This is a genomic window from Providencia sp. PROV200 (assembly GCF_049901995.1).
Lineage (GTDB): Bacteria > Pseudomonadota > Gammaproteobacteria > Enterobacterales > Enterobacteriaceae > Providencia > Providencia rettgeri_E.
Genome location: NZ_CP096307.1, coordinates 2,932,775 through 3,048,117 on the forward strand (window position 1 = coordinate 2,932,775; position 115,343 = coordinate 3,048,117).

The window sequence follows — 115,343 nt, forward strand, 5'->3', positions numbered from 1 at the left end:
ATGATTAACAATTTCTTGACTATTAGCATTCCAATACGGAATGTTTTTGCCTAAAGGATCATCAGGAGAACAGAATCTAATTATTTGCTTCTCTAATAACTCTTTTATCATAGAAAAGAATATCCCCCTATGTTCATAGAAACACTTGTTTGGATTCCAACTCACTATGGAACCAAACAACCCTGATAACCATAGCCCTTTTGCATCACCAATAATCTCATCAAAATGTAGAGTTTTTTCCATTATAGACTCACTTTAAAAATTTTATTTCTGCTGGTGCAGCATCCTTAGCAATACCTCTTGGAATATCAATCGTCCAAGCCTTCCCTGTTTCACTTGCAGAATGAGAAAAATCACGTAGATTGAAGCTCCCATTTGGGGTTTTAACAGTATAAATATTTCCTTTTCCCGGAACAGCCCTTACTTCCGGTAAAACTCTATTACCTGTTAACTCAACAAAATACTGCTTAATTTCTACTTCTGATGCTCCATTAAAAATCTTTGCGTTACCTTTGTTTGGCGTTTCAATTAAAGTCCTATTTCCTATTTGAATGCCAGATCTACTATTATCATATTCAAATAATTCTTTAATTTCATTTTTTCTATTAGAAACTTGAATTGTTTGTTGTTTAAGCCTTTGATCATCGGGCTCAAGTCCATTAGGAGTGCCACTTACGCTACCACCAGAAGTCTCTAAAGCACCTTTTTCTTCTACCCCTAACTCCATTCCAACATTTGGATTTTTTGCTGCTTTATCTAAATCATTTGAGCAACTCAGTCCGAAAGTACAATCAAACGTTTCCGCTAGACCATCACGAACAGCGCCTAATGTATTTTCGATGCCTTTTGCAATGTTGCTATTTGCCGTTTGTGTGGCTTGTGAATTTGAACTAACGCCATGAGGTAATGCAGGAACATTCGGAGAGGGGATAGCAAACATGCTACTTTGGGCTATTTTCAGCTTATTTAATTCATTTACATTAAACTGAATTTTATCCGTAGTACTTTTATGTTGTCTCTTAATTTCGAACAATTGATTTCTAGCATCACGGTCAGCTCGCTTATTAACCGCATCTATATATAGATCTATATTATCAAAAGGAAATCTCGGTATACCCGGTATATTATCGTCAAAATCATCTGCGAGGAGCCTGTCTCTATCTTCAATTGTGCGAAATTTAAAGGTTGCTGAAATCTTTAATTGTGAGGAGTCTGAAGATTGAAAATTCCATTTATATGTACAAGGGTACTTTTGCGGATCAATGATAAATTTCCAGCCAGGCGATTTTTCAATCTCCGCAATATCCTTTCTCAATATAATTAAATCATTTTCAATTAATGTTTGTTTAGATTTTAAATTATCCTTAATTTTAATCGAAGGATTTTTAAAAATGTCGACTTTGTGATTATTAACATCATCATGGATATCAGCTATTTTTATATTATCATAAAGATTTTCATGTAAAATACATTTTAATTTTTCATACCTCCCAGTTAAATCAATATCTTCATGGGCATTATCATAATTATTAAAATAATCATTGAATGCTCTCTTGGATTGTTTCCCCATACAGTTATTGTACCTAGGTGTGTCACATCATTCATAAACTAACTTCCTTATCAGTTATAAAATAGAATAAAAAAATTAGAATTTAATATTTTTATAGTCAACTAACCGTTCTTAATAAGAAATATTCGGTTATTTAAAATTAACTACGTATTACTTATAAAATAATCAATATCGACTTTAATTAACAATTGAATAAGAACACGCGACTGACTGTTTATATTTACAAAAACAAAAAAAGCCAACGTGTTTCCACATTGGCTTCAATTCGCTTTGGTGATAAACAGCATACTAGAGATACTGTTTATCTATGCGATTAAAGAAAATTATTTTTTCTTTTTCGCTTTTGCGTTTGGTAAATCAGTAATGCTACCTTCGTAAATTTCAGCAGCCATACCGAATATTGCCTAAGGTAGCCACTACCCACACACGTTCCAAATCAGGCAGCTAATCATCCCGTTAGCTGAGATCCCAGTACAGAACTGGGATCTTTTAACTTTTAAAAATCAGACCACTCTGCGTAGCTAATGTCATCTTCGGTTAATTCAGTAAAACCATCTTGACTCAACATTTCTTTAAAATAGAGGATAGTATCTTCTAACGCTTTCTCAATGGTACTTCCACGTCCAATGGCGCACTCGGGGCAACCATCAAATTTTCTTTTTATTGCTAAATCCGTCATACCTGTAAAAAAACCCGACTGATCCTCATAAATTTTTATCTTCATTTTGGCATAAGGCAAAATAGGGATCATAGTAACTGTGAATTCAGCAACTGTTTTCTCTATACAGCTCACTTTTGTAATACTTAAATCATGCCACATAGCATATCCCTCTATATTATTGTTTTCCAAAAGATATTATCTTTCCTTCGGACGTTCTATCTAAATATTTCCCGTTTTTATAATAACGAGTCACATTATCAGTCGCACCTCTTACTTTCACTGTTCTAGCACCTTTTAAGTTTTTGACAAATTCTTCAGCTTTGTTTCTGTACTGCTCAATACTACCCGCTCCAACTTCTTTTCCATGTTTTTCATAATGCTTCTGTAATGATTCGTCAGGAGAGTTAAAACTACCCTGATGCCATTTATTTTTAATATTATTTTTGTTTTCAGATAAATAGGCAATATCTTCGACTGTAATCTGATTAGGCAGTGGGGTTATATACGTATTATCTATATGTTCAGGTATTTGATCTCCGCCAGTATCCGTCCGCTCTTGCTCAGGTATCTGGTTGCCACCCGTATCAATTTTTCCTTGTTCGGGTATTTGGTTTCCGCTTGTATCCGTCCGGCCTTGCTCAGGTATTTGGTCGCCACCAGTATGAAATTTCTCAACATTTGAATTATTTGCTGCTTTATCTATATCATTTGAGCAACTCAGTCCGAAAGTACAATCAAACGTTTCCGCTAGACCATCACGAACAGCGCCTAATGTATTTTCGATGCCTTTTGCAATGTTGCTATTTGCCGTTTGTGTGGCTTGTGAATTTGAACTAACGCCATGAGGTAATGCAGGAACATTCGGAAAGGGGATAGCAAACATGCTACTTTGGGCTATTTTCAGCTTATTTAATTCATTTACATTAAACTGAATTTTATCCGTAGTACTTTTATGTTGTCTCTTAATTTCGAGCAATTGATTTCTAGCATCACGGTCAGCTCGCTTATTAACCGCATCTATATATAGATCTATATTATCAAAAGGAAATCTCGGTATACCCGGTATATTATCGTCAAAATCATCTGCGAGGAGCCTGTCTCTATCTTCAATTGTGCGAAATTTAAAGGTTGCTGAAATCTTTAATTGTGAGGAGTCTGAAGATTGAAAATTCCATTTATATGTACAAGGGTACTTTTGCGGATCAATGATAAATTTCCAGCCAGGCGATTTTTCAATCTCCGCAATATCCTTTCTCAATATAATTAAATCATTTTCAATTAATGTTTGTTTAGATTTTAAATTATCCTTAATTTTAATCGAAGGATTTTTAAAAATGTCGACTTTGTGATTATTAACATCATCATGGATATCAGCTATTTTTATATTATCATAAAGATTTTCATGTAAAATACATTTTAATTTTTCATACCTCCCAGTTAAATCAATATCTTCATGGGCATTATCATAATTATTAAAATAATCATTGAATGCTCTCTTGGATTGTTTCCCCATACAGTTATTGTACCTAGGTGTGTCACATCATTCATAAACTAACTTCCTTATCAGTTATAAAATAGAATAAAAAAATTAGAATTTAATATTTTTATAGTCAACTAACCGTTCTTAATAAGAAATATTCGGTTATTTAAAATTAACTACGTATTACTTATAAAATAATCAATATCGACTTTAATTAACAATTGAATAAGAACACGCGACTAACTGTTTATATTTACAAAAACAAAAAAAGCCAACGCGTTTCCACATTGGCTTCAATTCGCTTTGGTGATAAACAGCATACTAGAGATACTGTTTATCTATGCGATTAAAGAAAATTATTTTTTCTTTTTCGCTTTTGCGTTTGGTAAATCAGTAATGCTACCTTCGTAAATCTCAGCAGCCATACCGAATATTACCTAAGGTAGCCACTACCCACACACGTTCCAAACCAGACAGCTAATCATCCCGTTAGCTGACAGCGAGTAAGATCGTTAATTCAGATCCCAGTGTAGAGCAAGGATTTTTACTCATTCAGTAAAAATTCATTGTTTCTTTAATGTATCTCTGGCTTCAATCAATATTGAAATTAGATCATCTAAAGGCATTTTAGCTGTAAAACCGTGGGATAAATCTGAACCAAATAGTTCAATTTCTAAATTATCTACACCTTTATCTTAATTAATTTCTGCAACCCGCTCCCAATTTAATTGAACCTCTAACGTTAGATTCTCATATTCCATTGGACTTGAAAAAAATAGTTCTAATTTATTATCTTTCATTTTATTGCCTTCTTTGGGTCTAGCACAGTATTAAATGAGCCATCTGCATTATAATTATATCTAACGCCTTTTCCACTAGGCAAACGATATTCAAATGCACCACCACCTAAATCGTTTCGAACTACTTTAGGATCTTTAAAGATTTCTCGGATAAAATTTTCGGCAGCAGCATTTTTTTGCGCTGGATTACCATTTAAGGGTTCAAAAACGCCACTGGGTCTAGCTGCATGTTTGTCCCATGCTCTCACAGCTGAGGATAAGCACGATTGTAGTGTACTAAAGAAGCAGTGGTCAAAACCAGAAAGTATACAATGGGTTCCCCCCAACCGAGGTAAACCAAACCCCAGCCCACAACTCATGTTAAGCGGCAAGTGATTGAGTGAGTTTGGGTTTAAGGTGAGTAACCACATACCCTCACTCACCAAGCCGGACAGTTGATCATCCGGTTGGCTGAGAGCGAGTAAAATGATTAAGGTAAGAGACTAAAATTTGTTGGCATAGTGGCTCTTTAAATAGCCACTATGCCATTATTTTTTATAGATCTTTGTACCTATCAGGAAGGTATTTTCTATGTTCCATTGATTTCATTAAATTTTTTAGATCTGTCAAGTAATGTGATAACTCTTGTTTATTTGAACATTCCGTTTTTTCATATATTTGCTCATCAGATAAATGAGTTAAAACGTAATTTAAGCAATCTGTATAAATTACAACTTCCGATTCAGATAAACGAATATCAAATAAAGTTACATCCGCTTCTGGTATGTAATTAATTTTTAGTATATCCATCCTACCACCTCACATAATCAGAAAATTTTTCTTTAAATTCATCTAGTTTTTCATTACTAGGTCTATTCCATCGCCCATCTCTAGTACGTTGAGCCGTATTTCTATCACTATTTTTAAATGACGAGACCACTTCTCCATCAGGCTCAATTAGATGTATTCTTCCGTCATTACCTTTTACAACCCAACGACCATCATCTTGTATTAAGATATCTGAAGGCCTCGATTTTTGAACATCATTAATGACTGAACTGACTGGACGCCCCTCTTTATTTCTGATTCCCGCATGTTCACCTTGTGTAATCTTGTTTAAATAGGCGAGGTTATCTAAAGATAGAGTATCAGGAATAGATGTTCCAGGCAGTTTTTCGATCGGTTCTGGAAGCTGGTTTCCACCCGTATCAATTTTTCCTTGTTCGGGTATTTGGTTTCCGCTTGTATCCGTCCGGCCTTGCTCAGGGATTTGGTCGCCACCAGTATGAGGTTTCCCAACATTTGGATTTTTTGCTGCTTTATCTAAATCATTTGAGCAACTCAGTCCGAAAGTACAATCAAACGTTTCCGCTAGACCATCACGAATATTACCTAATGCCTTTTCGATACCTTTTGCAATACTGCTATCTGCTGTTTGTGTTACTTGTGAATTTGAACCAACACCATGAGGTAATGTAGGAACATTCGGAGACGGAATAGCAAATATACTACTTTGAGTAAAGTTGAGTTTATTCAAATTCTCTGTATTAACATCAATGGCATTAATTAATCTGCTATGTAAATATTTAACAGAAGTAATACTTTCTCTTGCCGACTTATCAAGTATCTCTTCATCTCCATCTCCATATTTATAATTGTCATTCAAACTGTCTAGATAGGTATTCTCATTATACCCAATTAAAAAGCTATCTAGCTCAGCTGAGGTTTTATACTCTTTGCTGATTAATCTGCCAGATATCATTATCTCTTGTACAAAAGGGTATTTCTCTGGATTATTTAAAAATTTCCATTCATTAAATCCTTCAACTTTTTCCAAAAATAATTTTTGTTTCTCGATATGCTCTTTAATTATTTCCTTTTTAGTCTCAATATTTTCTTTTGATGATAAATCAACCTTTCCATTTTTATCTAATAAAGACTCAATATCTATAGGAGTAGCCATATATTCACAATATGACATGTAATCCATAAAATCATTTAGAGCGTGATACCATTCAGGTGAAACTTCATGTCTATAACTTTCAAGATAACTATTATATCCATCATAATATCCATCACCGAAATATAAAGCGGTATTATTCTCAACAGGTAATCGAGTTCCTATTACAGTCATTGAATCCACATGACTCATATTTGTCATAATCTAATTTCCTTATTAGCATTTAAATATCACAATAAGGAAAATAAAATTTAATATTTTTATAGTCAACTAAACAGTATCATTCAAATAATATAAAAATACTGAATTAAATAATCATATCAAAGATACTAAATTTCTTAGTTAGTTATTAAAAACAAGCATTAATGAATTAAATAAAACTTTGTCTTTATTTTTAGATAAATACAAAAAAAGCCAACGTGTTTCCACATTGGCTTCAATTCGCTTTGGTGATAAACAGCATACTAGAGATACTGTTTATCTGTGCGATTAAAGAAAATTATTTTTTCTTTTTCGCTTTTGCGTTTGGTAAATCAGTAATGCTACCTTCGTAAATTTCAGCAGCCATACCGATTGATTCATACAGTGTTGGGTGAGCATGGATAGTTAATGCTAAGTCTTCAGCATCACAACCCATTTCAATTGCTAGGCCGATTTCACCCAGTAATTCACCACCGTTCACACCGACAACAGCCCCACCGATAACACGGTTAGATTGTTTATCGAAAATCAGTTTAGTCATACCTTCAGCACAGTCAGATGCAATTGCACGGCCTGATGCAGCCCATGGGAAAGTCGCAACTTCATAGCTGATATTTTGTTCTTTCGCTTCTTTCTCAGTTAAACCAACCCATGCAACTTCTGGCTCAGTATAAGCGATGGATGGAATAACTTTCGGGTCAAAGTAATGTTTCAGACCAGAGATAACCTCTGCGGCAACGTGACCTTCGTGAACACCTTTGTGAGCCAACATTGGTTGACCAACGATATCACCGATTGCAAAGATGTGCGGAACATTAGTGCGCATTTGCTTATCGACATGGATAAAGCCACGGTCATCAACTTCAACGCCAGCTTTGCCTGCATCCAAGTTTTTACCATTAGGAACACGGCCGATTGCCACTAATACAGCATCGTAACGTTGTGGTTCTGCGGAAGCTTTTTTACCTTCCATAGAAACGTAGATACCGTCTTCTTTCGCTTCAACAGCTGTGACTTTAGTTTCTAACAGTAGGTTGAATTTTTTACTGATTTGTTTGGTGAATACTTTAACCACATCTTTGTCAGCCGCTGGGATGACTTGGTCAAACATTTCAACTACATCGATTTGAGAACCCAGTGCATGATACACAGTTCCCATTTCTAAACCGATGATCCCCCCACCCATAACCAGCAGACGCTCAGGAACTTCAGTCAGTTCTAATGCATCGGTTGAGTCCCAAATACGTGGGTCTTCATGTGGAATGAATGGTAATTGAATTGGACGGGAACCCGCAGCAATGATTGCATTATCGAAATTGATAGTTGTGCTACCGTTTTCACCTTCAACAACCAGCGTGTTGGCACCTGTGAATTTACCGAAGCCGTTAACTACGTTAACTTTACGGCCTTTTGCCATACCAGCTAGACCACCCGTCAGCTGATTAATCACTTTTTCTTTCCATAAGCGAACTTTGGAAATGTCAGTTTTTGGCTCACCAAAAACGATACCGTGTTCTGCTAAAGCTTTTGCTTCTTCGATCACTTTTGCAACATGGAGTAAAGCTTTAGAAGGGATACAACCAACGTTTAAACAAACACCACCAAGGGTTGAATAACGTTCTACTAAAACAGTTTCTAAACCTAAGTCAGCGCAACGGAAAGCCGCAGAATAGCCTGCAGGGCCTGCACCAAGCACAACGACTTGGGCTTTAATTTCAGTACTCATCATGACCTCTTTTTGTTTTGTCCAGCGGTACTGCTGAATAAACGATCTTCCACTGGAAAAGTACACACCGAGAGCAGTTTACAGAATTGTTAACACCCTGAAAAGGCTCATTTCGTGATGTAACTCCCAACCTTTCGTAGCAGCAGCAAAAAATTCTGCCTCAGCCTAAATAAAACAGACCGGCTCATTCGCCGGTCTTATTATTTACATCACTAAACGGCGAATGTCGCTCATTAATTGCCCTACTAGAGTGATGAAGCGAGCTCCATCAGCACCATCGATAACACGGTGGTCAAAGGACAGTGACATTGGCAGGATCAGGCGAGGAACAAATTCGCTACCATTCCAAACAGGTTTCATTGAAGAACGTGACAGCCCCATAATTGCAACTTCTGGTGCATTCACGATAGGTGCAAAACCGGTAGTTCCGATACCACCCAAGCTGGAAATCGTGAAGCAGCCACCTTGCATATCAGACGCAGTCAGTTTACCTGCACGCGCTTTCTTAGAAACTTCCATCAGCTCGCGAGATAACTCTAAAATGCCTTTTTTGTTAACGTCTTTGAAGACTGGAACAACTAAGCCATTTGGCGTATCTACCGCAATACCGATGTTGATATATTTTTTCAGGAACAGACGCTGTGCATCTTCAGAAATAGAGCTATTAAAGCGTGGCATTTCTTCCAGAGCACGTGCAACCGCTTTCATGACAAAAACTAAAGGTGTGATTTTCACATCCAGTTTTTTCTTTTCAGCTTCTTTATTTTGTTGCTTACGGAATTCTTCAACTTCAGTGGTATCCACTTCTTCCATCAGCGTAACGTGCGGGATCATTACCCAGTTACGGCTCAGGTTAGCACCAGAGATTTTTTGGATACGACCCAGTTCAACTTCTTCAACTTCACCGAATTTGCTGTAGTCCACTTTCGGCCATGGCAGCATACCTGGCAAACCGCCACCCGCAGCCGCTGGAGCTTCCGCACGTTTTACGGCATCTTTCACGTAAGCTTGAACGTCTTCACGCAGGATACGGCCTTTACGACCTGTACCTTTAACTTTCGCTAAGTTAACACCAAATTCACGTGCTAAGCGGCGAATAACCGGTGTTGCGTGAATATATGCATCATTTTCAACAAATTCAGTTTTGCTGTCAGTTGCTTTCGCTGGCGCTGCAGGAGCAGGAGCTGGAGCTGGGGCAGACGGTTGAGCTGCTGGAGCCGCTGCTGGAGCTGCACCTGCCACTTCAAAGGTCATGATCAGCGAGCCAGTTTTCACTTTATCGCCAGTCGCAATCTTAATTTCTTTAACGGTTCCCGCGAATGGTGCAGGAACTTCCATTGAGGCTTTGTCGCCTTCAACCGTAATGATTGATTGCTCAGCGGAAACAGTATCACCCACCTTGACCATCACTTCAGTGACTTCAACTTCATCGCCGCCGATGTCTGGAACATTAACATCTTTAATTGCAGAAGCTGTTGGAGCCGCTGGTGCTGCTGCTTGTGCTACTGGAGCCGCAGCAGGTGCCGCGCCAGCCACTTCAAATACCATGATCAGCGAGCCAGTTTTCACTTTATCGCCAGTTGCAATTTTGATTTCTTTAACTGTTCCAGCAAATGGCGCAGGAACTTCCATTGAGGCTTTATCACCTTCAACAGTAATTAAAGATTGCTCAGCTTCTACTTTGTCACCGACTTTAACCATGATTTCAGTCACTTCAACTTCATCGCCACCGATATCTGGTACAGCAACATCTTTCGATACTGCTGCGCTTGGCGCTGCCGCTGGAGCCGCAGGGGCTTCTGCAGGAGCAGGCGCTGCGGCACCCGCCTCTGCTTCGAATACCATGATTAACTTGCCTGTTGTCACTTTATCGCCAACAGCAATTTTAATTTCTTTTACCACACCCGCTTGTGGAGATGGGACTTCCATAGAAGCCTTATCACCTTCAACGGTAATGAGAGATTGCTCAGCTTCTACTTTGTCGCCAACTTTAACCATCACTTCGGTGACTTCAACTTCATCAGCACCGATATCAGGCACTTGGATTTCAATAGACATTGATTTTTACCTCTTATGCCAAACGTGGGTTAACTTTATCTGGGTTGATGTTGTATTTTTTAATCGCTTCTTCAACGACTTTTACATCAATCTCACCACGTTTAGCTAATTCACCTAACGCTGCAACGATCACATAGGATGTATCCACTTCAAAGTGGTGACGCAGGTTTTCACGACTGTCTGAACGACCGAAACCGTCTGTACCCAGAACACGGTAATCACTTGCTGGAATATAAGTACGAACTTGTTCTGCAAACAGTTTCATGTAGTCAGTTGATGCGACTGCAGGTGCATCGTTCATCACTTGTGCAATGTATGGAACACGTGGTGCTTCAGATGGGTGCAGCATGTTCCAACGCTCACAATCTTGGCCATCACGTGCCAATTCAGTGAATGAAGTCACGCTATAGACATCAGAACCAATTCCATACTCAGCAGACAAGATATCAGCGGCTTCACGCACGTGGCGCATCATCGAACCTGAACCTAACAGCTGAACTTTACCTTTGCTACCTTCAACAGAAGCCAGTTTATAGATACCTTTACGGATACCTTCTTCTACGCCTTCAGGCATTGCTGGCATGTGGTAGTTTTCATTTAGCGTCGTGATGTAATAGTAAACGTTTTCTTGTTTCTCACCATACATACGCTCTAAACCGTCTTGCATGATCACCGCAACTTCGTAAGCGAAAGCTGGGTCATAAGAAATACAGTTAGGAATAGTCAGTGATTGAATATGGCTATGACCATCTTCATGCTGTAGACCTTCACCATTCAGTGTTGTACGACCTGAAGTACCACCGATTAAGAAACCGCGAGCTTGTTGGTCACCTGCTGCCCACATCAAGTCGCCAATACGTTGGAAACCAAACATTGAGTAGTAGATATAGAATGGGATCATCGGCAAGTTGTTAGTGCTGTATGATGTCGCAGCCGCTAACCAAGAAGAACCCGCTCCCAGCTCATTGATACCTTCTTGCAGAATTTGACCTTTCGAGTCTTCTTTATAGTAAGCAACTTGCTCACGGTCTTGCGGAGTATATTGCTGGCCTTTAGGGCTATAGATTCCGATTTGACGGAATAGACCTTCCATACCAAATGTACGCGCTTCATCAGCGATGATTGGTACTAAACGCTCTTTGATCGATTTGTTTTTCAACATAACGTTCAACGCACGAACGAACGCGATAGTTGTTGAAATTTCTTTAGATTGTTCTTCCAATAATTGGCTAAAATCTGCCAGAGCAGGGATATCCAATTTTTCATCAAAGGTTGAACGACGCGCTGGCAAATAACCACCTAACGCTTGACGGCGCTCATGCAGATATTTGTACTCTTCGGAATCTTTTTCAAACGTAATGTATGGCAGGTTTTCAATTTGCTCATCAGCAACAGGTACATTGAATTGATCACGGAAATGACGAACGCCATCCATGTTCATTTTCTTCACTTGGTGAGCAATGTTTTTACCTTCTGCTGTTTCGCCCATACCATAACCTTTGATGGTTTGCGCTAAAATAACAGTTGGTTTACCTTTAGTTTCTTGTGCTTTTTTGAACGCAGCATACACTTTCTTCGGATCGTGACCACCACGGTTCAGTGCCCAAATTTCATCATCAGTCATATCTTTAACTAATGCTGCAGTTTCTGGGTAACGATTAAAGAAGTGTTCACGAACGTATGCACCGTCACGTGATTTAAAGGTTTGGTAGTCGCCATCTAGGGTTTCGTTCATCAGTTGAACAAGTTTACCGCTCGTATCTTTACGCAGTAATTCATCCCAACGGTCGCCCCACATAACTTTGATAACTTGCCAGCCAGCACCATTAAAGATACCTTCTAGTTCATTAACAATTTTACCATTACCTGTAACTGGGCCATCTAAGCGCTGCAGGTTACAGTTGATAACAAACACTAAGTTATCTAATTTATCGCGAGTTGCGATAGTAATTGCACCTTTAGACTCTGGCTCATCCATCTCACCATCACCAAGGAATGCATATACGCGCTGAGCTGATGTATCTTTCAGTCCGCGGTTATCAAGGTATTTCAGGAATTTCGCTTGATAGATAGCATTAATTGGACCCAGACCCATTGATACCGTAGGGAACTGCCAGAAATCAGGCATTAATTTAGGGTGTGGATAAGAAGACAGACCATTTCCACCAATTTCTTGACGGAAGTTGTTCATTTGCTCTTCAGTTAAGCGGCCTTCCAAGAACGCACGTGCGTAAATACCCGGAGAGATGTGGCCTTGGAAGAAGACTAAGTCCCCGCCGTCATTGTTATTATGCGCACGGAAGAAGTGGTTAAAGCACACTTCATATAAAGTTGCTGATGACTGGAAAGAAGCCATGTGGCCACCCAGCTCTAAGTCTTTTTTGGAAGCGCGTAAAACTGTCATCACTGCGTTCCAACGAATTGCAGAGCGAATACGGCGCTCTAAATCCATGTTACCAGGGTATGCCGGCTCATCTTCAACAGCAATTGTGTTGATGTAATCAGAATGACCAGATGCACCAGCGGCAATATTAACACCGCCTTTACGTGCTTCGCTTAATACCTGTTCGATAATAAACTGAGCACGATCAACACCTTCTTCACGGATGACCGATTCAATCGCCTGTAGCCAGTCGCGAGTTTCAATCGGATCCACGTCATTTTTTAACATATCTGACATGGTGTATTCCTTATCTGTTATCTATTTTATATGTTTATGTGGAGCCTATCTTCCTGCTATTTTCCCAGTTGCTATAAAACAGCAGGAAGATAGGCCCTGATGTAGTTGCCGCTTTAACTCTTAACAAGAGTATTCACAATAATATAGACGCAGCAGTCAGGATCTATATTATTAATTCAAATCAGGATGTTGCTGTAACCGACGTAAAGAACGTTCCCTGCGAGTTTGCTCTCGGCTAATATCCAACAGTAAATCTTCGATAAAAGCTAAGTGACGATGAGAAGCTTCACGTGCTTTTTCAGGTTCTCTTGCCATTATAGCGGCAAAAATCTGTGCTCGGTGTTCACTAACTGCTTTATACATTTCTTTACGGGTATATAAAAACTCAAAATTCTGACGAATATTTTGTTCTAACATCGGGATCATACAACGCAGAAGATGTAATAAAACGACATTATGAGCAGCTTCAGTCACGATGAGTTGATATTGTAATACCGCGTCTGACTCTGCTTCTAGTCCGCCATTTTCTTGCGCTGTCTTAATTAATTCATAGCTTTGGCGAATCCGTTCAAGATCCTCATCTGTACCACGAAGTGCGGCATAATAAGCGGCAATACCTTCAAGGGCATGGCGAGTTTCAAGGAGATCAAATTGAGATTCAGGATTGCCTTCAAGTAGCTGAGCTAAAGGGTCGCTAAAGCTTTGCCACATTTTCTTTTGCACGAAGGTTCCGCCACCTTGGCGGCGAGATAAAAGGCCTTTCGCCTCTAATGTTTGAATTGCTTCACGCACTGATGGCCGAGATACGTCAAACTGCTTTGCTAGTTCGCGTTCAGGGGGCAGCTTTTCGCCAGGGCGTAATGTCCCTTCGAAAATAAGATGTTCAAGACGCTGCTCGATTACATCTGATAACTTTGGTTGGCGAATTTTACCGTAAGTCATAATCTGCCATATTCATAAGTGAGTAACTATTGATTACGTATTACCCAGTGTTAATTGGTAATACCAATTTATTTATGGGTTAATAAAGTAACAAAGTATTCACTATCTGTCCATAAAGACCTTGCGCTAAATCATAAAATCCTGCAAATCTTAACAAATTTTTTTAAAATTTAGCATGAATTGATAACCAAATATGCAATTTGGCATGACATATTTTAACATTAAAAACGATTTTTTATGCTAAAATCAAAAAACTGAAACGTTAAAGCGACCAATACAATGAATTTAAAATCAAAATAAATGCATTTAAAATCAAATTAACTCATTAACTGCAATCCTTACTCGTTCGGAATACAACATTGTTAATGGAGTGTTAAAATGATGGGTGATTTTAAATTTAACTCAAATTTTATTGGTAGAATAACACTAATTTTATTCCATCATCTTAGAATAAAATTAGTGTCAAAAATAAAATAGCGCTGTAATGTTTCAATTTATAGGTGGACAAGGAAAATAAGAAAAGGTTTCGAGCTTCGATTAGTTAGGGGCTACAAAATGTTTCGTTGTAACCCGTTAAATAGTTAAATCAATGCCAAAATACAATTTGCTAACGAATGATTGAGGTGTTAATCAGCTATTTAACACACTAACGTAAATAGGTGACTAATGTAAAGATTTCAACAATAACACTAAGGTTAATGAGCTCTGTTAAGGCCTCTTAGTGTATTAACCGGATCACTTACCTATCCCTATCAATAAAACGCATAGACAAATCCATGGCTTTAATATGTTTGGTTAGCGCCCCAACAGAAATAAAATCAACCCCTGTTTCTGCGAACTCTTTTATCGTTTCTAATGTGACATCGCCAGAAACTTCAAGTGCCGCCTTTCCTGCCGTTAACACTACCGCTTCTTTCATCATAACTGGAGTAAAATTATCCAACATAATGATATCAGCATTCGCTTTTAAGGCTCGTAATAACTCATCTAAGCTTTCTACTTCAATTTCAATTGGGACATCTGGATGGGCGCTACGCGCTAATTCAACAGCTCGTTCGACTGAACCTGCGGATATAATATGGTTTTCTTTTATTAAGTAAGCATCGGATAAGCCTAGTCGATGATTAAACCCACCGCCCATCAATACCGCATATTTTAAAGCGGTTCTTAAGCCTGGTATGGTTTTTCGCGTATCAAGTAACCTAGTTCTCGTATCTGCGATTTGTTTTACATATTCAGCCGTTATACTTGAAACAGAAGAAAGTGTTTGAATGAAATTCAAAGAGGTGCGCTCACCAGTTAATAAAATTTGTGATGGGCCATGCATCTCACAGAGAACTTGGTTAGGCGTAACGGTTTCGCCATCTTGAACTTTCCAATCAATGTTGACTTGCCCGCCAAGTTGAAGAAAGACTTCATCTAGCCATTGCTTACCACAAAAAACACCCTGTTCACGAGTAATAATTCGAGCACTTGCTTGCGTATCTGAATTTAATAACTGTCCAGTAATATCTTTTTTATAATCAAGAGATTGGTCTAAGTCCTCTTTCAAAGCAACACTGACCATAAAAGGAATATCAATTTGTAACCGCTCAAACAGTTTTTCGCGTCTTTGTTGTTCATCATATCGCCGTATAGTCATTTTTAACTCCAAAATATACACTCGCTTCGTTTCATATATGCTAATCTTTTCGTTTACAGATAACGAGTGTTAACAAAAAAGAAAAGAGAATACTATGGATAACGATATGAAAATACACAATGGTTGGCTAAATAATGTGACTCATATCCCTTCTCCACATCATGATGAGCGCCCCACTAATACCATACCTTCTCTTCTTGTCATTCATAATATCAGCCTTCCGCCAGGTCAATTCGGTGGCCCTTATATAAATCAATTATTTACAGGAACTTTAAACCCTGATGAACATCCATTTTTTAATGAAATCAAACATCTTCGTGTTTCAGCTCATTGTCTAATACGCCGTGATGGTACAATTATTCAATATGTTCCTTTTCATTTACGAGCTTGGCATGCAGGGCAGTCTTCCTATCAAGGTCATGAAAAATGTAACGATTTCTCTATTGGTATTGAACTAGAAGGTACTGATTTTGAAGCATTTACAGAAGAACAGTATCAGTCCCTTACTTATTTAACTAATTTACTTATAATTGAATACCCACTAATCAAAAATAATATTGCTGGTCACAGTGATATTGCCCCTGGCCGTAAAACAGATCCAGGTCCATTTTTTGATTGGCCATACTATAAGAATAAGTTAAATAATTATTAGTTTAATAATTATATTAACGTTATCCGCCAATGTAATATGGATACGTTTATTTTCGCCTAATTCTTCATTAAATCCCATCTTCTATGTTATTTTTGTTATTTATTGCGAAGCTGTTCGAAGAAAAATGCAATCTAATCTCTATTTCAATAAAAATTTACAAATTGCTTCGCACTGTTTTTTTTAATCTCTAATTTTAAATTAAAAATCTAATTATGATACAGCCTCACTTAACAACGGAGGTTTTATTTATGAATCAACAAGGATTTTCACTCATTGAAATTATGGTAGTCATTGCAATCATTTCAATTTTAAGTGCTATTGCGATCCCTGGCTATCAAAGCTATATGCAAAAAGCAGCAATTACCGATGTACTCCAAACCGTCATCCCTTATAAAAACAGTGTGGAAATATGTAGTTTTAACCGGAGTGGCTTATCACAATGCAACGGAGGTAATGATGATATCCCTAACAACATAACAGGGAGATATATAAGTAAAATAGAAGTTAAATCAGGTGTTATTACATTTTCCGCAGATAAATCATTAGCAGGCTTAAAAGTTACATTAACACCAACACTTCCTACCTCAAACACTTCTTTTAATTGGGCTGTTGTTTGTGAAAGCAAAAACAATATAAAATTAAAGTCATTGTGTGAAAAAACCTTTGTATTTTAATTGGAGTAATTTACATGAATATAGCTAAAAACGATCAGTTCATTTATAAAGAACTTAAGAGTCTATGTGATAGAAATTACATTATAATCATCGACTATAATCAAAAGAGGTTGTCGATAGCGGTAGTTAAAAAGCCAGATGATAATTTAATAGCAACATTAAAATTCATTGCTAGTGTCCCCGTATGTTACGACATTTGGCCAAAAGAAAAAATAGACCATTATTTTAATAACACAATACATGAAATAAAAGAGGAGGAAACCCATTATCAACCTAAAGAACTTGAACCATTAAACACTTCATCCCCTGCGATTAACTTTGTGGATGAATTATTAAAAACAGCGATTCATAAACGTTCATCTGATATACATCTTGAACCGACTAAGCATGGGTTGAAAATTAGGTTACGAGTCGATGGAAAGCTATATTTCATCCCTTCTCCACCTTATGATATTAATAGTGAAATTATTGCTCGTATAAAAATACTCGCAAAAATGAATATTGCGGAAAAAAGACTTCCACAAGATGGCCAAATGAGTTGGTACTTTGACGGGCAAAATTATAGCATTCGCCTTTCAAGTATTCCGACAATTCACGGTGAAAAATTAGTTTTACGTATTTTGAATACACAATTAAAATATTCTTTAGAGCACATAGGGATGTGCTCTTCCCTTCTTGATTTATTAAAAGAATATTTAAATCGACCTCAAGGGCTAATTTTAGTTACAGGACCCACTGGAAGCGGTAAAACAGTAACTCTTTATAGTTACTTAGAATATTTAAATCAGTCATCAAGAAATATTACAACCATTGAGGATCCAATTGAAATTCCACTACAAGGAATCAATCAAACTCAAGTCAATGAAAAATATAAACTTAATTTTTCTTTTATTTTAAGGGCACTCCTACGACAAGATCCAGATGTTATTATGATCGGTGAAATTCGTGATGAAGAAACAGCCAAAATAGCGGCTAGAGCAGCGCAAACTGGCCATCTAGTTTTGTCAACATTGCACACAAACTGTACAGTCAGTGCAATAGAGAGAATGAACCAACTAGGAATAGAAAATAGCCAACTAAAGTCTTGCCTGAAAATGGTCATTGCACAACGATTGGTACGAAAACTTTGCCCTCACTGCAAAGAAGTAATACCTAAAAAAACCAAATTACACAGTAACCATATAATAAATGAATGGTCCTCAAAAGGCTGTGAACTCTGTTTTTCTGGTTTTATGGGAAGAACCGCGGTCTATGAATACATCGACCATAAAAATATTTGTGAAATACTCACAAAGAATACATTAGAGAGCCCAGATAATTTTATTAATCTTTTTAATGCTGGTATAGATCTTGTTGAAAGGGGGGAAACAACCATTCAAGAAATCTATTCCATTATTGGAAATGGAGTGGATTAGTATGTTTATTTATTCATATACCGCAATTGATTCTAACAATCAACTAACGCATAGTACACTAATAGCGAAAAGTAAAAAACATGCTTTTATTAACATATCAGAAAGGAACTTAATTCCTATACACATAAAGCTAAAATCATTATTCACTTTAGACAAAAAAAATATTAATTATAGAGTTCATTTCTTTCATCAATTATCGTTATTGTCCTCATCAGGTATTAATCTTGTACAATGTTTAAAAATATTACATACTAACTGCCAACTTCCCTTTTGGAATGATATTATTGAAAGCTCAATAATTCATATGGAAAAAGGAGAAAAACTCTCACAATACTTACAAAAACATCCATTAATTTTTAATGATACTTTAATAAGTATTATTACCATTGCTGAGAAAACAGGACAATATGAGGAGAGTTTTAGTACAATCAACAAAATTTTGGAACATAATAATAGAGTTTCACTACTTATTAACAAGTCCATACGATACCCAATAATTCTTTCTTTATTTTCAATCGTATTGTTACTCATTATGATGTTCTATGTCGTTCCCCAATTTGAGAGCATCTATGAAAATGTTCAACATGAATTACCTCTCATCACAAAAATAATAACTTTTACCTCTAATCTCCTACGAGATTACTCACTCTATTTATTTATTGTTTTATTATTTGCATGCTCTCTAGTATTTAAATTCAAGGAAAAAACATTAGTTTTATTAAAAAATATAATCATGCATCTACCCATTTTCAAAAAATCATTACAGCTCCATAATTTAAGTCTATATTTCTTAACGATGCATTCAACTATCAACGTAGGGTTGTCATTATCTGAATGTTTAAAATGTACAATTCAAACTATCAGCAATCCTCAATATCAGAAAGACTGTAAATATATACACACATCGGTTCATAGAGGAGATTTGCTCTCCTACGCTATGAAGCAAACCAAATTTTTTCCTGATTTATCTGTACAACTAATGTCTATTGCCGAAGAGTCTGGAAAAATACACTATTTCTCAAATTATTTATTCAAATATTATTCTGAGCAATATATTTTTATTACAGAACGTAACCTAAAAAATCTCGAACCCATTTTACTCGTTCTTATTGCTATACTGGTAGGTACAATCATGCTAGCAATGTACCTCCCTATATTTAACTTAGGTAATGTTATAACTGAGTTATAAATAATTTTATGTAGATATCAATATGGTATTTAACCTTAAATATTTTATATGAAAATGTGTTTTTTAACCTATTCACCATAATATTACTCTGGATGAAGACAAATGATTTATTTCAGTGTAATCTATTTTTTTTTAACGAGTAAATGAATAATCATATGCCTTATATAGTTGCTTTAACAGGTGGTATTGGAAGTGGTAAAACAACTGTTGCAAACGAATTTGCTAAACTTGGAGTTCCTCTAGTTGATGCAGATGTGATTGCCCGGCAGGTTGTTGAGCCTAACACCCCAGCTTTAGAAAGCATTAAACGTCACTTTGGTAACGGTGTTATTCTCCCGAACGGAGACCTAAACAGGCAGTGTTTAAGAGAAATTATTTTTTCCAAACCCGATGAAAAAAAATGGCTAAATGATTTGCTTCATCCGTTGATCCAACAAGAAACACAAAAACAATTTCAACAAGTAAATTATCCTTATCTATTGTGGGTAGTCCCTTTATTAATTGAAAATAATATTCATCATTTGGCTGATAGGGTATTAGTTGTTGATGTTACTGTTGAAGAGCAAATTCAGCGTACTTTAAAGAGAGATAAGACCAGTTTAGAGCAAGTTACTAATATACTTAATGCACAAGTTAGCCGTGAAAAACGACTTAGTTATGCCAATGATATAATAACAAACCATTCTCATGATACAGATCTCTCAGACAAGGTTGCTGCTTTTCATAACCAGTACTTAACGCTAGCAAAAATAAAAAAATAGGAATTAAAATGGGCGAATTAATTGCAACAAATTTTATTACTTATGAATACCCAATGAATGAAAAAATTCGTTCTTGGCTGCGCCTTGAAACACTTTTATCTCAAATTTATGAGCTAAGTAATATTACCTCCTACTCTACTGGTATTGCCTTTTTCCGTTCAGTTTCAGAGCTAATTGAAATTCTTGATAGAGGAGAGGTACGCTCTGAGCTAATGAAAGAGCTCGAAAAACAACGGAGCCAGCTAGCGAGTTGGGCCGAAGCCCCTAATGCCGATAACCAATTAATTTCTACATTACTTGAACAATTATCTGAGACAACCTCCAAACTAATATCAGCCCCACGTTTTGGCCACCATTTACGAACAGATAAAATTATCAGTATGGTACGTCAACGTTTAAGCATCCCCGGTGGTTGTTGTAGTTTTGATCTCCCCACACTACAGCTTTGGTTGAATATCCCACAAATCGAACGAAATAAATCCATCAATGGATGGTTACAAAGCCTCGACCCACTGAAAAATGCATTAAACACCGTTCTTACATTAATTCGACAAAGTGGAAACTTTGAAATTAAAGAATCCTATAATGGTTTTTATCAAGATAATGTCGAAGGTAAAGAGTTACTACGCATCAAATTATCCATTGAGTATCTCATTTATCCGCAAATTTCAGGTCATAAAACACGATTTGCCTTACGCTTTCTACATATCGACAGTGAGAATGGTATACTTCCAGATGTTATTAATTTTGAGTTATCCTGTTGCTAGCTAGAGATATATAATTATGAGTGAAATCATTGAAGTAAATTGCCCTACATGTAAAAAGGTCGTTGTTTGGAATGAAAATAGCCCTTTCCGGCCATTTTGTAGTAAGCGTTGTCAACTCATTGACCTTGGCGAGTGGGCGAGTGAAGAAAAACGAATTGCAAGTCAAGGTGATATATCTGATAGCGATGATTGGAGCGAGCAACCAGATAAATAATGCGTTAAGTCGAGACAGCGGTAAGTTAAGTGGAAAATATATCATTGTGTATTTTCCACTTAATATCGATATCAGCTATTATGTGGATCACTTCTGTGCGTCAGTAACTCAACAATGATACGATTTGCCGGTGGGAACTCATCTGCAATAAGATCATCTTGACAAACCCAACGCGAGTCTTGCCCTTCTTTACCGTAAGGTTCATTTTCCCACGAAGAAATTATGAAAAAATAGAGTGTAATGAAGCGGTCATCAAACTCATGATCAACACGATGAAATAACTCACTCTTAGTCACTATAATGCCAACTTCTTCTTCGAGCTCACGAACTAATGCTGCTTCAGGGGATTCATTCGTTTCAAGCTTTCCACCAGGAAATTCCCAAAAACCAGCCATATGCGTGCCTTCAGGGCGTTTAGTAATAAAAATTTTTTTTTGGGAGTTACGAATGATCCCAGCTGCGATATATAAATGTTTTTTTTCCATAATTTTTTCGTCAAAAAGGCGGGTTACCCCGCCTTTTCTTTATATTGGAGTTAATGATGAACTAGTTTAAGCGGCCGTGACATTGCTTGTATTTTTTACCTGAACCACAAGGACAAGGGTCATTACGACCAATTTTGTGACCTTGAGTTGCAATTTTAGCTTCATTTTCAGTCATTAAAGATTCAGCACCGGCTTCATGGCTTAATTGTTGCCTTTTCGCTAAACGCTCCGCTTCTTCGCGACGCTGTTGTTCTAATGCTTCAACCTCTTCAGGTAAACGAACTTGTACTTTAGACAAAGTACTAATCACTTCATATTTCAAGGCTTCAAGCATGTTAGCGAACATGCTGAAAGATTCACGTTTGTATTCTTGCTTAGGATCTTTTTGCGCATAACCACGTAAATGAATACCTTGGCGTAAGTAATCCATTGACGCTAAGTGCTCTTTCCATAACGTGTCTAATGTTTGCAACATGACACCTTTTTCGAAATTACGCATCGCTTCTGCGCCAACAATTTCTTCTTTACGATCATAAACTTCGATCGCTTTTGCCATAATACGTTCACGTAATGTTTCTTCGTGTAATTCTGGCTCTTTGTCTAACCACTCTTTGATTGGTAAATCGAGGTCAAAATCATTGACTAAGCGCTGATGTAAACCATCAATATCCCACATTTCTTCAAGTGATTGAGGTGGAATATAGGCATCCATTGTCGTGGTTAATACGTCCTCACGAATGCTATCAACTGTTTCTTTGATATCTCCGCCATCCAGTAATTCATTACGCTGAGTATAAATTGCACGACGCTGATCACTTGCAACATCATCATACTCTAGTAATTGTTTACGGATATCAAAGTTACGGCTTTCAACTTTACGCTGTGCGTTAGCGATAGCTTTGGTCACCCATGGGTGCTCGATAGCTTCACCCGGTTTCATACCTAACTTTTTCATCATTCCAGTAACGCGGTCAGAGGCAAAAATACGCATCAGCGCATCTTCCATCGATAGGTAAAAACGAGATGAACCTGCATCCCCTTGACGACCCGCACGACCACGTAACTGGTTATCGATACGACGTGACTCATGACGCTCAGTACCAATAATATGCAAGCCACCCGCAGCTAAAACAGCATCATGGCGTACTTTCCAGTTTGCTTTGATCTCATCAATTTGCTCTTGAGTTGGCTCTTCTAATGCTGCAACCTCAGTTTGCCAGCTACCGCCTAACATAATATCTGTACCACGACCCGCCATATTAGTTGCGATCGTTACAGCTCCAGCTTGGCCCGCATTCGCGATGATGTCAGCTTCCATTGCATGGAATTTTGCATTCAAAACATTATGAGCAATTTTAGCTTTTTTCAACGCATTCGAAATCAATTCCGATTTTTCGATTGAAATTGTACCAACAAGAACGGGTTGCCCATTAGCAGTTCTTTCGCGAATATCTTCAATAATTGCTGCAAACTTATCAGCTTCGTTCATATAAACGAGGTCAGGTAAATCTTTACGTACCATTGGGCGGTTAGTTGGGATAACAATTGTATCGAGTTTATAAATTGAACTAAACTCAAATGCTTCAGTATCCGCAGTCCCCGTCATACCTGCAAGTTTTTCATATAAACGGAAATAATTCTGGAAAGTAATAGAAGCTAAGGTTTGGTTTTCATTTTGAATTTCAACCCCTTCTTTCGCTTCAACCGCTTGGTGTAAACCGTCTGACCAACGACGCCCTTCCATTGTACGGCCGGTATGTTCATCAACAATGACGATTTGACCATCTTTTACAATATAATCAACGTCTAAAGTAAACAATGCGTGAGCACGCAAACCTGCCATTACATGGTGCATTAACATAATGTTAGAAGGTGAATATAGGGACTCGCCTTCATCCATTAAACCTTCTTTTACCAGAAGCTCTTCGATTAATACCAGCCCACGTTCAGTTATGGTTACTTGACGTGCTTTTTCATCAACAGAAAAGTGGCCTTCCCCTTGGAAAGTGTCTGAATCTTCTTTTTCTTGACGCTGTAGATGTGGGATAAGTTTATCTACTTTTTGATACAGTTCAGAGCTGTCTTCTGCAGGGCCTGAGATAATCAGCGGTGTACGTGCTTCATCGATAAGGATTGAGTCCACCTCATCCACTAATGCATAGTGAAGTTTACGTTGAACACGTTCTTCAGGGCTAAATGCCATGTTGTCACGTAAGTAGTCGAAACCAAATTCGTTGTTAGTTCCGTATGTAATATCGGCTGCATAAGCTTCACGTTTTGCCGGTGGTGCCATACCTGGTAAGTTGATACCAACAGTTAAACCTAAGAATTCGAATAATGGACGGTTATTTTCAGCATCACGTTTGGCTAAGTAGTCGTTTACCGTAACCACGTGAACACCTTTACCGGTTAACGCATTGATGTATGCAGGTAATGTTGCCGTTAATGTTTTACCTTCACCCGTACGCATTTCAGCGATACAGCGTTCATTTAGTACCATCCCACCGATAAGCTGTACATCAAAGTGGCGCATACCAAATACACGTTTACTGGCTTCACGAACAGTTGCAAATGCTTCAGGAATAATGCTTTCTAAGCTTTCACCCTTCGTTAAGCGCTCACGAAATTCCACCGTTTTTGCTTTTAGCTCATCATCAGATAATTTTTCGAAGTCTGGCTCAAGGCGGTTAATTTTTTCAACTTCTTTACGTAAGCGGCGTAGCGTGCGGTCATTACGACTACCAAAAACTTTGGTTAAAATCTTTGTTAACATGTTTTAATCTCTAATAATCAATTAATTGTTTTAAATTTTAATAAATTTTATGACATAAAACAGCGCAGCATAAGCTGGCTTGTCATGAATGATGATTAGGCTGTTAACGGACCAGCACGAATACCGTGAACTTGGGCAATCCAAATTGCAGGTTGGTAGGCAATAATATGAGGATAGTTATAATGACTAAATTGGATAACACTTTCATCCCACTGAAGTGAGCGCTGAGCTAACATGGCATACAGCGTATCTAACATCAATTGTGGAACAATAAGCTGTTCTGTCTCTTCTGTTGCAGCGTTTACATCATCGTCTTCCGTTGCCGAAAAAGCAAAAGTCAGCTGCCGAATGACATTTCTTACCGCATGTTGCTGCCAGTAATTTACTGAATAAGATGACGATGATGATGAAGAACGTTGGGAACTCTGTTGAGCAAATAAATTGTCAAAGGCAGTAACAGCTTGGTTTTGCCGATTAACCGGTGAAGAGTTAACCTGTGTATGTTGAGACTCTGATAACGCATTTAAAATTGTAGGCAAGCCGACACCCGTGGCAACCACACCTAATAACAGGTGGGACCAAAAGTATTTTCTTCCGAGTTGTCGCCAAAAATTTAAAATGCCCATCAAACTCTTATATAATGAATAAGTGACAAAGTTATTATTTGTAATTCGTTGTTTCATTCTCAGCTGGAGCTAAAAATGAGAGATAGTCATCCACAAGCACTTTTTGATGTTCTTGAAGGATCATTGGCAACATCATCGAACACTTTACAAACTATTCAGCGTAATGCAAAAGCGATTATCAAACTGAATCGGGCTGTAAGAGGGTTACTACCGGCTGAAATTAAACCCATGTGCCGTGTTGCAAACTACCGTAATAATATTATGGTCATTGAAGTGGCAAATGCCAGTTGGATGACCCGACTTAATTACGAAAAACTCAATCTTCTTTCTGCATTAAGAACGTCCATTCTACCATCTTTATCTTCTATCGACATCAGAATCAACCCCGATCTTATGCGAAAATCGAGGCAAAATAGCTCAGTAACTAAGCAAACAACTTCAACAAGTCAAAAAATGAACGAACGACAGATAAGCACTCAAACAGCGCAAACACTTTTGAAATTAGCAGAAAATAGCCCGAAAGGATTAAAAGAAAGGTTTGAGCGGCTGGCTGCACTAGCCGGAGAGAGTACTAGTGCAACCAACAGAAAAGGCTAGCTTCGATTCACTTTCGAAGGTAGCTGCATAATTGAGTTTATGCAAACACCGTTGAAGGTGCTTTGAATGCGACAGGCAATTGAGCTTCGTCTTCAAATGTGACGAGGTCCCAAGCAGATTCTTTCGCTAAAACCGCTTGTAACAGCTTGTTATTCAATGCATGGCCTGACTTAAACGCTGTGAATGCGCCAATAATGTTGTGCCCACACATAAATAAATCACCAATTGCATCTAACATTTTGTGACGAACGAATTCATCTTCAAAACGTAAACCATCTTCGTTAAGAACTTTATAGTCATCAACAACGATGGCGCAGTCGAAACTACCGCCTAAGCATAAGCCTTTTGATTGCAGATATTCAATATCACGCATAAAGCCAAAAGTACGCGCACGGCTAATTTGATTTACAAATGATTCTGCTGAGAAATCAAGTGAGTAGCGTTGTGTGCTACTATCAATTGCTGGGTGTTGGAAATCAATTGTGAAATCAAGGCTAAACCCATTATAAGGTCGCATTTCAGCCCATTTATCACCATCTTCAACACGTACAGTTTCTTTTATACGTAAAAATTTCTTCGCACTATTTAACTCTTCAATACCGCCATCAAGCAGTAAGAATACAAATGGTGCTGCACTGCCATCCATAATAGGGATTTCAGGCGCATTGACTTCAATAACAATGTTATCGATACCTAACCCTGCTAAGGCAGCATTCAAATGCTCAACAGTCGAAATACGCACGTTATCTTCATTAACTAAGCATGTACATAACATGGTGTCACGAACTGATTTCGCATCTGCCGGAAAATCAACCGGTGGATTAAGGTCAGTACGACGGTAGATGACCCCGGTATTGGCCGGCGCTGGACGTAATGTAAGCGTAACTTTCTTGCCGGTATGTAAACCAACACCAGTCGCTGTAATAATACGTTTTAGTGTCCGTTGTTTGATCATCGTATTTTTCTCGCAATGTTATAAGTCCTACTGATCATCATACAAGATAATCAGTAGGAAATTTTAGCACAAAAAGCGGAGAAACCAATATAAATAAAATTAATCGGCCTGCTTACGCAAGAACGCAGGAATATCAAGATAATCTGGTTCTTTGTTTGTTTGCGTATTTTGGTCGTTAACTGCTTTAGCAGCTGGTTTCTCTTCTGTTAATGAAGACATGCTATTTTGCATTTGCTGATAGCGTTGCTCCATTGACGCCTGCTGAGACATTTTGTTGCTAACTAAAGTAATTTCTGGACGTTTGTCCATACCAATACCTGTAGCAACAACAGTGACACGCAGTTCTTCGTGCATTTCTGGGTCAAGAGATGTACCGATTACCACTGTTGCATTATCAGATGCGAAGGCACGAATAGTGTTACCTACCGTTTCAAACTCATCTAAACGCAGGTCGAAGCCAGCCGTGATGTTAACTAATACACCACGTGCACCAGACAGGTCGATATCTTCAAGAAGTGGACTAGAAATAGCCATTTCTGCCGCTTCTTCTGCTCTATCTTCACCTCGAGCAACACCTGACCCCATCATCGCGTAGCCCATTTCTGACATCACAGTACGTACGTCAGCAAAGTCTACGTTCATTAAACCTGGGCGAGTAATCAGTTCAGCGATACCTTGTACTGCACCTTTTAGTACGTCATTTGCCGCACCGAAAGCATCCAGTAATGAGATACCACGACCAAGTACTTTTAATAATTTATCATTTGGGATAGTGATCAATGAGTCAACATGTTTTGACAACTCAGTGATACCTGCTTCTGCGAATGCCATGCGCTTTTTACCTTCGAAATTGAAAGGCTTAGTCACAACAGCAACTGTCAGAATACCCAATTCTTTGGCAACCTCGGCAACGACCGGCGCTGCACCAGTCCCTGTACCGCCGCCCATACCTGCTGCGATAAAGACCATATCCGCGCCATCTAAAGCATTACGCAGCGCCTCACGGTCTTCTTCAGCGGCATTACGGCCAACTTCAGGGTTTGCACCTGCACCCAGACCTTTGGTTATACCTGTACCGATCTGGATAGTTTGTCCAACTGCGGTTTTACGCAGCGCTTGTGCATCTGTATTGACAGCGAAGAATTCGACGCCTTCAATACGTTCACGCACCATGTGTTCAACGGCATTTCCGCCGCCGCCGCCAACGCCGATGACTTTAATCACCGCATCGTTGGTTAGCTCCATTGGTTCAAACATAATGTCTCTCCGTTTTGTGCTTACTACTTTCGAAGCTAATAATATGCTTCTTTATCAAAATTAAAATTCTTTTCTCAGCCAACTGGTTATTTTACTAAACCACCCGCTAACTGATGCACGTTTTTCTACTTCGGTATCATCGCCTAAGTGGCTTTCTTTACCGTAATGCAGAAGCCCTACTGCTGTTGAGTAATATGGCTCCTGCGCATAATCCGTTAACCCTGTAATGTTGAGCGGTGTACCAATTCGCACTTGCGTATGGAACACTTTTTGCGCACATTCGACTAGACCATCAATTTGTGCGGCTCCACCCGTCAACACGATCCCAGCTGCCAAATGGTGTTTGACACCTTGTTGACGCAACTGTTCCTGTAAATTTAAAATTTCTTCATTTACTAAGTTTAACAGCTCAGTATACCGTGGCTCGATAACTTCTGCTAAGGTTTGACGCTGTAAACTTCGTGGTGGTCGCCCACCAACACTTGGTACTTCAACGGTTTCATCTTTACTGACGATAGAACCGACTGCACAACCATGGCGCACTTTAATGGCTTCTGCATCACTGGGTGGCGTTCCAAACGCATACGCGATGTCACTTGTCACCACATTGCCTGCATATGGAATCACTTTCGTATGGCGTAAAGCCCCACCAGTATAAACCGCCATGTCCATTGTGCCGCCACCGATATCGACGACACATACACCTAATTCACGCTCATCTTCCGTTAAAACGCTATAACTTGCAGCGAGACCGGCAAAAATAAGCTGATCAACTTTTAACCCACAACGTTCAACGGCTTTGACGATATTCTTCGCCATATCGTTATGGCAGGTGATCAAATGAACTTTAGCTTGCATACGTACACCCGATAAACCAACTGGGTTTTTGATCCCTTCTTGGTAATCTATTGCAAATTCTTGCGGGATCACGTGCAAAATTCTGTGTTCATCACGAACACGCACCGATTTTGCTGTATGCACAACACTGTCAACATCTTCTTGCGTCACTTCTTCTTCTGAAACTGGCACCATACCAATTTCATTTTGGCAACTGACGTGTTTACCCGATAGTGCAAGGTAAACCGATGAAATTTGGCAGTCGGCCATCAGTTCTGCTTGGTCAATGGCTCTTTGTACACATTTTACCACTGATTCAAGATCGTTTACGCCACCTTTGTCCATTCCACGAGATGGACAACTTCCCACCCCAATAATATTAACCATACCATCGGGCAGAATTTCGCCAACAAGGGCTGATACCTTGGAAGTTCCAATTTCAAGGCCTACCACTAATTTTCTGTCCGTTGCTTTAATCATTTTTTCTGCCTAATTTTTGTTATTAGTCATCGTTTTTATTGTAACTCCGGTGGAGCATCAACCAATAGTGGTGCCCAGCCCACCGCAGCACCATTGGAATAACGTAAGTCAACATAGTCAACGCGTTTATCCGTTGTTTGCTGCAAAAGCGGATACAGTTCAAGGAACCTATTTAACCGCTCTGACACATCTTTCTTACCTAATTCAATTCTAACATCGTTGTCTAAAATAATTTGCCATGCGTGTCTGGCTGTCATCGATAGTGATTTTAGCTTTAGGTTATGTGCCGCTAATGTGTTCTTAAAGACAGAATATTCTTTGAGAACCTCTTTCTGGCTACCTTGTGGGCCATAAAGCAACACATAATCCCCTTTACCATTTTCGCTAACCGGCAAATTAAATACTCGGCCTTGCTCATCCACCATGTTTTGATCATTCCACCTAGCGAATGGGCGGTATTCAACAATATGAATTTTCAATTCATCTGGCCATTGTTTACGCACTGTCACTTGACGTACCCATGGCAACATACTTATTTGGTTCTGGATAGCGTTGACATCGACGGTCATAAACGTCCCTGGCTGCCCTAACGCTAAAATAGCCTTTCTGACATCATCATTTTTGGTGTAATGACGCTCACCCGTTAACACCAATTTAGACATCGGCAGCCTGTCAGCATCTTTCATCCAAGTCATCACCATCCAACCGCTCCAGATGATAGTGCCGACAACAAATAGAAAGAAAAATAACCCACCTAAAAACGCGCCATTACTGGGTCCTGAACGCGGATCCTCGTCGTTCTTCTGATTATGCCTAACGTTTAATGCTGCTTGTGACATATCAACGAGCCAATTTCAAAATTTGCACAACTAACTGTGAAAAACTCATACCTGCTTGACGAGCGGCCATCGGTACTAAGCTATGGCTTGTCATACCTGGCGATGTATTAACTTCCAGCAGATAAAATTGACCATCGTTATCTTGCATTACATCAACTCGCCCCCAACCTTCGCAGCCAACGGCTTGGTATGCTTTCAGCGCTAAGTCTGCGAGTTTAGATTCGAGCTGTTCACCTAAACCACTAGGGCAAAAATATTGAGTTTCATCAGATAAATATTTCGCTTCGTAATCATAAAAAATGCCAGGTGGTTGGATACGAACTGACGGCAGCGTGTTATCTCCCAACACTGCAACCGTAAACTCCGGGCCACTCAACCATTTTTCAATTAACAATGTTTCATCAAATTGAAAGGCGAGTTCCAATGCAGCGGGCAGTGTCTCTAAGCTATCAACTTTACTCATGCCAACACTGGAGCCTTCTAAACTCGGCTTCACAATAAGCGGTAACCCTAGCAATTGAACTTTAGCAACAATTTGCTCACAAGAAGCCTGCTTATACTGCTGCTTTGTTAAGGAAACATATGGCGATACACTTAACCCTGCACCTTGCCATAATTGTTTTGTTCTCAACTTATCCATGCTCAGCGCTGAAGCCATGACACCACTGCCGGTATAAGGCAGATTTAATGTTTCTAGCAGCCCTTGCAATGTCCCGTCTTCACCACCGCGGCCATGTAACGCAATAAAAACTTTGTTGAAACCTGCATCTTTCAATGTTTCTACAGGGAAGTCTTGGGGGTCAATAGGATGAGCATCAATGCCTGCTTGACGTAACCCCGCCAGCACGGCATTTCCTGACTGAAGTGAAACCTCACGTTCAGCGGATGAGCCCCCTAATAGAACCGCAACTTTCTCTGTCATTTTTATTCCTCAACCATCGGTGGCTGTAATTTTGCTTCAGCCAGACTTTTCGCTATTTTACCAATATTTCCTGCGCCTTGAACTAAAATTAAATCATTTTCATCAAGAGTTTGAGCTAAAATATGTGGAATTTGTTCAGTATCTGCGACATAAATAGGATCAATCTGACCGCGACCACGAATTGTTCTGCATAATGAGCGGCTATCTGCACCCGGTACATGCTTTTCACCCGCTGAATATACATCTAACATTAGCAGCACATCTACTTGCCCTAAAACATTAACAAAATCATCGTATAAGTCACGAGTACGAGTATAACGATGCGGTTGAAACACCATAACAATGCGTTTATCTGGCCAACCTGCTCTCGCAGCTTTAATCGTTGCGTCAACTTCCGTTGGGTGGTGACCATAGTCATCGACTAGCATCACTTCCCCCTCTTTACCATTCACATTACGCAGAGGGAAATTCCCTAGGAAATCAAAGCGACGACCCGTACCTTGAAATTCAACTAGTGCAGATAAAATATGAAGGTCATCAATACCTTCTTCAGTTGCAACAGCAACGGCTGCCGTCGCATTGAGGGCATTGTGACGCCCCGGTGCATTTAGCACTACTGTCAGTTCTGGCATATTTTCACGAGCAATGGTGAAAAAGCCTTGATTCCCTTTTTGCTCATATTGGGTGATACGCACATCAGCGTCTTCACTAAAACCATACGTGGTTATATAACGACCAATTTTGGGTAGTAACGAGCGGATCACGGGGTCATCAATACACATCACTGCACGCCCGTAAAATGGCAGATTGTGCAAGAAATTAATGAACGTATTCGTTAAATTATCGAAATCGCCTTGGTAAGTGTCCATATGGTCGGCTTCGATATTGGTCACAACAGCAACTAACGGTTGCAAATGTAAGAACGAAGCATCGCTTTCATCAGCTTCCGCAATCAAGTAGCGGCTACTACCTAAACGGGCGTGTGTGCCTGCTGATTTAACTAACCCGCCATTGACGAATGTAGGGTCTAAACCGGCTTGTGCGTAAATACCGGAAATCATCGCAGTTGTAGTCGTTTTCCCGTGGGTACCTGCAACTGCGATGCCGTGACGGTAGCGCATTAACTCAGCTAACATTTCTGCACGGCGAATAACTGGAATACGCAATTCGTTGGCCGCTTGAATTTCAGGGTTCTCGCTTGAAATCGCTGTTGATACGACGACAACACTCGCATTTTCAACGTTCTCTGGGCGGTGATTAAAATAAATCGTAGCGCCTAATGCGGTTAGTTGTTGCGTCACTGCATTGGGTGCTAAATCTGAACCACTAATTTCATAGCCTTCATTTGCCAACACTTCAGCGATACCACCCATGCCAGCACCACCGATGCCGACAAAATGGATGTGCCTGACTCTTCTCATTTCTGGCACTGATGTTCTTAATTTCGCTAATTGTTGTGTATTCACTATATTTCTTCGCTTCTAATTAATTCGGTATCAATTATGGCTAATATTATTTAGCCACTTCGCAAATCACGGCAGCAACTCGTTCTGTTGCATCAGTAATTGCACAGCTATGCGCTTTTTCAGCCATTGAGAGTAATTCGTTTCTATCCCATTGCGCTAATAAGCTCGCCACAGCATCTGCGGTAAATTGTGACTGTTCTAAAATTTTAGCCGCTCCCGCTTTTTCTAGCGGTAATGCATTCCAATACTGTTGACGGTCTTTATGTTGAAAAGGAACAAAAATAGCCGGTAAACCTGCGGCTGCAATTTCACTGACTGTTAGTGCACCAGACCGACAAACAACAATATCTGCCCATGCGTAAGCTTGCGCCATATCATCAATAAATTCAGTAACTTTATACTCGGAATTGCCTGAAACTTGCATATGCTCATTATACAATGCTTCTGTTGATTCCTTACTGCCTTTTCCCGCTTGATGCCAGATATTTAACTGTTTGCCTACTTTTTCAGCAACTAGAGGCATCACTTGATTCAAAATCCGTGCTCCTTGGCTACCACCAACAACTAAAACACGTACAGCGCCTTCTCGGCCTGCTAGGCGCACTTGGGGTGCTGGTAGTGCTAAAACATCCTCACGTACCGGGTTCCCAACAACGGGTGCATTAGGAAATGCGCCTGGAAAGGCTTGTAATACTCTTTTTGCAATTCGAGATAGCCATTTATTCGTTAACCCTGCGATACCATTTTGTTCATGAAGTACAACCGGTACACCGCATTGCCATGCCGCAATACCACCGGGACCTGAAACATAGCCCCCCATGCCTAATACCGCATCGGGTTGATAACGTTTGATAATCGTTCTTGCTTGGCGGATAGCTTTATAAATACGCCATGGAGCCCCCAGTTGTGCAGCAATACCTTTACCCCTGAGCCCTGAAATTTGAATAAATTCAATATCAATACCATGCTTAGGGACTAATGTGGCTTCCATTCTGTCAGCCGTACCTAACCAACGGATTTCCCACCCTTGAGCCTGCAAATAATGAGCCACAGCTAACCCCGGAAAAACATGCCCTCCGGTACCACCTGCCATGACGAGTAATTTCTTTGCCTGACTCATTTAGTGCTCCTTACAAACGCCTGCGCTTTTTCAAGGCGTGTTTCAAAATCAATTCTCAGTAATATCGCAATGGCGGCAGCCATCACCAGTAAACTTGAACCACCATAACTAATGAGTGGCAATGTTAACCCTTTTGTCGGCAACATACCTGATGCGGCTCCGACGTTAACCAAGGCTTGGAAAGTAAACCAAATACCAATTGAACAAGCCAAATAACCACCAAATAATTGCTTTGACATCAATGCCCTACGACCAATCATCATTGCCCTAAATGCCAACATGAAGACCATCAATAAAACCAATACCACGCCAAAGTACCCGAGTTCCTCAGCTAAGACAGAGAAAATAAAGTCAGTGTGTGCTTCTGGCAAGTATTCTAATTTTTGTACTGAGTTACCAAGGCCTTGCCCAAACATTTCACCACGACCAAAGGCCATTAAAGATTGGGTTAGCTGATAACCACTGCCAAAAGGATCATCCCACGGGTTCAAAAATGACGTCACTCGACGTAAGCGGTACGGCTCGAACCAAATCAAAGCCAATACCCCCACTGCACAAGCGGCAATACCAATAATAAATGGCGCTAATCTTGCTCCCGCTAAAAACAACAGACCGAGAGTGGTTACCACGAGTACGATAACAGTCCCTAAGTCAGGTTGTAGTAAAAGCAATGACGCCATAACAATCAAAATACACATCGGCTTGATAAAACCAAGAAAACGGGTTTTGACTTCATCAGACTTGCGCACTAAATAACTGGACACGTAACAAAATAACGTAAATTTCGAAATTTCTGCCGGTTGAATTTTTACCAAACCGACGTCTATCCAGCGTGATGCTCCGTTAACTGAACTACCTGCGACCAGTACCACAACGAGCATGCCAAGTGAAACCATCAACAAGACGAAGTTATACTTTTCCCAAACAGCCATCGGAATACGCATGACAACTAGGGCTAAAATAAACGCGATAACGATATACACCACATCGCGCTTAGCGAAATAAAAAGGATCTTCCGTTAAGCGCTGGCCAACAGGCATGGAAGCGGATGTGACCATGATAAAACCCACTGCGGCTAAACCGAATGCCAACCACACTAATGTACGGTCGTAAAGCGTTGAGCCTGAAATCACGCCATTTTTTTCACCAATGACCCAATTTTTTAAACGCATCGCACCCGGTATCGTCATTAACCTAACTCCTGGGCTAATTGAGCAAAGACAGTTCCACGCTGCTCAAAACTTTTAAACTGATCCAAACTGGCACATGCAGGGGATAACAACACCATGTCCCCCGCTTTTAATTGGGGTGCAATTTGGCGTAAGCTTTGTTCCATCGTCTCAGTCAAGACAGATTTTTCAGGAGCCATATCAGCTAATGTTTTTCCATCACGGCCAAAGCAGTATAGACGGTAGTTATCAGCAACAACATATTGTTTTAGTGGTGAAAAATCAGCTGACTTGCCATCACCGCCCAATAATAAATAGATATTGCCATCCACATGTAACCCATTTAACGCGGCTTCCGTACTTCCAACATTGGTGGCTTTAGAGTCATTAATCCAGCGTACACCGTTGTTGAATAACACTAATTCGAAGCGATGTGCTAACCCCGTATACTCTTTCAATACTTGAAGGCACGCTGGGCGAGGAATATTCACGGCATCTGCCAATGCTAACGCAGCCAACCCATTGAGATAATTATGTTGACCCGTTAAGTGCATTTCGTTGACATCAAACAGCACTTTCCCTTTCGCCACTAACACCCGTTTTTGAGTATCAAAGAAATAGTCACCACTATTTAAGCCAAAGCTAATGCATTCATCCAATGTATGGTTCGAAGGTAAGGTCAGCGCGTCTTGCACGTTAACAATGCAGTTTTTGGCATTATGATAAATTTTTAATTTCGCATCACGGTACTGCTCTAAGCCTAATGGATATCTATCCATATGATCTTCACTAATATTTAAGACCGTCGCTGCCGTCGCTTCTAAGCTTGATGTGGTTTCTAATTGGAAGCTTGAAAGCTCTAAAACGTATAAACGATGCCCCGCATTGAGTAATGAAAGTGCGGGCGTACCAATGTTGCCACCAACACCAACATAAATACCCGCGGCTTTCGCCATTTCACCCACCAATGATGTGACAGTACTTTTACCATTTGAACCTGTAATGGCGACAATCGGTGCATCCGCTTCACGGCAAAACAGTTCGATATCACCCACAATTTCGATGCCGTTTTCTGCCGCTTGCTGCAACTGAGGCGTTGCCAACGCAATTCCTGGGCTCGCGACAATTAAATCGGCGGCCTGTAGCCAGCTATTATTTAAGCTACCACTGTGGCATTCCACATTTGCCGGGAGTTTGTCTACCCCCGGTGGTACTGAACGGGTATCCATAACACGCGGCACAACACCGCGAGCAAGGAAAAAGTGAACGCAAGATAGGCCGGTTACCCCCAGCCCAATAATGACTACGCTCTTACCCTGATAATCGACCATCTTAACGCACCTTTAAGGTTGCCAGCCCAATCAGGACTAGCATTAATGAGATAATCCAGAAACGCACGATAACACGTGGTTCTGGCCAACCCTTCAATTCATAATGGTGGTGAATTGGTGCCATACGGAAAATACGTTGTCCGCGCAATTTAAATGAACCGACTTGTAAAATAACTGACAGTGTCTCAACGACGAACACACCGCCCATAATCACCAGTAAAAACTCTTGGCGCAGTAATACCGCAATAGTCCCTAGAGCACCGCCAAGTGCCAATGAGCCAACATCCCCCATAAACACTTGCGCTGGATAAGTGTTAAACCATAAGAAACCTAGCCCTGCCCCCACAATGGCAGTACAGACAATCACCAGTTCACCTGCATGGGGTAAAAATGGAATATGTAAGTAGCTGGCAAAGTTGACGTTACCTGTTGCCCATGCCACTAATGCAAAGCCTGCGGCAACAAATACCGTTGGCATGATAGCTAAGCCATCCAAACCATCTGTGAGGTTTACGGCGTTACTGGTTCCAACAATCACAAAATACGTCAGCAAAATATACAGCATGCCCAGTTGTGGCATCACATCTTTGAAAAATGGCACGACCAATTGCGTCGCAGGGGTATCTTTACCAATCGCATACATGGAAAAGGCAACAATTAACGCAATCACCGATTGCCAGAAATATTTCCAACGGGCGATTAAACCACGCGTGTCTTTACGAACCACTTTACGGTAGTCGTCAACAAAACCGACTATGCCATACCCAACAAGCACGAGCAGAACACACCAAACGTAAGGGTTGTCTAAGCGCGCCCATAGCAACGTTGAAACGGTGATTGAAAATAAAATCAATAACCCGCCCATAGTTGGGGTTCCACGTTTACTAAAATGAGACTCTGGGCCTTCGTTACGAACGACTTGGCCAATTTGCATTTTTTGCAGGTAAGCAATTAAATGAGGCCCCATCCACAATGCAATAGCGAGTGCTGTTAGCAAACCGACAATGGCCCTGAACGTCAAATAAGAGAAGACGTTCAGAACAGAAAACTTGTGGACCAACATTTCGGCAAGCCAGACTAACATTCGAAGCACTCCTTCAATGCATTCACGACATCTTCCATAGCGGAGCTGCGTGAACCTTTAACTAAAATAGAAACAACGTCCTTCTGCTGCGCTAGCGGAATTAGTCGGGTTAATAAATCTGCTTTCACGGTGAAATGCTCACCACATTCACTAAATTGGCTGATCAACTCACTTAGTTGACCAACACTGAATACTTTGTCTAAACCAGCCTGCTTAGCGGCAACACCAACACGCTGATGGCAATCTTCTGCATAATCGCCCAGCTCCCCCATATCCCCCACCACCAAGATACGGTAGCCCGGCATTTTTTCGAGGACATGAATTGCCGCGATCATTGAGCCATCATTGGCATTATAAGTGTCGTCTAATACCACTTTGTGCTCACTTAAGCGCACGGGATATAAACGCCCTGGTACCGCTTGTGTTTTTGCTAAGCCGTTTTTGATATCTTCTAGGCTAGCACCCACTGAAATCGCCAATGCACTCGCCGCTAACACATTCGCGATATTATGTAGCCCCGGTAATGGTAAGGTGATATCAACGCTTCCAACAGGGGTATGTAACACAAAATCCGTTGTCAGCTGTTTCACTTGGATATCAGAAGGATAGAAATCTGCTTTTGCTTGTTGTGTTAACGAGTAATACCAAACGGTTTGGCGTGGCTGAAACTGCCATTTGTCACTGTAGCTATCAAGGTTAACAATCGCAGTTCCTTCTTCAGGAACACCTTGATAAATTTCACCTTTGGCTGTCGCAACCCCTTCTGGTGAACCAAAGCCCGCTAAGTGCGCAGCAAATAAATTGTTAACTAACGCGGCTTCTGGTTTGACGATATGGGTTGTATAGGCAATTTCATTTGGGTGATTTGCACCCATTTCTATCACAGCGAAGTCATCATCATGAGTTAAACGAAACAGTGTCAAAGGCACACCAATATCGTTGTTTAAATTACCGGCGGTATATAAGGTTTTACCACGCTCAGATAAAATGGATGCGGTCATTTCTTTAACAGATGTTTTGCCTGAAGAGCCCGTCAAACCAACAATTCGAGCTCTACTTTGCTGACGAACCCATGCCGCTAACTGCCCCATGGCAATGCGAGTGTCTCGCACGATAACTTGAGGGCAATCCACGTCCAGCTTGCGCTCAACGAGTAACGCTTTCGCCCCCACAGCCACCACTTGCTGTGCAAAATCATGAGCGTCGAAGCGTTCGCCTTTTAAAGCAATAAAGAGACTGTTTTCAGCAATTTTACGGCTATCCGTACTCACTGCGCTGATCAAGAGCGTTGTATCTGGAGCAAATTCAACCTGCCCTTGAGTAATTTGTGCCAGTTGTGCGAGTGTTAGCGAGATCATGCGATTACCCCCAACAGACGGGCTACCGTTAGACGGTCTGAGTAATCTAACTTACGGTTGCCAATAATTTGATAATCTTCATGACCTTTACCAGCGATCACAATCATGTCATCAGGGGATGCCTGCAAAATAGTGTTTGTCACGGCTTCTGGGCGACCCGGAATGGCCAAAGCACGGCTTGAATCTAATAAGCCCGCCATGATGTCGTTGATAATATCAATTGGGTCTTCGCTGCGTGGGTTATCGTCAGTGATAACGATTTTATCTGCATACTCTTCCGCGGCTGCTCCCATTAGAGGGCGCTTACCTTTGTCACGGTCACCACCGCACCCAAATACGCACCAAAGTTGCCCTTTACAATGTAAACGCGCTGCCGCTAAAGCTTTTTCTAATGCGTCTGGGGTATGTGCATAGTCGACAACAACGGTCGGTTTATTTGGTGCACTGAACACTTCCATTCGACCGCAAACAGGCGACAATGAAGAGGCCGCCGCAAGCAGTTTATCCAATGGATACTCCATCATTAGCAAGGTTGCCATTGCAACTAATAAGTTGCTGACATTAAATGCCCCCATCAGTGGGCTTTCGAATGCGCCTTTGCCCCACGTGGAGTCAAAATGAATGGTCGCGCCCTTGTCGTGGTATTCCACTTCAGTGGCCTTCAACCATGGCCCTTGCCAGTTTGCTGGGATACGGTTTTCCATCGTAACAGCGCAGGCTTGTGGTAAACGTTGTAGCCATTTCAAGCCAATAACATCATCTGCATTAATGATTTGCGATTTTGTATTATGCGTAGAAAACAATAGCCATTTCGCGGCTTCATAGCTTTCCATATCACCGTGATAGTCAAGGTGGTCACGGCTTAAGTTAGTAAACACAGCAGCATCAAACTGTAAATCGGCAACACGCCCTTGCACTAAGCCATGGGAAGATACTTCCATCGCAGTTAATGTTGCTTTTTGGTTTAATAATTGGGTCAATTCAAGTTGGATATCTACCGCAGAACCCGTCGTATTTTCACTTGGTGATACATGGCCTAATAGACCATTACCCACGGTACCCATTACAGCGCTAGTTTCCCCTAACCCTTGAGCCCACTGAGCAATTAATTGTGTCGTAGTTGTTTTGCCATTAGTACCGGTCACACCGACAAGTTTCATATTTGCTGATGGCTGCTGATAAAACTTACCTGCAAGGGCTGATAAACGGTTATTTAGGTCATTTAAATAAATAACAGGAACGCCATGAACGAAACGGATTTCACCTTCAACAGCTTCATCTTCCGCTTCTGCTATCACAGCAGAAACCCCTTGCGCAATGGCTTGAGGAATATAGTGTCGCCCATCCGATTGATGGCCTTTTATTGCAATAAACAGATCGCCCGCGGCAGCCTTTCGACTGTCTAGCGTCATCTCACGCAGTGAGATTGGAGTTGTGCTCACACCAAAGGGTGAGAGAAGATCACAAAGATTACGATCTGCCACTTTTAACCTCTTTTTGACTATTTACAATTTCATTTTGTTCGTTTGGTTGTAATGCATCGGGTTCAACGTTCATCAATCGTAAAACGCCTCCCATAATCGAACCAAATACAGGCGCAGATACTGCACCACCATAATAACTACCCGCGCTTGGCTCATTAATAAGCACCACTAACGCATAGCGTGGATTGCTCGCAGGCGCAACACCAGCAGCGTAAGCCAAATATTTATTAATATAACGCCCTTCAGGACCCACTTTTTTCGCAGTCCCTGTTTTAATAGCAATACGGTAGCCTTTAATCGCGGCTCGTGCTCCCCCGCCTCCGGGTAAAGCCACGCTTTCCATCATATGAACCACTGTTCGCATGATTGGTTCAGGAAAAACACGCGTTCCTGACACTGGTGGGTCAACTTTCGTGATGGATAGAGGCCGATAAATACCAAAACTACCAATGGTTGCGTAGGCTCGCGCTAACTGTAACGGTGTTACCATTTGCCCGTAGCCAAAAGAAAAGGTGGCCCTATCTAAATCAGACCACCGTGTTTTTTTACTTGGAAAGATGCCACTACTTTCCCCGACTAACCCCAGATTAGTCGGCTTGCCAAACCCAAAGCGGCTATACACATCCACCAACTCTGTGGCTGGCATCGCTAACGCCAGTTTAGAAACACCCACGTTACTCGACTTCTGTAAAATCCCAGTGATTGTTAATTCTGCATACCGGGCAACATCTTTGATTTCATGTCCACTAATACGATACGGATAAGTATTAAGTACTGTATTTTCTTTGATAATTTTATTATGGAGTGCACTCATAACCACCATCGGCTTTACCGTCGAACCCGGTTCGAAAATATCCGTAATGGCACGGTTACGCATTGCATCCATTGATGTACCGGTTAAGTTATTTGGGTTGTAGGATGGGCTATTCGCCATCGCTAAAATTTCACCGGTATGAACATCCACTAAAATTGCCACACCCGATTCAGCTTTGTTTTCCTGCACGCCACGTGTGAGTTCACGGTAAACAATCGATTGAATTCGTTCATCAATACTTAATGTCAAATTATGCGCGGCTTGGCTATCAATAGACGAAATCGTTTCAATTACTCGCCCATTACGGTCTTTACGGACTGTACGTTCGCCCGGCGCACCTTTTAACCAACGGTCAAAGCTTTTTTCAACCCCTTCAATGCCTTCGCCATCAATATTTGTTACCCCCAATAAGTGAGCGGTAACTGGGCCTGATGGGTAATAACGACGAGACTCTTTGCGTAAGTAAATACCCGGTATTTTTAGTTTTTTAACGTAATCGCCAATAGAGGGGTTAACTTGACGCGCTAAATACACAAAACGGCCTCTTGGATTGGCCGATATTTTGCTCGTAATTTGTTCTAATGGAATTTCAAGTGCGTCTGCCAGTGCTTTCCAGTGTTCGTCATTGCTGATCCCCCCTTTTTCAAACACCTCTTTGGGGTCTGCCCAAATCGCATTGACTGGCACACTGACTGCAAGTTGCCGCCCTTCTCGGTCGCTGATCATACCTCGAGAGGTTGCAACTTCTTGCACTCGTAAAGAGCGCATATCGCCTTCTTTCACCAGTTTCTCTGGCGCAATAATTTGCAGATAAGCCACCCGAGTTAGCAACCCTGCTAACGCCAAGACAATGCATCCGCACAGCAAAATAAAGCGCCAGCGGACAAAGCTGGTGCTTTCTTCTTGTTTCTTGTTTTTCGCTGTTTTTGGTGCTTTCATTAGGAACCTTTTTATTGCTTAGAAACAATAATTTTTTCTTGTGATGGTTCAACTTGTACCATCTGTAATTTTTCAACCGATAAACGTTCTATTCGGCTATGGCTCGCAAGGGCATTTTCTTCAAGGATCAGATTGCGCCATTCGATATCTAATAAGTCTTTTTCTTCATACAATTTATCTTTTGCGGCCGTTAACAAACGCGTTTCATGTGCGGTAGTCACGACAAAAACGGCACTAATTATAATTGCAGACAATAAAATCAAAGGAACGATGCCATAACGAAATAAATCACGCCCAATGACGCGTGCTAGGCTGTGCCTTTCTGGAACCATTATTCCGCCGCCTTTTCAGCAAACCGCAACACGGAACTCCGTGCGCGTGGGTTTTCGTCAATTTCGTTTTCCGAAGGTTTCATCTTGCCTAAGTCACGTAACTGCGCTGCACCTAACGCTTTAATCTGCGTTTCAGTTAGAGGAATACCTGCTGGTACTGATGGCCCTTTACTGTTTTTGCGGATAAACCGTTTGACTAACCTGTCTTCCAAAGAATGGAAGCTAATAACCGATAAACGACCTTGTGGCGCTAAAACGTTCATTGCGCCTTCTAGCGCTTTTTCTATCTCTTCCAATTCACTGTTGATATAAATTCGTATGGCTTGGAAGCTACGCGTCGCTGGGTGTTTGTGCCGATCTTTCATCGGACTAACCTTTGCGATTAATTCAGCTAGATGCCGTGTGCGCGTTAATGGCTCTTCTTCTGGGTTATGGTTACGCTCAACAATCGCTCTTGCAATTCGCTTCGCAAAACGCTCTTCTCCAAAAGTTTTTAAAACCCAAGCAATGTCATCCGCTTCTGCGTCCATCAGCCATTGCTGTGCAGATTGCCCCTTGGTTGGGTCCATTCGCATATCTAAAGGCCCGTCACGCATAAATGAAAAACCACGCTCTGGGTCATCTAACTGCGGTGAAGAGACGCCTAAATCCAGCAATACGCCATCAATTTGCCCAACTAAACCTTCTTCTTCCACATACTCTGCAATCGCAGAAAATGGGCCATGTTTTATCATAAAGCGTGGGTCATCAATCGCTTGAGCTGCTTTTATCGCTTCTGGGTCACGGTCAATGGCGATCAACCGCCCTTGTTCGCCAAGCTGGCTTAATATCAGCCTTGAATGGCCCCCACGACCAAATGTGCCGTCGATATAAATACCGTTAGGTTTAATGTTTAAGCCATTAACGGCTTCATCTAGTAATACTGTTACGTGTTTAAATTGCTGTTGCGTCATTATTAAAGTGACAAATCCTGTAAGCGGGCTGAAAGTGGTTCACTGGTAAGGCGCTCAGCGGCAATGTCATCTTCCACTTGCTGATACCAAGTTTGTTCATCCCAAAGTTCAAATTTATTAATCTGGCCAACCAACATGACCTCTTTTGTTAGCCCTGCATGCTGACGCAATGTATTGGCTAACAAAAGACGCCCCGCGTTGTCCATTTGACATTCACTTGCATGCCCCAATAACAGCCGTTGCACGCGTCGTTCCGCTGGGTTCATCGTCGATAATCGAGAAAGTTTTTCTTCGATAATCTCCCACTCCGGTAAGGTATAAAGCAGTAGGCACGGCTGGTGAAGGTCAATGGTACAGACCATTTGCCCTTTCGATTCCTCGTTCAGCATACCTCGGTAACGAGTCGGCACGGTTAGACGCCCTTTGCTGTCGAGATTAACCAGTGTTGCCCCACGAAACATACCCGATTATACCCCTTTTATTTTCAACTCACCCACTTTACCCCACAATTCACCACATATAAAGTTTACGAATGGTATGAAAACGTTGTCAAGCCAGTCGCTCTCAGCTTTAGCTTTATTTACAGAACAATTCAGAAAAAATAAGAATAGGTAAAATATAACTTGGAAAGAAAATGGGAAATAACAGGTTGATATAATTAATATATTTTATATAGTGCAACTTAAATGAGCGTGATCACTATAGATTGCTGCAAAATCATACAAATCATCATAAATTCAACTTATGTCTCATTTTTAATCAGTATATCTTGTACCGGTAATTTACTTTTATTGAGTCCTCGAATAATCGTTAATATCTAGCAATGATAAAATCACCTCGAAAGAAAAATAAAATCATTAGATATCAACACAATAAATAACTGTTTTAATAAACAGTGTTTAATTTTAAATATTTATCGCACGAATCAATAATACAGCCACAATAAATTTGTATTAATTTCATCATCCAATTTAGCTTTCATTTTAAAATCAGCAATAAATATATTAAGATAAATCCTAAAGTTAAATATTTACCAACTTTTAGCCTATAAAAAAAAAGCCCCTACAAGGTAGGGGCCGTTATATTACTCATTATTGTGACTAACATCACTCATTATCGTGTAAATATTCGCAGTTCGATTAAAGTTAGGTCTGTTTTATGACAACTTACGACCTAAACTTCCACGGCGACATAAATCACGACGAATACGAGTAATACCCGCTTCTGGCTTTTGCTTTTCATCAAGGCTGGCAAGTACCAATTCTAAAATACGTTCAGCGATATCTCTGTGACGCTGTGCAAGGGACAGCACTGGGCATTCAAGAAAATCTAATAACTCGTTATCACCAAATGTGGCAATAACCATGTGCTCAGGTAAACGACCACTACGCTTCAACGCAACATCCAAGACACCTTGTAGTAAGGAAAATGATGTTGTAAATAACGCGTCTGGCATCTCATTACCGCTATCCAGCCAATGCGCAAACACCTCTGCGGCTGAATCTCGTTCATAGCTATTTGCATACAGGTAATCAATCTTACGCGGATCTTCATTCCACGCCTTACGGAAACCTTGTTCGCGTAAATAGCTGACTGACAGTTCAGGTAACGCCCCTAAATACAACACTGACTCAGCTTTAAATTTACGCAATTCTGCTGAAATCATGAAAGCATCTTCTTGGTCATCACCAACGACACTAATAAAGTGTTCTTTTTCAAGGGCTCTATCAAGTGCGATAATCGGTAACGAACGGTTCGCCCAGCGCTGATAAAACGGGTGCTCTGGCGGTAATGCTGTCGAGACAATAATCGCATCAACTTGCCGCTGTAAAAGGTGTTCAACACAGCGGATTTCATTGTCGGGTTGGTCTTCTGAGCACGCTATCAGCAATTGATAACCACGTTGACGCGCCTGCCTTTCAAGGTAATTTGCTATACGGGTATAGCTCGTATTTTCCAAGTCAGGGATCACTAACCCAATCGAACGGGTTCGCCCTGCTCGTAGCCCCGCAGCAACTGCATTTGGATGGTAATTGTGTTCTCTGACGACTGCCATCACTTTTTCTACAGTTTTATCGCTGACTCGATACTGCTTGGCCTTGCCGTTGATCACATAACTAGCCGTTGTGCGGGAAACACCCGCTAGACGGGCTATCTCATCCAGTTTCACGTTAACCTCTTTACAATTTTGGGAATAGCCCCGAGTCATTCGGGGCCTTAAACGCGTTTATTCTACCTTCGGATGATAAATTTTTCATCGCATAATTTTATCACCACGTGAAACACCGACGATCCCTGAGCGCACAACTTCAACAATTTCAGCAACACCACGTACTGATTCGATAAAAGCATCCAGTTTTTCGCTTGTTCCTGCTAGCTGAACGGTATAAAGCGTTGGAGTGACATCAACGATTTGTCCACGGAAAATATCCGCACAACGTTTCACTTCATCACGCCCATATCCAGAGGCTTGTAGCTTCACTAACATGATTTCACGTTCGATATGTGCTGACGCCGTCAGCTCACTGACGCGCAGCACATCAACCAATTTATGCAATTGTTTCTCAATTTGCTCAAGAACCTTTGCATCCCCTTTCGTTTGAATCGTCATACGTGACAAGGTTGGGTCATCTGTTGGTGCAACGGTCAAGCTTTCAATATTATAACCACGCTGAGAAAACAGACCGATGACACGGGACAAAGCACCTGATTCATTTTCTAATAAAACGGATAAAATACGACGCATGATCAGGTCCTCTCTGTTTTGCTCAACCACATTTCATCCATTGCACCACCACGGATCTGCATTGGATAAACGTGCTCAGTTTCATCAATATTGACGTCAACGAAGACTAATCGCTGATTTTCATTCACTACAACAAGGGCTTGTTTTAGTTTTTCTTCCAGTTCATCAGGTGTTGATATTGAAATACCAACGTGGCCATAGGCTTGCGCTAACTTGATAAAATCAGGCAATGACTGCATGTAGGATTGTGAGTGACGGCCTTGATAAATCATATCCTGCCACTGTTTTACCATGCCTAAGAAACCATTATTTAAGTTGAGCACTAAAACCGGTAAGCCATATTGCAGGGCAGTTGAAAGCTCTTGGATGTTCATCTGGATACTGCCATCCCCTGTCACACAGACAACGGTCGATTTTGGATGTGCTAATTTCACCCCTAATGCGGCAGGCAAACCAAACCCCATCGTTCCAAGCCCTCCAGAGTTTATCCAGTGGCGAGGTTTATCAAAGGGATAATACAGTGCCGCGAACATTTGGTGCTGCCCAACGTCAGACGTCACATAGGCTTCCCCCTTTGTTAAACGGTAAATCATTTCAATGGCTTGTTGTGGTTTAACTTTGGTTTGGCTTGTTTCATAACGTAAGCATTGTTTACTACGCCACTGTTCTATGTCTTTCCACCATGCAGTGAGTGCTTGGCTATCTTGTTTCGCTGAAGCCTGATCTAGCTGACCTAACATTTGCTTTAATGTAAGTTTCGCATCACCCACAATTGGAATATCTGCATTAACTGTTTTTGAAATAGACGTTGGGTCAACATCAATTTGGATAACAGTCGCATTTGGGCAATATTTTTCTAAGTTGTTTGTTGTTCTATCATCAAAACGAACACCAACAGCAAAAATCACATCTGAGTTATGCATAACCTTATTGGCTTCGTAGGTTCCATGCATTCCAAGCATACCCACAGATTGCTTGTGAGTTTCAGGAAAAGCCCCTAACCCCATTAAGGTTGATACCACTGGCAATTGTAGTTTTTCTGCCAACTCAATGAGTTCCGCAGAGCAATTCGCATTAATCGCCCCTCCGCCAATATAAAAAACTGGTTTTTTTGCCGAAACCAATTTGGTTAATGCTTTTTTGATTTGGCCTTTATGGCCTTGCAACGTTGGGTTATAGGAACGTAGAGAAACGTTTTCGGGATAACGGTAAGCAAACTTCAAGGCGGGGTTAACAGTGTCTTTAGGGAAATCAATCACCACAGGGCCTGGACGCCCACTTGCTGCAATGTAAAATGCTTTCTTGATGGTTTCAGGAATTTCTTCTGCGCTTTTAATTAAAAAACTGTGTTTAACGATCGGCCTTGAAATTCCAACCATGTCGCACTCTTGGAATGCATCATTACCAATTAGCGAGCTTGCAACTTGCCCCGATAACACCACCATCGGTACAGAGTCCATGTACGCCGTCGCTATACCTGTAATCGCATTCGTTGCCCCAGGGCCGGATGTCACTAAAACAACCCCAACATCCCCTGTTGAACGTGCATAGCCATCAGCCATATGTACCGCAGCTTGTTCATGGCGCACTAAAATATGCTCGACCCCGCCAACCGTATGAAGTGCATCATAAATATCTAATACTGCACCGCCTGGATAACCAAACACGTGCTTTACTCCTTGGTCAATCAACGATTTGACGACCATTTCCGCTCCCGACAACATCTCCATGAGTTTGCCCCCAGACATTATTTGCAAGTGAAGAGGTATGATCTACCCCTTTGTTTTTATCATTTAAATTATGAAATTCGTGCTATTAACATATCGCTCTGGCTGAAACGAAGCAAACACCATTTCAGTACAAGGATCACGAAACTTTCACATCATCTTGAACATGGGTATTTGATAGATAAATTAACTGCAGATAAAAATAATGGGAGGAAAAATGACTGGTATGAATGAAAATACAGCGCAAATTTAATTAGTTGGAACCGTTAAAGTTTTAATATTAAGCAATTATCTAAATAAATTGATAAAAATAGAACAAAAACAAGACCTGACTTACCCGCAATACGAGTAAGTCAGGTTATAAATTATTCTTTGTACATTGATTCAATTTCTAATTGATAGCGCTCAGAAATAATTTTACGTCTCAGCTTTAAAGTCGGTGTTAATTCGCCTTTTTCCATTGAAAAAGTGGTAGGTAACAAAGTAAAGCGCTTAACTTGATGAAAATTTTCAATATTTTTCTGTAAATCTCTTAAACGACCTTCAAATAATGCCACAATATTCGAGTCTTTTAAGAGTTCTAAACGATCCCGATATTTCAGGTTTATTGAGTTCGCATATTCTTCTAAGCTCTCATAGCAAGGCACGATCAGTGCTGAAACAAACTTACGTGCATCGGCAATGACTGCAATGTGTTCAATAAACTTGTCTTGCCCTAATACGCCTTCAATCATTTGTGGTGCAATATATTTTCCGTTAGACGTTTTCATTAAATCTTTTAGTCTATCTGTAATATATAAATTACCTTGTTCGTCAATTTTCCCTGCATCACCCGTTTTTAACCAGCCATCCGCAGTAAACGTATCTAAGGTTTCAATCGGGCGGTTGTAATAGCCTTTCATAACCACCGGCCCTTTCACTTGTATTTCATCATCTTTGCCAATACGCACTGAAACAGATGATAGCGGTGTACCAATCGAGCCTAATGGGTACTTGCCTTCTTCCCAGCAAGATACCGTAGCGCAGGTCTCTGACATACCATAGCCATATTTGATATTTACCCCAGCGGAAAGGAAAAACGCTATCACATCGTCATCTAGACGAGCGCCTGCGGCTGGCATGAAGCGAATTCGTCCCCCTAACCCTTCGCGAATTTTATTGAGAACCAGTTTGTCAACCATCGGGAAAATAGCGCGGTTAATAAAAGAGGGTTTGCGGCCTTTTGCTAATGCTTTCACTCGGCTTCTGCCAAGGGATATTGCACAGCGAAATAGCGCTCTACGTACTAGAGGCGCTTTTGCGACTTTACTTTGTATTGCTGAATAAACTTTTTCATAAAAACGAGGAACCGCACACATTACTGTCGGTTTTACCTCAGCTAATGCTTCCCTAACCTGATTGGTGTCCGTGAGGTAAACGTTTAGTGCACCGACGTGCATAACGTAAAAACTCCACGCACGTTCAAAAACATGTGAAAGTGGTAAGAAACTTAAAGAGACGTCATCAGCAGTTAGTTGTAACCGTTCGTCATGGAGATACAGTTGCGCAGCCATGTTGTAGTAATCCAACATAACGCCTTTCGGTTCTCCGGTGGTGCCTGATGTATAGATGATGGTAAATAAATCACTGAGATTATGTGCAGCGATGCGGTCATCAAGTTCTGCTTGGTAAGCAGTTTGTGATTGCGCCATAAAGGTGGATAAATGCAGTGTGTCAATTGAGATATCAGCTAACTCAACATTGTCATTCATCACAACAATCGTTGTTAATTGAGGGCAAAGAGCTGGTAATTGGCATGCCACTTGATATTGCGCTTCTTCCCCAACAAACAATACTTTAATATTCGCGTCATTAATAATATACGCGGCTTGCTCGATACTGCTAGTTGCATAAAGTGGCACCGTGACAGCCCTAATTTGTAGCGCGGCAAAGTCAACCAATGACCAGTTCATACTGTTATGGGCAAATAACCCAATATTTTCTTGTGCGATAACGTTTAATGCTAAAAGGCGAAGAGAAATCGCTGATGTACGATCGCCAACTTCCCCCCACGTTAATGAGCTACGTTGTCCGTTATCCCATTGACTGAAAGCTATCCGGTTCGCCGATTCGTGTGCAGTAACTCTGCTACGTAGGCGATTAACCAAGTGGTATGGATATAGATTTTCAGTAATCAAAGTGTATTCCCTATAAGTCATTATCGATATAAGTTACTCGGCACATTCACAAGCACTTAACCATTCTTATTATTTCAGCTTACAAGTGTTAGCTGAATATTCGAAGTGTATAGACTAAAGAGATGCGTGAAAAGCATTTATATGTAAATTTTTTGCAAATGTTATGTCTGCAACAAAACACATCATAGTGCTAACTATAATGCGTTAACTATCTTGAAGGTGTGTATATTTGTCAGTGCGCCTGCAAAAACATAGAGATTGTAAACCTTAACAAAATGACTATTTATTTTTCATTATGTCTAAGACAGCTTACAACCTCTCACAATGTTTATATCGGCGTCCTACGCGGCAGCAGCTTGCTCAGGAAGTTCTTCAACCAATTGGTTAAATTGAGATTTCATCCACTGATGGCCTTTATCTCTAACTGTTGATTCATGCCAAGTTAAATAGCAAGGTAGTGCGTCCCTAAGCCAAGGTAATGTTAATGTACGTAATTTCAATTGCCCAAAGTAATGACCTACTAGCCATTTTGGTACAATAGCGACGAGATCTGTCTGGGCAACAATGCTCAATACACTATTTAAGTCCGTGCCTTGATAGCTAATCGTATGCGATAACTCAGTATTATTATAATAAGGTTTACTAAATGAGCCCATGTTATCCATTGACATAATGGCATGACGTTCATTATTTAATTCAATTTCAGAGATTGAATTACCAATACGCGGATGATGATTTGCAACGACTAAGACCAATTCATCATCAAATAAAACCTGATGCTGGAACTCTGCTTTTTCTAATTGATTATAACCAAGGAAAAAATCCATTTCTTGGTATTTTAATTGATGAGCAATTTTATTATCCATGAAAGAGTGAATAACTATATTAATATTAGGCGAAACTACCTTAAATTTTTCGACAATAATAGCTGCCAGACGAATATCTAACGGTGAACAAATAGATAAATTAAATACTCGTTCACTATTTTGTGGATTAAAACCAGCGCTAGGTAACTCATTATGAACTAATTGTAATGCTTGCCTGATAGGCCCGAACAGTTGCTTAGCACGAGATGTCGGCTGAATACCCCGCCCATAGCGCACAAACAATTCATCATTAAACATTGATTTTAAACGTGAAACTGCATTGCTCACCGCAGGTTGAGACATCCCTAACACTTGCGCTGCTTTTGTTACGTTTTGCATCTGCATCACCACGTCAAAAACCGTTAATAGGTTGAGGTCAACATTACGCAAATGAATATCGCTACTGTCTTTTTTAGCTGTTGAAATTGTATCAAAATCAGTCATTTTTTACTCCACTAATATATTTATCATTTTTCATTAACGAAAAGAGTCATTCATCTTAAAAAACCGACGAATATATAAATTCATTAAATATTATTCTTAAAACAACTTATAGATAATAAGCCATTTCGCTTTCCCTGCATTTATTAAAACGACGTTTATATTACTTAACCTATTAATTAAACCTGCAGTATAAATATCATTGTAAAACGTAAATATTCACCAACATAATGAATGATAACCACTTATTACCTTTGCGTTCACTCACCATAAAAATAATAAAGCAATTTTTGCAAGAAATCATAATAAATCGTATTTAGAATCAATAAATATTCTCATTATCAGATTATTTTTTAAATACTCATTTATTCGATAATTAATTTAATCAAAAAGCATTGGCGAAGATGATTTATTCCCTGTACTGAGTCACACTTCACATCAAAACAATAAAAACCACATAAAAATCAATGCGTTTAATCGAAAAAACATTCAACCCTGATTAACGAAAGAATTTTACCCTTATAACTACATAAAAAGCCAGATAAAACGGAAGGGACACACCAAAAAAATAGCAACAACCACCAACTAAAAGCCATAATACATGATTGGTAAAAATATGCTAAAAATCTATGATTGACATTAACTTTAAGATAACGTATCAATAAATACAGTTTGATTAAGATACTTAAGAGAGACAGTTAAAATGACATTTTCTATTCGCCTACTAAGCCTACTACTACTCGCATTAAATTTGCGCGGTATGCTTATGGACGAAAAATAGAAACAAACTGTCCACAAACATGAAGAACCCGCGCAACCCGCGGGTTTTTTTATGCCTGCGGCTTTGGAAGAACATAACACTAAGTAAAAACAAAATTCGATATGAGGAACACAATATGAGCAACCAAGTCATTATCTTCGATACTACCTTACGCGACGGTGAGCAGGCATTACAGGCAAGTTTGTCAGTGAGAGAAAAATTACAAATCGCCTTCGCATTAGAGCGCTTAGGGGTTGATATCATCGAAGCGGGTTTCCCGGTCTCTTCACCAGGTGACTTTGAGTCCGTTCAAACTATCGCAAGAGAAATAAAAAATAGCCGAATTTGCGCATTAGCGCGCTGTATTGAAAATGACATTGATGTGGCTGCCGAGTCATTAAAAGTTGCCGAGGCTTTCCGTATTCATATTTTCTTAGCTACCTCCAACTTGCATATGGAGAAAAAATTAAATAAATCATTTGATGGTGTAATGGATATGGCTATCAATTCCATCAAGCGCGCTAGACGCTATACCGATGACGTTGAATTCTCCTGTGAAGACGCCGGCCGTACTGACCCTGATAACTTATGCCGTATTGTAGAAACCGCGATTAATGCAGGTGCAACCACCATTAATATCCCTGATACCGTAGGTTACACTACACCTTACCAGTTTGGTGGCATTATCACTGATTTGTATAACCGTGTGCCTAATATCGACAAAGCCGTTATTTCTGTTCATTGCCATGATGATTTAGGGATGTCAGTTGCTAACTCAATCAGTGCCGTACAAGCCGGTGCCCGCCAAGTAGAAGGTACCATCAATGGGTTAGGTGAACGCGCGGGCAATACAGCATTAGAAGAAGTGATTATGGCCATTAAATTGCGCGAACAAATGTTGAATGTGCATACCAATATTAATCACAAAGAAATTTACCGCACCAGCCAGTTAGTTAGCCAATTATGTAATACACCAATCCCAGCCAATAAAGCGGTTGTAGGCAGCAACGCATTTGCTCACTCATCAGGAATTCACCAAGATGGCGTGCTGAAAAATCGTGAAACCTACGAAATTATGACGCCAGAGTCCATTGGTTTAAAAGAGCAGCAATTAAATTTAACTTCACGCTCGGGACGCGCCGCTGTTAAGCACCGTATGGAGGAAATGGGGTATCACGAAGGTAAAGATTTCAAATTGGATGAATTGTATACTGCATTTTTGAATTTAGCCGATAAAAAAGGCCAAGTCTTTGACTATGACTTAGAAGCTTTGGCTTTCTTTACGAAACAACAAGATGAAACCGATCACTTCGTAATGGACTATTTCAGTACACAATCAGGCTCAAGTATCGTCGCAACAGCGACCGTCAAAATGCAGTGTGGCGACGAAGTAAAATCTGAAGCGGCAACCGGTAATGGCCCCGTTGATGCCATTTATCAAGCCATCAGCAACATTACCCAATTCCCTATGAAATTAGTCTCTTATCAGTTGTCAGCTAAAGGCCACGGTGAAAATGCATTAGGCCAAGTGGATATCGTGGTGGAATGCCATAACCGTAAGTTCCACGGGATGGGGTTAGCGACAGATATCGTCGAATCATCAGCAAAAGCTATGGTGCATGTGCTGAATAGCATCTGGCGCTCTGAGCAAGTTGAAAAAGAAAAACAAAAAATAAATCAAGAATCACAATCAAACACAAAGGAAGCTGTTTAACAATGTCTAGTTATAAAATTGCCGTATTACCGGGTGATGGCATCGGTCCAGAAGTGATGGCGCAAGCTCACAAGGTTTTAGCTGCTATCAGCAAACGTTTTGCAATAACAATCAACACCACTGAGTATGATGTTGGCGGTGCGGCAATCGACAATCACGGCGAACCATTACCACAGGCTACCGTAAAAGGGTGTGAAGAGGCTGACGCGGTGTTATTTGGTTCTGTTGGTGGACCTAAATGGGAACATCTGCCACCCGATAGCCAACCTGAACGTGGCGCATTATTACCTTTACGTAAGCATTTTAAATTATTCAGTAATTTACGCCCTGCTCGCTTATATCAGGCATTGGAAGCATTCTGCCCATTACGTGCAGACATCGCAGCTCAAGGCTTTGATATTCTTTGTGTACGTGAATTAACGGGTGGGATTTACTTCGGTCAACCAAAAGGCCGTAAAGGCGAAGGCCAAGAAGAGTACGCATTTGATACTGAAGTTTATCACCGCTATGAAATCGAGCGTATTGCACGTATTGCGTTTGAATCTGCTCGTAAACGTAATAACAAAGTCACATCAATTGACAAAGCAAACGTGTTACAAAGCTCAGTATTATGGCGTGAAGTGGTCAATCACATCGCAAAAGAATATCCCGATGTTGAAGTCAGCCATATGTATATTGATAACGCGGCAATGCAAATGATCAAAGCCCCATCTCAGTTTGATGTGGTGTTATGCTCTAACTTGTTCGGCGATATTATTTCCGATGAGTGTGCGATGATCACCGGCTCTATGGGTATGCTGCCTTCTGCGAGCCTGAATGCGGATGGTTTTGGTTTATACGAACCCGCGGGCGGCTCTGCGCCAGATATTGCTGGAAAAAATATTGCTAACCCAATCGCACAAATTTTATCTGCCTCCATGCTGTTAAGATTTAGCTTAAACCAAGCCGATGCCGCAGATGCCATTGAGCGCGCAGTGAATAAAGCCTTAGAAGAGGGCTATAGAACATCAGATTTAGCTGGCACAGGCAAATCCATTAGTACCAGTGAAATGGGCGATATCATTGCTCGTTATATTGCAGAAGGGGTGTAACATGGCCAAGACTTTATATCAAAAATTGTATGATGCCCACGTTGTCCGTGAGGTCGAAAATGAAATCCCTTTGATTTATATCGATCGCCATTTAGTACATGAAGTAACCTCTCCACAAGCTTTTGATGGATTGAGAACTAAAAACCGTCCTTTGCACCAGCCAAATAAAACGTTTGCAACGATGGATCACAACGTGTCGACGCAAACCAAAGATATTAATGCTTGTGGTGATATGGCTCGCATTCAAATGCAAGAGTTAATGAAGAACTGTAAAGAGTTCGGCGTAACGTTATATGATTTGAATCACCCATACCAAGGTATTGTCCACGTGATGGGTCCCGAGCAAGGTATTACTTTGCCCGGTATGACCATTGTATGTGGCGATTCCCACACCGCAACACACGGTGCATTTGGCTCATTAGCCTTTGGTATCGGAACGTCTGAAGTTGAGCACGTGATGGCGACTCAAACACTGAAACAAGCACGTGCTAAAACGATGAAAATTGAAGTCGTTGGCAAAGCGCCTGCAGGCATAACCGCAAAAGATATCGTTTTAGCGATTATCGGTACAACGGGCAGCGCAGGCGGTACTGGCTATATTGTTGAGTTTTGTGGTGAAGCCATCGAAAACTTGAGTATGGAAGGCCGTATGACGGTATGTAATATGGCCATTGAGTTAGGCGCAAAAGCGGGGATCATCGCACCGGATGAAACCACTTTTGCCTATATGAAAGGTCGCCAATTTGCCCCTAAAGGCCAGCAATGGGACGATGCGGTTGCTTATTGGAAAACATTAAAAACGGATGATGATGCACAATTTGATAAAGTCATCACTATTCAAGCAAGTAGCATCGCGCCACAAGTCACTTGGGGAACTAACCCAGGGCAAGTTATTGCCATCAACCAACCGATCCCTGCTCCTGAGTCATTTGCAGACCCTGTTGAGCGAGCTTCCGCTGAGAAAGCATTAGCTTACATGGGATTAGAGTCTGGCATTAAATTATCTGACGTAAAAATTGATAAAGTCTTTATTGGTTCATGTACGAATTCACGCATTGAAGACTTACGTGCTGCCGCTGCAATTGCCAAAGGCAAAAAAGTAGCTAGTGGCGTACAAGCTATTGTTGTTCCGGGATCTGGTCCAGTTAAAGCCCAAGCAGAACAAGAAGGTTTGGATAAAATCTTTATTGATGCAGGCTTTGAATGGCGTTTGCCGGGCTGCTCCATGTGTTTAGCAATGAATAATGACCGTTTAAACCCAGGCGAGCGCTGTGCATCAACCAGTAACCGTAACTTTGAAGGCCGCCAAGGTCGCGCTGGTCGTACTCACTTGGTTAGCCCAGCAATGGCAGCTGCCGCAGCGATTAATGGTCATTTTGCTGATGTACGTGATATTCAAATCTAAGGAGAAAATGATGGAAAAGTTTATTACACACGTCGGGATTGTCGCTCCTTTAGATGCAGCAAATGTGGATACTGATGCCATTATCCCTAAGCAATTTTTACAAAAAGTGACTCGCACAGGTTTTGGCCAACATTTGTTTAATGACTGGCGTTTTTTAGATGAGAACGGGCAACAGCCTAATCCTGATTTCGTATTAAATAAACCGGTTTTCAAAGGGGCAAGTATTTTATTAGCTCGTGAAAACTTTGGTTGTGGCTCATCTCGTGAGCACGCGCCTTGGGCATTAACTGACTTTGGCATTCAAGTGGTTATCGCCCCAAGTTTTGCTGATATTTTTTATGGTAACTCGTTCAATAACCAATTATTACCAATTAAATTAAGTGAAAGCGAAGTCGATGAACTGTTCAATTATGTCAATGCTCATGAGGGCTGCCAGTTTACAGTAGACTTAGAAGCTCAAACCGTGACCGCAGGAGATAAAACCTATCATTTTGAAATCGACAGCTTCCGCCGCCACTGCATGATGAATGGTTTGGATAGTATTGGTTTGACACTGCAACATGTCGACCAAATTAAAGATTTTGAAAGCAAGATCCCATCCTTTATGCAATAAATCCTTTTCTACGCCTACTTTGGTGGGCGTAGTTCCTCTTTTAGCTCTAATTCTCCAACTAAACCGCCTACTTCGCACCAAAAATGCGGAATTAATCCATCACTAAAAATTTACAATCCAAAATCACTTCCCCATTAATTTCTTCCTGTATAATTAATAACAAAATAAGATTTTTGCTTTTAACTGAACAATTTTTTCTAAATAGTTTGTGTTGTGGCAAGGCGGCAAACGAGGATATCCCTAGGAGCATACACCAGTATGTGACTAGGGTAGCGGAGTGAAGCCAACACAGCCACGGCGCAAAATATGACGAAAAAAAAGCCGGTAAAAACCGGCTCGGTGATAAACACCATTACTCTAAATGGGGGAGTCGGCCTGCAACATGCAGACCAAACGAGCTACTTACTGCCTTCTATTATCGTGAGATTTTAGGAAATTAAAATTGATGTATTTTTTGCCGGAGTTCCTCTTTTATGTCTAATTCGCGATTACAAACCCAATTTATTCGTCTCTGGCAGCACTTTAAAGGTCAAGACAGTGAAACCACCTTACAGGATATTGCTGATACGCTGTTTTGCTCTCGCCGTCATGTTCGGACACTGCTTAATAATATGCAATCACAGGGTTGGCTTAGCTGGCAGGCAGAGTCTGGTCGAGGAAAACGCTCCACTCTTATTTTTCATGTTAATGGCTTAGAGCTACAGCAGGCACAGGCTGAACAATTACTCAAAGAAGAAAGTATTGAAAAATTAGTTGCACTGGTTGGTGATAAAGAAACTATTCGCCAAATGGTATTATCTGAATTGGAACGCAGCTATCGACAAGGTAAAAACCTATTACGGATTATTTATTATCGTGATTTCCCAACACTGCTTCCCGGTGCGCCAATGCGCCGCTCAGAAATTCACTTGATGAGCCAAATATTTAATGGCCTTACCCATATAAATGAGGAAAAAGGGGAAGTGGAAAATGGCCTTGCCCACCATTGGCAGTCTATCAGTGAGACCCAATGGCGTTTCTATTTACGCCCCGCTATTTATTTCCATCATGGGAGAGAAATGGTTGCTGACGATATTATCTATTCCCTTTTACGCTTAAAAACCTGTTGGCCTCTGTTCTCTCATATACAATCCGTCAGCTCACCACACCCTTATGTTATTGATATCACGTTAAGTGAGCCTGATAAACAGCTGCCTTGGTTGTTAGGCAGTCATCATGCGGCTATTTTACCGAAAGAGTGGAAGAGCCTCGAGAACTTTAGCCGTTGCCCAATCGGTACTGGCCCTTATCAAGTAGAAAAAAACTTGCCTCAAAAGCTGACTATCACAGCTTTTGACCGCTATTTTGGTTATCGTGCGCTACTTGATGAAGTGACTATTTGGGTGGTTCCTGAACTCTCAGAACAAATGGTTTGTACCACATTAAAAATGGATGGTGATAAGCACCATAATGGCTCCCTCGAAAGCCGTATGGAAGAAGGCTGCTATTTTCTGTTAATGGACCAGCGTTCACCTATTACTCAGCGTGAGGATGTCCGTAAGTGGTTGTGTAGCTTTTTAACCCCTGTGAACCTTCTTGCTCATTGCGAACCCTTTTACCAGCGCCATTGGGCGCCCGCTTATGGTTTATTGCTCCATTGGCACCACAGTAAAATGCTCACGTTATTCCCTAAGCCTAATGATTTGACTGAACTGACAGTGACTTTTTATCGCAACCACCATGAGTTCTATGCGATTAGCCAAATCATGAAACGCGTGTTACAAACACAAGGGGTGGAACTCAAGGTCAATATTATTGATTACGATGATTGGTTTAATGGCAATGGGCAAAGTGATATCTGGTTGGCAACCGCTAACTTTTTTAAACCGCTTGAGTTTTCCATTTTTGCTACCTTGTACGAAATGCCGTTATTACGCCAATGCCTTAATAATCCCCTTAGTGATGAACTTAATCTATGGCGGAATAACCAATTAGATGTTGAAGCTTGGTGTGAAAGCTTAATTGACTCACAAATTTTTCACCCCATCTTTCATCATTGGCTTGAACTACAAGGCCAAAACACCATGCGCGGTGTAAGAATGAACACCTTTGGCTGGTTTGATTTTAAATCCGCCTGGTTTAAACCATCTGAGGATAACCTAGCAAAATATTGATAGTTATAAACAGGTAAAATGAATAATAAGGATGTTATTCACTTTTTCTGTGGATATCCATGTGAACAACCTCATGGTAATCAGGGTATATCCCCAAGTCACTTTTTTATCAAAAAAAATAAAAATTAAATAACTACTGATAAATCAAATAAATAAATAACAAAAAATCCGTTTATCCACTGATTATTTTTTTGACTAAAATGCTTAAGACTTCAACTGAGCAAAGATCAAACAACGTTGTATTTATCTACAAGATATGTGCTTAACTTACTCACATTCTGTGATTCTCGTCATAAAAACTGTTTCGTCAAGGCTGTAAATACACACAGTAATCTCGATTTTTCACAGTTATCCAGAAATCCTGTGGATAACCTAGTGCATGATCCTGTGATTATCTTGGGATGAACTTGAATAACCTCTGTAATAATTTATAATTTAGATAGACAAATAAAATTATATTCATATATATCATATAGTTAAAAACACCATGGAAAAAGTGTTATACTTCTTAGGTTATATGTATTTCCACTGGCTACTTTTTATACATTATTATTTAAACCATGACGCCATTTATTGCACCACCACCACCTGATAACGAAGCAACCTTAATGAGCCGAGCGCAAGCTCTTGCTGGCTACACGCTAGGTGAGCTTGCCCAACATGCGGCGATCCCTATTCCCCCTGATCTCAAGCGCGATAAAGGCTGGGTTGGCATGTTATTGGAGTATTATTTAGGTGCGAGCGCGGGCAGTAAGGCAGAGCAAGACTTCGCCCATATTGGTATTGAATTAAAAACGATCCCGATTGACCGTCATGGTGCGCCACTCGAAACCACCTTTGTTTCTGTTGCGCCATTAACGGGAAATAGCGGCTTAACATGGGAAAATAGCCATGTTCGCCGCAAACTGTCCCGAATTTTATGGTTCCCTATCGAAGGGGAAAGACAAATTCCACTTTCACAGCGCAGAGTCGCAAACCCATTAATTTGGAGCCCTTCTCCGTTAGAAGAGCAATTATTACGGCAAGATTGGGAAGAGTTAATGGATCTCATTGTGTTAGGCAAAGTTGAAAGCATCACTGCACGTTATGGGCAGGTATTACAAATTCGCCCTAAAGCAGCAAACAATAAAGCACTCACTGAAGCTATTGGGGAGTTTGGTCAACCCATTATGACGCTACCACGTGGTTTTTATCTCAAAAAAGATTTTACCGCGCCCTTATTAGCACGGCATTTTAATATACGTTAGTCGCTAACCATCGCCTGTACCTGAGCAGACGATAAATAATTATCACTGTTTAATTCGTTAATTAGAAGGTACCAAGATGTTTGAGTGGATACTAGACCCCAATGCCTGGATGGCATTAGCCACACTAACCCTATTAGAAATTGTCCTAGGCATCGACAATATTATTTTCCTCAGTATTGTGGTGAGCAGACTTCCTGACCACCAGCAAAATAGTGCCAGACGGACTGGGCTTATTGCTGCAATGGTGATGCGCCTGACGTTACTGGCTTCTATTGCGTGGTTATCTCGCCTTACTACCCCACTTTTTACGGTTGCTGACCATGTGGTCTCCGCACGCGATCTCATATTATGCGCAGGCGGTATATTCCTTATTTGGAAGGCAAGCCAAGAAATTTTTGAAACCATTGAAGGAGAAGGTGAAAGTCATCTGGCGAACAAAAGAGTGAGCTCATTTTGGGGGGCTATCATACAAATTGCTTTATTAGACATTATCTTCAGTTTAGATTCCGTGATCACCGCAGTGGGGCTTTCAGACCATTTATTTATCATGATGGCAGCGGTTGTTATCGCGGTACTCATTATGATGCTTGCAGCCAAACCTATTGGTGACTTTGTTGATCGTTACCCTTCCGTCAAAATCTTGGCCTTATCATTTTTGATTTTAGTTGGCTTCACATTGCTGCTTGAAAGTGTTCAAGTCCATGTTTCTAAAGGCTACATTTATTTTGCTATGTTTTTTTCTATGGCAGTGCAAGTTCTCAATATCTTGCGCAGCAAAAAATGGAAAACCAGAAACCAAACCGATTAAGATGACAATCTAATCGCCTGTTTAGCCGCTAAAATAGCCCCCTCTACCGCGTTTTTCGCTTGTGGGCTATTTTTCCAGCAACTTGAGCCTGTTAATGCGGCACCAGAGCTCAAAATTTCATCATAGGAGGCTTCACTCAATTGTGCGAGTGAGCTAAAACCCATTTGTTCCAAGCGGCTAATTACCGTGGGTCCGACACCCTTGACGGCCAATAAAATCTCTTTTTCTGATTCGGAAAATGCCATTTGACGATCCTCTTGTGAATGAATTTATATTTATTAAGCTAATATTTTGCATTTTACCTATTTAATACTTTAAAATTGCAACTATAACAATGCCAGTTTTAATAATTATTAACTGACCTATCTTATCACCCCATCTGTACCTGCTTTGTGTTAGGAATTCACCATGTATAACGCACCACTGACTAACCCACATCAACACACGATGCAATTACCTGATAGCCGACAATTTTGCTGGTTTGAATCAGGTCCTAAAACAGGCTTCCCTGTTATTTTTTGTACCGGTGCGGGTATGAGTGGTTCATTAGGATTTGGTTTGGATTTACTCGAACGACTAAACATTCGTTTGATTGTTCCTGAACGTGCGGGGCTTGGTGACTCAACATTTCACCCTGAAAAATCATTAAAAAATTTTGCTCTGGATGTTCAAGCGCTGTTAGATGAGCAATCTATTACTCAATATTCTGTCGTCGGTTTTTCTCAAGGTGCTGTTTTTGCCATGGCTATCGCTCACTATTGCCAACCTATTTCACTGTCTATCGTGTCAGGGCAAGACCAATTTGAATACCCTGCAACTCGTGCAATACTCAGTGCTGATATCGTGAACATGCAAGAGCAAGCCCTTAACAGCCCTGAAGCGCTGTCAGATTGGCTATTAAAAAATGTCACCGGCGAGTGGCTGTTGGCATTTATTCTTAATTGCAGCGCAGAAATCGACCAACAACTCTACAATGAAGAACATTTCCTTGAAGCATATAGCCATTGCATGCGACGTGCTTTCGCCCAAGGCAACCAAGGTTATGTTCAAGACTTATTGATTGCATTACAGAACTGGGAATTCACCCCTGAAACGACCCGCGTGCCTGTCTCTTTATGGTATGGCGAACACGATATGAGCACTGTTCATTCCCCTGATTTTGGCAAAATATTAGCCGGCCGTTTTCCCAATTGCCGACATCATTTGTTAAGTCATGAGGGAGGCTCCCTACTGTGGACACAAGCGGAAGCTATTTTAACCGATATTCAGCAGCACGCCGCATAAACAAAAACCGCGATGAGTTATTCATCGCGGCTATTTATTTACACCCTAAATTCACATAAGTGAATTAACGATAGACAATTCCACCGTCAGTCAAAATAGATTGACCAGTAATATAGTCAGAATCATCGCTTGCTAAGAATGCCACTAGACCCGCGACATCATCAGGGGTTTGAGCACGACCAAGCGCGATCCCTTCAACATATTTTTTGTAAGTCTCGCCTTTTGGTGCACCTGTAATTTCAGCGAAGCGCTCATCAATCTCCACCCACATATCTGTACCAACAATACCAGGGCAATACGCATTTACGGTGATCCCTGAGCTTGCGTATTCTTTGGCTGCGGCTTGAGTTAACGCGCGAACGGCAAATTTCGTGGCAGAATACACACCTAACATCGCAAAACCATCATGCCCTGCAATTGAGGACGCATTGATGATTTTCCCTTTATGTTTACGCTCTTGGAATTTCTCGCTCGCTGCTTGAATACCCCACATGGTGCCATCCACGTTAATTTTGAAGATTAAATCCATATCTTCTTGGCGAACATCAGCGATTGGCTTAACTTGTGCAATCCCAGCGTTGTTAATCATTACATCAAAACCACCTAACTCAGCTTCTGCATGAGCCACCGCAGCAAAAACTTGGTCACGTTGACTGATATCTGCGGCAAATGTTGTTACTTTACGGCCTAACGCTTCAATTTCTTTGGCAACATCTTGTAGCTTGTCTTTTTTCAAATCCACCAGTGCGATATCAGCCCCTTCTTTCGCTAAACGCAATGCAATACCACGACCAATACCCTGCGCTGCACCAGTAACTAAAATAACTTTATTATTTAACGCCATACTTATCTCCTACTGAATAATAGCCAAATTGACTAGTCCACCCACTCCAATAAGTTAACAACAATAACAATAAGTTACAAAACAATGATTTTCACCTACCATTCCTAACTAATAAAAAACATTTCACTATTAAGACTATGAATATTTTTTGTTTACCAAAGAAAAAGGCATAAATAATGAAATTCGAAGATATTTTTTAATAAAAATCATTCTCAATAAGATAAACAAAAAATGCTATTTCTTTAGCTTTGTACAATTAACAAACGATTTAATGAGATTTGAATATAAAAAAGCCACCGAGTAGGTGGCTTATGAACACATAAAACTTAGATTGTTTATTTTTTAGCAGCTTGAATATACAACATTTCTAATGCGATAGACGCAGCAGCTAATGCTGTGATCTCAGATTGGTCATAAGCTGGAGCGACTTCCACTAAATCCATACCGACGATATTTAATGACTGTATTCCACGCAATAATTTCAACGCGCGATCTGACGTTAATCCCCCAATAACAGGGGTTCCTGTTCCCGGTGCAAAGGCTGGATCGAGGCAGTCAATATCGAAAGTCAGATAAACAGGCATATCGCCAACAATCTCTTTGATCTGTGCAACCATGTCATCCACACTGCGATCATTCACCTGAGCTGCATCCAGTACAGTAAAACCATTGTCACTGTCATGTTCAGTACGAATACCAATTTGCACCGAATGATTTGGGTCGATTAGGCCTTCTTTTGGCGCATGATAGAACATGGTTCCGTGGTCAAATTTACTACCATTGCCATAAGTGTCAGTGTGTGCATCGAAATGAACTAAGGCCATTTTACCAAAGTGTTTCGCATGAGCGCGCAGCAATGGCAGTGTGACAAAGTGGTCCCCCCCAAAGGTCAAGCAACGTTTACCTGATCCAAGCAGTTTTTCAGTATGGGCTTGCAGCTTCTCACTCATATCTTGTGCATCACCGAAAGCAAACACCACATCACCACAATCAACGACATTCAAACGGTCTGTTAGCTTGAAATTCCAAGGCCAACGGTGGCTTTCCCATGCAAGATTCGTGGAAACTTGGCGAATTGCAGCTGGCCCATGGCGGCTACCCGCACGACCCGATGTTGCCATATCAAACGGTACACCGGTGATCACCCACTCTGCATCTGAGCTATAAGGCTGAAAGTTCAGGGGAAAACGTAAAAAACCAAATGCATTAGAAACCAGTGAGTTATCAACTTGATTGCCTAAAGTACTATTAATCATTTTAGTTCCTCAAAATAGGCCTGCCCGTTAGCAAGCCCTTTTAATATTCACTTCGAAGGGTTTTTACCTAATTAACTTCGCACAGTATAAATAATAAACAAATCATGTTATTTGCACAAAGTTATTATCTGTTCAGTATCTTAATACGTTATGACTCATATAGTGCGCTATGACATATATAGAACCCTATGACACAATTAATGCGCTAAATAGTTCGTGCTGTCGCTAGGCGGCAAAATGCGCTAAGCCCTAAGAGCATACATAAGTATGTGACTAGGGTTGCCGAGCGTAGCCAACACCCCCACAGCACGAAATATGTCGCGAATTTATTCGTCTTCGAGATAAGTATACCCATATAGGCCATTCTCGAACTCTTCGACAAAGTCTTTTTGCAGTTGCTCACTCAAACCCGTGCCTTTTACTTGCTCTGTAAAGCTTTCTAATAGCACTTCAGGCACTAGTTTGACGTATTGCAGCATGTCAGCAACTGAGTCGCCCTCTTCACTTTGCAAATAACGCAGGTTACCTTGGCTATCGACCCAGACATCTATCGCGGCAGTATCACCAAATAAGTTATGCATATTACCTAAAATTTCCTGATACGCCCCAATCATAAAGAAACCTATCATAGGCGGGTTTTCAGGGTCGTAGGCAGGCATTGGCATAGTAGTTTCAACACCATCACCATCAACGTAATGGTCAATAATACCATCAGAATCACAGGTGATATCTAACAATACCGCACGACGGTCTAATGGTTTATCTAAACCTTCAATCGGTAATACTGGGAAAACTTGGTCGATTCCCCAAGAGTCTGGCAGCGATTGGAATAAAGAAAAGTTCACATAAAACTTATCAGCCATGCGCTCTTGAAGTTCGTCGATAATTGGACGATGAGCACGGTTACTTGGGTCGAGATCTTGCTGGATACGACGGCAAATATTCAGGTATAGCTCTTCTGCCCATGCACGTTGAGTCAAATCTAACACGCCGTGTGCATACTGAGTATGCGCTTCTTGTAAGTCGAATTGGCTATCATGCAACCATTCGCGTAATGAACGGCTATTGCCCTGATGCTGCATTGACTCCCAGGTTTCCCATAAGGAAATTAATGAACGCGGTGCATCCTCATGAGGTGGTGTGGTTTTGGTAAATTCATTGCGTTCAACCCCAATCACATTGGAGACTAAAACCGTATGATGAGCGGTCAATGCTCGGCCTGACTCCGTGATCACCGTTGGGTGCGGTAAATTAAACTCCTCACACGCATCCCCAATCGCCCAAATGACGTTATTGGCGTATTCATTTAAGCCATAGTTAACGGAGCAATCGGATTGAGAACGTGTACCTTCATAGTCAACACCAAGGCCACCGCCCACATCAAAGCACTGGATATTGACACCTAAGCGATGCAATTCCACATAAAAGCGGGCTGATTCACGAACCCCAGTGGCGATATCGCGAATATTGGCCATCTGAGAGCCTAAATGGAAATGAAGCAACTGCAAACTATCTAGGCGATTTGCATTGCGTAAAATTTCCACTAATTGTAATACTTGGGTTGCAGCCAAACCAAATTTAGATTTTTCACCACCACTAGCTTGCCACTTACCTGAACCTTGAGAAGCCAAACGGGCGCGAACCCCTAAGCGAGGTGTGACATTCAAGCTTTCCGCTTCTTTTAACACCATCTCAATTTCAGACATTTTTTCGATAACAAGGTAGACCTTGTGGCCTAATTTTTCCCCAATTAGCGCTAATCGGATATATTCACGGTCTTTATATCCATTACAGACAATAACGGTTTGTGTTTTGCCTGCATTCGCTAAAACTGCCATTAACTCCGCTTTTGAGCCAGCTTCAAGCCCTAACGGCTCCCCTGAATTCACTAGCGATTCAATCACTCGACGTTGCTGGTTAACTTTTATTGGATAAACCAGAAAGTAATCGCCTTTATAGCCATAAGACTCACGTGCGCGTCTAAATGCTGCATTTATCGAACGTAAACGATGCTGTAAGATTTGCGGGAAACAAAACAGTGCAGGTAAGCGTAAATGCTCCTGCTCTTCTTTCACTTGATAAACAAGGTCAGCTAAATCAACAAAGGTATCAGGGTTCTCAGGATTCGGGCAAACACAGACATTTCCGCGCTCATTCACCTGATAGTAACCACCACCCCAATACGCGATGTTGTACGTCTGACGCATTTTGCGAGCGATATTATCATTCATAATAAACTCCTTTATGGAGGGGTGAGTGACGCGTTCTCCTTCCTGATGTATGTCAGTGAAGACATAACACTGCAAGGCAGTTATGTTGGGGAAACGGCAATACTCAGATTTTAATAAAAAGTGCTTAGAACTTCTAAACAGTGACAATATACGACCTTAAGCTGACAGATTAATGACTCAGCCTCGAAGGTGTATTAAAGATGTGACGGTAACTTCGTGATGAAGTAAAGAATGACAGGAAAGTAAATGCCAAAGTCACGCGGCGGTCCGCATATGACGGTTGGATACTGTTATTCAGTAGATTATGGATCATTACCCATTAACCCCCAATATAACTGTTTACCCTTTTAAAATTTCAATGTGGTAGCACTAATTTGGCAGGTTGACCTGTTGATTTAAGCTATATCACCTTATTTTTTATTGAAATTCAAAAGCTTATAAACATTCCTGATAGATAGCAGTCATTTTATATTATCCTGCTGGTATATAACGGGAAATAACAACCATCCGTTACGGTCGCAGTTTATACATCTATTACGCTCAAAAAGCAAAACCAAAATGACTAAATTGCGATAAAACTTTACCTATTGCTGTTTTATGTCTCTATTCGTTTTTTGTATAAATACAGGTAGAAATTTTTACTGTATGGGACTAAAATAGCCGTCTAGATGTTAAAACATCCAATTATAAATTTGCGAATTCTTAAGGTATTAATCTCATGGCTACACATCTCTTTACTTCTGAGTCTGTATCAGAAGGGCATCCAGATAAAATTGCTGATCAAATCTCTGACGCAGTACTTGATGCTATTCTGGAACAAGACCCGAAAGCTCGCGTTGCCTGCGAAACCTACGTCAAAACAGGTATGGTAATGGTCGGGGGAGAAATCACCACCAGCGCTTGGGTTGATATTGAAGAAATCACGCGCAAAACTGTTCGCGAAATTGGCTATACCAGTTCCGAAATGGGCTTCGATGCCAATTCATGTGCCGTTTTAAGTGCGATCGGTAAACAGTCGCCCGATATCAACCAAGGTGTTGACCGTGTTGACCCATCAGAACAAGGCGCGGGTGACCAAGGCCTAATGTTTGGTTATGCAACCAACGAAACTGATGTATTAATGCCTGCTCCTATTACTTATGCACACCGCTTAGTGCAGCGCCAAGCAGATGTTCGTAAAAATGGCACGCTGCCATGGTTACGCCCAGACGCGAAAAGTCAGGTTACATTCCAATACGACAACAATAAAATTGTGGGTATTGATGCCGTTGTTTTATCTACTCAACATTCTGAAGATATTCAACAAAAAGACCTGCATGAAGCCGTGATGGAAGAAATCATCAAGCCAGTTCTACCTGCAGAATGGTTATCAAAAGAGACAAAATATTTTATTAACCCAACGGGCCGTTTTGTTATCGGTGGGCCGATGGGTGACTGTGGATTAACTGGCCGTAAAATCATTGTAGATACCTACGGTGGTATGGCTCGCCATGGTGGTGGGGCATTCTCTGGTAAAGACCCATCAAAAGTTGACCGTTCAGCAGCCTATGCAGCACGTTACGTGGCAAAAAATATTGTCGCAGCAGGCCTTGCGGACCGTTGTGAAATCCAAGTTTCTTATGCTATCGGCGTCGCGGAACCTACCTCGATTATGGTAGAAACGTTCGGTACCGGTAAAGTTGATGAGTCGCTGTTAATCCAATTAGTTCGTGAATTCTTTGACTTACGTCCTTACGGCTTAATCAAGATGCTTGATTTATTACACCCTATTTACCAACAAACTGCTTCATATGGCCATTTTGGTCGTTCTCAGTTCCCTTGGGAAAAAACAGATAAAGCTGAAGCATTACGTGCCGCTGCGGGCTTGTAATTACTTTAGTCTATAAATTACATACAAAAAACCCATCATTTGATGGGTTTTTTATTGTTCACAATTCGTGATTAATTTTTTTGCGTAAACTGGAAAATAGCCATTCCAGCAACCATCGCTAATGTAAATATTATTCCTTGTGTTATTCCCATTCCTGTTAATAATAATGCAGGTCCGGGGCAGATCCCGGCGAGCCCCCACCCAACACCAAATAACACGCTTCCAGTGACTAGTTTTTTATCAATCGTTTGATTGGTTGGGATTTGTAGTGGGCAATTCAGCACACTAACAGAGCGTTTTTTGACCCATAAAAAAGTTATTCCACTAATTACCATTCCAACAGCCATCGTAATTAATAAAGAAGGATCCCACGTCCCAGTAATATCTAAAAACACTAAAATCTTTGCTGGATTTCCCATTCCAGCAACGACTAATCCTAGGCCAAATAATAGCCCTGAAATTAATGCGATAAGAATAGGCATTGCGTTATCTCCCTATCCCATAATGGTTGGCTAGTGCGACCGTCACAAAAGCAACGATCATAAAAAGCAATACTGCAACAATGGAACGACGGGACAACCTTGCCATACCACAGATCCCATGACCGCTAGTACAGCCACTTCCCAGCCGTGAGCCAAAGCCGACAAACAACCCAGCTAAAACTAAAATAGGTGTGCTGGTCGCAATGTTAACTTCGGGTGTATACGCGAACCAAGTAAATAACATTGGAGCGCTCATCAGGCCAATAATAAAAGCCACTTTCCATGCAGTATCCCCCTTAGTCGGTTTCAATAACCCGCCTAAGATACCGCTGATACCGGCTATTCGGCCGTTAAACACTAATAAAATAGCAGCGGCTAATCCAATCAACACGCCCCCCACTGCAGCAGATAATGGCGTAAAATTAGCCCAATCTATGGTCATTTCATTTCTCCTTCACGGGGCAATAAAGCTGATATAACATATTGAGCAGCGTAAATAATTTCTCATCTGCAATCGCATAGTAAATACGCTTCCCTTCTCGGCGCGTCATCACTAAACCTTCATTACGCAATACCGTTAATTGTTGGGAGAGTGTCGGTTGTAATATTCCTAGCTGCTCTTCTAACTCACTAACGCAAGTTTCACCCTGTGTTAATTGGCATAGTAAAATTAAACGATCTGGATTCCCTAGTGTTTTCAATAATGAAGCCGTTTCTGACGCGGCCTGCTTCATCGCTAACAGTTGCTGTTCAGAGTTATTATTGTCCATATGTTATTTCTAATTTACATTATATAAAAATACAATATATCTTTTGATATAATATATGTCAATTATTGCTTGTTTATATCCATTATCTTCACGTATCCTTTACCCCATGAAAACAATTCGTGTTCCACTCTTTTTACAGCAACAAGTCATGCGCACATTGCGCGAAAAACTCGCACTTGCAGAACATAAACTCGAACAGTCATTTTCAGAGCCAACCGTTAATTACAAACAACGGGGGACAACTGCAGGTAGTGCTTATTTAAAAGAATGGGAGATCCGCCTTAACCCCAGTTTACTCATCGAAAATACAGAGCAATTTATTGATGAGGTTGTGCCTCATGAATTAGCTCATTTGTTGGTTTTTCATATATTTGGGCGTAAGGGTATCGCACCACATGGCAAAGAATGGAAATGGATGATGCAACATGTACTGGAAGTCACGGCGAAACGAACACATAACTTTGCGGTTACAACAGTAAAAAGTAAAACATTTCGCTACCGCTGTGCCTGTGAAATGACCCATGAATTAACCATACGCCGTCATAACAAAGTGTTACGTGGTGAGAACCAATATTTATGTCGAAAATGTGGGGAAGTGTTAAAACAAGAAGAGATTTCTATCGCTGCGGCAGAAAATTAGTTTTTCTGCCGCATCAAGTTTGAGGTGTGCGCTTAAGCAAACTCCGTCATCACTAATTTTGCGATTTCAAAGTAGATAATTAAGCCAGTTCCATCAATAAAAGTCGCAATGAACGGTGCAGAAACAACTGCTGGGTCCACTTTTAACTTCTTCAATACCATTGGAATAATTGAAGAAACAACCGCACTCCACATTGTAATAGCCACGATGGTTAAGCTAACCACAATAGTGACCTCGTGGCCTACACCTAAAATCCACGCACGGATTAATGCAGCACCACCGATAGTCACCGCCACTAAAAATGAGGTAGAGACCTCTTTCTTCAAAACGGTACCAAGATTGCGTAAACTCACCTCGCCGAGCGCCATTGCACGAACTAATGTCGATGTAATTTGTGTTCCACTATTACCGCCTGTACCAATCAACAGTGGAATGAAAAACGCTAACGAAATCGCGGCTTCGAGTTGTTCTTCAAACGCTTTTAACACTGTTCCTGTATAGGCTTCGGCCACAAATAGCATCAATAACCAAACGACGCGTTTACGCCATAGAGTTACAGGGCTTGTCGTTAAGTAAGGCTCATCTAACGGGGTTGTCGCACCTTGTAACTGCGCATCAAGTGTATTCTCATCTTCAATCAGTTCGGCGATATCTTGCGGACGCAAAACACCCATTAATTTGCCAAATTGCACCACAGGTATCATATCTAAACCACTATGGTTAATCAGGTCATAAACATCATGACGCGATTGTTCTGGGGCAACAGAAAAATAATTGTGTCGCATGATATCAGACACTAATAAATTTTCAGGTGAAGCTAATAATGATTTGACTGAAAGAATACCATTTAAATAATTGTCGTTGTCGACAACAAATAAATAGGTTGGGATTTGCTCGCCATCAAGATGCTCAATAAGATTTTGTTTCACGCAAGCTATTGAGTCTGCGACAGATACTGGCAAATATGATTGACTCATATAAGCACTTACTGTTGCATCATCAATTTTTGGTGATTGTGTATTATTGTCTTTGAGGCGTGCGCCTTTCATTGCGGATTGAGCAATAGCAACTGCTCCCGCTTTGTTCTGGGTAGTGAATGTCATTTTTTTAGTCCCTATTACTGTTGGTTACTCAAACAGTACTCACATAGGGGCGAAACCAGATGAGAGAATGCAAAAGCTATCTCTTCGTCTCGGTTTTAGCACTATACAACGTATCCTGACTTTAGCAGGAAGTTACATGGGGATATACCTTCGGTCGATATATCCTGTCCTGATCTTGGGCGTCTCTCGACGTCGTCAGATCAGTAACCTATGTTTGTATAGGAGCCTCGCCTAACGAGATACTGCACTTTGGATGCGGCGCGAATTATACCCACTGGTGAATTAATTGCCACCCTATATCTACGTTTTTTTACGCATGGAAAACTTATTGTTTAAGTTCCGTTTAAGTTCATATGAATTACATCTACATAATGTAATAAAATGTAACTAGCAATAAAATTAGATATTCAAATTAAAATAAATATATTTAGTGACTTCCCTACAACCAATTCTTTGATAAATCAAAGTAAGATCTGTAATATTATTTAACAAATCTTATCGATAATTAGTCAAAACTTATTCTTCCATTTACCTTATAATACAAAAATAACAACATAAAGGAGTACACCTAATTAAATATAAACAACACACCTTATAAGAGTATTCGCGATAACTAATGCTAACTGACGATTGGTTTTTTATATTAACAATGCGCAAATAAACAAATAATGAAATAAGAAAATACACTTACATCGCTATTTAAATCGATATTGTTATTGAAAAGCATTTTTTTAGATTGTTAATATTTAATATCAGGCATCAATTTAGTATTAAATATTACGGGAATTATCTTAGAATATTTTTTATTTTATTTAACAGTGAAAGTTTTATTATGGATAAAGTAATTGTTGGAATGTTAACGAATTTAACATTTCGCGTAAACGATGAAATCAAAATTGCAGCTATTTCAGCTTTAGGTGATTTTAAAGCAACGATTGAATACAATGATGCCATCATTCGGATCATAGAGTTATGTCAAGATCCAAACAAAGAAGTGGCTGTATCAGCAATTAATACGCTGAGTAAGCTATCTATTTATTTTCTACGTGGTTCACTACCAGAACATTAATTACACTCTCATTTTGAGTATTGTAAATAATGACTATGATCTATTTTATAATACTGTCCCATTAATAATCTAATGAGACAGTTTGCATATATTAAACTAATTTACGCTATTTCAGTGTTACCTTGTAATTGGCAGCTGCAAGCTAAAACATAACCTTCAGCGATTTCTGCTTCAGTTAATGTCATTGTACTTGTTGTTGTGTAATTCCCTGACAACACTTTTGTTTTACAGCTTCCACAAACCCCTGCTCGGCAAGCCGCTATAATCGGTTGTTTATTTTGCTCTAGTGCGGATAATAAAGTCGTTCCCACTGGGACTTTAAAATCAACCAATCGTTGGCGAATTTTCAACGTAAGAATATCTTCACTATCAACAATATCGGGTTCAGTAGAAAAACGCTCCATAAAGAAATGTTCAGCAGGAACACCTAAATTCGCAGCAAATTGCTGTGCATTTTTCATATAAGGCACAGGCCCACATGTCATTACAATTCGTGAATCAATATCGGGTACTAAAGCTTTCAATTTCTCTTCAGTTAAACGCCCTTGAGCAACATCGCCATTATCGGGAGTTTCTGGCATAACACACAATTGCAATCGTTCTGGGTATAGCCGAACCAACTTTTGCCACTCCTGCGCAAAAATAACTTGCTTATCGTCACGAACATTGAAAAGTACTTTTACATGAGAACTCGGGCGATTCACCATCAGCCAACGTGTCATTGACATAATCGGTGTCACACCACACCCAGCCGCTAACATCAAATACTGAGTATTTTTTAGATTAGCACACGTGAATTCCCCTTGTGCTTCAGAAAGCCAAAGATAGTCGCCCTCTTTAACCGAACGTGTTAGCCAATTTGACCCTTGACCATCATCTAACCGCCTGACAGTAATGGATATAAATCGACTTTGTCCCGGTGATGATGAAAGAGTGTAAGCACGCATGACATCATCACTATTTTTAATACTCACCAAGGCATATTGACCTGGCGAATACGTATAAAAATCATGATTGATAAGGTTGATTGTCCAGACATCCGGTGTTTCTTGGATAATCGAATGAACTTGCATTCTATTTGGACATAAACTGCTTGGCATGGTCATCGCGCTACTCCTTTAAAGGGGGGTCGCTGCCCCCGTCTTTCACATCGTTTTTAAGCTTTTTCTATCGTTTTATTGATCATGCAGGTAAGATTTCTGCCAGATCTTGCTCAACCGTCGTAATACTACGCATGCCAAACTTCTCGTTTAACACATTTAATAAGTTTTCAGTTAAGAAACCCGGTGCTGTTGGGCCGGTGTAAATATTTTTTACACCCAACGCTAATAATGTTAAAAGGATGACAATCGCTTTTTGCTCAAACCAAGACAGGATCAAACTCAATGGCAAATCATTAATACCGCAACCAAGTTTTTCTGATAGATTCACCGCAAGCATAATTGCAGAGTACGCATCGTTACATTGTCCCACATCCAGTAGGCGTGGCAGCCCTTCTAATGTACCGAAATCTAATTTGTTAAAACGATACTTACCACAAGCAAGTGTCAGGATTAAGCAATCTTCAGGCACACTACGCGCAAAATCTGTGTAATAGCTACGCTCACCACGGCTACCATCACAACCACCGACAAGGAATACGTGACGCAATTTTTTCTGTGAAACTAAATCAATCACCGCATCTGCCGCACCTAACAGTGTTTGGCGACCAAAACCAACGGTAATTTTGTGCTCGATTTCGGTGTACGGGAAACCAGTAAGTGACTGCGCCTGAGCGATCATTGCAGAAAAATCATCGCCCACTAAATGTTTTGCCCCCGGCCAACCCACAATACTACGCGTCCAGATACGGTCTTTATAATCACCAACATCAGGATCAATGATACAGTTGGATGTCATCAAGATAGACCCAGGGAATTTTGCAAATTCCACTTGCTGATTTTGCCAACCACTACCATAGTTACCGACTAAATGAGGGTATTTTTTCAGTTCTGGGTAACCATGTGCTGGCAACATTTCTCCGTGGGTATAAATATTGATACCCATACCTTCGGTTTGTTCTAACAACATTTTTAAGTCTTTCAGGTCATGGCCTGAAATCAAAATACATTTCCCTGCAACTGGGCGAACGTTAACTTCCGTTGGTGTTGGGTGACCAAATTCGCTCGTTTCACCTGCATCCAGAATTTCCATAATTTTGAAATTCATCAAACCAATTGCCATGGCATTATCAAGCAGCTCACTCATATCAGATGGCAATGTTCCAAGCCAAGCCATAATTTCATGATATTGCCCATAAACATCATTATCATACTGGCCTAACACATGGGCGTGTTCCATATAGGCAGCTGCACCTTTTAAGCCATACAGACATAACATACGTAAACCGTGAATGTCTTCACCGACTTCAGCTTTATCAATATCTAATGAAAATTGAGCCGCTTGTTCCTGCAAAGTTGGAATATCTGTCCCATTTAATTGCAAATTAATTAATGGGTGATTAAAAGCCACTGCGCTATTCACGGATAAGCAATGTTTAATTAATTTATCACGTAAATAAATAGCTTCACGGGCATAACCAATAATACGCTCTGAATCAAAGTTGACGTTGGTTAAGGTAGAGAAAAATGCGCGTGGAGCAAAACTATCAATATCATGGTCGATTATGCCCAGTGAGCGGGCAGTGACTGCGCTTGCAGATAAGCTTTGCAATACAGCAACTAATAAATCTTGTAGGTCAGATGTTTCTGCTGTTTTACCGCACATACCCTGCGCGTATGCACAGCCATTACCAGCTGGAGTTCTAATTGTTTGTTCACATTGCACACAGTACATGTTATTAGCCTCTTAAAGTTGCATTTTAAATACAACATTAAGACTACGCTCTTTATTAGAATAAAAAAGCGGAATTATTCGTTATTTCACTGTTTATTGATCTATATTAATATTCGTTGCAAATGAGAACTATTAACGATATTAAAAGTATGCTATTCGTGCTTCTTAGTTTTATTTTTCACCTTTCTTGCTTAAATCCCCTATTTTGCATTTTATTTTATTCCTGATAACGTTCTTACGATAACTCTTGTTATACTTACCTATAAGTGTTTGTTATTCCATCGTATAAAGAGAATCCAATAAAGATGAGCCAAGTAAATTCAGTAAGTAAATCTATGATGAAAAATCGATTGCGGATTTTTAAACGGTTAAAAGAATCAGATAAAACACCTTTAAAGATCTTACTACTCGCTGCACTGATTGGTGCAGCAGTCGGCCTCATCGGTTCTCTATTTGAAATAGGAACAACTTGGATTAGTAACTATCGCGTTCAATCGGTGAGTGAATGGGTTGCCCCAAAATGGCTAATGGTTGTTGGGATGTTTTTTATCTCGGCACTTCTTGCCATGTTAGGTTACTACCTGGTTAAACGGTTCTCTCCTGAGTCAGGTGGCTCTGGGATCCCAGAAATTGAAGGCGCATTACAGGATTTACGCCCTGTAAGGTGGTGGAGAGTCATTCCCGTTAAGTTTATTGGTGGATTAGGGACATTGGGCTCAGGTATGGTATTAGGACGAGAAGGGCCAACCGTACAACTTGGTGCGAACCTGAGCCAAATGTTCTATGATTTATTTCGTTTAAAAGATAATGAGTCACGCCACACCTTGCTTGCCTCTGGTGCAGCGGCAGGTTTATCCACGGCATTTAATGCCCCTTTAGCCGGTATTTTATTTATTATTGAAGAAATGCGCCCACAATTTAAATACAGTTTAATTTCAATCAAAGCGGTATTTATTGGTGTTGTTACTTCCACTATTGTCTATCGGTTAATTAATGGAGAAGCTATTGTATTAAATATCGGCCAATTTTCTTCTGCACCGATGAATACTTTATGGCTTTATTTAATTTTAGGATTAATGTTTGGTGTTATCGGTATCTGTTTTAATGGTTTTTTATTGTACCTACAAAGTAAATTTTTAGCATTTTACCAAAATAAAATTTCTCGCTTTGTCTTCATGGGCGGGTTAATTGGTGGTGGCTGTGGTGCAATTGGTGTTTACCTACCTGAAATTGTTGGTGGGGGTTATTCAGTGATCCACCAGATGGTTGCAGGCCAATTCACCATCACATTGTTATTCATATTTTTTGCTTTACGGTTTTTAACTTCAACGATCAGCTTTAGCTCAGGGGCTCCAGGGGGCATTTTTTCCCCTTTACTTGCCCTTGGAACCTTATTTGGTGGTGTTTTTGGTTATGCTGCCCTCGAAATATTCCCTAATTACCAAATTGAAGTGGGAACTTTCGCTATTGCTGGTATGGGTGCTTTATTTGCCGCAACAGTCAGAGCCCCATTAACTGGTATAGTTTTAGTTTTAGAAATGACAAATAACTACCAGTTAATCTTACCGATGATTATTACCTGCATTGGCGCCACAATGGTGGCTCAATTTTTAGGAGGCAAACCGCTTTACTCTGTATTGTTGGAAAAAACTTTAGCGCGTAGCGAAAAAGAAACAGCGAATACCGTTGCTAACAAACCTTAAAAATAAAAAGAGTTGCCGATGGTGGCAACTCTTTTTGAAGATAATGAATTCTAGTTTATTTCTTCTTCGCAATGAGTGTCGCGAAGTTTAATTTTATACGATTACCTTGTGGATCCGTGCGGTGTAAGTGCCCAGGGTTTTCATTATATTTCAAAATATCCCAATCTTTATAATACCCTTCTAACTCCCCAGGTTTTAAGAAGCATTTAAATGGCACTAAATCCAGTGGCGCATCTGGTGTTTCAACGGCACATACAATAACGTTAATTCCTCCTGTTAATGTATGTTCTTGCATATTGGTGATCACATTTGCAATTTTTTCTCTTTGCAAGAACATCAATACAACAGTGGAAATAATAAGTTCATAATCCTCTTGTATCTGGTGACTATTGATGTCGTAAACCGCTGTATGAATATTTTCAACTCCGGCTTGTTTTTTAACAAAGTCAATAGCTTGGATATGTTGAGGGTTGATATCTACCGAGGTCACGTCGTACCCCTGCAAGGCAAGATAAAAACTATTGCGACCCCGCCCTGAACCTAAATCCAATGTTTTACATGGCTTACTGAGGTGATTCTCACACAAATAACGCACTTCTGAATGGGGGATCGTTAACCCGTGCTCTTTATAAAATTTCAGTTCTGATTTGCATAAAAAAGCGAGCTGGCATTCCATATCATCACTACACGCGGAAATACGGTGCCAAACTTGAGGTTCGATAATAGGCGGCTGGTTATGAATATCAAAGGTAAAGTGTTGCTCGCTGCCATCTTCATTAAAAATGATAAAGTCTAAAGAGCCTTTTAGCACTTTCAACTGTGCATATGTATCCTCTTTTGTATTATGGCGCTCTTGGAACATTAACGGTAAGGACGTTTTATTCCAAACTGGCATAGTTTTGTAACACACGAGATCATTCATATCATCACCACCAATAAGTTGCATTTTAAATACATCTTATACCGTTAGTTTGCTATCTGCAAAACATTCATGAATAAACTATCAAAGACTTGATTCATATCAACCCCCTAAAGGTGAAGGAGGCTGATATGCTTTATAAGTGATATTAATAACTTAATTGTTCCGCACTTAACCCTAAGAATTCAAAAGGTTTTGAAACTACATAATTGTTGGTCGCATCCCCTGAATAGATATGGCTCTGCTCTTCACCAAGATCCAATTTTTTCACTTTTCCCGTTTCAGCCGAGAAGTCAATTTTGGCTAAATCAGTCCAAAAAATATTTGGCGTTAATGCCGATTCAAAAAAGTAAAGCTGGCGTTTATGGTCAACCAATGTTCGCCAACGTGTTGATGAGATTTCAGGCGAGCTTTCGGACGTCAATCCGTAAGGAACTGACACATTACGTACCACACTGAAAACACTAGCTACCGCTTTATTAGGTGTTGTTTTTTGAGGGATTGCATTAATATAAAACTGAGCGCGAGCATATCTATCAGCAGAACGATTAGTCCCCGGCAACATGACAGTGCCACCAATACCTTGCCAATATTCCTGCATTGCTAATTGCTTTTCATAAGCCGGTGAGTTAGTCATCACTTGATATTTGCGGCTATGATGAATGACCTGCTTACCATCAATATATTCAATAATTGCGCTATCGCCACTCGCATCTGATAATGACAAATGCAACGTTGCTAATCTATCTTGTCCCGGGACATTATCCGTTGCGACGACAAGTGGATTTTTTTCTAGGTCAGCGACCGCCTCTTCAACTGTCGCATAATTATCTAGAACATATTGCGCCCATAAAGATATCGACAATGCCGGTTGCTTGTTATCGAGTTGAGGGTATTTTGATTCCGCAAGCCACAGTAAATTAGCAACAAGGCCTTCCTCGTTTACGCCATCAGTCGTTGAAATGTCATAACCCGAGGCTATCACACTACCGTATTTTGATTTCCATTTTAAAGAGTTAGGCCCTGCAATACCGTCACGCTCCATGCCTCGAGGAAAGATCCATAGATTAGTACCGATATCATATTTCCAATCCATTGTTCTTCCGGTCATTATTTGTTCATTTTCACCTAAATAAACAACTCGAGTACAAGCTTGGCTTACTGTAATCGGCATTGATATCGCTGCAGTTGCGGCCAGTGCTACGATACTTTTTTTAATAAATTGCATGCCATCTCCAAAATAGTCAAAAATAAATTTACATAATAAGCATACTACATAAATACGAACTATTTATGCTCAAAAGAACAATGTATTAAAAATAACTTCGATTAACACAATGAAATATAATACTTAATGACACAAAATGGCACCCACATTACCCCGTGCCATTTTGCTAAAAAGAGTTAATTGTTTACTGATGAAAATAAAGAACGCAACAATGCGGCCTTCTTCGGATTATCTGGAATAGATAATATTTCATCATAAAAACTGATAGAAATACGGCAAGCTAATGCAGGAGACTTTTTCCCTGCCTCTAAATTCCCGAGGATTGCAGTATCTGCACCATACTTTGCAGAAAGCCCGCTAGCGAGTTGCGTTAACTCATCCGAATACTCTTTCGGGGACATCAATGCCTGTTTAACACCAGCCTCACTTGAAATTAAGAGTTCATTGGTTGCCTGAATTTGTTTCAACAAAACAGATTGGCTTTTCTGCGGAGGAATAATTTCTGCAGTTTCCCTTAGGTGCGGAAATAATGAATAAAAACATGTTTTCCCTGTTGGATCTTCTTCCAATAAGATTTTCAAGTAATCATTCACTCTGCTAGTAAAATTAATCACGGAATCATCAGAGGCATATTCCATTCGTTCGAGTACTAACTTCATGACATTGCCAACAACCTGATCAAATAGTTGACGGCGTAAATCTTCATTAGTTGGGTCGTATTGTGTAATTAGGTGCTCAAAGCTTTGATAGGTTTCAGGGCTTATTTTCCTAACCGTCGCGATAACCGGCAGTTCTTTTTCAACTTGAGCAAGTGCTTCTGAATGAATGGCACTGTTATTTTCTGTAGATAACACATTGTTATCTTTGCTTAGCCAATAAAAACCGAATGCAAATGCAATAAAAATAATACTAACAATTAATGCGGTTTTACGTGAGTTATTTGTATTCAAAGTTACCCTGCCTTTTCTTGGTAAAACGGTTCCCCACAAACACTTTCAAGCTGATTATATATTGCAAAACTAATGCATATAATGTCATGGCATCTAAAAACGCTAATCTTCGCGTATCTAGAGTGTTACTCCATGAATTGACCTATAAAAAGTGATAATGTTTATTTTAGCTTGTATCAAAGTCATCTAGCTATAGGAATAAGGGAAATTGCGAGGTTAAGACGAGGGAATTTGCCACAAAGAGGCAATTAATAATACGTTGGATATAAAAAACCTTCAGGCCTCAAGAGCCCGAAGGTTTTTTATGGCAAAAATCTTATTTAACTTGAACACCTTCAACTGAAATCAACAATTCTGCTTCTTGAGATTTAGGGCCCAAATCAGATTTGATGTTAAATTCTTTCAGTTTGATATTACCTTGAGCTTCAAAGCCTGCACGGTATCCACCCCAAGGGTCTTTACCTTCACCCATTAATTTAGCATCTAAGGTAATTGGTTTCGTGACTCCATTTAATGTGAAATCACCGGTAATTTTGTAAACATCACCGTCTTTCTTCACTTCTGTTGAAACGAATTTCGCTTCAGGGAATTTTGCTGCATTTAAGAAATCACCACCGCGTAAATGTTTATCACGCTCTGCATGGTTAGTATCAATGCTGCCAGTCTTGATAGTCACTTCAACTTTATCTTTTGATGGATCTTTTGCATCATAAGTAAAAGTCCCATCAAAGTCTTTAAAGCTACCATATACCCAGCTATAGCCTAAATGCTGAATACGAAATTCAATAAACGCGTGTTGGCCTTGCTTATCAAATTGGTAAGTTTCTGCTAATGCTGAACCAGCCGTTAAAAAAAGTGCACCAGTAGCCAGACCAAGAACCGTTTTCTTCAACATAATTATCTCCACGTTACTTATCGGGGTTAAAACCCAACATTCTTTTTAATGTAATATCACGATCAAAAAAGTGATGTTTAAAAGCTGCAAAAGCATGCAACACTGATAATAAAACCACTGCCCAAGCTAAATATAAATGGACCTCACCTGCGGTATCCGCTTGTGTTGCAGCACCCGTAAATAGTGCAGGCACATCAAACCAACCAAATACACTGATAGGCTGCCCATCAGCGGTTGAGATTAAGTAACCGCTGATCAAAATACTGAATAAAATAATATAAATCAGAATTTGAACAATAATAGAGCTAGCTTTCGTTAATTTACTGTAGCTTTCTAATGGCTTCGGCGGCGGTGAAATAAATCGCCAAATCACACGAAATGCCATAACAATAAATAATAATATTCCTATACTTTTATGTATCTCAGGAGCTTGGTGATACCAACTATCATAATAGCCTAGTGTCACCATCCATAAACCTAAAGCGAACATTCCATATACGACAATTGCGACCAGCCAATGTACGAGCAAAGAGATATGCCCATAGCGGCTTGCATTATTTTTCCATTGCATGATAAAAACCATTTCAAGAAGAAGGTAATATTTTATTAACTAAGCCGTAATAATCATAAGGTGAAATTAATTTTATTCCTATCCCAAAGTTAAACAAATATTTTGTTGAAGATATTCAAATACGATCAACATAATGAAAAATAGATTACTATTTGATTTTGTCCAGTTTTCATTATAAAAGTTAAATAAAGTTTCTTCCACTTTTGTAAATGGTCGTAACTAAATACTTAGCTAATTATTTATTAATTCCAATTAAATCTAACTTATACTTAATAGATATACGTTATTATCGACAAAATAACGTTTGTAGCTCGGCCTTTTCCACCATAAATTGGTATCCTTTCATTTAACATTGTGAATCGACTAACAGGTTAAATACTATGTATAAACTTTGGATAGCGAATAAAAATTATTCTTCATGGTCACTGCGCCCGTGGGTTTTATTAAAGGTATTACAAATCCCGTTTGAAGAAAATGTGTGTTTATTTGAAAATGGCAAAAATAGCCATGAAAAATTCAGTCGTTTTTCTCCTACCGGTTTAGTTCCTTGTTTAATCGATGAAAAACAAACAGTATGGGATTCTTTAGCCATTTGCGAATATGTTGCAGAAGATTATCCACAAGTCTGGCCAAAAGAGCGAAAAGCCAGAGCGTGGGCGCGTAGTGCAAGTGCAGAAATGCATTCCGGTTTTGGTACCTTGCGCCAGCAATGTCCAATGAATGGCGCTCATCATTCACCTCTTGATAATATTTCAATTGAATTACAAACTGACTTAAACCGATTGCAGACATTATGGCAAGATGGGTTGAACCAATTTGGTGGTCCTTGGCTTGCAGGCCGCGAATTTACGGCTGTTGATGCCTTTTTTGCACCCGTTGCCTTCCGAATTCGTAGTTATCACTTACCGGTAAGCCCAGCAGCTAAACAATGGGTTGACCGAATTTTAGTTTTGCCCGCAATGAAAGAGTGGCATGAAGCCGGCTTACAAGAACCAAATATTGAGCATTGAAATGGACGAATAAGGAGGCATTATGTGCCTCCTTATTATTTGATGAGAAAAAAATCACCTGCTCGAACATCAAAATTAATATTTAACCAGTTTGCTGGCCATTCAAGCCATACTTGGTTATTTAACAGACAAATCGCCGCCTATAACTTTTCATCCCAAGGGTCTGACGTCATCACCTCGCCAAGTGGCGTATGTAATGTAACCTGTTCATTTTTAAACCACTCCGCTAATGAGAACCCCCCTTTAGGGGTTTCGATATGAATATCGATTGGACAATATGGCGTATTAGCCTTAATAGCAAACTCAGCAAAATCTTCTTTTTCTTGAGGGTGTGGACAGCGAATGACCACATCAAGGTCGCAGTCTGACAGCATACTTTGAATATCTGTCGCTAATGTGTAGGCACAACTGCCTGCAACCCCCCAATGCCAAGGCCATTTAGTTTGTGAAATTATCCATAGAACTTGAACTGGTGGTAATGCAATAAACATAGAACGTTGTAATTCAACAGAATTAGCAACCAATGACTCAATATTCATAATGTGCGTGATCGCCGATTTTTCAATCTGAGTTGTCACTCGTTGATGCGGTTTTATGCCTCGGATAGCAACTGTGAGTTTATTATTTTCTGCTTTATCTCGATAAACGGTCAGAGGGAGTTTATTGTTCCACTGTGAGGCGACCCATTCTGGAAGTGTATCTAGCGCAACGTCTTCATTATTACCAACCCAAACAAAATCATGCGGATTAATTATTTGCATTTTATTACCTTTATGATTGCTACGACTGCTCTTCCCTATTATGCCTTTTTTGTCACATAAAAACAGAATATCGCACCCAACAATTTTACTAATGTCATTTAGTGGTTGCTTGTCATAAATACTGAGTTATCACCTTGAAATACCATGCCACATATTATTTAATTACCTTATTAATTAACAAGTTAGATATCTTTTTATGAGCATCGCATTATGAGAACGTTTCCCGCTATCCACGATGGCATTATTTTTACCAGTTGTATGTTTTTTAGTGCCGCAACCGCTTTTGTGATTTTAGATGCACAAGCCGCAATGTGGGCAACGTTCTCTACACTGTACTCATTCAATTTATTTAATGCGGCAAAAGAATATAAAAACTATGCCTACACGGCTGGTTGTTTGTTAATGATTTTAGTGGCTATTTTTATTGGTGATACCTTACGTCTCGGTACTGCATATTATATTTACCTCGCCATTTTTTCGTTCATTTATTACCAATTGTATGGCACGGATCCCGCGATGGATTTAACCATGAAATTTATGATTATTATGTCGACAATTGGGACCATTTTACCGGATATATCCAAGAGCTTAGCGCTGGGTTTTATTATTGGTAGTGGAGTCACATTAATTACGTATTATATCCTTAGCCATAAAATGACTCGTCACAGTGTAATTACGAGTGCTTTGGTTGAACAAAATTTGTTTACGCTAAGAAAAAATATTATTCCACGTTCAATGATTTATACTTTTGGGCTATTACTCACACTTGCCATACCACGCAGCATAGATTTAGGCCACTTTTATTGGACATTACTGACCTTCGTTTTTGTATTGAATCCAAAATCACAAAGTATCGTTAAAATTACTTTGCAGAGGGTCTTAGGCAGCCTTATTTCTGTCTTATTACTGTATTTTTTGTTTAATCTACCATTTATGCCATACATCGGTTTAATTGCGGTCGTGGTGTTTGCCTTTCTAATGCCGATGAGTTTTCATCACGGATATACGTTTATGACATTTGTTGTGACAAGCTTAATTTTGTCTATTCTTGAGCTTGTTATATATTGGCGCCATCCTACTTATGAACTCTTGTTTGACCGCGTCCTTGAAACTGCCTTAGGGGGATCTATCGCCATTATGACGAGTATTATTTTAAAGTTATTTAGAGAAACGAAATAAATTCAAGTATATTCCCCAATCAGAACGTCTGTTCTATACTCAAAAAAGAATAAATTGGAGAAAGCATACGTCCTAAAACCTAGCCCTATCAGTATCATTATTCTTGAGTGCAATATTCGAGCAAAGGGGAACTGAAGATGAAAATATCAATTATTGGCGCAACAGGTTTTGTCGGCAAAGCATTAGTCGCTGAAGCGTTACTTCGGCACCACCAAGTGACGGCGATTTCCCGCCATAGCAATCAATTATCTCAACATGCTCACTTAATCACTGCTGTGGGTGATATTACCGATATTCCATGGTTAACTTCTCGGCTTAAAGGACAGGATGTCGTCATCAGCGCGTTTAATGGCGGCTGGCAAAATCCGAATTTGTATCAAGATACCGTGGCTGGTAACCAAGCCATTTTGCACGCGGTACAAAAGTCGATGGTAAAACGGTTTATCGTCATAGGTGGTGCAGGTAGCCTTAAAATCGCCCCTAACGTTGATCTCATTGACTCCCCTGAATTCCCCGCTGAAATTAAACCTGGAGCCCAAGCAATGCGGGAGTTTAAAAACCAGTTACAATCCATCGATTCACTGGATTGGACCTACGCCTCCCCTGCGGCAATGCTTGAAGAAGGGGAAAGAACAGAAACCTTCCGTCTTGGTGGAAACCAGTTATTAATGAATGGTCATACTCCCGCTAAAATCTCAGTTGAAGACTTTGCAGTGGCTATTCTTGATGAAGTGAATAATTCTCAGTTTATTCGCCAACAATTTACCGCAGCATACTAAATTTTGACCGAAAAAAGCCGGTAAATATTTACCGGCAAAATAGATAACAGATTTGGTGTTTAACTTATTTTATTCACTTATCGCTGGCTTTCTTCGCAACTGACTTACTTTTCACGATGCTTAGCGGCATAGGTCTCACTATTTACCCAGTTATGGTCTTTTTCCCACGTAAATAACCATTTACGTGTTGGTCCGGCCATCACATTAAGGTAATAGTTATCATAGCCAGCCACTGTCGCCATTGGGTGGTACCCTTTTGGCACCATAACAACATCTTTGTTGTACACCGCCATACACTCATCTAACTCGCGGTCGTCAGTGTAAACACGCTGCATACAAAAACCTTGAGATGGATTTAACCGGTGATAATAAGTCTCTTCTAGATAAGTTTCATTGGGTTCATTATCGGTGTCATGTTTGTGGCTTGGATAAGAACTGGTGCAGCCCTCATCGGTAAAGACTTCCACAACCAACAAGCTGTCTGCCGCTTTATCATCCGGCAGAATATTATGTACATAGCGCTTGTTGTAACCGTGGCCACGCTGCTCTGCACCAATATCATCCGGCCCGATTAAACGTGTTGGATAAGTGCCCTTTCCTTTGGCGCTGCAAACCGCCAGTTCAAGGTCAGTATCGGCGGTGACCTCAGCAAATTCTTGGGCTGTCACATACACTGCGTAAGGTTTTTTACGTTCGAAAGGATCCATACGGTCGCCAATATTTTCAAACGTTTGAGCAGGTGTTTTAATCGTCGCTTTACCTGCCACTAAAACTAAGCACATTTCATTTTCAGAAGCGGGTAAGGAAATAGACTCACCTTGCTTTAGTTCATACACATCAAAGTGAACATAACCCCAGTTAGCGATTTGTGGAGTGATATGCTGAGTACGCTTATGTGCATCTGGAGCATGATATTTCGACAATAATTTTGACATAACTTTCCTCTGACACTTTTTAGGTTCTAGATAGGTAATTCTTTTCAGTCAATAACCGTTTCATCAAGTAAATAATTCAGTTTGTGGCTAGGCGGCTAAGGTCGGTGAACGAAGCCAACAAGGCCACAAACTGAAACATGACGACGATTTAGATCAAGCCCGCTTCTTTCGCTAACTTATGCAAATTATTGTAGCCTAGCGTTGCATACGTCAGCGGATGCGCAATTGCAGGGTCTTGCTCTGCTTCAACCACTAACCAACCATTTTCATATTGGCTATTTTTCAATACTTTAAACACTTCAGGGTAGTTAACACAGCCATCACCAGGTACAGTGAATACCCCCGCTAATACGGCATCTAAGAAGCTGGTTTTACGGTTTTTAACATCTTTTAGGACATCCGCACGAACATCTTTGCAGTGCACGTGATTAATGCGTTTTGCCCAGCGTTTCGCCACTTCAACAGGATCTGCACCAGCAAAGGTCAAGTGACCAGTATCTAGCAATAAACCGACTTCATCACCCGTGTGCTTCATTAAGTTATCAACATCTTCAGCGGACTCGATCACGGTTCCCATATGGTGGTGATAGGCGATTTTAACCCCTTGAGATAAGGTATATTTCGCAAATTCAGTCAGCTTCTTACCGTATTCTTCCCATTGATCCGCAGGGAACAATGGACGCATATGAACCGGTTTGTTTTGGTCTCCATGAATGCAATGCGTCACTTCCGCGAAAACCATCACTTTAGCGCCTAAATCACGCAGTAACGCTAAGTGTTCTTGTACCGCTTCAATTTCTTCTTCCACACTGCGAGATAATAGTTCTCCCGAATACCAGCCTGAAACCAGTTGTAAGTCATGCTGTTTTAAAATCGGCCCTAGAATCTCCGCTTTACGTGGAAATTTATTACCTAATTCAAAACCAGCAAAACCTGCTTGACGGCCTTCAGTTAAACATGTTTCTAGAGATGTTTCTGCCCCTAAAGTGGGTAAATCATCATTCGTCCATGTCAACGGATTAATACCAAGTTGGATTGCCATGATGAAGCTCCTGTGTAGGTAAAAGTAATATTATTTACGCTGACGCCATAGGGCTATCAGGTTTAAGTAATTGGTTTTAATTTTCTGCACCAGCTCATCGTCATTGATTTCACCTTTCATCCACTCCAACGAAGGCTTACCAAATAAAGTACGACCAACGGCAAATCCTTTGACGATTGATTTCCCAGCGGCTGCATTGAAACCTGCTTGCAGTTCTGCTTGCGGTGCATCAAGCCCTAATAACACAACACCACGGCAATATGGGTCACGTTCTTGAATTAATTGATCAACCGCATCCCAGTTTTCCGCTTGCAGTGGCGGTAATTTCCACCAATCTGGTTTGATGCCTAAGTTATAGAAGCGTTTGATTGCGCGTAAATACAGCTCATCATTACGTTCCATATCCGCAGGCAATATCACTTCGAGTAGTAATTCATGCCCTGATTGGCAACAAGCGCTATACACTTCCTGAACTGTTTTTTCTTGCTCTAAGCGCAGTGGGTGGTTGTCTTCTGGATGGAAGAAGACCAAACATTTCACAATATGTTCTTTTGGCCAGCTAATCAGTTGAGAACCAATGTTTCCGTGCTCTAAACACAATGGTCTTGATGCAGGCAGCTCAATTGGACGGCCAATCCACCAGCCACGTCCAGTCACATCATTCAATACGTCTTGACCAAAGGTACTGTCGCAAAGTAGCCCAGCTTTACCTTGTAAATTCGCTTCTTCAGCCACTTCACTGCTGGCACGGAAAATCAATTTTTTCAGATAAGGGATACAGGAAATATCAACACCTGCATTACGAGCCATATCAACGAATTGAATACGATGGTCGAATGCCATAACACAAAGTTCATTCCATTGTGTACTCCGTGAAGTCACACGGTGTAGATGATTTAGCATTGGGTCGAGATCTGGGCGCGGTACTGCCGCAGCACGCTCAAGGTAATTATCTAACTCGATTTTTGTTGGCATTGCAGGCGCACAGCCATGGCGCGAAACCACTAAAGCCCCACAAGCATTCGCGTAGGCGCAGGCTTTTTCCCAACCATCACCGTTTAAATAACCACGCAGTAGACCAGACATAAATGCATCGCCTGCGCCTAATACGTTAAGAACTTCAACTCGCACCCCATGAACCGTGATCCCTTCGTCCAACGTTTCTGGGATCGCCCCGCTGAATACGGAGCAGCCAAGAGAACCGCGTTTACACACCAGTTCCGCATCCGTTAATTGGCGAATGTTCTTGAGTGCTTGTACCGTATCCGTTGTCCCGCCAGCAATATGAAACTCTTCTTCTGTCCCGACAATCAAATCGAACATCGATAACACGTCTTGCAGTTGTTGCGTGACGCTATCGGAAGCAATAAAGCGCGTTTCACCATCACCCAGTGAGGTCAGCCCCCATAAGACAGGGCGATAATCGATATCAATCGCTGTTTTGACGTTATTACGTTTAGCATATTCCAGTGCTTTCAATACTGCCGCACGCGTTTTCGGGTTCGATAAATGCGTTCCTGTAATTGCCAAACAGCGCGCAGATGCAATATATTCTTCAGTAAAGTCGTCAGGCGTAATTGCCATATCCGCGCAGTTATCACGATAGAAAATTAATGGGAAAGTATCCTGATCTTTAATCCCTAAGATAACTAATGCAGTTAATCTGTCTTTGTCCGTAATAAGATGGCTGGTATCACAGCCTACACGCTGCAATTCCTCACGTAAAAAGCGCCCCATGTGTTCATCCCCCACACGGGCAAGCATCGATGATTTCAACCCTTGTATTGCAGTGCCGAATGCAACGTTTCCTGAAGAGCCCCCTAAATATTTAGCAAACGAGCTCATATCTTCTAAACGAGAACCTATCTGTTGTCCGTACAAGTCAACGGCAATACGGCCCATACAGATAACATCTAACTTCTTCTGCTTATCCATTAATTACCCCTTAACTACAACAGAATTAATTGATTTCTTTTACTTTAACCCAGCGCTGCTCTTCATATGAGCGTTCAATGGCATCTAAAATACGCGAGACTTTCCAGCCTTCTTCAAAGTCAGGCCACATGGGTTTGCCTGTTGCAACACCATCAATTAAATCGCGTATTTCGACCGTTTTTTGGTCATTAAAACCAATACCATGACCCGCAGCATTACAGAATGGTGCATAGTCTGGGTGCTCTGGCCCCACGAATATTGTTTTGAAACCTTGGCGGTTGCTTGGTTCATCATGGCGATAGAGCTTTAGCTCTGCCATTCTCTCTTGGGTGAAAGACAGCGTTCCTTTGGTACCAGTCACCACATAGGTCAGCCCCATTTTACGGCCTGCAGCAATACGGGATGTTTCGATAACCCCCATCGCACCACCGGCAAAGCGTACCATCGCATGGGCCTGATCTTCGTTTTCCACAGGAACCATCACCGATGACCCTGCTTTTTCTGGGCGCTGTTTAATCACGATATCCATATCACCACAGACGGTTTCAATGTCTCCTACGAGGAATTGCGCCATATTAATAATATGTGCAGACAAATCCCCCAGCGCACCGAGCCCCGCTTTTGCTTTAAAACAGTGCCAGTGAATTGGCGCATTAGGGTCAGCCATATAATCTTCATTATGGGTACCATAAAAATGGATAACTTCGCCGATTTCACCATTAGCAATGATTTCTTTCGCAAGTTGCGAAGTGGGGTTTTTCATGTAATTAAACCCTACTAAGGTTAAGACACCGGCCTTTTTAGCCGCTTCAACCATCTCCTTTGCATCTTCAGAATTAAGTGCTAATGGTTTCTCACAATAAACATGTTTTCCATGCTTGATAGCTTCCATTGCCATTTCTTTGTGCAGGAAATTAGGCGAACAAATATCCACTACATCAATATTTGGATCTGCAACTAATTTGCGCCAATCATCTGTAGCACGGTTAAAACCCATTTCCTGCGCTCGGGTTTGTGCTAGCTCAGGGGTAATTTCTGCAATCATTTCGCGAACCAATTTCCCCTGCAATGGAAAAACGGTTGGTGCTTGTGCATAAGCAATGGCATGAGCTCGCCCTATATAGCCAGTACCTATCATCCCGATACGGATCTCTTTCATCTGTTCTACCTCTCGCTCATTTCCTATAGTGCAATGGCTGGCCCAATATTCGTTCCAGATTTTATTTCAATAATCATGTTATACGGAACATTCGTTTCACTTTCAATATTATTGGAAATATTAATTTCATTATGTGATCTAACGTTAACTTTTGATGTAATTAGTTAATTTATAAGAAAATAAACATTCAATTCAGAGGAGTAGAAAACAATAGAGGCGTAATAAAGCGGAATAAAATGAAATAGAATAACTAAAAATGAAATTTATTGAGTATGGGATCTGACAAAAATCCCATACTCCCTTAAAAATCAAAACTAACGATGAAGAATACTTAAAAACTCTTCTTTACTAGAGGTCAGAGACAATGCATTTGCAATAAATTCGTCACTGAAAATCAACGCTATTTCCCTAAGGACATCAATATGTTCCCTTGATTTTGCAATCACACCGATTGCGATAAACATCACATTGGTTCTATCCCATATAACACCATCAGGGAATTGAAAAATTTCAACACCAGTATGCAAGATAATATCATTAGCTGACTTAGGGAGATGTGGCAATGTGATGCCATTCCCCAAGAACGTTGATATTTGTTGTTCTCTTTCCGTTAGGAAATGGACACAATCTCTATCAACATAGCCTTTATTTTTACATTCCGTACCCACCATTTTTAATACTTCAGCTTTATTTCTTGCTTGGCAACCTAAATGCAAATTACTTGTGGTCAGTTGTTCTATCATATCCAACCCTCGATTAAGTTAATTAGGTATATTCACACCATCAATAATTAATAATTACATTGATGAGAGTTCTTCTTCTAATTGTTCTAATGATTTGTTTGATGTTTCTGGCAATAACTTCACAACAAAAATGATAGCTAAGTAGTTTATTACCGCAAATATTAAGAATACTGGGCCTAAACCAAGTTCAGCTTGTAACACAGGGAATAAATAACTCACAATCGCATTCATAATCCACATAAAGAAGACCGAGATCCCCATGGATAACCCACGGATTTTAAGTGGAAATAGCTCTGCAAGTACCACCCAAGTTAAAAAGCCCATCGTTCCTTGCATAACCCCTACAAATACCGCGCCAAGTAACCAAATTAATGTGGCTTTAATATCCCCGGTTAAGAAGTAGTCTGCTGCTGCAATTAATAAATGTAACGATGCCATTAGTGCAAAACCACCAACTATCAGTGTTTTACGCTTAAATCTGTCGACAAGGAATAACACCCCTATCACCATACCACCGACAGAAAAAACACCATTTAATACGTTGAAAACTAAAGAGGTTTGCTCAGAAAAACCCGCTGTTTTGAGAATTTCTGTGCCATAATACATAATAACGTTAACCCCAGTCGTTTGCTGTAATGCCGCCCACACCATCCCAATTAATACCAATTTAAAAATCCAAGGCGTGTTAAAAATTAACGCTAAATTTTGTTTATTGGCATTCGGATGACGTTTAGCTTCCGCAGCTTCAACATCTAATAACGTCACGATATCTTCATATTCTTGAATTGCACGTTTTTCAGGACGAATTTGCTTCAGTATTTTCAAGGCTTCTTCACGACGGTTTTTGCTCATTAACCAACGTGGGCTTTCAGGTGCTTTCCACATACCAAATAGCAGGCAAAATGCGGGGACTGCTTGTACCAATAGCATATAACGCCAGACATCAGGAAGGTGACCCCAAATAGAACCAATAATCGCATTAATCGCAAATGCCGCTAGCTGTCCGATAACAATAGCAACTTCATTTAGTCCAGTGAGTTTTCCCCGCATTTCAGTTGGGGCAACTTCAGAAATAAATGTCGGTGCCGTCACCGAGGCCCCACCAACAGCAAAGCCCAATATAAACCGTGCAATAAGAAGAACTTCAATATTTGGTGCAGCCGCAGATAAAAATGCCCCAAATAAAAACAGAAATGAGAGATAAAGCAAATAAGTACGGCGCCCAATAAAGTCAGCGATACGACCACCACAAACACTGCCTAATGCTGCCCCCACGAGCAGGACACTCATTACCAGCCCCTCCGTGGTTGGTGTTAAGCCCATGTTTTCTTTCAGTGATGAGAACGCACCATTAATGACGCCTGTATCATAACCAAATAATAATCCACCAAAGGTTGCAACTAAGGTTATTTGGTGCAACCTTTTTCTCTGTTGTTGATTGAGATTCATGATTAATGACATATTATTACCTTATTATTTGAATCATTATGTCTTACCAAGAAACAATTTTTAAATATTTAAATAAATGCTCAATATTAAATAATGAAAGAGGTTTCTGGCACTCTATTTGAATCGCTACTTTGCTAGCTTTAGGCCTGATCTATCAATTTATTGAAAATCGTTTTCGCAAATGTAAAACGACAAATACATCAGTTAAATTAAAGAAAGTAAGATTGTAAAAAGCTCCAATTAATCTCGGAATATTGAAAGCCCAAAGAGTATTAAATAAAATGTAAGGTCTATATTTTATATATTCATTTATAAATGAATATATTTTGTATTGCGGCCAAAAATAGATTCTTAACCGCAATTTTATAAACAAGCTAAATAGCATTCACCGTATGAATTACAATTTGACTTCTTTACCTGTTTTTAATGATTCCAGCGCTTTGTCTGCGAGATACAGAGCCAGTTCGCCATCAGTACCTGTCGTTTCAGACTCTGCACGGCCTGCTAAGATATCAACAAAATGCTGCCACTCTGCTTTGTATGCTTCATGGTAACGTTGCAAGAAGAAATACTCTGGCTTGGCGGATAAGCATCCAACTTCACTTAACAACGCAACACTATTCTCTTTAATATTACCAGCCGTTAATAAGCCTTTTTCACCATGTAATTCAATCCGTTGATCATAGCCATAACCCGAACGACGGCTGTTCGAGATGGTAGCCATCGCACCAGATGGGAATGTTAAGATAATAAACGCGGTATCAATATCACCTGCTTGCCCGATAGCAGGGTCAACAACATTGCTGCCTTGTGCGTAGACAGAGCAAGGCTCTTCGCCAATCATAAAACGCGCCATATCAAAATCATGAATCGTCATATCTCTGAACATACCACCCGATACTTTGACATAATCTGCCGGTGGTGGTGACGGATCACGAGACGTGATAATTAAAGATTCTGCTTTACCAATCGCACCTTGTTGGAATAAGTTTTTCAAGTGGCGAAATTGAGGATCATAACGACGGTTAAAACCAATAAACAATGGAACATTATGTTCTTTCACGCTTTTTAAACACTGCTTCACACGTTCAAGATCAAGGTGAACTGGTTTTTCGCAAAAAATCACTTTTTTATGTTTTGCTGCGAGTTCGATTAAATCAGCGTGTGTATCTGTGGCTGAAGCAATTAAAACACCCTGTACATTAGGGTCTTGCATCGCTTCTTCTGTTGTCTGTACTTTTGCTTGGTACTTTTCAGCCAAGGCAACCGCATTGGGTTGATAAGGATCGATGACAGAATAAAGTTGAGTTTCTTTATGGCCGGCAATATTAACAGCATGAACCTGTCCGATACGTCCTGCGCCGAATAGTGCTATATTGAACATTCAAATGCTCCTTGATACCTTAAATCCACTATTTGGATATTACGGAATATACCAAATAAAACGTTCATTTCAATTTATAATCTTTTGGAAATTATATTTTTGGGCTCTAGCTAACAAATGTTATATTAAAGTGTATTTTTAGTGTTATTTAGATCACAAATTGACAATGCAAGCGGCCACTATTTAACAATAAAGTCTGTGCTCCATGGCACATTAGTTTTCCAGTGACTCTTTTTTATTTCTTCATGCTTTAATAAATAAAACAATTATTTCAATAACATTGTTTTTAAACCATAAAAACCATAAAAAAACCCAGCTAAAGCTGGGTTAATAATCCAAATAATTCGATCTGTATGCCAGCAGCAGATGCGGGCTAGCCGTCTCCCATACAACTTAAAACATGGCTATGTAGAACGACAAGTGGTAACCACTCTGTAAATGAATACCAAAACAATCCCTACTAAATTTCCAGTAACAACCCTACGAGTAACATCTGACACGAAAAATATCCCTCGACGGCAAAACACCGTCGAGTTATTTCGATAATATAGAGCACTACCGCAATACCTTGATTAATAAAGACGAACTTTATGCTCAACCATCTCTTTAATTTTCTCAGCGGAAGCAACTATCTGTGGCTTTTTAGAAACTTGTGCTGTTCCTGTCCGCCACCATGCCTCATAACCATCGGTCATTGTTTTAGGAAGTACTTTAATATCAATCAATACACAGCCTGAATGGGACTTAGCATCTTCCAGTGCTGCAATCAATTGTTTCTCATCATGTACCCGATAACTTTTACAACCGTAGCTTTCCGCATTTTTAGCAAAATCCACCTTCACTAACGGCCCATCCATTAAGCCTGTCTGTGGGTTTCTATAGCGGTTTTCTGTGCCGAAACTCCCCATACCTTGACTCATTTGCAGGTTATTAATACAACCAAATCCTGCATTATCAAACAATAAGATGGTGATCTTAATATTTTCCTGAATCGCAGTTTGTAATTCACTGTGTAGCATCAAGTAAGAGCCGTCTCCGACCATCGCATAAACAGGTTGTTTCGGCGCAGCGATTTTAGCCCCAACTGCGGCGGCAATTTCGTACCCCATGCATGAATAACCATATTCAAGATGGTATGTATCTCGTTGTTTTGGTAACCAAATACGCTGTAGATCCCCCGGTAGTGAACCTGCGGCTCCTACAATAATTGCATCATCTTCCATGTATTGCTGCATTAAACCCAATACCCGAGTTTGAGCCAGTTCCGTACCTAATGTTTGACTGTATTCGTCAAGTTTATCATCAAGCTGACCTGCAATTTCAGGTACAAAATCCAATGGTCGGTACTGAATACTAAACAAACGATCCAGTTCATTTTTCCATTGTTGCTTAGCCTGTTGGATTTCCATCCCCCACTGAGTTTGGTAATGGGAGTCTTTCATTTTTATATCAATCGCTTGCAAAGCTTCCTTCGCATCAGCAACCACTTTCAATGCATCCAACTTACTAGCATCAAACTCTGCAACATTGATATTTAAGAATTTAACATTTGGATGGCTAAACAACGACTTAGATGCGGTCGTAAAGTCAGTAAAACGGGTGCCAACACCAATGACTAGGTCCGCTTCTTTAGCCAACAAGTTTGCAGCTAGCCCACCTGTCGTCCCAATTCCCCCCATATTTAATGGGTGGCTGGCAATGATGGCACTTTTGCCTGCTTGAGTTTCGCCAAATGGAATGCCGTAATCTTCCGCAAATTGCAAAAAGGCATCATGCGCTTCGGAATAACGCACACCACCACCACAGACCAGAAGGGGTTTTTTCTTACTGCGGATCAGACTCACCGCTTCTTCGATGCTTATCGTGGTTGGCGGTCGACGCTCAATACGATGGACTCGTTTTTCAAAAAAGTAGTCAGGGTAATCCCATGCTTCACCTTGCACATCTTGCGGTAAACAGACTGTTACAGCCCCTGTATCTGCTGGGTCAGTGAGTACTCGCATAGCATTGACCATCGCGGCCATCAGTTGCTCCGGCCGCGAGATCCGATCCCAATAACGTGAAACTGGACGAAAACAATCATTTGTGCTTATTGTTCCATCCCCATACTGTTCAACTTGCTGCAATACAGGATCGGGCTGGCGAGTCGCAAAAGTGTCTCCTGGTAGCAATAATAATGGGATACGATTGGCTGTCGCCGTGGCCGCAGCGGTGATCATATTCGCGGCACCTGGGCCAACAGAGGATGTAACCGCAAAAATTTGTTTACGTTTTTTTTGCTTTGCAAAGCCTGTCGCAATATGCGCCATGCCTTGCTCATTACACCCTTGATAAACGCGTAGATGACCAGGCGCTTCTTCAAGCGCCTGACCTAAACCCACAACATTACCATGGCCAAAAATCGTAAATACTCCCTGAATAAACGGATACTGCTCACCATCAACATCAATATATTGTTGGTTTAGAAATTTAACCAACGCTTGAGCTGTTGTCATTTTCTGCTTATTCATACGGGTCTCCGTTTATTCCATGGTTGGCATTGTGAAACTACTTTCATGGTGCTCTAAGCGAACACTGGCAGGCCAACGGCTCGTGACTGTTTTCATGCGAGTATAGAAGCGAACACCGTCATTTCCATGTACATTTAATGGGCCAAAAATAGACCGTTTCCACCCACCAAAGCTGTGGAATGCCATTGGGACTGGGATGGGTATGTTGATCCCGACCATTCCTGCTTGGACATTTTCTTGGAATTCACGAGCCGTTTCGCCATCACGAGTGAAAATAGCCGTTCCATTACCATATTCGTGTTGGTTAATCAGTTTCAAACCGGTTCCGAAGTCAGGGACACGTACCACCGCTAATACAGGCCCAAAAATTTCTTCTTTATAAATGTCCATTTCAGGAGTGACATTATCAAATAATGTTGGCCCTACAAAATACCCATTTTCGAAGCCTGTCACTTTAAAATCGCGACCATCGACCAATAATGTCGCGCCTTGCTTTTCACCGCTAGTAATATAGTCACAAATTTTAGCTTTATGCTGCGATGAAATAACCGGCCCCATATCATTTTCTTTGCCTTCCGTAATACCCGGGCCAACGGACATTTTAGCAATTTGACCTTTCAGGTTAGCAATGAGCGCATCTGCCGTTTCATCACCGACAGCTAAGACGACGGATAATGCCATACAACGTTCACCTGCCGCACCAAATGCCGCCCCCATGATAGCATTCGCTGCCTGCCCCATATCCGCATCAGGCATTAAGATACAATGGTTTTTCGCTCCACCGAGTGCTTGGCAACGTTTACCATGAGCGGATGCCGTCGTGTAAATATATTCAGCAATCGGCGTTGAGCCAACAAAACTAACAGCTTGAACTTCTGGTGCAGTTAAGAGCACATCAACGGATTCTTTGTCCCCTTGGACAACATTAAATACCCCATCAGGCAAACCCGCTTCTTTTAATAGCTTAGCTAGTGCTAACGCTAAAGAAGGGTCTTTTTCTGAAGGTTTTAAAACAAAGGTATTGCCTGTCGCAATAGCCACTGGGAACATCCACATAGGGACCATAGCGGGGAAATTAAATGGTGTAATTCCCGCACATACCCCCAGAGGTTGCATTAATGAGTGGCTATCAACCCCTGTCGCAACATTCGCAGAGTGTTCACCTTTTTGTAAATGAGGAATACCGCATGCAAATTCAACGACTTCCAATCCTCGGGTTAATTCTCCGACCGCATCAGAAAAAACTTTACCGTGTTCTCTTGAAATTAAACGTGCCAGTTCATCCATATTCTCTTCAAGCAACGCTTTAAATTTAAATAAAATCCGAGAACGTTTTAACGGGGAAAGTTTTGACCACTTAGGAAATGCTTTATGCGCAATCTCGATGGCTTTTTTTGTTTCATCCGCGCTACTCAGTGCCACCTGTGCAATTTGCTCACCCGTTGCCGGGTTGAATACCGGTGCAAAGCGCCCACTTTTGCTGGATACTATTTCACCACCAATGAAATTATGAATCTGTTCCATGTTGCCTCTCTTTAGCTGACAGAGTTACCTAGTTACTCAATGTATATGAAATATTTGTTTCATTTACAACTAAAATTGAAATAACATTCAGTTTATGTGATCTAGACAAAGTTTTTGTGAAATTTTTAATATCAACTAAAAGGTATCAATCTTAAACTCAAGAGCAGCACGTAGTTATTGGCCATCTAACCGTTGTATTGAGCAAAATAGCGCTTACTTTCAATCAGGAAAACAAGAGAACAAATCCATGTAAGCTGTTCAATTTATTATCCCAAATTCAAATTATTTCACGATCCTAAAAAAAGAAAATTTTTAAAGTTGAACTAAGTGTTTCAAAAAGATTCGACTAACGCTGTAAAACAACTACAATTAGAGCCAAATTCTGGAGGTTATATGTCAAGTGCATCAAATTTGAATGAGTTTCAAGAGCAAGTTCGCTCGCGATATGACGAATTAAGTAAACGGCTACAGCAAGTGGCGCGCTACGTATTGGACAATACAAATAGCGTCGCATTTGATACTGTCGCCGTCATTGCGAAAGAAGCTAATGTTCCGCCTTCGACGCTGATCCGTTTTGCAAATGCGTTTAATTTCAGTGGGTTTAATGAAATGAAACAATTGTTTCGCATGAACCTTGTTGAAGAAACCGCCAGCTACACAGATAGAGCACGTATGTTTCGTGAAATGGACGGTTCCCAAGAGCTGGGCGATGACCCATCACAGATTTTGAAAGAATTTGCGCATTCTAATGCCCAAGCTTTACAGCAAATGGCTGCGAGAACGCCTGCTGAAGATATCGAAAAAGCCGTATCGTTATTAGCGAATGCACAAAATATCTACATTATCGGTTTACGTCGTTCATTCAGCGTTGCAACCTATTTAAGTTACGCTCTTAGCCATTTAGAATGTCGCCCCGTACTCATTGATGGACTTGGCGGGATGTTCAAAGAGCAGATCAGCAGGATCAGCGAAAATGACGTCGTTATTTCAATCAGTTTCACACCTTACGCCTCAGAAACTGTCATGGTCAGCGAAAAAGCGGCCCAAGCAGGTGCACAACAAATCGTGATTACTGACAGCCAAATCAGCCCGTTGGCAAGTTTTAGTGATGTTTGTTTTGTGATCAAAGAAGCCCAAGTAGATGCATTTCGTTCGCAGTCAGCCACCTTATGTTTAGCACAATCACTAACCGTTGCATTAGCCTATCGTCAGGGTAGCAGCTTAGTCTAAGTTATACGGCTCTGTAATTAAACACCTCCATTAATTCAGAGCCTCTTCCAATCCTCTCCCTCATTAACATAAACGTATTTATTGAATGTTAATTAAGTTTCATCTTTTTCTTGGATTTGTGAATCTCATCAGAAAATACAAATTCCAAAAAGACAATCAAATGAAATTATTATTTCGTCCTGCTATGTTGGGATTATTTCTCGTGTCAGATAAAACCATAATAAGGGCTAAGCATGTTAAATACACACTTTCTTTATTTACTCGGGCATCTTCGCTTACTTGAGGAACAACATTCTGTCACGTCCCTTAATCGCTCTGGTATAGGTTTAATCGGTACAACACCTTATAACCAGCTTTATATCGATGCGATAAAATGTTGCGCTCATCATAGTGAGCTAAAGTCAATTTGCCAGTTGTCCCCATCACTCCCTTCTATGACTGACTTTATGTGCCAAAAGAGAAAGATAGAAGAGTTGATCAACCATGATGATGTCGATTGCATCATCATGACATCCACTTGCAGTGATGAGTTACTCAAATTTGCGATTCATACTGCTGTAATTGCAGGAAAAAATATCCTATTAAATGACATCCCCAACTATAATGAAATCAAACTAAAGGAAGTGCTAGGGGAAGCGGCGCGGCATGGTGTATTCATTGGTTATAACCAACCTTTTAGCTTTGATAACCAGTTCAGTCAAATAAAAACCGCTTTAATGTCTAAACATGGCTTAGAAACAGGGTTATTACGTCTCACAACACATAGAATATGTGAGACTGAAAATCAATTACCATTCAATATATTACGAAACACTATCACAAAAAATATAGAATTATTGTTATCTTTAATGCCTGATGTTCTACTTTCAAACCCGGCAATTCAATACTCACATCCTTTTATGAAAAGAGCTGATGGCGATGTGTTGATGATCAATTTTCGCCAAGATGGCGGGTTATTGATTTCATTTGAAATCTTTTTCAATACAGGAAAGATCTCAGACAAATTGTCTTTAAAACAATGCAATAACCGATATGAAGTAGCGAAAAAAATCTCTTTTAATGAGAAAAATCAAGAGATTAATCAAAATAATTTTATTGTAGAGCAACTCGACCAATTTATTTTAAAACTCGCTAGCAACACAAAGTTAGCTAAGATTAATCAATGGAGTCGCGCTAATAAACTAACTGATAAAGTCATAAAACAGCTGAATACCTATGGATATATTTGATTACTGAAAATATAAAGATAATTCTAATAGTAACATGCAATATTATTTTACAGGTGAATAATACAATGATGTTTTTAACACACTTAATTCACTTATAATCAATGTAATGAGCTATATGTACCACCATTTATATTAACAACGCCATATAAAAAAGACGTAGGGTCAACATTGAAAAGATAAGCAAATTGAAATAATGAATCAACATCAATACAACTTTCTCCAGTATCGAATCGATTCATTTCTTCTTCTGTTACACCGATTAAGCTGGCCATTCTTTCTATCGATATTTTATGGTTTTCTCGTTGTTTTCGGATTTTTATCCCTAGCATTTTAGCAATGCTTTCCTTGCCCATAATAACCTCTACTAAATATTAAAATGAATATTATTAACCGGTGCGTAAATTATCACCAACCATAAATTTATAAATTGACTTAAAATAATAAACCCCGAATTAAACAAGTCAATTTAAGATAATCCAACAATGAAGTTAAAATAAAAATTTAGATAACCAGATGATATAACTAGATTAAATCAGTTTCATTATTTCATTCCCGTTGTGACGATCATCACATAAAATGTAAAATTTAAGCGATATAGAAACTAGATTATCGTCTATCAACGACTAAAAAATTGTATTTCCAGTTTAACTAGATTTTAGCTTACATTTTCATTTTGATAAAATCATATTACCAAATTTAATGTTATAACCTTAAGAAATTCGTGACATTTTGTATTCATGCGTATCAATAAGTTTCCATAACGCAATTATAATAAAGAAAAAATTTCCCCATCATAAAAAAAGACGTTTTTTTTTATTTATTAGTCGAAGTTACAAGATTAGTTTTAGATTATAAAAATAAGATGATTTATAATACACTTATAGGGGAAAAGTACTTTTCAAGGTTAGTAAGTTACATTATATCACTCTTATTTTGAATCTCTAAAATAGATTGCTATAACAGTTTGTTTTAGATGTAAATAAAATCATTCCTCTACATTTATGCCATATTCATTACTTTCAGTCTATACACAGCATGTAAAAATTAGACAAATTATGTAAACGCCAAATAGGTGTATTTTAGTATTCACTCCCTCACCCTCTCAAAACTTACTTAACTTCACATCTTTTTAATAAAATTGTCAGTTAGCATGCTATCCTATTACGAGCACCTATGAATACTTGCCACTCATCGCACAAAGTTATTATATGGCTTCTTATTTTTATTGGTAAGTAAAGAGACCTGAAAGGATAATCATGCTACAAGAAAGTGTTATCAGGGAAATTATTCTCTGGATAGAACAAAATTTAGAATCACGCCTATCCCTAGATACTGTTGCCGATAAATCAGGATACACAAAATGGCACTTTCAGCGCCTATTTAAAAACCAAACAGGGCTCGCTCTTGGCTCCTATATCCGAGCAAGACGTCTTTCTTGTTCTGCTGTCGCATTACGACTAACAAATGACAGCATAATGGATATTTCTCTAAGATACCGTTTTGACTCACAACAAACTTTTTGTCGTGCATTTAAAAAGCAATTTAATCTGACACCTTCTGAATATAGAAAACGAGAAGGCTGGAAAGTTGAAGGGTTCTGTTTACCGCTACGAGAGAGTAAAGAACTCAACGTGAGTGTTAAATTGACCCAGTTACCGGCAATCAATTTACTTGGCACTAAACATCGTTACACTAAAGATATTAATGAATGGAACCTAAAAACGGATGAGTTGCGTCGGTACTATTGGATGGCTTTTTTTGATAAAAACCCTTATGTCACTCAGCATCTATATGCTATTCATGGTATTGACCAAAGTGCTAACGCAGAAGGGCATTTCCTATATACCACGGCTCTAGATGAACAAGATGTAGACATCGAACTTCCGCAAGCAACAAACTTACAGTTACCCTCTGGAAATTACTTAGAAATCAAAATTACTAGTAGCCTTCATGGTATAGATTATAATGATATTATCTATACTGCTTATGGAAAAGTACTTGCTGAAATGGATATCGTCCGTGGAGAAGGGCCTGATGTGGAACAATATGTCCTAAAATCTAAACCCTCTTATGATGCATTCATTAATGATTCACGCAACTTCATTCAAGAGCTAAATTATTATATTCCCGTTATTATTTAACAAACAGCTATTTAATAACCAGCCAGCATCCCATACAACATTGCATGGGATGCTAGTCTAATAATCAAAAAGTCACATTTATTTTTGCCCAGAAGTTTCTTCCTGGTTCGTTCACTGGCACATTGGATGAATAACCAAAACCACTATTCCCCGCTAAATTAAGGTGCTCGCTATAGGTTTTGTCAAAAAGATTATCAACACCTGCGCTTAATTTCATGTTTTCATTAATGTTATACGCTGTATTTAATGAAAAAATCGTGAAACCCGCACTTTTGCTGAAATCTTTACCCACTACATTTCCATCATTAATGGCAACACGATTTTGGCGGCTCACAACACGCACTAAGCCTGTCGTGGTCCAATCGCCTTTTTCCCACGATAAACCAAATCGGCTTTCCAACGGTGGCATTTGCGGTAATGCCTTTCCATCTGTACGGTTTTCCCCCCATGAATAAGCAAGGCTTGCATCCGCTTTCCACTCATCACTGAGCTTTTGGGCAACACCAAGTTCTCCGCCCATAATTAACGCATCCACATTTTCCACCTGACTCATTCGTGGATTTACTGCGCTATAACGGAAGAGAATAAAATCATCAACACGCCCCACATATGCAGAAACCCATGCATTAGTATCTTCATGGCTATATTTAGCACCGATATCTAACTGAGTTGTTTTTTCCGTTTTTAGCTTATCAAACACATTATTGCTACCATTCGGGCCGAGCTTAGGTGAGAACAACTCCCAATAATCAGGAAAACGTTCCGTATAACCGACACCTGCATATAGCATAATAGGCGTACTCGATAAAGAATGCTCATATCGCGCAAAGCCTGCTGGCATCACGGTGTTACGCCCTGAAGAGCCTATTCCTGTATTATTTTCAACTATGACACGATCTAAACGAGCCCCACTGACCACTTTGCCTTGTTCAGTTGCATGCCACGTTAGCTCACTAAAAACACCATAATCTTGAAACTGTGCATCTTTTTTCCAACTATTATTGTTGTTTTTTCGATGCTTATTGGTTTGCATGTCTGCCCCGGCACGCAGCTCATAGTCTGACCATAACCATGTTCCCATCGCACGACCGCCCATAGTTTCACGGTCGACTCGCATTTTCATTGGCATATTAATCATGCCATGACCACCATGCCCCATATGACCCCCACTCATTCCCCCACCTGATGGAGAGCGAAGCGAGTAGTTATCCATAATATGATCAGCGTAATTGTAGTAGACATTCGCTTCGACTTTATCTAAAACGTCGCCAATGTTGCTCTTTTCAAAGCGCAAACCTAAGCTTTCTCGTTTAAACTGGGAGCCATCCATTCCCCGACCTGCGTAACGTGCTTCCCCATCGCCTTTACCAGCAGTCAATTCTAATAATGTGTATTCATCCGGTGTCCAGCCAACCGCAAGATCAGCATTCCATTTGTCCCATTTAGACGGCACTTTGTCCCCATTGCCATCTTTATAATCATTCGAACGTGACTTATTGCCAATAACGCGAATGTAGCCAGACTCATTGCCTAAACTCACATCTGCATTGCCGTCCCAACGACGGTTTGATGCCGCTAGCGCACTCGCATTTCCTTTAATACCGGCTTCGGTAAATAGGGGTTTTTCACGCTCAAAACGGATTGTTCCCGCTGAGTTTCCAGGCCCCCATAAAACGGTTTGAGGGCCTTTAATCATATTCAGCACATCAAAGTTTTCGGGTGAAATATAAGAAGTAGGTGCATCCATACGAGAAGGACATGCACCTAACATCTCACTATCATTAGTTAAAATACGTAAACGTGAGCCAAACATGCCGCGAAAAACAGGATCACCGTTAGTTCCTCCGTTACGGATTTGTGAAAAACCAGGAATAGTTTTGAGATAATCAGAACCATCACTTGCAGGAACTGGCTGTCTTGGTGTTTTAGGGGATGTCGTAATAGTTAATGGTGAATCGACTGGCGCAGTGACAATCATCACTGAACTCTCCGAGATTGGGCTTTGATTCACTTCAGTTTTAGCGACAGTAGATGCCGTAAAAATCGCGCTAATGACCAATGTCGCAATAGGAGTCACTTTGAAGATTTGTGTGTTCATTTTTGACCTGTTTCTTAGAAAATAGATGCTACTTTCACCGCTTAAATGACAAACACATTTCCAGCCCCCACAGATGAACCACTTAAAAATCAAGAAATTCAAGATGAGCAAAAACGCTTTGCACTATGACGGCAAAAATAACCATTAATTAATTTGTAAAATTCACAATCTTAAGAAATCAGGAGGTCGGAGGGGCTCGAGCGAAATGTAATGACCAAGGTCTAAATAATCTAATTTGAACGTAACACTCAAAGGGAATAAATAGCGTCAGTCTAGCGAATTGCCGAATAACCGCAGCAATAAATAAGATAAGAAACGGAAAGTGGATCAATAACTGGCAGTAGCCACATGCAATGTCTTCCATCGGTGATTGCCCGATCCCTGTCATTAACATATGGTTCATTGGTGTTGAAACGTCACAATTTTCAGGCATCAGCATACCTTGATGCGAATGCATCGAATGTTCTGCCGTTGATGGAGGCTCCATTGCATTATGAGAATTAGGGCTTATGCAGTGTTCCATCAGCCTCATCGATTGAGAGAACAATGGAGCAATAAACAGCATAGCCACAGCCAATAATGCAAGGTAGGCAGCAAATTGTCTGATTGAAGTGCGCAGGTGCAACGTTTTTCCGTCATCTATGTACGAATTTATAGCGCGGGATTGTATCTTATTTGAAAGTGTGTTGTTATTAATTTTCACAATTAATGTTAAGTGAAGCGCAGCAAAACATGCAAAAGACGAAAAAACAGACAATTATCCATTAAAATCAATCCATTGATTAACATTACCATTCTCAATATAACAGAATGAAATCAAAGTAAATAACAAACTCATTATTTACTTTGATATTATTTGGCGATTAACCATCTACCCTAGTGATTTAGATGAGAGCATTTTGTGTTAACCATTACCTTGGTTATCTCTTCTTTAGTTTGAATTGGCTTGAGTTTATCCAGTTCAATCCAAACTGTTTTGGTTGATTGAAATCGGTTATCTGGCATCAAACCACTCAATTTAATCTGTAAGTATTGCTCTTTTTCTTTATCACTAACACCTTGTTTAAATTCTTCATAAGCAACCATATATTTTTTTACTTCCTTACCAACTAACCCTTTTTTGAAAGTGACCAAAATTTTATAGCTAAGCTTTTCGTTAAGAAAATTTTTAACCACATCGGGGAGTGATTGATATGCGGCAATTTTGTCGTCTTTTGCTTTTTGAATATATTGTGGGCCTCTTAGAGCCTGATTTGGCTGATAATTAGGTTGCGATCTTGCTAACCCCCCCTTTTGAACCGGTGTCCTGTAGGAGCGATTTAGATTGTTTGGCTCCGAAATCGACCGATTTAAAGCCAATGCCCCAGATATATTTTTTTTATGAATATTTGAAGGCTCTGAATAGGCGTGCCTTAAAGTAAAAAGCCGAGTGGGAATTTTTGACCCACTCAAGTCAATCTGCTTTTTTTTAATACTTCCAGCAAATTTATTTAATTTTAGCTGCTGATTCACAAGCTTTGTTTTAACTTCTTTATTTAATGGGAGTTTATTCAAATCGGGTATGACTGGATGAGAGATTTTGGTTAGATGAAAATTACTTATTAATTGGGTGGGCATATTGCTTCCTTTTATCTAGTTATAAATTCAAACTATATTAAAAGAATTGATATCAGCCATCTTTAACAAACCGAAGTAATCAAAATCGTGGATTGTAATATGAAAGGCTGTGCTATACAGGCGAGCACCTGTATAACACAATCAGTGAAGAAACTTACTTATCGGATGGCAAGCCTTTCTTTTCATGTACCATCATTAATGCCTGCTCAACACTACGCTCGATAATCGGCCGACGTTGGTCATTTTCTGGCAGCAGTTTTAACATCATTTGCCAAGCAGAAATGGCTTCCGCGTAACGTTCTTGCTCAAATGCATTGAATGCAAAAATACTCAACGCTTTCACATTAGTGCGGTCTTCTGCGATCAGCTTTTTAAGTAATTCCGCACCTTGGCGGTTATCTTCAGGATCAGAAGAGCGCGTCAAAACCTCCGCATACCCCATCACTACATTTTCATTTTTAGGGGCTAGGCGATAAGCGCGGCCATAGGCATCGGTTGCCATAGTCGCATTTCCCAACACCATACCAATACGGCCTAGCATTTCCCACGCTTCGACATTTTGCGGGTCTTCCTGCAATCGAGTGCGTAACCCTAAAGCAAGGTGTTCCATTTCCGCATTATTGAGTGGCGGCTCAGATGGATCTAGCGCTCTGTCTAACAAAGCAGGAGCTTGTTGATAGGCATTATTCCAATCGGCCACTTTCCCGTAACTACCGACCTGATAATAAGCCCCACCCGCAACACCTAACGCAATGATAAACCCGGGTAAATAAACCCAATTGCTAGTGCGAGAGGCCTCAGGTAATGCTTCCTCATCCCCCTGCTCAACCTGTTTTAATCTAACGCGTTTTTTAGAACGGGCAAAAATGATCCAGCCGCCTACCGCTATCGCAACAAACGGTAACCCCCATAGCATCACCGTGAGCGGTGTCAGTGGTGGGTTATAAGTGACGAAGTAACCATAGCGAGCAACCATATAATCAACGATTTCATCGCGGTTTTTACCTTCTTTCATTAACTCATACACTTTTTGTCGCAAATCCAGTGCAATCATTGAGTTAGAATCCGCAATACTGTTGTTTTGGCATTTAGGACAACGTAGCTCTTCCGTTAATTTACGAAATTGCTGCTCTTGCTGTTCATTATCGAAAGTAAACACTTCCGTCGATGCATATGTCACCGTTGCGCTTAACGCTAACATCAATAAACCCAATAAATACCTCATTGGTTCGCCTCCTGATTATAGCGCTCCCAAAGGGGTTTAAATTCTTTTTCCCAAACGCGCTCGTCCATTGCCCCTGCGTGACGATAACGGATCACACCATTGCCATCAATTAAGAAGGTTTCAGGTGCACCATATACCCCTAAATCAAGGCCTAACATACCTTCACCATCAAATAAACTTAGAGCATAAGGGTTACCCAACTCACGTAACCACACAATGGCTTTATCCCGTTTATCTTTATAATTCAACCCGACCACTCGAACACCTTGTGCAGACAATTTATTCAAATATTGATGCTCTGCACGGCATGTTGGGCACCATGTCGCCCAAACATTCAACAAAATAGGTTGCCCTTGTGTTAATACATCGGATTCGTAGTGCTGCCCCGGATTTTCAAGTGATTCAAGGCGAAAAACAGGCACTGGCTTACCAATTAACGCGGATTCTAATAAGCGAGGATCATCTCCTTCCGCATTGCGCATCAATTGCCATAACAGAACCGCAGCAATTCCTGCAAAAATAATAAAAGGAATTAGGAAGACTTTGCGGTTCATGCTGTTTCCCCTTGTAATTTACGACGACGATAACGTGGGTCAAACAAACAAAATAACGCACCGATAGCCATTAACACACCACCAGACCAGATCCAACGAACAAACGGTTTATAATACAAACGCATCGTCCACGTATCTTTCGCGACTTCCTCACCCAATGCCGCATATAAATCGCGAGTAAAACCGCCATCAATCGCGGCTTCAGTCATAACAGCTCGGCTAACGCTATAAAAACGTTTTTCAGGCATTAAAACACCGATGACTTTGTCTTTCTCTTTCACTGAAATACTACCAATAACGCCTTGATAATTAGGGCCATCAGCCTCTTTTACGCCATTAAATACAAAGGTATAAGCACGAATTGAAATGCTATCGCCCGGCTTCATTTTCACATCACGCTCAATACTGTAATTTTGGCTAAAGGCAATACCGACGATAGTTACCGCTAAACCTAAGTGAGCCAGTACCATACCCCAGTAACTTGGCGTGAGCTTGATTTTCTTACTGATGCGCACTCGCATTTCCGCAAATGCAAGAATGGCTATCCAACACGCCATCATTAAGCCGACAACCGTCAGCGCTTCTACCCTATCTTCCATCAGTAATGGCAGGGCAAAAGAGAGAATAACAGTTAATACCGTTGCAATGATTAATAATTTTTTGATGGCGGCAGGACGGTCACGCCCCCAACGTACAAGTGGACCAATCCCCAGTAACAAGGCAAATGGCACCATCAATGCTATAAACATGGTATTAAAGAATGGTTCACCAATAGAAATCGTGCCAAGGCCAATTTGTTTATGAACCAAGGGTAGCAATGTACCGAGTAACACGACTAACATCGCTGCTGTTAGGATAACGTTATTGCCCAATAACATAGATTCACGCGACCATAAGGCATTGTTCACCCTTGAACGTACCTTGTGCCCACGCAGTGCAAACACCAGTAAAGAGCCGCCAATCACTAACACCATGAAGGCTAAGATGAATAACCCTCGAGATGGGTCTGAGGCGAAGGCGTGTACAGAAACTAATACCCCCGAGCGAACCAAGAACGTCCCGAGTAAACACAATGAGAAAGCAAAAATCGATAATAATAGTGACCATGCTTTAAACGTGGCTCGCTGCTCAGTGACGGAGAGTGAGTGGATCAATGCCGTTCCCACTAACCATGGCATAAAGGAGGCGTTTTCTACTGGATCCCAGAACCACCAGCCTCCCCAACCTAATTCATAATAGGCCCATGCGGAACCTAACATGATCCCCAACGTTAAAAAGAACCAGGCTGCCATCGTCCAAGGGCGAGCAAAGCGCGTGAAGGAGCTATCTAACCGGCCACTTAACAATGCCGCAATCGCAAAGGCAAATGCCACTGAGAAGCCGACATAGCCCATATATAACAATGGTGGATGGAAAATCAGCCCAGGGTCTTGCAGCAATGGATTGAGGTCACGCCCTTCTATCGGAAAGGCGGGCAGCGTGCGAGAAAATGGATTTGACGTAAAGATGATAAACAGTAAAAAACCCACGCTAACCATCCCCATGACCGCTAAAACACGGGCGACAATGTCGAGAGGCATTCGGTAACTGCAAATTGCCACCGCAAATGTCCAGCCACTCATTAATAATACCCAAAGTAATAATGAGCCTTCATGAGCTCCCCATGTTGCCGCAACACGGTACCAAATCGGCAATTGCGTATTAGAGTTATTGGCAACATAAGTGACTGAGAAATCATTAACAACAAAGGCATTCACTAATACTAGGAATGCCCCGGTGACGCAGAGAAAAAGTAACCATGCTAATGGACGTGATGATGCCATTAAACGTGCATCATTACGTGCTACTCCCCAGAGCGGGTAAAAAGACAGCAAAACAGCGAGACCTAACGCCAAGCACAGTAAAACGCTACCAATTTCCGGGATCATGATGCGTTGTCCTTATAGGCAGCAGCTGGCCTGCGGTGGTTTTCCTGCATCGCTTTTTCAACTTCTGGCGGCGTGTAGTTTTCATCATGTTTCGCAAGGACTTCTTTCGCTAAAATATGATTATTCTCTTGTAATTCGCCTTGAACAACGACACCTTGCCCTTCTTTGAATAAGTCAGGCAAAATTCCGTGATAGCTGACGTCCACTTCACCTTCGGCATCATAAACCGTAAAAGTGATATTGACAGCATTAGAGACAGGGTCAGAATCGCGTACCACACTGCCTGGCATCACCATGCCGCCAACGCGCAAACGTTGTCCAACTTCAGGAATTTGCTGAGTTTCCCGCTTACCGTAGAGGATTTCACCGGGGGTATAAAACAAGTCAATACTTGAGCGCAATGCGTAGAGAATCAATGCGAGGGTTAACCCCACGCCAACCAATATGGAACAGATCAACCAAAGTCGGTTACGACGACGAATATTCACACACCCTCCCTACGCGCTCTTGCTGCTTTTTGCCTGACTTCACGAGCTTGCTGTTGAATAATGGCATTTATTATCATTTTTCTTTGTATATACGTATGCAAACAGAGTAACAAAATAGGTATTAATGTCAGCGCAACCGCCAGCCATACATAAAAACCATAGCCGCCCATCGCCCAAAACTCACTCCAAGATGCAAATGCGCTAGTCATGATTGATGTCCTTTTTTATTCACAATATCTAATACCCATGGGCGGTTACGTTCTAACATCAATAATTGGCTACGTAAACGGATCAACGTTAATGAGATAAAGAGAAATAGGTAACCAAGAATAGCTAAACGTAATGGGGTACGCATAGCTGGATCAATACTTTCTTGCATACGCGTTGAAGGTTGATGCAAGGTTTGCCACCATTCAACTGAATAATGAATGATAGGTAGGTTAATCACGCCAATTAAGACTAGAATCGCAGCGGCCTTGCCTGCGGTGCGACGATCATCAAAAGCATGCCATAAAGCGATAATCCCCACATACAGAAAAAATAGAATTAATTCAGAGGTTAAACGTGCATCCCATACCCACCATGCTCCCCACATGGGTTTACCCCATGTCGCCCCCGTAACCAATGCGATAAAGGTAAACACCGCCCCGACAGGCGCCATTGCCGCTATCGCCAACTCAGAGACTTTCATTTGCCAGACTAGACCGACAAAAGCGGTGATTGCCATGGTGGCATAGATCCCCATTGACCACATTGCAGCAGGCACATGGATATACATAATACGATAACTTTGGCTTTGAACTTTATCGGTTGGCGCAAAACCAAATCCCCAAATCCATCCCACCGCTAAACAAATTACACTCAATATAATAAACCACGGTATTAGGCGCCCACATAGCCGGTAAAGGTTGGCTGGAATGGCAAGTTGATGAAGCTTTTTCCACATAGTTTAATTACCCTGATTTATTATATTGTTAGTAAATGCTGCGTGACAGAATCATACAATACACATTACAAAAGCAAATATATTGATTTAACACAAATATAACTTAGGCTGATCATACTCAAACGCATAACCAGCCTATTTATTGGTCACTACTTATAATTCATCGGAATAACTCATCATAAAATGATTACCTTGAATTAAAAGCCAGGCTCAACTTCACGCATGTCTGGCAACTTATGGGCGATCCCTTTATGGCAATCAATACAGGTTTTGCCATCCGTGATGGCTTGGTCATGCATTTTAGCTGCAACCCCTTTTTGTGCCGTGAAGTCCATATATTCAAAGTTATGGCAGTTACGGCACTCTTGTGAGTCGTTATTTTTCATTCGCCGCCACTCACTTTGCGCCATCGCTAACCGATGGTCTTCAAATTTTTGAGGCGTGTCGATGATGCCAAAAATTTTTCCGTATAACTCCTTGCTCGCTTGAATTTTACGCACCATTTTGGGGCCGAACTCATGCGGTACGTGACAATCTGGGCAAGTTGCACGGACACCACTACGGTTAGTATAGTGAATAGTATCCATATATTCTTCATAGACATTCTCACGCATTTCATGGCAGCTAATACAAAACTCTTCCGTATTGGCCATTTCCATACCCGTATTGAAGCCGCCCCAGAAGATAACACCACTCACAAAACCAATCAGCAATAAGGTTCCTAACGCTAAACGACTTGGCCTACGCCACCACCGCCATACTCGGCCAATTAACCCAAACAAACCCTTTTTCTTCGGCTTGTCATCATGTGTTTGTTTATCATTGTTATTTGACATAATTCCCCCTTATTTCCCAAAACCTTTGGATGGGGTAAATGTGTTATCAACAATCGGTGCTGTGTCTGACTGCGGCACGTGGCACTGTAAACAGAAATAGCGGTTTGGTGCGACTTCACCAAGGACTTTGCCTGTTGCATCCATAAAGTGCGTTGGGCTAACTCTAGGTGCCCCTGTGGTACGATAATTTTCCACACCATGGCATTGCAAACAACGATTAGTATTAGTGGTAATTTGATAACCTTCAACACTATGTGGGATCATTGGTGGCTGATTCACATAGTTTAATGCCATTCTTTCTTGCTCTTTCGGAATATGAATGCTTCCTTCTGACGTACCGGATACTTCTGGTGATTGGGTCAGGTCTACACCATTAGCAGCCCAAACAAGACTGCTTACAACAAAGGCCATTCCAGCCACCCAACGGCTGATCGTCTTTTTCAGGACAGGATTTTTCATGATTTTGCTCCCGAACTCCATCTTAGTGTTATTTTAAAAACATCCTCAGAACAAACATCGATGCAACGACCGCAAGTAATACAATCTTTATCGGATATCTGCGCTGGAGCTTGTTTATCTAGGACCGGTGCGCGCAGAACTTGCGGCTCCGGGCAAATGTGGAAACAGTCCATACAACGGCTACAGTTTTCTTTATTTTCCGCTGTAACAACTAATGCGCCTTTACACCCAGCTACGCCATATAGCGCACCTAATGGGCAAAGGTGACCGCACCAACCATGTTCCACAACGAGTAAATCGAATAAAAACAGTGCAACTAAAACCAATGCACCGCTGCCAAAACCAAAAATTAAACTGCGCCCCATTAATGAAACAGGATTAAGCCATTCCCAAAGTAAGGTGCCTGTGATCGCAGAGCCGATCAGGATCACCACCAGCAAGACATAGCGAATATTGCGCGGTATAGTTGCAGACTGGTTAAAATCAAACTTGCGTCTTAACCACGCCGCCGCATCCGTCACTGGGTTTACAGGGCAGACCCAACTGCAGAAAATACGCTTACCCAACAGTGCATAAACCCCGAATACGATAGCCGCCCCAACTAATGCGGAGATCCCCGGTAAGTAACCACTTGCTAAGCTCTCTAAAGTAATTAAAGGATCAGTCAAAGGTACGGTGTCTAACAATAAACTACTGCTGTAGTTACCCTTTAAAATCCACACCCCAAACCATGGCCCACTCAAGAACATCGCTAACACCAGCAATTGGCTTATGCGTCTAAACACCAACCATTTGTGGCTTTGCCACCAGCCTTTTTTTGCCTGAGCTTCACGTCCGGCATCACGTTTACGATTCGCCATTGTTACCCTCCAGCCAACCAAAGCGGTAATGGTGACCTAACTCACCTTTTGCTAACGACCTTGGTAATACCTTGATAGCCGCCTCTTCCAATACACAAGCCTGTTCACATTTACCGCAGCCCGTGCAGTAGTTGCTATTGACTGTGGGTAAGAAGCGCGCGTGCTTACCCGTTCGGTGGTTTTGTTCCAGTTCTAATGTGATGGCTTCATCAATCAGTGGACATACGCGGTAACATACATCACACCTTAGCCCTTGAAAGTTCAGGCAGTTTTCCTGATCGAGTAAAACGGCTAACCCCATGCGTGCATCATTAATCGACTCAATGTCTTTATCTAATGCACCACTTGGGCAAACCTTAGCGCAAGGAATGTCCTCACACATTTCACACGGCTTTTCTCGGGCGATAAAGTACGGCGTTCCTGAAGCCAAACCGGATGCCAATGTCGCTAATTTCAACATGTCATACGGGCAGGCTTGAACACATTGCCCACAACGGACACATGCACTGGCAAATGTTTTTTCATCAAGGGCACCCGGCGGGCGGAGCTTGACGCCACTCGCACGGGAAGTTTGTTGCTGAAGCCCCAGCACCACACCAACAGCCGCCACCCCACCCGCAGTGCGGGCGACATCGCGTAAAAAGCGACGACGGCTGTTCTGGGACTTAGCCTGTTGAGACTTAGCTTTCTGGGGCATGAGCAATTACACCTTTTCCAGTTTAACGGCACATTTTTTGTAATCCGTTTCTTTTGAAAGCGGATCGGTTGCATCCAGTGTTAAGTTATTCACTAGCTGCGCAGCGTCAAAGAACGCCATGTAAACTAAGCCTTTTGGTGGTCTATTACGGCCACGAGTTTCAACAATTGTGGTCACATCACCACGTCGTGAAACTACTTTGACTTTATCACCACGGCGTAAGCCTCTCTCTTTTGCATCAATTGGATGAATAAACACAAGAGACTCAGGGAAAGCACGATGTAGCTCAGGAACACGACGTGTCATACTACCGGTGTGCCAATGTTCTAATACACGACCTGTTGATAGCCATAAGTCATATTCTTTATCTGGCGATTCCGCAGCAGGCTCAAATGGCAGCGCAAAAATTACTGCTTTACCATCGGGTTTACCGTAGAATTGATAACCCGCGCCAGCCTTGACGTAAGGGTCATTTCCTTCGCTATAACGCCACTGAGTCTCTTTGCCATCAACCACTGGCCAACGGATCCCGCGTGCTTTGTGATAGTCATCAAAATCAGCCAAGTCATGACCATGACCTCGACCAAAGCCTGCGTACTCTTCGAATAATCCTTTTTGTAAGTAGAAACCTAACTCACGTGATTCATCGTTAAGTTGGTCTTCCGCCAACTCGCTCACAGGGAACTTTGTCACCGCTTGGTTAGCGAATAACACGTCATACAACGTTTTACCGCGTAATTCAGGTTTTTTCGCGAGTAACTCTTCAGGCCACACTTCATCCGTTGTAAAGCGTTTAGAAAACAACACCATCTGCATTAAGTCAGATTTCGCTTCACCTGGAGCTTTAACTTGCTGGCGCCAAAATTGGGTACGACGTTCTGCGTTACCGTAAGCGCCTTCTTTTTCTACCCACATTGCCGTCGGTAAAATCAAGTCAGCGGCTAACGCACTGACCGTTGGATAGGGGTCAGAAACCACAATAAAGTTGCGAGGGTCACGCCAACCCGGCATGCGTTCTTCATTGATATTTGGGCC

General features: G+C 40.7%; 102 protein-coding genes, 2 pseudogenes and 1 riboswitch (2 of these 105 running past the window's edge). Of the genes and pseudogenes, 26 read left to right on the plus strand and 78 right to left on the minus strand.

Annotated features, from left to right (window positions below):
- The 14 genes and pseudogenes from M1E86_RS13545 to nadC form a co-directional block, all read right to left on the minus strand.
- Nucleotides 1-243: the 5' portion of a hypothetical protein gene (locus M1E86_RS13545; RefSeq protein ID WP_166267662.1), read on the minus strand. The gene continues 120 nt to the left of window position 1, outside the view; the window shows 243 of its 363 coding nt (coding positions 1-243); it begins with the start codon at nucleotides 241-243; its stop codon lies off the left edge, out of view.
- 7 nt (nucleotides 244-250) lie between these two features.
- On the minus strand, nucleotides 251-1,570 hold the full coding sequence (locus M1E86_RS13550; RefSeq protein ID WP_248466790.1) for a hypothetical protein: 1,320 nt from the start codon (nucleotides 1,568-1,570) through the stop codon (nucleotides 251-253).
- A gap of 323 nt (nucleotides 1,571-1,893) precedes the next feature.
- Nucleotides 1,894-1,965, minus strand: a pseudogene (locus tag M1E86_RS13555) (dihydrolipoamide dehydrogenase); the annotation flags it as partial.
- A gap of 101 nt (nucleotides 1,966-2,066) precedes the next feature.
- Nucleotides 2,067-2,390 carry a hypothetical protein gene (locus M1E86_RS13560; protein ID WP_125895289.1) on the minus strand — a complete coding sequence of 108 codons (324 nt, stop codon included), beginning with the start codon at nucleotides 2,388-2,390 and terminating at the stop codon, nucleotides 2,067-2,069.
- A gap of 16 nt (nucleotides 2,391-2,406) precedes the next feature.
- Nucleotides 2,407-3,744: a hypothetical protein gene (locus M1E86_RS13565; RefSeq protein ID WP_248466791.1), complete on the minus strand. Its 1,338-nt coding sequence runs from the start codon at nucleotides 3,742-3,744 to the stop codon at nucleotides 2,407-2,409.
- Between the two features lie 323 nt (nucleotides 3,745-4,067).
- Nucleotides 4,068-4,139 (minus strand): annotated as a pseudogene (locus M1E86_RS13570) (dihydrolipoamide dehydrogenase); the annotation flags it as partial.
- A 368-nt stretch (nucleotides 4,140-4,507) separates the two neighbouring features.
- Entirely contained in the window at nucleotides 4,508-4,921 is a 414-nt protein-coding gene (locus M1E86_RS13575) for a hypothetical protein (protein ID WP_213914497.1), read from the minus strand.
- A 124-nt stretch (nucleotides 4,922-5,045) separates the two neighbouring features.
- Entirely contained in the window at nucleotides 5,046-5,300 is a 255-nt protein-coding gene (locus tag M1E86_RS13580; RefSeq protein ID WP_004265621.1) for a hypothetical protein, read from the minus strand.
- Between the two features lies 1 nt (nucleotide 5,301).
- A complete protein-coding gene (locus tag M1E86_RS13585; protein WP_248466792.1) occupies nucleotides 5,302-6,651 on the minus strand; it encodes a hypothetical protein in 1,350 nt (449 codons plus the stop codon).
- Nucleotides 6,652-6,949: 298 nt separating this feature from the next.
- Entirely contained in the window at nucleotides 6,950-8,377 is a 1,428-nt protein-coding gene (lpdA, locus tag M1E86_RS13590; RefSeq protein ID WP_125891400.1) for a dihydrolipoyl dehydrogenase, read from the minus strand.
- A gap of 204 nt (nucleotides 8,378-8,581) precedes the next feature.
- Nucleotides 8,582-10,435 carry a pyruvate dehydrogenase complex dihydrolipoyllysine-residue acetyltransferase gene (gene aceF / locus M1E86_RS13595; RefSeq protein ID WP_213914496.1) on the minus strand — a complete coding sequence of 618 codons (1,854 nt, stop codon included), beginning with the start codon at nucleotides 10,433-10,435 and terminating at the stop codon, nucleotides 8,582-8,584.
- Between the two features lie 13 nt (nucleotides 10,436-10,448).
- A complete protein-coding gene (gene aceE / locus M1E86_RS13600) occupies nucleotides 10,449-13,115 on the minus strand; it encodes a pyruvate dehydrogenase (acetyl-transferring), homodimeric type (protein ID WP_125891402.1) in 2,667 nt (888 codons plus the stop codon).
- A gap of 171 nt (nucleotides 13,116-13,286) precedes the next feature.
- Nucleotides 13,287-14,057 (minus strand): pyruvate dehydrogenase complex transcriptional repressor PdhR, encoded by a 771-nt coding sequence (gene pdhR, locus M1E86_RS13605; RefSeq protein WP_004261987.1) that lies wholly within the window; start codon nucleotides 14,055-14,057, stop codon nucleotides 13,287-13,289.
- Between the two features lie 739 nt (nucleotides 14,058-14,796).
- Entirely contained in the window at nucleotides 14,797-15,699 is a 903-nt protein-coding gene (nadC, locus tag M1E86_RS13610; RefSeq protein WP_125891403.1) for a carboxylating nicotinate-nucleotide diphosphorylase, read from the minus strand.
- 106 nt (nucleotides 15,700-15,805) lie between these two features.
- Here nadC and ampD point away from each other — a divergent pair, with 106 nt between their 5' ends.
- The 7 genes from ampD (at nucleotide 15,806) to yacG (ending at nucleotide 21,371) form a co-directional block, all read left to right on the plus strand.
- On the plus strand, nucleotides 15,806-16,351 hold the full coding sequence (ampD, locus tag M1E86_RS13615) for a 1,6-anhydro-N-acetylmuramyl-L-alanine amidase AmpD (protein WP_213914498.1): 546 nt from the start codon (nucleotides 15,806-15,808) through the stop codon (nucleotides 16,349-16,351).
- A gap of 248 nt (nucleotides 16,352-16,599) precedes the next feature.
- On the plus strand, nucleotides 16,600-17,025 hold the full coding sequence (ppdD, locus tag M1E86_RS13620) for a prepilin peptidase-dependent pilin (RefSeq protein ID WP_213914495.1): 426 nt from the start codon (nucleotides 16,600-16,602) through the stop codon (nucleotides 17,023-17,025).
- A gap of 14 nt (nucleotides 17,026-17,039) precedes the next feature.
- The gene (locus M1E86_RS13625; protein WP_213914494.1) at nucleotides 17,040-18,440 is read left to right on the plus strand and encodes an ATPase, T2SS/T4P/T4SS family; all 1,401 of its coding nucleotides are present in this window, start codon (nucleotides 17,040-17,042) and stop codon (nucleotides 18,438-18,440) included.
- Between the two features lies 1 nt (nucleotide 18,441).
- Entirely contained in the window at nucleotides 18,442-19,629 is a 1,188-nt protein-coding gene (locus M1E86_RS13630) for a type II secretion system F family protein (RefSeq protein WP_213914493.1), read from the plus strand.
- A 155-nt stretch (nucleotides 19,630-19,784) separates the two neighbouring features.
- The gene (coaE, locus tag M1E86_RS13635; protein ID WP_125891629.1) at nucleotides 19,785-20,390 is read left to right on the plus strand and encodes a dephospho-CoA kinase; all 606 of its coding nucleotides are present in this window, start codon (nucleotides 19,785-19,787) and stop codon (nucleotides 20,388-20,390) included.
- An 8-nt stretch (nucleotides 20,391-20,398) separates the two neighbouring features.
- Entirely contained in the window at nucleotides 20,399-21,157 is a 759-nt protein-coding gene (gene zapD / locus M1E86_RS13640) for a cell division protein ZapD (RefSeq protein WP_125891406.1), read from the plus strand.
- A gap of 16 nt (nucleotides 21,158-21,173) precedes the next feature.
- Nucleotides 21,174-21,371: a DNA gyrase inhibitor YacG gene (gene yacG / locus M1E86_RS13645; RefSeq protein ID WP_125891407.1), complete on the plus strand. Its 198-nt coding sequence runs from the start codon at nucleotides 21,174-21,176 to the stop codon at nucleotides 21,369-21,371.
- A 71-nt stretch (nucleotides 21,372-21,442) separates the two neighbouring features.
- Here the strand turns inward: yacG and mutT are convergent, their stop codons facing one another.
- From mutT to secM, 3 genes are all read right to left on the minus strand, one after another.
- The gene (gene mutT / locus M1E86_RS13650) at nucleotides 21,443-21,856 is read right to left on the minus strand and encodes an 8-oxo-dGTP diphosphatase MutT (RefSeq protein ID WP_213914492.1); all 414 of its coding nucleotides are present in this window, start codon (nucleotides 21,854-21,856) and stop codon (nucleotides 21,443-21,445) included.
- 61 nt (nucleotides 21,857-21,917) lie between these two features.
- Complete coding sequence (secA, locus tag M1E86_RS13655) at nucleotides 21,918-24,629, minus strand: preprotein translocase subunit SecA (RefSeq protein WP_125891409.1); 2,712 nt, start codon at nucleotides 24,627-24,629, stop codon at nucleotides 21,918-21,920.
- A gap of 95 nt (nucleotides 24,630-24,724) precedes the next feature.
- The gene (gene secM, locus M1E86_RS13660) at nucleotides 24,725-25,255 is read right to left on the minus strand and encodes a secA translation cis-regulator SecM (RefSeq protein WP_125891410.1); all 531 of its coding nucleotides are present in this window, start codon (nucleotides 25,253-25,255) and stop codon (nucleotides 24,725-24,727) included.
- A 75-nt stretch (nucleotides 25,256-25,330) separates the two neighbouring features.
- On the opposite strand from secM, the gene M1E86_RS13665 reads away from it, so the two are divergent.
- A complete protein-coding gene (locus tag M1E86_RS13665; RefSeq protein ID WP_213914491.1) occupies nucleotides 25,331-25,852 on the plus strand; it encodes a DciA family protein in 522 nt (173 codons plus the stop codon).
- 37 nt (nucleotides 25,853-25,889) lie between these two features.
- Here M1E86_RS13665 and lpxC read toward each other — a convergent pair whose 3' ends face one another.
- The 21 genes from lpxC to leuO all read right to left on the minus strand — a co-directional run bounded on the left by lpxC (nucleotide 25,890) and on the right by leuO (nucleotide 51,152).
- Nucleotides 25,890-26,807: a UDP-3-O-acyl-N-acetylglucosamine deacetylase gene (gene lpxC / locus M1E86_RS13670; RefSeq protein ID WP_125891412.1), complete on the minus strand. Its 918-nt coding sequence runs from the start codon at nucleotides 26,805-26,807 to the stop codon at nucleotides 25,890-25,892.
- A gap of 99 nt (nucleotides 26,808-26,906) precedes the next feature.
- Complete coding sequence (ftsZ, locus tag M1E86_RS13675) at nucleotides 26,907-28,064, minus strand: cell division protein FtsZ (protein ID WP_004262022.1); 1,158 nt, start codon at nucleotides 28,062-28,064, stop codon at nucleotides 26,907-26,909.
- 60 nt (nucleotides 28,065-28,124) lie between these two features.
- Nucleotides 28,125-29,381, minus strand: coding sequence for a cell division protein FtsA (gene ftsA, locus M1E86_RS13680; protein WP_004262024.1), 1,257 nt, complete (start codon nucleotides 29,379-29,381; stop codon nucleotides 28,125-28,127).
- Nucleotides 29,382-29,416: 35 nt separating this feature from the next.
- Entirely contained in the window at nucleotides 29,417-30,220 is an 804-nt protein-coding gene (gene ftsQ, locus M1E86_RS13685) for a cell division protein FtsQ (protein ID WP_125891413.1), read from the minus strand.
- 1 nt (nucleotide 30,221) lies between these two features.
- The gene (locus M1E86_RS13690; RefSeq protein ID WP_213914490.1) at nucleotides 30,222-31,142 is read right to left on the minus strand and encodes a D-alanine--D-alanine ligase; all 921 of its coding nucleotides are present in this window, start codon (nucleotides 31,140-31,142) and stop codon (nucleotides 30,222-30,224) included.
- Nucleotides 31,143-31,144: 2 nt separating this feature from the next.
- Nucleotides 31,145-32,608 (minus strand): UDP-N-acetylmuramate--L-alanine ligase, encoded by a 1,464-nt coding sequence (murC, locus tag M1E86_RS13695; RefSeq protein WP_125891415.1) that lies wholly within the window; start codon nucleotides 32,606-32,608, stop codon nucleotides 31,145-31,147.
- Between the two features lie 46 nt (nucleotides 32,609-32,654).
- The gene (murG, locus tag M1E86_RS13700; protein ID WP_125891416.1) at nucleotides 32,655-33,728 is read right to left on the minus strand and encodes an undecaprenyldiphospho-muramoylpentapeptide beta-N-acetylglucosaminyltransferase; all 1,074 of its coding nucleotides are present in this window, start codon (nucleotides 33,726-33,728) and stop codon (nucleotides 32,655-32,657) included.
- Nucleotides 33,725-34,918 (minus strand): cell division protein FtsW, encoded by a 1,194-nt coding sequence (gene ftsW / locus M1E86_RS13705; protein WP_125891417.1) that lies wholly within the window; start codon nucleotides 34,916-34,918, stop codon nucleotides 33,725-33,727. The genes murG and ftsW overlap by 4 nt, the downstream gene beginning before the upstream one ends.
- The gene (gene murD / locus M1E86_RS13710) at nucleotides 34,918-36,228 is read right to left on the minus strand and encodes a UDP-N-acetylmuramoyl-L-alanine--D-glutamate ligase (protein ID WP_426099133.1); all 1,311 of its coding nucleotides are present in this window, start codon (nucleotides 36,226-36,228) and stop codon (nucleotides 34,918-34,920) included. Before murD ends, ftsW begins: the two co-directional genes overlap by 1 nt.
- Nucleotide 36,229: 1 nt before the next feature.
- Nucleotides 36,230-37,312: a phospho-N-acetylmuramoyl-pentapeptide-transferase gene (gene mraY, locus M1E86_RS13715; protein WP_004262035.1), complete on the minus strand. Its 1,083-nt coding sequence runs from the start codon at nucleotides 37,310-37,312 to the stop codon at nucleotides 36,230-36,232.
- Nucleotides 37,306-38,670 carry a UDP-N-acetylmuramoyl-tripeptide--D-alanyl-D-alanine ligase gene (gene murF, locus M1E86_RS13720; RefSeq protein ID WP_213914488.1) on the minus strand — a complete coding sequence of 455 codons (1,365 nt, stop codon included), beginning with the start codon at nucleotides 38,668-38,670 and terminating at the stop codon, nucleotides 37,306-37,308. Before murF ends, mraY begins: the two co-directional genes overlap by 7 nt.
- The gene (murE, locus tag M1E86_RS13725; RefSeq protein ID WP_125891420.1) at nucleotides 38,667-40,154 is read right to left on the minus strand and encodes a UDP-N-acetylmuramoyl-L-alanyl-D-glutamate--2,6-diaminopimelate ligase; all 1,488 of its coding nucleotides are present in this window, start codon (nucleotides 40,152-40,154) and stop codon (nucleotides 38,667-38,669) included. The genes murF and murE overlap by 4 nt, the downstream gene beginning before the upstream one ends.
- Nucleotides 40,141-41,907 carry a peptidoglycan glycosyltransferase FtsI gene (gene ftsI / locus M1E86_RS13730; RefSeq protein WP_213914487.1) on the minus strand — a complete coding sequence of 589 codons (1,767 nt, stop codon included), beginning with the start codon at nucleotides 41,905-41,907 and terminating at the stop codon, nucleotides 40,141-40,143. The genes murE and ftsI overlap by 14 nt, the downstream gene beginning before the upstream one ends.
- Before the next feature lie 11 nt (nucleotides 41,908-41,918).
- Entirely contained in the window at nucleotides 41,919-42,239 is a 321-nt protein-coding gene (gene ftsL / locus M1E86_RS13735) for a cell division protein FtsL (RefSeq protein ID WP_102137387.1), read from the minus strand.
- Nucleotides 42,239-43,192, minus strand: coding sequence for a 16S rRNA (cytosine(1402)-N(4))-methyltransferase RsmH (rsmH, locus tag M1E86_RS13740; protein WP_102137386.1), 954 nt, complete (start codon nucleotides 43,190-43,192; stop codon nucleotides 42,239-42,241). Before rsmH ends, ftsL begins: the two co-directional genes overlap by 1 nt.
- Nucleotides 43,193-43,194: 2 nt before the next feature.
- Nucleotides 43,195-43,653: a division/cell wall cluster transcriptional repressor MraZ gene (gene mraZ, locus M1E86_RS13745; protein WP_213914486.1), complete on the minus strand. Its 459-nt coding sequence runs from the start codon at nucleotides 43,651-43,653 to the stop codon at nucleotides 43,195-43,197.
- A gap of 695 nt (nucleotides 43,654-44,348) precedes the next feature.
- On the minus strand, nucleotides 44,349-45,362 hold the full coding sequence (gene cra / locus M1E86_RS13750) for a catabolite repressor/activator (protein ID WP_125891422.1): 1,014 nt from the start codon (nucleotides 45,360-45,362) through the stop codon (nucleotides 44,349-44,351).
- An 84-nt stretch (nucleotides 45,363-45,446) separates the two neighbouring features.
- Nucleotides 45,447-45,938 carry an acetolactate synthase small subunit gene (gene ilvN, locus M1E86_RS13755; RefSeq protein ID WP_004262045.1) on the minus strand — a complete coding sequence of 164 codons (492 nt, stop codon included), beginning with the start codon at nucleotides 45,936-45,938 and terminating at the stop codon, nucleotides 45,447-45,449.
- Between the two features lie 2 nt (nucleotides 45,939-45,940).
- On the minus strand, nucleotides 45,941-47,668 hold the full coding sequence (gene ilvI, locus M1E86_RS13760; protein WP_213914485.1) for an acetolactate synthase 3 large subunit: 1,728 nt from the start codon (nucleotides 47,666-47,668) through the stop codon (nucleotides 45,941-45,943).
- 362 nt (nucleotides 47,669-48,030) lie between these two features.
- On the minus strand, nucleotides 48,031-49,863 hold the full coding sequence (locus tag M1E86_RS13765) for an AMP-dependent synthetase/ligase (protein WP_213914484.1): 1,833 nt from the start codon (nucleotides 49,861-49,863) through the stop codon (nucleotides 48,031-48,033).
- Between the two features lie 320 nt (nucleotides 49,864-50,183).
- A complete protein-coding gene (gene leuO / locus M1E86_RS13770; protein ID WP_125891425.1) occupies nucleotides 50,184-51,152 on the minus strand; it encodes a transcriptional regulator LeuO in 969 nt (322 codons plus the stop codon).
- Between the two features lie 893 nt (nucleotides 51,153-52,045).
- Between leuO and leuA the strand changes: the two genes are divergently transcribed.
- The 7 genes from leuA (at nucleotide 52,046) to M1E86_RS13805 (ending at nucleotide 60,940) form a co-directional block, all read left to right on the plus strand.
- Entirely contained in the window at nucleotides 52,046-53,623 is a 1,578-nt protein-coding gene (leuA, locus tag M1E86_RS13775; protein ID WP_166267630.1) for a 2-isopropylmalate synthase, read from the plus strand.
- Between the two features lie 2 nt (nucleotides 53,624-53,625).
- Nucleotides 53,626-54,714: a 3-isopropylmalate dehydrogenase gene (gene leuB / locus M1E86_RS13780; RefSeq protein ID WP_213914483.1), complete on the plus strand. Its 1,089-nt coding sequence runs from the start codon at nucleotides 53,626-53,628 to the stop codon at nucleotides 54,712-54,714.
- Nucleotide 54,715: 1 nt separating this feature from the next.
- Nucleotides 54,716-56,119, plus strand: a complete 1,404-nt coding sequence (gene leuC, locus M1E86_RS13785; protein ID WP_213914482.1) for a 3-isopropylmalate dehydratase large subunit — start codon at nucleotides 54,716-54,718, stop codon at nucleotides 56,117-56,119.
- Between the two features lie 7 nt (nucleotides 56,120-56,126).
- Complete coding sequence (gene leuD / locus M1E86_RS13790; protein ID WP_125891429.1) at nucleotides 56,127-56,732, plus strand: 3-isopropylmalate dehydratase small subunit; 606 nt, start codon at nucleotides 56,127-56,129, stop codon at nucleotides 56,730-56,732.
- Between the two features lie 473 nt (nucleotides 56,733-57,205).
- A complete protein-coding gene (gene sgrR / locus M1E86_RS13795; RefSeq protein WP_248466804.1) occupies nucleotides 57,206-58,885 on the plus strand; it encodes an HTH-type transcriptional regulator SgrR in 1,680 nt (559 codons plus the stop codon).
- A 560-nt stretch (nucleotides 58,886-59,445) separates the two neighbouring features.
- Entirely contained in the window at nucleotides 59,446-60,132 is a 687-nt protein-coding gene (mutH, locus tag M1E86_RS13800; protein WP_125891431.1) for a DNA mismatch repair endonuclease MutH, read from the plus strand.
- A gap of 76 nt (nucleotides 60,133-60,208) precedes the next feature.
- Nucleotides 60,209-60,940 carry a TerC family protein gene (locus tag M1E86_RS13805; RefSeq protein WP_213914188.1) on the plus strand — a complete coding sequence of 244 codons (732 nt, stop codon included), beginning with the start codon at nucleotides 60,209-60,211 and terminating at the stop codon, nucleotides 60,938-60,940.
- Here the strand turns inward: M1E86_RS13805 and M1E86_RS13810 are convergent.
- Nucleotides 60,937-61,185: a helix-hairpin-helix domain-containing protein gene (locus tag M1E86_RS13810; RefSeq protein WP_213914187.1), complete on the minus strand. Its 249-nt coding sequence runs from the start codon at nucleotides 61,183-61,185 to the stop codon at nucleotides 60,937-60,939. The genes M1E86_RS13805 and M1E86_RS13810 overlap by 4 nt on opposite strands.
- Before the next feature lie 163 nt (nucleotides 61,186-61,348).
- On the opposite strand from M1E86_RS13810, the gene M1E86_RS13815 reads away from it, so the two are divergent.
- Nucleotides 61,349-62,224 (plus strand): alpha/beta fold hydrolase, encoded by an 876-nt coding sequence (locus M1E86_RS13815; protein WP_213914186.1) that lies wholly within the window; start codon nucleotides 61,349-61,351, stop codon nucleotides 62,222-62,224.
- A 64-nt stretch (nucleotides 62,225-62,288) separates the two neighbouring features.
- On the opposite strand, the gene M1E86_RS13820 is transcribed toward M1E86_RS13815, so the two are convergent.
- The 3 genes from M1E86_RS13820 to speA form a co-directional block, all read right to left on the minus strand.
- Nucleotides 62,289-63,068 (minus strand): acetoin reductase, encoded by a 780-nt coding sequence (locus M1E86_RS13820; RefSeq protein WP_102137372.1) that lies wholly within the window; start codon nucleotides 63,066-63,068, stop codon nucleotides 62,289-62,291.
- Between the two features lie 335 nt (nucleotides 63,069-63,403).
- Nucleotides 63,404-64,324: an agmatinase gene (gene speB, locus M1E86_RS13825; protein ID WP_125891435.1), complete on the minus strand. Its 921-nt coding sequence runs from the start codon at nucleotides 64,322-64,324 to the stop codon at nucleotides 63,404-63,406.
- A gap of 326 nt (nucleotides 64,325-64,650) precedes the next feature.
- Complete coding sequence (gene speA, locus M1E86_RS13830; protein ID WP_213914185.1) at nucleotides 64,651-66,555, minus strand: biosynthetic arginine decarboxylase; 1,905 nt, start codon at nucleotides 66,553-66,555, stop codon at nucleotides 64,651-64,653.
- A gap of 718 nt (nucleotides 66,556-67,273) precedes the next feature.
- Between speA and metK the strand changes: the two genes are divergently transcribed.
- Nucleotides 67,274-68,425, plus strand: a complete 1,152-nt coding sequence (gene metK, locus M1E86_RS13835; RefSeq protein ID WP_047755768.1) for a methionine adenosyltransferase — start codon at nucleotides 67,274-67,276, stop codon at nucleotides 68,423-68,425.
- Nucleotides 68,426-68,496: 71 nt separating this feature from the next.
- Here the strand turns inward: metK and M1E86_RS13840 are convergent, their stop codons facing one another.
- From M1E86_RS13840 to M1E86_RS13850, 3 genes are read right to left on the minus strand one after another with little or no spacing between them, the layout of a single operon-like run.
- Nucleotides 68,497-68,907, minus strand: coding sequence for a DUF6691 family protein (locus tag M1E86_RS13840; protein WP_426099134.1), 411 nt, complete (start codon nucleotides 68,905-68,907; stop codon nucleotides 68,497-68,499).
- A gap of 4 nt (nucleotides 68,908-68,911) precedes the next feature.
- Nucleotides 68,912-69,349, minus strand: coding sequence for a YeeE/YedE family protein (locus M1E86_RS13845; protein WP_213914183.1), 438 nt, complete (start codon nucleotides 69,347-69,349; stop codon nucleotides 68,912-68,914).
- A 1-nt stretch (nucleotide 69,350) separates the two neighbouring features.
- Complete coding sequence (locus M1E86_RS13850) at nucleotides 69,351-69,677, minus strand: ArsR/SmtB family transcription factor (RefSeq protein ID WP_213914182.1); 327 nt, start codon at nucleotides 69,675-69,677, stop codon at nucleotides 69,351-69,353.
- A gap of 106 nt (nucleotides 69,678-69,783) precedes the next feature.
- Between M1E86_RS13850 and M1E86_RS13855 the strand changes: the two genes are divergently transcribed.
- A complete protein-coding gene (locus tag M1E86_RS13855) occupies nucleotides 69,784-70,317 on the plus strand; it encodes a SprT family zinc-dependent metalloprotease (RefSeq protein ID WP_213914192.1) in 534 nt (177 codons plus the stop codon).
- Nucleotides 70,318-70,349: 32 nt separating this feature from the next.
- Here the strand turns inward: M1E86_RS13855 and M1E86_RS13860 are convergent, their stop codons facing one another.
- Nucleotides 70,350-71,420, minus strand: coding sequence for a magnesium transporter (locus M1E86_RS13860; RefSeq protein WP_213914181.1), 1,071 nt, complete (start codon nucleotides 71,418-71,420; stop codon nucleotides 70,350-70,352).
- Between the two features lie 73 nt (nucleotides 71,421-71,493).
- A riboswitch (M-box (ykoK) riboswitch) is annotated at nucleotides 71,494-71,666 on the minus strand.
- A gap of 586 nt (nucleotides 71,667-72,252) precedes the next feature.
- Between M1E86_RS13860 and M1E86_RS13865 the strand changes: the two genes are divergently transcribed.
- Nucleotides 72,253-72,489, plus strand: a complete 237-nt coding sequence (locus tag M1E86_RS13865; RefSeq protein ID WP_102137364.1) for a HEAT repeat domain-containing protein — start codon at nucleotides 72,253-72,255, stop codon at nucleotides 72,487-72,489.
- Nucleotides 72,490-72,590: 101 nt separating this feature from the next.
- On the opposite strand, the gene hcr is transcribed toward M1E86_RS13865, so the two are convergent.
- Complete coding sequence (gene hcr / locus M1E86_RS13870) at nucleotides 72,591-73,595, minus strand: NADH oxidoreductase (RefSeq protein ID WP_213914180.1); 1,005 nt, start codon at nucleotides 73,593-73,595, stop codon at nucleotides 72,591-72,593.
- Between the two features lie 76 nt (nucleotides 73,596-73,671).
- On the minus strand, nucleotides 73,672-75,324 hold the full coding sequence (hcp, locus tag M1E86_RS13875; protein WP_125891442.1) for a hydroxylamine reductase: 1,653 nt from the start codon (nucleotides 75,322-75,324) through the stop codon (nucleotides 73,672-73,674).
- 305 nt (nucleotides 75,325-75,629) lie between these two features.
- Between hcp and clcA the strand changes: the two genes are divergently transcribed.
- Entirely contained in the window at nucleotides 75,630-77,027 is a 1,398-nt protein-coding gene (gene clcA / locus M1E86_RS13880; RefSeq protein ID WP_125891443.1) for a H(+)/Cl(-) exchange transporter ClcA, read from the plus strand.
- Nucleotides 77,028-77,082: 55 nt separating this feature from the next.
- On the opposite strand, the gene tehB is transcribed toward clcA, so the two are convergent.
- The 5 genes from tehB to M1E86_RS13905 all read right to left on the minus strand — a co-directional run bounded on the left by tehB (nucleotide 77,083) and on the right by M1E86_RS13905 (nucleotide 81,590).
- A complete protein-coding gene (tehB, locus tag M1E86_RS13885) occupies nucleotides 77,083-77,973 on the minus strand; it encodes an SAM-dependent methyltransferase TehB (protein ID WP_213914178.1) in 891 nt (296 codons plus the stop codon).
- Nucleotides 77,974-78,094: 121 nt separating this feature from the next.
- Nucleotides 78,095-79,174, minus strand: a complete 1,080-nt coding sequence (locus M1E86_RS13890) for a linear amide C-N hydrolase (protein WP_125891445.1) — start codon at nucleotides 79,172-79,174, stop codon at nucleotides 78,095-78,097.
- A gap of 176 nt (nucleotides 79,175-79,350) precedes the next feature.
- A complete protein-coding gene (locus M1E86_RS13895; RefSeq protein WP_213914177.1) occupies nucleotides 79,351-80,124 on the minus strand; it encodes a topoisomerase IV in 774 nt (257 codons plus the stop codon).
- A 316-nt stretch (nucleotides 80,125-80,440) separates the two neighbouring features.
- A complete protein-coding gene (locus M1E86_RS13900; protein WP_125891447.1) occupies nucleotides 80,441-81,019 on the minus strand; it encodes a YceI family protein in 579 nt (192 codons plus the stop codon).
- Nucleotides 81,020-81,032: 13 nt separating this feature from the next.
- Entirely contained in the window at nucleotides 81,033-81,590 is a 558-nt protein-coding gene (locus tag M1E86_RS13905; protein ID WP_125891448.1) for a cytochrome b, read from the minus strand.
- 380 nt (nucleotides 81,591-81,970) lie between these two features.
- Between M1E86_RS13905 and M1E86_RS13910 the strand changes: the two genes are divergently transcribed.
- On the plus strand, nucleotides 81,971-82,600 hold the full coding sequence (locus tag M1E86_RS13910) for a glutathione S-transferase family protein (RefSeq protein ID WP_213914176.1): 630 nt from the start codon (nucleotides 81,971-81,973) through the stop codon (nucleotides 82,598-82,600).
- Nucleotides 82,601-82,740: 140 nt separating this feature from the next.
- Here the strand turns inward: M1E86_RS13910 and M1E86_RS13915 are convergent, their stop codons facing one another.
- Nucleotides 82,741-83,361, minus strand: coding sequence for a malonate decarboxylase holo-ACP synthase (locus M1E86_RS13915; RefSeq protein WP_213914175.1), 621 nt, complete (start codon nucleotides 83,359-83,361; stop codon nucleotides 82,741-82,743).
- Nucleotides 83,362-83,571: 210 nt separating this feature from the next.
- Here M1E86_RS13915 and M1E86_RS13920 point away from each other — a divergent pair, with 210 nt between their 5' ends.
- Together M1E86_RS13920 and M1E86_RS13925 are read left to right on the plus strand one after the other, a co-directional pair.
- Nucleotides 83,572-84,540 carry an FUSC family protein gene (locus M1E86_RS13920; protein ID WP_125891451.1) on the plus strand — a complete coding sequence of 323 codons (969 nt, stop codon included), beginning with the start codon at nucleotides 83,572-83,574 and terminating at the stop codon, nucleotides 84,538-84,540.
- A 137-nt stretch (nucleotides 84,541-84,677) separates the two neighbouring features.
- The gene (locus tag M1E86_RS13925; protein WP_125891452.1) at nucleotides 84,678-85,319 is read left to right on the plus strand and encodes an NAD(P)-dependent oxidoreductase; all 642 of its coding nucleotides are present in this window, start codon (nucleotides 84,678-84,680) and stop codon (nucleotides 85,317-85,319) included.
- Nucleotides 85,320-85,423: 104 nt separating this feature from the next.
- Here M1E86_RS13925 and iolB read toward each other — a convergent pair whose 3' ends face one another.
- The 9 genes from iolB to M1E86_RS13970 all read right to left on the minus strand — a co-directional run bounded on the left by iolB (nucleotide 85,424) and on the right by M1E86_RS13970 (nucleotide 98,000).
- Complete coding sequence (gene iolB / locus M1E86_RS13930) at nucleotides 85,424-86,254, minus strand: 5-deoxy-glucuronate isomerase (RefSeq protein WP_125891453.1); 831 nt, start codon at nucleotides 86,252-86,254, stop codon at nucleotides 85,424-85,426.
- Between the two features lie 148 nt (nucleotides 86,255-86,402).
- Nucleotides 86,403-87,296 (minus strand): myo-inosose-2 dehydratase, encoded by an 894-nt coding sequence (iolE, locus tag M1E86_RS13935; RefSeq protein ID WP_213914174.1) that lies wholly within the window; start codon nucleotides 87,294-87,296, stop codon nucleotides 86,403-86,405.
- Between the two features lie 30 nt (nucleotides 87,297-87,326).
- Nucleotides 87,327-89,231, minus strand: coding sequence for a bifunctional 5-dehydro-2-deoxygluconokinase/5-dehydro-2-deoxyphosphogluconate aldolase (locus M1E86_RS13940; protein WP_125891455.1), 1,905 nt, complete (start codon nucleotides 89,229-89,231; stop codon nucleotides 87,327-87,329).
- A 25-nt stretch (nucleotides 89,232-89,256) separates the two neighbouring features.
- On the minus strand, nucleotides 89,257-90,390 hold the full coding sequence (locus tag M1E86_RS13945; protein ID WP_213914173.1) for a Gfo/Idh/MocA family protein: 1,134 nt from the start codon (nucleotides 90,388-90,390) through the stop codon (nucleotides 89,257-89,259).
- 314 nt (nucleotides 90,391-90,704) lie between these two features.
- Complete coding sequence (locus tag M1E86_RS13950) at nucleotides 90,705-91,133, minus strand: PTS sugar transporter subunit IIA (RefSeq protein ID WP_213914172.1); 429 nt, start codon at nucleotides 91,131-91,133, stop codon at nucleotides 90,705-90,707.
- 54 nt (nucleotides 91,134-91,187) lie between these two features.
- Entirely contained in the window at nucleotides 91,188-92,594 is a 1,407-nt protein-coding gene (locus tag M1E86_RS13955; RefSeq protein WP_125891458.1) for a sugar porter family MFS transporter, read from the minus strand.
- A 385-nt stretch (nucleotides 92,595-92,979) separates the two neighbouring features.
- A complete protein-coding gene (gene iolG, locus M1E86_RS13960; protein WP_125891459.1) occupies nucleotides 92,980-93,966 on the minus strand; it encodes an inositol 2-dehydrogenase in 987 nt (328 codons plus the stop codon).
- A gap of 572 nt (nucleotides 93,967-94,538) precedes the next feature.
- Nucleotides 94,539-96,476, minus strand: a complete 1,938-nt coding sequence (gene iolD / locus M1E86_RS13965; protein ID WP_213914171.1) for a 3D-(3,5/4)-trihydroxycyclohexane-1,2-dione acylhydrolase (decyclizing) — start codon at nucleotides 96,474-96,476, stop codon at nucleotides 94,539-94,541.
- A gap of 12 nt (nucleotides 96,477-96,488) precedes the next feature.
- Entirely contained in the window at nucleotides 96,489-98,000 is a 1,512-nt protein-coding gene (locus M1E86_RS13970; protein ID WP_125891461.1) for a CoA-acylating methylmalonate-semialdehyde dehydrogenase, read from the minus strand.
- 393 nt (nucleotides 98,001-98,393) lie between these two features.
- On the opposite strand from M1E86_RS13970, the gene M1E86_RS13975 reads away from it, so the two are divergent.
- Together M1E86_RS13975 and M1E86_RS13980 are read left to right on the plus strand one after the other, a co-directional pair.
- Entirely contained in the window at nucleotides 98,394-99,230 is an 837-nt protein-coding gene (locus tag M1E86_RS13975; RefSeq protein WP_125891462.1) for a MurR/RpiR family transcriptional regulator, read from the plus strand.
- 233 nt (nucleotides 99,231-99,463) lie between these two features.
- Nucleotides 99,464-100,459 carry a hypothetical protein gene (locus M1E86_RS13980; RefSeq protein WP_426099135.1) on the plus strand — a complete coding sequence of 332 codons (996 nt, stop codon included), beginning with the start codon at nucleotides 99,464-99,466 and terminating at the stop codon, nucleotides 100,457-100,459.
- A gap of 98 nt (nucleotides 100,460-100,557) precedes the next feature.
- Here M1E86_RS13980 and M1E86_RS13985 read toward each other — a convergent pair whose 3' ends face one another.
- Complete coding sequence (locus M1E86_RS13985; RefSeq protein ID WP_426099136.1) at nucleotides 100,558-100,812, minus strand: helix-turn-helix domain-containing protein; 255 nt, start codon at nucleotides 100,810-100,812, stop codon at nucleotides 100,558-100,560.
- 903 nt (nucleotides 100,813-101,715) lie between these two features.
- On the opposite strand from M1E86_RS13985, the gene M1E86_RS13990 reads away from it, so the two are divergent.
- Complete coding sequence (locus M1E86_RS13990; RefSeq protein ID WP_213914170.1) at nucleotides 101,716-102,600, plus strand: helix-turn-helix domain-containing protein; 885 nt, start codon at nucleotides 101,716-101,718, stop codon at nucleotides 102,598-102,600.
- 64 nt (nucleotides 102,601-102,664) lie between these two features.
- On the opposite strand, the gene M1E86_RS13995 is transcribed toward M1E86_RS13990, so the two are convergent.
- From M1E86_RS13995 to napA, 14 genes are all read right to left on the minus strand, one after another.
- Nucleotides 102,665-104,698 (minus strand): TonB-dependent copper receptor, encoded by a 2,034-nt coding sequence (locus M1E86_RS13995; protein ID WP_213914169.1) that lies wholly within the window; start codon nucleotides 104,696-104,698, stop codon nucleotides 102,665-102,667.
- 178 nt (nucleotides 104,699-104,876) lie between these two features.
- Nucleotides 104,877-105,323 carry a DUF2946 domain-containing protein gene (locus tag M1E86_RS14000; protein ID WP_213914168.1) on the minus strand — a complete coding sequence of 149 codons (447 nt, stop codon included), beginning with the start codon at nucleotides 105,321-105,323 and terminating at the stop codon, nucleotides 104,877-104,879.
- A 251-nt stretch (nucleotides 105,324-105,574) separates the two neighbouring features.
- Complete coding sequence (locus M1E86_RS14005) at nucleotides 105,575-106,315, minus strand: hypothetical protein (protein ID WP_213914167.1); 741 nt, start codon at nucleotides 106,313-106,315, stop codon at nucleotides 105,575-105,577.
- Nucleotides 106,316-106,469: 154 nt separating this feature from the next.
- Entirely contained in the window at nucleotides 106,470-107,540 is a 1,071-nt protein-coding gene (locus tag M1E86_RS14010; RefSeq protein WP_213914166.1) for a cytochrome c-type biogenesis protein CcmH, read from the minus strand.
- Entirely contained in the window at nucleotides 107,537-108,094 is a 558-nt protein-coding gene (gene dsbE / locus M1E86_RS14015; RefSeq protein WP_004262204.1) for a thiol:disulfide interchange protein DsbE, read from the minus strand. Before dsbE ends, M1E86_RS14010 begins: the two co-directional genes overlap by 4 nt.
- Entirely contained in the window at nucleotides 108,091-110,022 is a 1,932-nt protein-coding gene (locus M1E86_RS14020) for a heme lyase CcmF/NrfE family subunit (RefSeq protein WP_140171092.1), read from the minus strand. Before M1E86_RS14020 ends, dsbE begins: the two co-directional genes overlap by 4 nt.
- Nucleotides 110,019-110,510, minus strand: a complete 492-nt coding sequence (gene ccmE / locus M1E86_RS14025) for a cytochrome c maturation protein CcmE (RefSeq protein ID WP_125891469.1) — start codon at nucleotides 110,508-110,510, stop codon at nucleotides 110,019-110,021. The genes M1E86_RS14020 and ccmE overlap by 4 nt, the downstream gene beginning before the upstream one ends.
- A complete protein-coding gene (gene ccmD, locus M1E86_RS14030; RefSeq protein ID WP_004262214.1) occupies nucleotides 110,507-110,719 on the minus strand; it encodes a heme exporter protein CcmD in 213 nt (70 codons plus the stop codon). The genes ccmE and ccmD overlap by 4 nt, the downstream gene beginning before the upstream one ends.
- Nucleotides 110,716-111,456 (minus strand): heme ABC transporter permease, encoded by a 741-nt coding sequence (locus M1E86_RS14035; RefSeq protein ID WP_213914165.1) that lies wholly within the window; start codon nucleotides 111,454-111,456, stop codon nucleotides 110,716-110,718. The genes ccmD and M1E86_RS14035 overlap by 4 nt, the downstream gene beginning before the upstream one ends.
- A 197-nt stretch (nucleotides 111,457-111,653) precedes the next feature.
- Nucleotides 111,654-112,292, minus strand: a complete 639-nt coding sequence (gene napC, locus M1E86_RS14040; RefSeq protein ID WP_102139974.1) for a cytochrome c-type protein NapC — start codon at nucleotides 112,290-112,292, stop codon at nucleotides 111,654-111,656.
- Nucleotides 112,293-112,301: 9 nt separating this feature from the next.
- A complete protein-coding gene (gene napB / locus M1E86_RS14045) occupies nucleotides 112,302-112,751 on the minus strand; it encodes a nitrate reductase cytochrome c-type subunit (protein WP_004913351.1) in 450 nt (149 codons plus the stop codon).
- Nucleotides 112,748-113,611 (minus strand): quinol dehydrogenase ferredoxin subunit NapH, encoded by an 864-nt coding sequence (napH, locus tag M1E86_RS14050; RefSeq protein WP_125891471.1) that lies wholly within the window; start codon nucleotides 113,609-113,611, stop codon nucleotides 112,748-112,750. Before napH ends, napB begins: the two co-directional genes overlap by 4 nt.
- Entirely contained in the window at nucleotides 113,598-114,308 is a 711-nt protein-coding gene (gene napG / locus M1E86_RS14055) for a ferredoxin-type protein NapG (protein ID WP_125891472.1), read from the minus strand. The genes napH and napG overlap by 14 nt, the downstream gene beginning before the upstream one ends.
- A gap of 6 nt (nucleotides 114,309-114,314) precedes the next feature.
- Nucleotides 114,315-115,343, minus strand: the end of a protein-coding gene (napA, locus tag M1E86_RS14060; protein WP_125891473.1) for a nitrate reductase catalytic subunit NapA. It continues 1,458 nt past the right edge of the window; the window shows 1,029 of its 2,487 coding nt (coding positions 1,459-2,487); its start codon lies off the right edge, out of view — the gene reads right to left on this strand; the stop codon is at nucleotides 114,315-114,317.

Bases quoted from the DNA above. Each gene is read 5' to 3' on its own strand.
- M1E86_RS13550 (WP_248466790.1), bottom strand. From the start codon at position 1,570: ATGGGGAAACAATCCAAGAGAGCATTCAATGATTATTTTAATAATTAT.
- M1E86_RS13560 (WP_125895289.1), bottom strand. From the start codon at position 2,390: ATGTGGCATGATTTAAGTATTACAAAAGTGAGCTGTATAGAGAAAACA.
- M1E86_RS13565 (WP_248466791.1), bottom strand. From the start codon at position 3,744: ATGGGGAAACAATCCAAGAGAGCATTCAATGATTATTTTAATAATTAT.
- M1E86_RS13575 (WP_213914497.1), bottom strand. From the start codon at position 4,921: ATGTGGTTACTCACCTTAAACCCAAACTCACTCAATCACTTGCCGCTT.
- M1E86_RS13580 (WP_004265621.1), bottom strand. From the start codon at position 5,300: ATGGATATACTAAAAATTAATTACATACCAGAAGCGGATGTAACTTTA.
- M1E86_RS13585 (WP_248466792.1), bottom strand. From the start codon at position 6,651: ATGACAAATATGAGTCATGTGGATTCAATGACTGTAATAGGAACTCGA.
- lpdA (WP_125891400.1), bottom strand. From the start codon at position 8,377: ATGAGTACTGAAATTAAAGCCCAAGTCGTTGTGCTTGGTGCAGGCCCT.
- aceF (WP_213914496.1), bottom strand. From the start codon at position 10,435: ATGTCTATTGAAATCCAAGTGCCTGATATCGGTGCTGATGAAGTTGAA.
- aceE (WP_125891402.1), bottom strand. From the start codon at position 13,115: ATGTCAGATATGTTAAAAAATGACGTGGATCCGATTGAAACTCGCGAC.
- pdhR (WP_004261987.1), bottom strand. From the start codon at position 14,057: ATGACTTACGGTAAAATTCGCCAACCAAAGTTATCAGATGTAATCGAG.
- nadC (WP_125891403.1), bottom strand. From the start codon at position 15,699: ATGACTATACGGCGATATGATGAACAACAAAGACGCGAAAAACTGTTT.
- ampD (WP_213914498.1), top strand. From the start codon at position 15,806: ATGAAAATACACAATGGTTGGCTAAATAATGTGACTCATATCCCTTCT.
- ppdD (WP_213914495.1), top strand. From the start codon at position 16,600: ATGAATCAACAAGGATTTTCACTCATTGAAATTATGGTAGTCATTGCA.
- M1E86_RS13625 (WP_213914494.1), top strand. From the start codon at position 17,040: ATGAATATAGCTAAAAACGATCAGTTCATTTATAAAGAACTTAAGAGT.
- M1E86_RS13630 (WP_213914493.1), top strand. From the start codon at position 18,442: ATGTTTATTTATTCATATACCGCAATTGATTCTAACAATCAACTAACG.
- coaE (WP_125891629.1), top strand. From the start codon at position 19,785: ATGCCTTATATAGTTGCTTTAACAGGTGGTATTGGAAGTGGTAAAACA.
- zapD (WP_125891406.1), top strand. From the start codon at position 20,399: ATGGGCGAATTAATTGCAACAAATTTTATTACTTATGAATACCCAATG.
- yacG (WP_125891407.1), top strand. From the start codon at position 21,174: ATGAGTGAAATCATTGAAGTAAATTGCCCTACATGTAAAAAGGTCGTT.
- mutT (WP_213914492.1), bottom strand. From the start codon at position 21,856: ATGGAAAAAAAACATTTATATATCGCAGCTGGGATCATTCGTAACTCC.
- secA (WP_125891409.1), bottom strand. From the start codon at position 24,629: ATGTTAACAAAGATTTTAACCAAAGTTTTTGGTAGTCGTAATGACCGC.
- secM (WP_125891410.1), bottom strand. From the start codon at position 25,255: ATGGGCATTTTAAATTTTTGGCGACAACTCGGAAGAAAATACTTTTGG.
- M1E86_RS13665 (WP_213914491.1), top strand. From the start codon at position 25,331: ATGAGAGATAGTCATCCACAAGCACTTTTTGATGTTCTTGAAGGATCA.
- lpxC (WP_125891412.1), bottom strand. From the start codon at position 26,807: ATGATCAAACAACGGACACTAAAACGTATTATTACAGCGACTGGTGTT.
- ftsZ (WP_004262022.1), bottom strand. From the start codon at position 28,064: ATGTTTGAACCAATGGAGCTAACCAACGATGCGGTGATTAAAGTCATC.
- ftsA (WP_004262024.1), bottom strand. From the start codon at position 29,381: ATGATTAAAGCAACGGACAGAAAATTAGTGGTAGGCCTTGAAATTGGA.
- ftsQ (WP_125891413.1), bottom strand. From the start codon at position 30,220: ATGTCACAAGCAGCATTAAACGTTAGGCATAATCAGAAGAACGACGAG.
- M1E86_RS13690 (WP_213914490.1), bottom strand. From the start codon at position 31,142: ATGACAGAGAAAGTTGCGGTTCTATTAGGGGGCTCATCCGCTGAACGT.
- murG (WP_125891416.1), bottom strand. From the start codon at position 33,728: ATGAGTCAGGCAAAGAAATTACTCGTCATGGCAGGTGGTACCGGAGGG.
- ftsW (WP_125891417.1), bottom strand. From the start codon at position 34,918: ATGACGATACCGGGTGCGATGCGTTTAAAAAATTGGGTCATTGGTGAA.
- murD (WP_426099133.1), bottom strand. From the start codon at position 36,228: ATGGTCGATTATCAGGGTAAGAGCGTAGTCATTATTGGGCTGGGGGTA.
- mraY (WP_004262035.1), bottom strand. From the start codon at position 37,312: ATGTTAGTCTGGCTTGCCGAAATGTTGGTCCACAAGTTTTCTGTTCTG.
- murF (WP_213914488.1), bottom strand. From the start codon at position 38,670: ATGATCTCGCTAACACTCGCACAACTGGCACAAATTACTCAAGGGCAG.
- ftsI (WP_213914487.1), bottom strand. From the start codon at position 41,907: ATGAAAGCACCAAAAACAGCGAAAAACAAGAAACAAGAAGAAAGCACC.
- ftsL (WP_102137387.1), bottom strand. From the start codon at position 42,239: ATGGTTCCAGAAAGGCACAGCCTAGCACGCGTCATTGGGCGTGATTTA.
- rsmH (WP_102137386.1), bottom strand. From the start codon at position 43,192: ATGACGCAACAGCAATTTAAACACGTAACAGTATTACTAGATGAAGCC.
- mraZ (WP_213914486.1), bottom strand. From the start codon at position 43,653: ATGTTTCGTGGGGCAACACTGGTTAATCTCGACAGCAAAGGGCGTCTA.
- ilvN (WP_004262045.1), bottom strand. From the start codon at position 45,938: ATGCGTCGTATTTTATCCGTTTTATTAGAAAATGAATCAGGTGCTTTG.
- ilvI (WP_213914485.1), bottom strand. From the start codon at position 47,668: ATGGAGATGTTGTCGGGAGCGGAAATGGTCGTCAAATCGTTGATTGAC.
- M1E86_RS13765 (WP_213914484.1), bottom strand. From the start codon at position 49,863: ATGACTTATAGGGAATACACTTTGATTACTGAAAATCTATATCCATAC.
- leuO (WP_125891425.1), bottom strand. From the start codon at position 51,152: ATGACTGATTTTGATACAATTTCAACAGCTAAAAAAGACAGTAGCGAT.
- leuA (WP_166267630.1), top strand. From the start codon at position 52,046: ATGAGCAACCAAGTCATTATCTTCGATACTACCTTACGCGACGGTGAG.
- leuB (WP_213914483.1), top strand. From the start codon at position 53,626: ATGTCTAGTTATAAAATTGCCGTATTACCGGGTGATGGCATCGGTCCA.
- leuC (WP_213914482.1), top strand. From the start codon at position 54,716: ATGGCCAAGACTTTATATCAAAAATTGTATGATGCCCACGTTGTCCGT.
- leuD (WP_125891429.1), top strand. From the start codon at position 56,127: ATGATGGAAAAGTTTATTACACACGTCGGGATTGTCGCTCCTTTAGAT.
- sgrR (WP_248466804.1), top strand. From the start codon at position 57,206: ATGTCTAATTCGCGATTACAAACCCAATTTATTCGTCTCTGGCAGCAC.
- mutH (WP_125891431.1), top strand. From the start codon at position 59,446: ATGACGCCATTTATTGCACCACCACCACCTGATAACGAAGCAACCTTA.
- M1E86_RS13805 (WP_213914188.1), top strand. From the start codon at position 60,209: ATGTTTGAGTGGATACTAGACCCCAATGCCTGGATGGCATTAGCCACA.
- M1E86_RS13810 (WP_213914187.1), bottom strand. From the start codon at position 61,185: ATGGCATTTTCCGAATCAGAAAAAGAGATTTTATTGGCCGTCAAGGGT.
- M1E86_RS13815 (WP_213914186.1), top strand. From the start codon at position 61,349: ATGTATAACGCACCACTGACTAACCCACATCAACACACGATGCAATTA.
- M1E86_RS13820 (WP_102137372.1), bottom strand. From the start codon at position 63,068: ATGGCGTTAAATAATAAAGTTATTTTAGTTACTGGTGCAGCGCAGGGT.
- speB (WP_125891435.1), bottom strand. From the start codon at position 64,324: ATGATTAATAGTACTTTAGGCAATCAAGTTGATAACTCACTGGTTTCT.
- speA (WP_213914185.1), bottom strand. From the start codon at position 66,555: ATGAATGATAATATCGCTCGCAAAATGCGTCAGACGTACAACATCGCG.
- metK (WP_047755768.1), top strand. From the start codon at position 67,274: ATGGCTACACATCTCTTTACTTCTGAGTCTGTATCAGAAGGGCATCCA.
- M1E86_RS13840 (WP_426099134.1), bottom strand. From the start codon at position 68,907: ATGCCTATTCTTATCGCATTAATTTCAGGGCTATTATTTGGCCTAGGA.
- M1E86_RS13845 (WP_213914183.1), bottom strand. From the start codon at position 69,349: ATGACCATAGATTGGGCTAATTTTACGCCATTATCTGCTGCAGTGGGG.
- M1E86_RS13850 (WP_213914182.1), bottom strand. From the start codon at position 69,677: ATGGACAATAATAACTCTGAACAGCAACTGTTAGCGATGAAGCAGGCC.
- M1E86_RS13855 (WP_213914192.1), top strand. From the start codon at position 69,784: ATGAAAACAATTCGTGTTCCACTCTTTTTACAGCAACAAGTCATGCGC.
- M1E86_RS13860 (WP_213914181.1), bottom strand. From the start codon at position 71,420: ATGACATTCACTACCCAGAACAAAGCGGGAGCAGTTGCTATTGCTCAA.
- M1E86_RS13865 (WP_102137364.1), top strand. From the start codon at position 72,253: ATGGATAAAGTAATTGTTGGAATGTTAACGAATTTAACATTTCGCGTA.
- hcr (WP_213914180.1), bottom strand. From the start codon at position 73,595: ATGACCATGCCAAGCAGTTTATGTCCAAATAGAATGCAAGTTCATTCG.
- hcp (WP_125891442.1), bottom strand. From the start codon at position 75,324: ATGTACTGTGTGCAATGTGAACAAACAATTAGAACTCCAGCTGGTAAT.
- clcA (WP_125891443.1), top strand. From the start codon at position 75,630: ATGAGCCAAGTAAATTCAGTAAGTAAATCTATGATGAAAAATCGATTG.
- tehB (WP_213914178.1), bottom strand. From the start codon at position 77,973: ATGCAACTTATTGGTGGTGATGATATGAATGATCTCGTGTGTTACAAA.
- M1E86_RS13890 (WP_125891445.1), bottom strand. From the start codon at position 79,174: ATGCAATTTATTAAAAAAAGTATCGTAGCACTGGCCGCAACTGCAGCG.
- M1E86_RS13900 (WP_125891447.1), bottom strand. From the start codon at position 81,019: ATGTTGAAGAAAACGGTTCTTGGTCTGGCTACTGGTGCACTTTTTTTA.
- M1E86_RS13905 (WP_125891448.1), bottom strand. From the start codon at position 81,590: ATGCAATGGAAAAATAATGCAAGCCGCTATGGGCATATCTCTTTGCTC.
- M1E86_RS13910 (WP_213914176.1), top strand. From the start codon at position 81,971: ATGTATAAACTTTGGATAGCGAATAAAAATTATTCTTCATGGTCACTG.
- M1E86_RS13915 (WP_213914175.1), bottom strand. From the start codon at position 83,361: ATGCAAATAATTAATCCGCATGATTTTGTTTGGGTTGGTAATAATGAA.
- M1E86_RS13920 (WP_125891451.1), top strand. From the start codon at position 83,572: ATGAGAACGTTTCCCGCTATCCACGATGGCATTATTTTTACCAGTTGT.
- M1E86_RS13925 (WP_125891452.1), top strand. From the start codon at position 84,678: ATGAAAATATCAATTATTGGCGCAACAGGTTTTGTCGGCAAAGCATTA.
- iolB (WP_125891453.1), bottom strand. From the start codon at position 86,254: ATGTCAAAATTATTGTCGAAATATCATGCTCCAGATGCACATAAGCGT.
- iolE (WP_213914174.1), bottom strand. From the start codon at position 87,296: ATGGCAATCCAACTTGGTATTAATCCGTTGACATGGACGAATGATGAT.
- M1E86_RS13940 (WP_125891455.1), bottom strand. From the start codon at position 89,231: ATGGATAAGCAGAAGAAGTTAGATGTTATCTGTATGGGCCGTATTGCC.
- M1E86_RS13945 (WP_213914173.1), bottom strand. From the start codon at position 90,390: ATGAAAGAGATCCGTATCGGGATGATAGGTACTGGCTATATAGGGCGA.
- M1E86_RS13950 (WP_213914172.1), bottom strand. From the start codon at position 91,133: ATGATAGAACAACTGACCACAAGTAATTTGCATTTAGGTTGCCAAGCA.
- M1E86_RS13955 (WP_125891458.1), bottom strand. From the start codon at position 92,594: ATGTCATTAATCATGAATCTCAATCAACAACAGAGAAAAAGGTTGCAC.
- iolG (WP_125891459.1), bottom strand. From the start codon at position 93,966: ATGTTCAATATAGCACTATTCGGCGCAGGACGTATCGGACAGGTTCAT.
- iolD (WP_213914171.1), bottom strand. From the start codon at position 96,476: ATGAATAAGCAGAAAATGACAACAGCTCAAGCGTTGGTTAAATTTCTA.
- M1E86_RS13970 (WP_125891461.1), bottom strand. From the start codon at position 98,000: ATGGAACAGATTCATAATTTCATTGGTGGTGAAATAGTATCCAGCAAA.
- M1E86_RS13975 (WP_125891462.1), top strand. From the start codon at position 98,394: ATGTCAAGTGCATCAAATTTGAATGAGTTTCAAGAGCAAGTTCGCTCG.
- M1E86_RS13980 (WP_426099135.1), top strand. From the start codon at position 99,464: ATGTTAAATACACACTTTCTTTATTTACTCGGGCATCTTCGCTTACTT.
- M1E86_RS13985 (WP_426099136.1), bottom strand. From the start codon at position 100,812: ATGGGCAAGGAAAGCATTGCTAAAATGCTAGGGATAAAAATCCGAAAA.
- M1E86_RS13990 (WP_213914170.1), top strand. From the start codon at position 101,716: ATGCTACAAGAAAGTGTTATCAGGGAAATTATTCTCTGGATAGAACAA.
- M1E86_RS13995 (WP_213914169.1), bottom strand. From the start codon at position 104,698: ATGAACACACAAATCTTCAAAGTGACTCCTATTGCGACATTGGTCATT.
- M1E86_RS14005 (WP_213914167.1), bottom strand. From the start codon at position 106,315: ATGCCCACCCAATTAATAAGTAATTTTCATCTAACCAAAATCTCTCAT.
- M1E86_RS14010 (WP_213914166.1), bottom strand. From the start codon at position 107,540: ATGAGGTATTTATTGGGTTTATTGATGTTAGCGTTAAGCGCAACGGTG.
- dsbE (WP_004262204.1), bottom strand. From the start codon at position 108,094: ATGAACCGCAAAGTCTTCCTAATTCCTTTTATTATTTTTGCAGGAATT.
- M1E86_RS14020 (WP_140171092.1), bottom strand. From the start codon at position 110,022: ATGATCCCGGAAATTGGTAGCGTTTTACTGTGCTTGGCGTTAGGTCTC.
- ccmD (WP_004262214.1), bottom strand. From the start codon at position 110,719: ATGACTAGCGCATTTGCATCTTGGAGTGAGTTTTGGGCGATGGGCGGC.
- M1E86_RS14035 (WP_213914165.1), bottom strand. From the start codon at position 111,456: ATGTGGAAAAAGCTTCATCAACTTGCCATTCCAGCCAACCTTTACCGG.
- napC (WP_102139974.1), bottom strand. From the start codon at position 112,292: ATGTCAAATAACAATGATAAACAAACACATGATGACAAGCCGAAGAAA.
- napB (WP_004913351.1), bottom strand. From the start codon at position 112,751: ATGAAAAATCCTGTCCTGAAAAAGACGATCAGCCGTTGGGTGGCTGGA.
- napH (WP_125891471.1), bottom strand. From the start codon at position 113,611: ATGGCGAATCGTAAACGTGATGCCGGACGTGAAGCTCAGGCAAAAAAA.
- napG (WP_125891472.1), bottom strand. From the start codon at position 114,308: ATGCCCCAGAAAGCTAAGTCTCAACAGGCTAAGTCCCAGAACAGCCGT.